Source organism: Rahnella sp. EDr1-12, assembly GCF_049206505.1.
Taxonomy (GTDB): domain Bacteria; phylum Pseudomonadota; class Gammaproteobacteria; order Enterobacterales; family Enterobacteriaceae; genus Rahnella; species Rahnella rivi.
Genome location: NZ_JBLZNY010000001.1, coordinates 1,852,620 through 1,966,729, shown reverse-complemented (window position 1 = coordinate 1,966,729; position 114,110 = coordinate 1,852,620). Strand labels below are relative to the sequence as shown.

114 protein-coding genes and 1 other RNA gene (2 of these 115 cut by a window edge) are annotated in these 114,110 nt (G+C 54.3%); 56 read left to right on the top strand and 59 right to left on the bottom strand.

All coding sequences use genetic code 11. From position 1 onward, the window contains the following. Window positions 1–571: the 5' portion of a LysR substrate-binding domain-containing protein gene (locus ACO0U8_RS09055; protein ID WP_421670693.1), read on the bottom strand. It extends 308 nt beyond the left edge of the window; 571 of the gene's 879 nt are visible here — the first part of the coding sequence; the start codon lies at window positions 569–571; its stop codon lies off the left edge, out of view. A gap of 113 nt (window positions 572–684) precedes the next feature. Between ACO0U8_RS09055 and ACO0U8_RS09050 the strand changes: the two genes are divergently transcribed. Further along, on the top strand, window positions 685–1,107 hold the full coding sequence (locus ACO0U8_RS09050) for a CidA/LrgA family protein (RefSeq protein WP_183848359.1): 423 nt from the start codon (window positions 685–687) through the stop codon (window positions 1,105–1,107). After that, the gene (locus ACO0U8_RS09045) at window positions 1,100–1,789 is read left to right on the top strand and encodes an LrgB family protein (protein WP_056776141.1); all 690 of its coding nucleotides are present in this window, start codon (window positions 1,100–1,102) and stop codon (window positions 1,787–1,789) included. The genes ACO0U8_RS09050 and ACO0U8_RS09045 overlap by 8 nt, the downstream gene beginning before the upstream one ends. A gap of 752 nt (window positions 1,790–2,541) precedes the next feature. Here ACO0U8_RS09045 and ACO0U8_RS09040 read toward each other — a convergent pair. The 17 genes from ACO0U8_RS09040 to msrP form a co-directional block, all read right to left on the bottom strand. Further along, complete coding sequence (locus ACO0U8_RS09040; protein ID WP_056776143.1) at window positions 2,542–3,303, bottom strand: amino acid ABC transporter ATP-binding protein; 762 nt, start codon at window positions 3,301–3,303, stop codon at window positions 2,542–2,544. Window positions 3,304–3,311: 8 nt separating this feature from the next. Further along, on the bottom strand, window positions 3,312–4,421 hold the full coding sequence (locus ACO0U8_RS09035) for an amino acid ABC transporter permease (protein ID WP_056776145.1): 1,110 nt from the start codon (window positions 4,419–4,421) through the stop codon (window positions 3,312–3,314). A gap of 9 nt (window positions 4,422–4,430) precedes the next feature. Beyond that, window positions 4,431–5,609, bottom strand: coding sequence for an amino acid ABC transporter permease (locus tag ACO0U8_RS09030; RefSeq protein ID WP_056776147.1), 1,179 nt, complete (start codon window positions 5,607–5,609; stop codon window positions 4,431–4,433). A 110-nt stretch (window positions 5,610–5,719) separates the two neighbouring features. Then, window positions 5,720–6,745, bottom strand: a complete 1,026-nt coding sequence (locus tag ACO0U8_RS09025; RefSeq protein ID WP_056776148.1) for an amino acid ABC transporter substrate-binding protein — start codon at window positions 6,743–6,745, stop codon at window positions 5,720–5,722. A 443-nt stretch (window positions 6,746–7,188) separates the two neighbouring features. Beyond that, window positions 7,189–7,374 (bottom strand): hypothetical protein, encoded by a 186-nt coding sequence (locus tag ACO0U8_RS09020; RefSeq protein ID WP_056776150.1) that lies wholly within the window; start codon window positions 7,372–7,374, stop codon window positions 7,189–7,191. A 91-nt stretch (window positions 7,375–7,465) separates the two neighbouring features. Continuing rightward, entirely contained in the window at window positions 7,466–8,386 is a 921-nt protein-coding gene (gene lpxP / locus ACO0U8_RS09015; protein ID WP_056776152.1) for a kdo(2)-lipid IV(A) palmitoleoyltransferase, read from the bottom strand. Window positions 8,387–8,811: 425 nt separating this feature from the next. Next, window positions 8,812–9,240 carry a DoxX family protein gene (locus ACO0U8_RS09010; RefSeq protein ID WP_056776155.1) on the bottom strand — a complete coding sequence of 143 codons (429 nt, stop codon included), beginning with the start codon at window positions 9,238–9,240 and terminating at the stop codon, window positions 8,812–8,814. 203 nt (window positions 9,241–9,443) lie between these two features. Continuing rightward, complete coding sequence (fis, locus tag ACO0U8_RS09005) at window positions 9,444–9,740, bottom strand: DNA-binding transcriptional regulator Fis (protein WP_004097144.1); 297 nt, start codon at window positions 9,738–9,740, stop codon at window positions 9,444–9,446. Window positions 9,741–9,761: 21 nt separating this feature from the next. Further along, complete coding sequence (dusB, locus tag ACO0U8_RS09000) at window positions 9,762–10,727, bottom strand: tRNA dihydrouridine synthase DusB (protein ID WP_421670631.1); 966 nt, start codon at window positions 10,725–10,727, stop codon at window positions 9,762–9,764. 402 nt (window positions 10,728–11,129) lie between these two features. Then, window positions 11,130–12,014, bottom strand: a complete 885-nt coding sequence (gene prmA, locus ACO0U8_RS08995; RefSeq protein WP_414071736.1) for a 50S ribosomal protein L11 methyltransferase — start codon at window positions 12,012–12,014, stop codon at window positions 11,130–11,132. A gap of 43 nt (window positions 12,015–12,057) precedes the next feature. Next, window positions 12,058–13,503: a sodium/pantothenate symporter gene (panF, locus tag ACO0U8_RS08990; RefSeq protein WP_421670630.1), complete on the bottom strand. Its 1,446-nt coding sequence runs from the start codon at window positions 13,501–13,503 to the stop codon at window positions 12,058–12,060. After that, window positions 13,493–13,741, bottom strand: a complete 249-nt coding sequence (locus ACO0U8_RS08985) for a YhdT family protein (protein WP_122094492.1) — start codon at window positions 13,739–13,741, stop codon at window positions 13,493–13,495. The genes panF and ACO0U8_RS08985 overlap by 11 nt, the downstream gene beginning before the upstream one ends. Window positions 13,742–13,816: 75 nt before the next feature. Next, window positions 13,817–15,166 (bottom strand): acetyl-CoA carboxylase biotin carboxylase subunit, encoded by a 1,350-nt coding sequence (gene accC / locus ACO0U8_RS08980; RefSeq protein ID WP_056776169.1) that lies wholly within the window; start codon window positions 15,164–15,166, stop codon window positions 13,817–13,819. Window positions 15,167–15,177: 11 nt separating this feature from the next. Further along, a complete protein-coding gene (gene accB, locus ACO0U8_RS08975; protein ID WP_056776171.1) occupies window positions 15,178–15,642 on the bottom strand; it encodes an acetyl-CoA carboxylase biotin carboxyl carrier protein in 465 nt (154 codons plus the stop codon). 32 nt (window positions 15,643–15,674) lie between these two features. After that, the gene (gene aroQ, locus ACO0U8_RS08970) at window positions 15,675–16,127 is read right to left on the bottom strand and encodes a type II 3-dehydroquinate dehydratase (protein ID WP_112168390.1); all 453 of its coding nucleotides are present in this window, start codon (window positions 16,125–16,127) and stop codon (window positions 15,675–15,677) included. Window positions 16,128–16,368: 241 nt separating this feature from the next. Further along, window positions 16,369–16,971, bottom strand: a complete 603-nt coding sequence (gene msrQ / locus ACO0U8_RS08965) for a protein-methionine-sulfoxide reductase heme-binding subunit MsrQ (protein ID WP_217204482.1) — start codon at window positions 16,969–16,971, stop codon at window positions 16,369–16,371. 18 nt (window positions 16,972–16,989) lie between these two features. Beyond that, window positions 16,990–17,991 carry a protein-methionine-sulfoxide reductase catalytic subunit MsrP gene (gene msrP / locus ACO0U8_RS08960; protein ID WP_421670629.1) on the bottom strand — a complete coding sequence of 334 codons (1,002 nt, stop codon included), beginning with the start codon at window positions 17,989–17,991 and terminating at the stop codon, window positions 16,990–16,992. Between the two features lie 283 nt (window positions 17,992–18,274). Here msrP and csrD point away from each other — a divergent pair, with 283 nt between their 5' ends. From csrD to tldD, 8 genes are all read left to right on the top strand, one after another. Further along, the gene (gene csrD, locus ACO0U8_RS08955) at window positions 18,275–20,209 is read left to right on the top strand and encodes an RNase E specificity factor CsrD (protein ID WP_122094484.1); all 1,935 of its coding nucleotides are present in this window, start codon (window positions 18,275–18,277) and stop codon (window positions 20,207–20,209) included. Window positions 20,210–20,564: 355 nt separating this feature from the next. After that, window positions 20,565–21,608, top strand: coding sequence for a rod shape-determining protein MreB (gene mreB / locus ACO0U8_RS08950; RefSeq protein WP_013577291.1), 1,044 nt, complete (start codon window positions 20,565–20,567; stop codon window positions 21,606–21,608). Between the two features lie 268 nt (window positions 21,609–21,876). Then, window positions 21,877–22,884, top strand: a complete 1,008-nt coding sequence (gene mreC, locus ACO0U8_RS08945) for a rod shape-determining protein MreC (protein WP_056776182.1) — start codon at window positions 21,877–21,879, stop codon at window positions 22,882–22,884. Then, on the top strand, window positions 22,881–23,369 hold the full coding sequence (gene mreD / locus ACO0U8_RS08940) for a rod shape-determining protein MreD (protein ID WP_056776185.1): 489 nt from the start codon (window positions 22,881–22,883) through the stop codon (window positions 23,367–23,369). Before mreC ends, mreD begins: the two co-directional genes overlap by 4 nt. 7 nt (window positions 23,370–23,376) lie before the next feature. Further along, the gene (locus ACO0U8_RS08935; protein WP_122094480.1) at window positions 23,377–23,970 is read left to right on the top strand and encodes a Maf family protein; all 594 of its coding nucleotides are present in this window, start codon (window positions 23,377–23,379) and stop codon (window positions 23,968–23,970) included. After that, window positions 23,960–25,429: a ribonuclease G gene (gene rng, locus ACO0U8_RS08930; RefSeq protein WP_056776189.1), complete on the top strand. Its 1,470-nt coding sequence runs from the start codon at window positions 23,960–23,962 to the stop codon at window positions 25,427–25,429. The genes ACO0U8_RS08935 and rng overlap by 11 nt, the downstream gene beginning before the upstream one ends. A gap of 97 nt (window positions 25,430–25,526) precedes the next feature. After that, entirely contained in the window at window positions 25,527–29,357 is a 3,831-nt protein-coding gene (gene yhdP / locus ACO0U8_RS08925; protein WP_421670628.1) for an AsmA2 domain-containing protein YhdP, read from the top strand. A 142-nt stretch (window positions 29,358–29,499) separates the two neighbouring features. After that, window positions 29,500–30,945, top strand: coding sequence for a metalloprotease TldD (tldD, locus tag ACO0U8_RS08920; RefSeq protein WP_056776193.1), 1,446 nt, complete (start codon window positions 29,500–29,502; stop codon window positions 30,943–30,945). A gap of 33 nt (window positions 30,946–30,978) precedes the next feature. Here tldD and aaeR read toward each other — a convergent pair whose 3' ends face one another. Next, complete coding sequence (aaeR, locus tag ACO0U8_RS08915; RefSeq protein ID WP_056776195.1) at window positions 30,979–31,917, bottom strand: HTH-type transcriptional activator AaeR; 939 nt, start codon at window positions 31,915–31,917, stop codon at window positions 30,979–30,981. A gap of 282 nt (window positions 31,918–32,199) precedes the next feature. Between aaeR and aaeX the strand changes: the two genes are divergently transcribed. The 3 genes from aaeX to aaeB are packed head-to-tail and all read left to right on the top strand — an operon-like array spanning window position 32,200 to window position 35,314. After that, entirely contained in the window at window positions 32,200–32,403 is a 204-nt protein-coding gene (gene aaeX, locus ACO0U8_RS08910; protein ID WP_015698919.1) for a p-hydroxybenzoic acid efflux pump operon protein AaeX, read from the top strand. 7 nt (window positions 32,404–32,410) lie between these two features. Further along, window positions 32,411–33,346 (top strand): p-hydroxybenzoic acid efflux pump subunit AaeA, encoded by a 936-nt coding sequence (gene aaeA, locus ACO0U8_RS08905; RefSeq protein WP_122094476.1) that lies wholly within the window; start codon window positions 32,411–32,413, stop codon window positions 33,344–33,346. Window positions 33,347–33,355: 9 nt separating this feature from the next. After that, window positions 33,356–35,314 (top strand): p-hydroxybenzoic acid efflux pump subunit AaeB, encoded by a 1,959-nt coding sequence (aaeB, locus tag ACO0U8_RS08900; RefSeq protein ID WP_390974064.1) that lies wholly within the window; start codon window positions 33,356–33,358, stop codon window positions 35,312–35,314. A gap of 60 nt (window positions 35,315–35,374) precedes the next feature. Here the strand turns inward: aaeB and ACO0U8_RS08895 are convergent, their stop codons facing one another. Further along, a complete protein-coding gene (locus tag ACO0U8_RS08895; RefSeq protein ID WP_421670627.1) occupies window positions 35,375–35,968 on the bottom strand; it encodes a sugar O-acetyltransferase in 594 nt (197 codons plus the stop codon). Window positions 35,969–36,152: 184 nt separating this feature from the next. Between ACO0U8_RS08895 and ACO0U8_RS08890 the strand changes: the two genes are divergently transcribed. The 3 genes from ACO0U8_RS08890 to ACO0U8_RS08880 all read left to right on the top strand — a co-directional run bounded on the left by ACO0U8_RS08890 (window position 36,153) and on the right by ACO0U8_RS08880 (window position 38,453). Then, the gene (locus ACO0U8_RS08890; protein ID WP_217204476.1) at window positions 36,153–37,613 is read left to right on the top strand and encodes an NAD-dependent succinate-semialdehyde dehydrogenase; all 1,461 of its coding nucleotides are present in this window, start codon (window positions 36,153–36,155) and stop codon (window positions 37,611–37,613) included. Between the two features lie 94 nt (window positions 37,614–37,707). Next, window positions 37,708–38,154, top strand: a complete 447-nt coding sequence (locus ACO0U8_RS08885) for a ribonuclease domain-containing protein (protein WP_421670626.1) — start codon at window positions 37,708–37,710, stop codon at window positions 38,152–38,154. A 5-nt stretch (window positions 38,155–38,159) separates the two neighbouring features. Beyond that, a complete protein-coding gene (locus tag ACO0U8_RS08880) occupies window positions 38,160–38,453 on the top strand; it encodes a barstar family protein (RefSeq protein WP_421670625.1) in 294 nt (97 codons plus the stop codon). A 36-nt stretch (window positions 38,454–38,489) separates the two neighbouring features. On the opposite strand, the gene yjgA is transcribed toward ACO0U8_RS08880, so the two are convergent. Beyond that, entirely contained in the window at window positions 38,490–39,041 is a 552-nt protein-coding gene (gene yjgA, locus ACO0U8_RS08875) for a ribosome biogenesis factor YjgA (RefSeq protein WP_056776213.1), read from the bottom strand. Window positions 39,042–39,258: 217 nt separating this feature from the next. Here yjgA and pmbA point away from each other — a divergent pair, with 217 nt between their 5' ends. Beyond that, window positions 39,259–40,599 carry a metalloprotease PmbA gene (gene pmbA / locus ACO0U8_RS08870; protein WP_122094468.1) on the top strand — a complete coding sequence of 447 codons (1,341 nt, stop codon included), beginning with the start codon at window positions 39,259–39,261 and terminating at the stop codon, window positions 40,597–40,599. Between the two features lie 147 nt (window positions 40,600–40,746). Then, complete coding sequence (gene cybC / locus ACO0U8_RS08865; RefSeq protein ID WP_390974073.1) at window positions 40,747–41,133, top strand: cytochrome b562; 387 nt, start codon at window positions 40,747–40,749, stop codon at window positions 41,131–41,133. Window positions 41,134–41,767: 634 nt separating this feature from the next. Here cybC and rnk read toward each other — a convergent pair. Next, complete coding sequence (gene rnk / locus ACO0U8_RS08860; RefSeq protein ID WP_056776220.1) at window positions 41,768–42,178, bottom strand: nucleoside diphosphate kinase regulator; 411 nt, start codon at window positions 42,176–42,178, stop codon at window positions 41,768–41,770. A 398-nt stretch (window positions 42,179–42,576) separates the two neighbouring features. Between rnk and ACO0U8_RS08855 the strand changes: the two genes are divergently transcribed. The 10 genes from ACO0U8_RS08855 to ACO0U8_RS08810 all read left to right on the top strand — a co-directional run bounded on the left by ACO0U8_RS08855 (window position 42,577) and on the right by ACO0U8_RS08810 (window position 51,493). Then, window positions 42,577–42,927, top strand: a complete 351-nt coding sequence (locus tag ACO0U8_RS08855; protein ID WP_122094466.1) for a PRD domain-containing protein — start codon at window positions 42,577–42,579, stop codon at window positions 42,925–42,927. A gap of 48 nt (window positions 42,928–42,975) precedes the next feature. Beyond that, on the top strand, window positions 42,976–43,341 hold the full coding sequence (locus tag ACO0U8_RS08850; protein ID WP_136377019.1) for an SFCGS family glycine-rich protein: 366 nt from the start codon (window positions 42,976–42,978) through the stop codon (window positions 43,339–43,341). Further along, entirely contained in the window at window positions 43,341–43,640 is a 300-nt protein-coding gene (locus ACO0U8_RS08845) for a DUF4312 family protein (protein WP_047605601.1), read from the top strand. The genes ACO0U8_RS08850 and ACO0U8_RS08845 overlap by 1 nt, the downstream gene beginning before the upstream one ends. A gap of 32 nt (window positions 43,641–43,672) precedes the next feature. Continuing rightward, complete coding sequence (locus ACO0U8_RS08840; protein WP_056776226.1) at window positions 43,673–44,449, top strand: DUF4311 domain-containing protein; 777 nt, start codon at window positions 43,673–43,675, stop codon at window positions 44,447–44,449. A 12-nt stretch (window positions 44,450–44,461) separates the two neighbouring features. Continuing rightward, entirely contained in the window at window positions 44,462–45,109 is a 648-nt protein-coding gene (locus ACO0U8_RS08835) for a DUF4310 family protein (protein ID WP_112288360.1), read from the top strand. An 80-nt stretch (window positions 45,110–45,189) separates the two neighbouring features. Further along, entirely contained in the window at window positions 45,190–46,323 is a 1,134-nt protein-coding gene (locus tag ACO0U8_RS08830; protein ID WP_056776230.1) for an amidohydrolase/deacetylase family metallohydrolase, read from the top strand. Further along, entirely contained in the window at window positions 46,313–47,440 is a 1,128-nt protein-coding gene (locus ACO0U8_RS08825; RefSeq protein WP_421670624.1) for a DgaE family pyridoxal phosphate-dependent ammonia lyase, read from the top strand. The genes ACO0U8_RS08830 and ACO0U8_RS08825 overlap by 11 nt, the downstream gene beginning before the upstream one ends. Continuing rightward, a complete protein-coding gene (gene dagF / locus ACO0U8_RS08820) occupies window positions 47,437–48,177 on the top strand; it encodes a 2-dehydro-3-deoxy-phosphogluconate aldolase (protein WP_056776236.1) in 741 nt (246 codons plus the stop codon). Before ACO0U8_RS08825 ends, dagF begins: the two co-directional genes overlap by 4 nt. A gap of 117 nt (window positions 48,178–48,294) precedes the next feature. Further along, window positions 48,295–49,494 carry a lactonase family protein gene (locus ACO0U8_RS08815; protein WP_421670623.1) on the top strand — a complete coding sequence of 400 codons (1,200 nt, stop codon included), beginning with the start codon at window positions 48,295–48,297 and terminating at the stop codon, window positions 49,492–49,494. Window positions 49,495–49,573: 79 nt separating this feature from the next. After that, window positions 49,574–51,493 (top strand): BglG family transcription antiterminator, encoded by a 1,920-nt coding sequence (locus tag ACO0U8_RS08810; protein WP_056776240.1) that lies wholly within the window; start codon window positions 49,574–49,576, stop codon window positions 51,491–51,493. Between the two features lie 148 nt (window positions 51,494–51,641). On the opposite strand, the gene npr is transcribed toward ACO0U8_RS08810, so the two are convergent. The 11 genes from npr to ACO0U8_RS08755 all read right to left on the bottom strand — a co-directional run bounded on the left by npr (window position 51,642) and on the right by ACO0U8_RS08755 (window position 59,659). After that, on the bottom strand, window positions 51,642–51,914 hold the full coding sequence (gene npr / locus ACO0U8_RS08805; RefSeq protein WP_056776243.1) for a PTS phosphocarrier protein NPr: 273 nt from the start codon (window positions 51,912–51,914) through the stop codon (window positions 51,642–51,644). After that, window positions 51,911–52,765 (bottom strand): RNase adapter RapZ, encoded by an 855-nt coding sequence (gene rapZ, locus ACO0U8_RS08800; protein WP_056776246.1) that lies wholly within the window; start codon window positions 52,763–52,765, stop codon window positions 51,911–51,913. Before rapZ ends, npr begins: the two co-directional genes overlap by 4 nt. A 67-nt stretch (window positions 52,766–52,832) precedes the next feature. Beyond that, window positions 52,833–53,303, bottom strand: a complete 471-nt coding sequence (gene ptsN / locus ACO0U8_RS08795) for a PTS IIA-like nitrogen regulatory protein PtsN (RefSeq protein WP_056776248.1) — start codon at window positions 53,301–53,303, stop codon at window positions 52,833–52,835. Between the two features lie 109 nt (window positions 53,304–53,412). Next, a complete protein-coding gene (gene hpf / locus ACO0U8_RS08790; protein WP_056776250.1) occupies window positions 53,413–53,700 on the bottom strand; it encodes a ribosome hibernation promoting factor in 288 nt (95 codons plus the stop codon). 23 nt (window positions 53,701–53,723) lie between these two features. After that, window positions 53,724–55,157 carry an RNA polymerase factor sigma-54 gene (rpoN, locus tag ACO0U8_RS08785; protein ID WP_056776252.1) on the bottom strand — a complete coding sequence of 478 codons (1,434 nt, stop codon included), beginning with the start codon at window positions 55,155–55,157 and terminating at the stop codon, window positions 53,724–53,726. A gap of 102 nt (window positions 55,158–55,259) precedes the next feature. Continuing rightward, complete coding sequence (gene lptB / locus ACO0U8_RS08780; protein WP_056776254.1) at window positions 55,260–55,985, bottom strand: LPS export ABC transporter ATP-binding protein; 726 nt, start codon at window positions 55,983–55,985, stop codon at window positions 55,260–55,262. Window positions 55,986–55,991: 6 nt separating this feature from the next. After that, entirely contained in the window at window positions 55,992–56,549 is a 558-nt protein-coding gene (gene lptA / locus ACO0U8_RS08775) for a lipopolysaccharide ABC transporter substrate-binding protein LptA (RefSeq protein ID WP_056776257.1), read from the bottom strand. Then, on the bottom strand, window positions 56,527–57,096 hold the full coding sequence (gene lptC, locus ACO0U8_RS08770) for an LPS export ABC transporter periplasmic protein LptC (protein ID WP_056776259.1): 570 nt from the start codon (window positions 57,094–57,096) through the stop codon (window positions 56,527–56,529). Before lptC ends, lptA begins: the two co-directional genes overlap by 23 nt. Further along, complete coding sequence (kdsC, locus tag ACO0U8_RS08765) at window positions 57,093–57,659, bottom strand: 3-deoxy-manno-octulosonate-8-phosphatase KdsC (RefSeq protein WP_056776262.1); 567 nt, start codon at window positions 57,657–57,659, stop codon at window positions 57,093–57,095. The genes lptC and kdsC overlap by 4 nt, the downstream gene beginning before the upstream one ends. A 16-nt stretch (window positions 57,660–57,675) precedes the next feature. After that, window positions 57,676–58,662: an arabinose-5-phosphate isomerase KdsD gene (gene kdsD / locus ACO0U8_RS08760; protein ID WP_056776264.1), complete on the bottom strand. Its 987-nt coding sequence runs from the start codon at window positions 58,660–58,662 to the stop codon at window positions 57,676–57,678. Window positions 58,663–58,681: 19 nt separating this feature from the next. Continuing rightward, window positions 58,682–59,659: a calcium/sodium antiporter gene (locus tag ACO0U8_RS08755; RefSeq protein ID WP_056776267.1), complete on the bottom strand. Its 978-nt coding sequence runs from the start codon at window positions 59,657–59,659 to the stop codon at window positions 58,682–58,684. 337 nt (window positions 59,660–59,996) lie between these two features. On the opposite strand from ACO0U8_RS08755, the gene mlaF reads away from it, so the two are divergent. From mlaF to murA, 7 genes are all read left to right on the top strand, one after another. After that, window positions 59,997–60,800: a phospholipid ABC transporter ATP-binding protein MlaF gene (mlaF, locus tag ACO0U8_RS08750; protein ID WP_056776271.1), complete on the top strand. Its 804-nt coding sequence runs from the start codon at window positions 59,997–59,999 to the stop codon at window positions 60,798–60,800. Window positions 60,801–60,815: 15 nt separating this feature from the next. Then, on the top strand, window positions 60,816–61,598 hold the full coding sequence (gene mlaE, locus ACO0U8_RS08745) for a lipid asymmetry maintenance ABC transporter permease subunit MlaE (RefSeq protein ID WP_112169205.1): 783 nt from the start codon (window positions 60,816–60,818) through the stop codon (window positions 61,596–61,598). A 4-nt stretch (window positions 61,599–61,602) separates the two neighbouring features. After that, window positions 61,603–62,175: an outer membrane lipid asymmetry maintenance protein MlaD gene (gene mlaD / locus ACO0U8_RS08740; RefSeq protein WP_056777186.1), complete on the top strand. Its 573-nt coding sequence runs from the start codon at window positions 61,603–61,605 to the stop codon at window positions 62,173–62,175. 39 nt (window positions 62,176–62,214) lie between these two features. After that, window positions 62,215–62,847 (top strand): phospholipid-binding protein MlaC, encoded by a 633-nt coding sequence (gene mlaC / locus ACO0U8_RS08735; protein ID WP_056776278.1) that lies wholly within the window; start codon window positions 62,215–62,217, stop codon window positions 62,845–62,847. Beyond that, complete coding sequence (gene mlaB, locus ACO0U8_RS08730) at window positions 62,844–63,161, top strand: lipid asymmetry maintenance protein MlaB (RefSeq protein WP_056776282.1); 318 nt, start codon at window positions 62,844–62,846, stop codon at window positions 63,159–63,161. Before mlaC ends, mlaB begins: the two co-directional genes overlap by 4 nt. A gap of 166 nt (window positions 63,162–63,327) precedes the next feature. Further along, on the top strand, window positions 63,328–63,582 hold the full coding sequence (ibaG, locus tag ACO0U8_RS08725; RefSeq protein ID WP_056776285.1) for a BolA family iron metabolism protein IbaG: 255 nt from the start codon (window positions 63,328–63,330) through the stop codon (window positions 63,580–63,582). 70 nt (window positions 63,583–63,652) lie between these two features. After that, complete coding sequence (gene murA, locus ACO0U8_RS08720) at window positions 63,653–64,912, top strand: UDP-N-acetylglucosamine 1-carboxyvinyltransferase (protein ID WP_122094450.1); 1,260 nt, start codon at window positions 63,653–63,655, stop codon at window positions 64,910–64,912. A gap of 74 nt (window positions 64,913–64,986) precedes the next feature. On the opposite strand, the gene degS is transcribed toward murA, so the two are convergent. From degS to zapG, 3 genes are all read right to left on the bottom strand, one after another. Next, window positions 64,987–66,054 carry an outer membrane-stress sensor serine endopeptidase DegS gene (gene degS / locus ACO0U8_RS08715; protein ID WP_056776293.1) on the bottom strand — a complete coding sequence of 356 codons (1,068 nt, stop codon included), beginning with the start codon at window positions 66,052–66,054 and terminating at the stop codon, window positions 64,987–64,989. Between the two features lie 87 nt (window positions 66,055–66,141). Then, complete coding sequence (gene degQ, locus ACO0U8_RS08710) at window positions 66,142–67,509, bottom strand: serine endoprotease DegQ (protein WP_056776298.1); 1,368 nt, start codon at window positions 67,507–67,509, stop codon at window positions 66,142–66,144. A gap of 161 nt (window positions 67,510–67,670) precedes the next feature. Continuing rightward, window positions 67,671–68,072 carry a Z-ring associated protein ZapG gene (zapG, locus tag ACO0U8_RS08705; RefSeq protein WP_056776302.1) on the bottom strand — a complete coding sequence of 134 codons (402 nt, stop codon included), beginning with the start codon at window positions 68,070–68,072 and terminating at the stop codon, window positions 67,671–67,673. Between the two features lie 285 nt (window positions 68,073–68,357). On the opposite strand from zapG, the gene zapE reads away from it, so the two are divergent. The 10 genes from zapE to nanK all read left to right on the top strand — a co-directional run bounded on the left by zapE (window position 68,358) and on the right by nanK (window position 77,372). Next, a complete protein-coding gene (gene zapE / locus ACO0U8_RS08700; protein WP_414071723.1) occupies window positions 68,358–69,494 on the top strand; it encodes a cell division protein ZapE in 1,137 nt (378 codons plus the stop codon). 318 nt (window positions 69,495–69,812) lie between these two features. After that, a complete protein-coding gene (gene rplM, locus ACO0U8_RS08695; RefSeq protein ID WP_013577239.1) occupies window positions 69,813–70,241 on the top strand; it encodes a 50S ribosomal protein L13 in 429 nt (142 codons plus the stop codon). 16 nt (window positions 70,242–70,257) lie between these two features. Continuing rightward, window positions 70,258–70,650 carry a 30S ribosomal protein S9 gene (gene rpsI, locus ACO0U8_RS08690; RefSeq protein ID WP_056776311.1) on the top strand — a complete coding sequence of 131 codons (393 nt, stop codon included), beginning with the start codon at window positions 70,258–70,260 and terminating at the stop codon, window positions 70,648–70,650. 380 nt (window positions 70,651–71,030) lie between these two features. Next, a complete protein-coding gene (gene sspA, locus ACO0U8_RS08685; RefSeq protein WP_056776315.1) occupies window positions 71,031–71,672 on the top strand; it encodes a stringent starvation protein SspA in 642 nt (213 codons plus the stop codon). 3 nt (window positions 71,673–71,675) lie between these two features. Beyond that, window positions 71,676–72,170, top strand: a complete 495-nt coding sequence (gene sspB, locus ACO0U8_RS08680) for a ClpXP protease specificity-enhancing factor (protein ID WP_056776320.1) — start codon at window positions 71,676–71,678, stop codon at window positions 72,168–72,170. Between the two features lie 178 nt (window positions 72,171–72,348). After that, complete coding sequence (locus tag ACO0U8_RS08675; RefSeq protein ID WP_421670622.1) at window positions 72,349–73,131, top strand: transcriptional regulator NanR; 783 nt, start codon at window positions 72,349–72,351, stop codon at window positions 73,129–73,131. A 181-nt stretch (window positions 73,132–73,312) separates the two neighbouring features. Beyond that, on the top strand, window positions 73,313–74,212 hold the full coding sequence (gene nanA, locus ACO0U8_RS08670) for an N-acetylneuraminate lyase (RefSeq protein WP_421670621.1): 900 nt from the start codon (window positions 73,313–73,315) through the stop codon (window positions 74,210–74,212). Window positions 74,213–74,301: 89 nt separating this feature from the next. Beyond that, the gene (locus ACO0U8_RS08665; protein ID WP_421670620.1) at window positions 74,302–75,792 is read left to right on the top strand and encodes an MFS transporter; all 1,491 of its coding nucleotides are present in this window, start codon (window positions 74,302–74,304) and stop codon (window positions 75,790–75,792) included. Window positions 75,793–75,810: 18 nt separating this feature from the next. Next, window positions 75,811–76,500 (top strand): N-acetylmannosamine-6-phosphate 2-epimerase, encoded by a 690-nt coding sequence (locus tag ACO0U8_RS08660; protein WP_421670619.1) that lies wholly within the window; start codon window positions 75,811–75,813, stop codon window positions 76,498–76,500. Then, a complete protein-coding gene (nanK, locus tag ACO0U8_RS08655) occupies window positions 76,497–77,372 on the top strand; it encodes an N-acetylmannosamine kinase (protein ID WP_421670618.1) in 876 nt (291 codons plus the stop codon). Before ACO0U8_RS08660 ends, nanK begins: the two co-directional genes overlap by 4 nt. 65 nt (window positions 77,373–77,437) lie before the next feature. Here the strand turns inward: nanK and ACO0U8_RS08650 are convergent, their stop codons facing one another. Continuing rightward, a complete protein-coding gene (locus tag ACO0U8_RS08650) occupies window positions 77,438–78,856 on the bottom strand; it encodes a glutamate synthase small subunit (protein ID WP_056776343.1) in 1,419 nt (472 codons plus the stop codon). Window positions 78,857–78,865: 9 nt separating this feature from the next. Continuing rightward, a complete protein-coding gene (gene gltB, locus ACO0U8_RS08645) occupies window positions 78,866–83,323 on the bottom strand; it encodes a glutamate synthase large subunit (protein ID WP_056776347.1) in 4,458 nt (1,485 codons plus the stop codon). Between the two features lie 870 nt (window positions 83,324–84,193). On the opposite strand from gltB, the gene arcB reads away from it, so the two are divergent. From arcB to mtgA, 3 genes are all read left to right on the top strand, one after another. Further along, window positions 84,194–86,536 (top strand): aerobic respiration two-component sensor histidine kinase ArcB, encoded by a 2,343-nt coding sequence (gene arcB, locus ACO0U8_RS08640; RefSeq protein ID WP_056776351.1) that lies wholly within the window; start codon window positions 84,194–84,196, stop codon window positions 86,534–86,536. Between the two features lie 245 nt (window positions 86,537–86,781). Continuing rightward, window positions 86,782–86,967, top strand: coding sequence for a hypothetical protein (locus tag ACO0U8_RS08635; RefSeq protein WP_421670617.1), 186 nt, complete (start codon window positions 86,782–86,784; stop codon window positions 86,965–86,967). Between the two features lie 464 nt (window positions 86,968–87,431). Beyond that, the gene (gene mtgA / locus ACO0U8_RS08630; RefSeq protein ID WP_421670616.1) at window positions 87,432–88,160 is read left to right on the top strand and encodes a monofunctional biosynthetic peptidoglycan transglycosylase; all 729 of its coding nucleotides are present in this window, start codon (window positions 87,432–87,434) and stop codon (window positions 88,158–88,160) included. 68 nt (window positions 88,161–88,228) lie between these two features. On the opposite strand, the gene dolP is transcribed toward mtgA, so the two are convergent. The 4 genes from dolP to ACO0U8_RS08610 all read right to left on the bottom strand — a co-directional run bounded on the left by dolP (window position 88,229) and on the right by ACO0U8_RS08610 (window position 91,909). Continuing rightward, window positions 88,229–88,804, bottom strand: a complete 576-nt coding sequence (gene dolP / locus ACO0U8_RS08625; protein WP_056776359.1) for a division/outer membrane stress-associated lipid-binding lipoprotein — start codon at window positions 88,802–88,804, stop codon at window positions 88,229–88,231. 9 nt (window positions 88,805–88,813) lie between these two features. Further along, window positions 88,814–89,404, bottom strand: coding sequence for a DnaA initiator-associating protein DiaA (diaA, locus tag ACO0U8_RS08620; protein ID WP_056776362.1), 591 nt, complete (start codon window positions 89,402–89,404; stop codon window positions 88,814–88,816). 30 nt (window positions 89,405–89,434) lie between these two features. Continuing rightward, complete coding sequence (locus tag ACO0U8_RS08615) at window positions 89,435–89,818, bottom strand: YraN family protein (RefSeq protein ID WP_421670615.1); 384 nt, start codon at window positions 89,816–89,818, stop codon at window positions 89,435–89,437. A 75-nt stretch (window positions 89,819–89,893) separates the two neighbouring features. After that, entirely contained in the window at window positions 89,894–91,909 is a 2,016-nt protein-coding gene (locus ACO0U8_RS08610) for a penicillin-binding protein activator (RefSeq protein WP_421670614.1), read from the bottom strand. A 61-nt stretch (window positions 91,910–91,970) separates the two neighbouring features. On the opposite strand from ACO0U8_RS08610, the gene rsmI reads away from it, so the two are divergent. Together rsmI and rnpB are read left to right on the top strand one after the other, a co-directional pair. Next, the gene (rsmI, locus tag ACO0U8_RS08605) at window positions 91,971–92,840 is read left to right on the top strand and encodes a 16S rRNA (cytidine(1402)-2'-O)-methyltransferase (protein WP_056776374.1); all 870 of its coding nucleotides are present in this window, start codon (window positions 91,971–91,973) and stop codon (window positions 92,838–92,840) included. A 25-nt stretch (window positions 92,841–92,865) separates the two neighbouring features. Then, an RNA gene (gene rnpB / locus ACO0U8_RS08600) (RNase P RNA component class A) lies at window positions 92,866–93,244 on the top strand. A 62-nt stretch (window positions 93,245–93,306) separates the two neighbouring features. On the opposite strand, the gene ACO0U8_RS08595 is transcribed toward rnpB, so the two are convergent. After that, the gene (locus ACO0U8_RS08595; RefSeq protein ID WP_056776378.1) at window positions 93,307–94,011 is read right to left on the bottom strand and encodes a pirin family protein; all 705 of its coding nucleotides are present in this window, start codon (window positions 94,009–94,011) and stop codon (window positions 93,307–93,309) included. Window positions 94,012–94,121: 110 nt separating this feature from the next. Here ACO0U8_RS08595 and ACO0U8_RS08590 point away from each other — a divergent pair, with 110 nt between their 5' ends. Next, window positions 94,122–95,027, top strand: a complete 906-nt coding sequence (locus tag ACO0U8_RS08590) for a LysR family transcriptional regulator (protein WP_056776382.1) — start codon at window positions 94,122–94,124, stop codon at window positions 95,025–95,027. Between the two features lie 60 nt (window positions 95,028–95,087). On the opposite strand, the gene ACO0U8_RS08585 is transcribed toward ACO0U8_RS08590, so the two are convergent. The 10 genes from ACO0U8_RS08585 to ACO0U8_RS08540 form a co-directional block, all read right to left on the bottom strand. Next, window positions 95,088–96,071 carry a glutathione S-transferase family protein gene (locus ACO0U8_RS08585; protein WP_056776385.1) on the bottom strand — a complete coding sequence of 328 codons (984 nt, stop codon included), beginning with the start codon at window positions 96,069–96,071 and terminating at the stop codon, window positions 95,088–95,090. A gap of 152 nt (window positions 96,072–96,223) precedes the next feature. After that, the gene (locus ACO0U8_RS08580; protein WP_056776388.1) at window positions 96,224–96,616 is read right to left on the bottom strand and encodes a DoxX family protein; all 393 of its coding nucleotides are present in this window, start codon (window positions 96,614–96,616) and stop codon (window positions 96,224–96,226) included. Between the two features lie 254 nt (window positions 96,617–96,870). Further along, window positions 96,871–97,155, bottom strand: coding sequence for a YqjK-like family protein (locus ACO0U8_RS08575; RefSeq protein ID WP_056776392.1), 285 nt, complete (start codon window positions 97,153–97,155; stop codon window positions 96,871–96,873). After that, window positions 97,152–97,559 (bottom strand): phage holin family protein, encoded by a 408-nt coding sequence (locus ACO0U8_RS08570; RefSeq protein ID WP_122094431.1) that lies wholly within the window; start codon window positions 97,557–97,559, stop codon window positions 97,152–97,154. Before ACO0U8_RS08570 ends, ACO0U8_RS08575 begins: the two co-directional genes overlap by 4 nt. Before the next feature lie 2 nt (window positions 97,560–97,561). Next, a complete protein-coding gene (locus ACO0U8_RS08565; protein WP_056776398.1) occupies window positions 97,562–97,864 on the bottom strand; it encodes a DUF883 family protein in 303 nt (100 codons plus the stop codon). 148 nt (window positions 97,865–98,012) lie between these two features. Continuing rightward, window positions 98,013–98,390, bottom strand: coding sequence for a DUF1090 domain-containing protein (locus tag ACO0U8_RS08560; protein ID WP_056776402.1), 378 nt, complete (start codon window positions 98,388–98,390; stop codon window positions 98,013–98,015). A 160-nt stretch (window positions 98,391–98,550) separates the two neighbouring features. Beyond that, window positions 98,551–98,934, bottom strand: a complete 384-nt coding sequence (gene mzrA / locus ACO0U8_RS08555) for an EnvZ/OmpR regulon moderator MzrA (protein WP_421670613.1) — start codon at window positions 98,932–98,934, stop codon at window positions 98,551–98,553. Further along, entirely contained in the window at window positions 98,934–99,614 is a 681-nt protein-coding gene (locus tag ACO0U8_RS08550) for a DedA family protein (RefSeq protein ID WP_056776407.1), read from the bottom strand. The genes mzrA and ACO0U8_RS08550 overlap by 1 nt, the downstream gene beginning before the upstream one ends. Window positions 99,615–99,997: 383 nt before the next feature. Then, window positions 99,998–100,774 (bottom strand): transcriptional regulator ExuR, encoded by a 777-nt coding sequence (gene exuR / locus ACO0U8_RS08545; RefSeq protein WP_056776410.1) that lies wholly within the window; start codon window positions 100,772–100,774, stop codon window positions 99,998–100,000. Window positions 100,775–100,960: 186 nt separating this feature from the next. Beyond that, on the bottom strand, window positions 100,961–102,253 hold the full coding sequence (locus ACO0U8_RS08540; RefSeq protein WP_136376573.1) for an MFS transporter: 1,293 nt from the start codon (window positions 102,251–102,253) through the stop codon (window positions 100,961–100,963). 859 nt (window positions 102,254–103,112) lie between these two features. On the opposite strand from ACO0U8_RS08540, the gene uxaC reads away from it, so the two are divergent. From uxaC to ACO0U8_RS08515, 5 genes are all read left to right on the top strand, one after another. Then, the gene (gene uxaC / locus ACO0U8_RS08535) at window positions 103,113–104,525 is read left to right on the top strand and encodes a glucuronate isomerase (protein WP_421670612.1); all 1,413 of its coding nucleotides are present in this window, start codon (window positions 103,113–103,115) and stop codon (window positions 104,523–104,525) included. A gap of 142 nt (window positions 104,526–104,667) precedes the next feature. Beyond that, the gene (locus ACO0U8_RS08530; protein WP_421670611.1) at window positions 104,668–106,119 is read left to right on the top strand and encodes a tagaturonate reductase; all 1,452 of its coding nucleotides are present in this window, start codon (window positions 104,668–104,670) and stop codon (window positions 106,117–106,119) included. A 10-nt stretch (window positions 106,120–106,129) separates the two neighbouring features. Next, window positions 106,130–107,620 carry a UxaA family hydrolase gene (locus ACO0U8_RS08525; RefSeq protein ID WP_122094421.1) on the top strand — a complete coding sequence of 497 codons (1,491 nt, stop codon included), beginning with the start codon at window positions 106,130–106,132 and terminating at the stop codon, window positions 107,618–107,620. A gap of 95 nt (window positions 107,621–107,715) precedes the next feature. Continuing rightward, window positions 107,716–108,270, top strand: coding sequence for a YgjV family protein (locus tag ACO0U8_RS08520; RefSeq protein ID WP_056776425.1), 555 nt, complete (start codon window positions 107,716–107,718; stop codon window positions 108,268–108,270). Window positions 108,271–108,369: 99 nt separating this feature from the next. Continuing rightward, complete coding sequence (locus tag ACO0U8_RS08515) at window positions 108,370–109,293, top strand: IS5 family transposase (RefSeq protein WP_338019870.1); 924 nt, start codon at window positions 108,370–108,372, stop codon at window positions 109,291–109,293. 150 nt (window positions 109,294–109,443) lie between these two features. Here the strand turns inward: ACO0U8_RS08515 and ACO0U8_RS08510 are convergent, their stop codons facing one another. From ACO0U8_RS08510 to pyrI, 6 genes are all read right to left on the bottom strand, one after another. Beyond that, window positions 109,444–110,175, bottom strand: coding sequence for a proteasome-type protease (locus tag ACO0U8_RS08510; protein WP_136376593.1), 732 nt, complete (start codon window positions 110,173–110,175; stop codon window positions 109,444–109,446). A gap of 20 nt (window positions 110,176–110,195) precedes the next feature. Then, complete coding sequence (locus ACO0U8_RS08505) at window positions 110,196–110,990, bottom strand: transglutaminase family protein (protein WP_056776478.1); 795 nt, start codon at window positions 110,988–110,990, stop codon at window positions 110,196–110,198. After that, window positions 110,990–111,931, bottom strand: a complete 942-nt coding sequence (locus ACO0U8_RS08500) for an alpha-E domain-containing protein (RefSeq protein WP_056776481.1) — start codon at window positions 111,929–111,931, stop codon at window positions 110,990–110,992. Before ACO0U8_RS08500 ends, ACO0U8_RS08505 begins: the two co-directional genes overlap by 1 nt. Next, window positions 111,925–113,376: a circularly permuted type 2 ATP-grasp protein gene (locus ACO0U8_RS08495; RefSeq protein ID WP_056776484.1), complete on the bottom strand. Its 1,452-nt coding sequence runs from the start codon at window positions 113,374–113,376 to the stop codon at window positions 111,925–111,927. The genes ACO0U8_RS08500 and ACO0U8_RS08495 overlap by 7 nt, the downstream gene beginning before the upstream one ends. Before the next feature lie 208 nt (window positions 113,377–113,584). Next, complete coding sequence (gene ridA, locus ACO0U8_RS08490; RefSeq protein ID WP_056776488.1) at window positions 113,585–113,971, bottom strand: 2-iminobutanoate/2-iminopropanoate deaminase; 387 nt, start codon at window positions 113,969–113,971, stop codon at window positions 113,585–113,587. A 55-nt stretch (window positions 113,972–114,026) separates the two neighbouring features. Beyond that, window positions 114,027–114,110, bottom strand: partial view of an aspartate carbamoyltransferase regulatory subunit gene (gene pyrI / locus ACO0U8_RS08485; RefSeq protein ID WP_056776493.1) — the 3' end only. 381 nt of this gene lie beyond the right edge of the window; the window shows 84 of its 465 coding nt (coding positions 382–465); the start codon falls outside the window, past its right edge; it ends in the stop codon at window positions 114,027–114,029.

Here is a 114,110-nt window from a genome sequence, read left to right as displayed (position 1 = left end):
TGCTTTCATCTGCCAGCTCACTGAGGGCAATATGGGTACGGTTCTCCCAGTGCGCCGTGCGCGGCACCACCACGCAGAGCGGATGGCTGAACAGCAGCAGTGAAGCGATGGAGGGCACGGCGTCGGCGGGCAGGGCGGTGAGCGCCAGATCCAGCTCACCGGAGATCACCGCCTGTTGCACCGTCAGGCCGCCGAACTCGGAGATGATCAGTTCAATGCCCGGATACTGCTGGCGGAAGGTGCCGATCAGCGGGGCGATTTGTGTGCCGACCATGGGCGGAATGCCCAGGCGCAAATGGCCGGATTTCAGCGAGTTAATGTCTTCGAGTTCCGCTTCCAGCTGACGGAATTCTTCGAGGATATTCAGCCCGCGCTGATACAACGCCTGGCCGCTGTCAGTCAGGCGTAAACGCCGTCCTTCGCGGACAATCAGCGTGCATTCCAGCTCTTCCTCCAGATGACGCAACATTTTGCTGATGGTCGGCTGGGTGACGAACAGCTTCTCTGCCGCGCGGGTGAAACTCTGCTGGCGAACCACTTCGACGAAATAACGTAGCGTACGGACGTCCATCATTGAGTATTCCGGTTTGGAATCATTTTAATGATTTTAATTCATTTCTTTACCGGTTTCCTGCCAGCGTATACTTCATTTCTTCCCTTTATTCGCCTTCCGAGGTCTTTCCCATGTTGCTGGCGTTGCGCACTAAAGCGCCGTCCCTGCTGACCCGCTGTCAAATCCCCGTTCAGGTGGTGTTGTACGCGGTGTTATTTGTGATCGCCGATCGTCTCGTTACCGCGCTGCACCTGCCGCTGCCCGCCAATATTGTCGGGATGCTGATGCTTTTATTGCTGATTATGTTTCGCGTATTGCCCCTGAACTGGGTGAAAGCCGGTTCCCGCTGGCTGCTGGCGGAGATGCTGCTGTTTTTCGTGCCCGCCGTGGTGGCGGTGGTGAACTACGCGCAGTTGCTGATGATCGAAGGCTGGAAAATCTTTCTGGTGATTGGTGTCAGTACGGTACTGACGCTTGCCGCAACGGCATTAGTGGTAGACCGGGTTTACCGGCTGGAACAACGTCTGGCGGCGAGGAAGGCATCCCGTGACTGATCTGCTCATCAGCATAGTGTGTTTTGTCATCACGCTCGGGCTGTATTACGCCAACAAAAAACTCTACCGCCAGCGCCGCACGTTGCTGCTGATGCCGCTGGTGTTCACGCCGATTGTGCTGGTGGTTCTGCTGGTTATCACGCACACGTCGTATCAGGATTACATCGGCGAAACCCACTGGCTGCTGTGGCTGCTCGGGCCTTCGACCATCGCGTTTGCGGTGCCGGTTTACGAGAATATGGCGGTGATCCGCCGCCACTGGATGTCGCTGAGCGCGGGCGTGCTGACGGCTATCGTCGTCGCCGTCAGCAGTTCCGTCTGGCTGGCGCGGATGCTGACGCTGCCGGAAGAGATCCAGCGCAGCCTGGCGGTACGTTCCATCACCACGCCGTTCGCGCTGGCGGCGGCGAAGCAAATGGGCGGTCAGCCGGATCTGGTGGCGCTGTTTGTGGTGATCACCGGCGTATTTGGTATGGCAGTGGGTGATATGTTGTTTTTGCGTCTGGCGGTGAAAAGCGGTCTGGCGAAAGGTGCCGGGTTTGGCGCGGCTTCCCACGGTGCCGGTACGGCCAGAGCGTATGAGCTGGGTGCCGAAGAGGGCGTTGTGGCGAGTCTGGTGATGATGCTGGCGGGGGTGGTGACGGTGGTGATGGCGCCGGTGATCGGGGGAGTGATGTGGTGATGATCTTTTGAAAAAGATCTGAAACGTTTAATTTAAATTCAAATTTAAATTCAAATTCAAATTCAAATTCAAATTCAAGGTCGTGGGCGTCGGCCCACACCGACCAGAGACCCGGTAACGCGCGGGCCTCTGGACTCCGCGCTTTTTTAACTGCGCGCTCCGCTCGCAAGCTATGTTTCAGGTACCGCAGCGATAGCCGCAAAACCTTGGGTTGCCACCCAAACTGGCCTTAAGAGGCGCCTATCGCCGCGCCTCTTAAGAATCTCCGGCTCTTAAACTGCGCGCTCCGCTCGCGGGCTATGTTTCAGCTGCCCCGGCGATAGCCGCAAAATCCCGCCGCTGCGCGGTGCCCTCCCGTCGGGTTACAACCCGCGCAAAAACACGCGCGGTTTTCCACCTCTCCCTCCGGCGTGATTTTTGAAAGCGGCTTCAGACCTGTACATCACAACCTCAGCATCTTCTTTTCTGCGGGCGATTCAGACATCTTGCTGAACGGAGCGGCTTCGAGACGTATGGCTCGAAGACCGAGAGAAGGGACCGCGCAGCGGCAAGATGTCTAGCCTGTCGCAGCGGTTTCTGAAACATAGCCTGAGAGCGGTAGCGCGTGTTGAAAAAGCGAGGGGAAATCCAAAAGGGGAAAAGCACTTTCCCCTTTTGGGCGGTTTCGGCGCAGCGCGATAAGTGATCACCGCCATTGAGAAACCGAAACGTTCACTATGCCGTTCAGATGCCGGTCAAGCTGCGGCCTCAGCTTAATGAATCACCTGTGACAGAAACTCTCTTGTCCTCGCCGATTTCGGATTCGCAAAGAACTCCAGCGGCGGGGCTTCTTCCACGATCTCTCCGCGATCCATAAAGATCACCCGGTCGGCCACGGTGCGGGCAAAGCCCATCTCATGTGTCACACACAACATGGTCATTCCTTCTTCCGCCAGCCCGATCATGGTGTCTAACACTTCTTTCACCATTTCCGGATCCAGCGCGGAGGTCGGTTCGTCGAAGAGCATGATTTTTGGCTTCATGCACAGCGAACGGGCGATGGCCACACGCTGTTGCTGTCCGCCGGAAAGCTGCCCCGGAAATTTGTTGGCGTGCTCGGCGATACGCACCCGTTTGAGGTAATGCATCGCCAGCTCTTCCGCTTCTTTCTTCGGCATCTTGCGCACCCAGCATGGCGCCAGGGTGCAGTTTTGCAACACGGTCAGATGCGGGAACAGATTAAAATGCTGGAACACCATGCCGACTTCGGTGCGCACCCGTTCGATGTTACGCAAATCATCGTTGAGCTCGGTGCCGTCCACCACAATGCGCCCTTGCTGATGCTCTTCCAGATGGTTGATGCAACGGATGGTGGTCGATTTCCCGGAACCGGAAGGGCCGCACAGCACGATGCGTTCGCGCGGTTTGACGCTCAGATTGATGTCTTTCAAAACGTGGAACTGTCCGTACCACTTATTCACGTTTTCCAGCGTGATCATCATATTTTGTTGTTCAGTGACGTGATGGTCGCTCATGGTTTACCTCAGTGTGCGGAACGTCCGGTGTGAAAGCGTCTTTCCAGATGCTGGCTATAACGCGACATGCTAAAACAGAAAATCCAGTAAACGGCGGCGGCGAAGACGTAGCCTTCGGTCGACATGCCGAGCCACTCGGGATCGACGGTGGCTTGCTGTACGCTGCTGAACAAATCAAACAGGCCGATGATGATCACCAGACTGGTGTCTTTAAACAGCGCGATGATGGTGTTGACCAGACCCGGTATCACCATTTTCAACGCCTGCGGCAGAATGACTAATCCCTGCGTTCTCCAGTAGCCGAGCGCCAGCGATTCCGCGGCTTCGGTCTGGCCTTTCGGCAGCGCCTGCAGGCCACCGCGCACCACTTCCGCCACATACGCCGACTGAAACAGCACCACACCCACCAGCGCACGCACCAGTTTGTCGATACTCGTCCCTTCGGTCATAAACAGCGGCAGCATCACCGAGGACATAAACAGCACGGTGATAAGCGGCACGCCGCGCCAGAATTCGATGAAGATGACCGAGAGGATCCGCACGACTGGCAGACGCGAACGTCGCGCCAGCGCCAGCAAAATGCCCAGCGGTAATGCCCCGGCAATGCCCACTGCGGCGATGATAAGCGTCAGCGTCAGGCCGCCCCACTGGCGGGTTTCAACGCGGGTCAGGCCAAAGAATCCGCCGTACAGCATGAACCAGGTGAAGATCGGGAACAGCACCATCCACACCGCGATGTAACGCCCGCGGCGTGGCGTGGCTTTGAAGAATATCGGCGCCAGCGTCAGCAACCCGACAATCAGCGTGAGGTTGATGCGCCAGCGCTGATCAAACGGATACAGACCATACATAAACTGGCCGAAACGGGCATGGATAAACACCCAGCAGGCCCCGGCTTTGGTGCAGTCTGTGCGCGCCGTGCCAACCCAGTTGGCCTGGAAAATAACCCAGTTCAACATCGGAGGGATCACCAGCCACATCAGCCATAAACAAAACAGCGTCAGCAGGCTGTTAAACCAGCTGGAGAACAGATTCTTACGTGCCCACAGCACGGCCGTTCCGACTGGCGTACCGGGCTTCACGGCTCTGACTCCCGGAGGAAGTGTTGTCATCGTCATGGTTTTCCCTTAACGCTCGACCAGCGCGATGCGCCGGTTGTAAATGTTCATCAAAAACGAGATCAGCAGGCTGATGATCAGGTAAACCGACATGGTGATGGCAATGGTTTCAATCGCCTGACCGGTCTGGTTCAGCACGGTACCGGCGAACAGCGACACCATATCCGGGTAACCAATCGCGGCGGCCAGAGAGGAGTTTTTGACGATGTTCAGATACTGGCTGGTCAGCGGCGGAATAATCACCCGCATCGCCTGCGGTAAAATTACCTGACGCAGGGTGACCGGATTCGGCAGGCCGAGTGAGCGCGCTGCCTCATGCTGGCCGTGCGAAACCGACTGAATCCCGGAGCGGATCACTTCGGCGATAAACGTGGAAGTGTACACCGACAGCGCCAGCGTTAACGCCGCCAGTTCCGGGATCAGCACCATGCCGCCCCGGAAGTTGAAACCGCGTAGTGCAGGCACATCCCAGTGAACGGCAGGCCCGAAAATCAGGTGCGCCAGCGCAGGGAAAACCACCAGCATCAGGATTGCCCACGGCCAGATACGCCAGACGCGCCCGGTGTGGATTTGTCGAAAATGGTTGTAACGCCTGAGGGCAAAAATTCCGAACACCGCCAGCAGCAGGGCGATAAAACCGGCCAGACTGCCCGGCGATAACTCCGGTGACGGCAGGTACAAACCACGGTTGCTGACGAATGCCAGATCAAATGCGTTGAGGCTTTGACGCGGGCCAGGCAGGTTGCGCAGGACGGCGAAGTACCAGAAGAAGATTTGCAGCAGGGGAGGAATGTTACGGAATATCTCGATGTAGACCGTCGAGACTTTACGGATCAGCCAGTTATCAGAGAGACGGCCTAATCCGATGATAAACCCGATAATCGATGCGAACACGATACACAGCGCAGAAACCAGCAGGGTGTTGAGCAGGCCGATAACGAAAACGCGGGCGTAGGTGTCGCCTTCCTGGTAGTCAATAAGGTGCTGAACAATGCCGAAACCGGCACCTTTTTCAAGGAATGCAAATCCCGAGGTGATCCCTCGTGTAGTCAGATTGGTAATGGTGTTGTGGAGCAGGTAACCGAGACAGGCTACCAGCAACACCACCGCGAAAATTTGGTAAATCCAGGCTCGTACGGCTGGATTGGTCAGCGAGAACGAACCTTTTCCGGTTGGGCGTTGCGACATAGTGGATGGCCTTTAGCAATCTATCACCGGGAAGTGATGCACCGGGGAACGGCCGGTGCATCAACATCCTTAAACACTTTATTATTCAAACACGTTGGTGATGAAGGGTATTAACGGACCGGTGGTGCGTACTGGATACCGCCTTTATTCCACAATGCGTTCTGACCACGTTTGATTTTCAGCTCACTGCCCTGACCGACGTTGCGTTCAAAGCTTTCGCCGTAGTTACCGACTTGTTTAACGATTTTCACCACCCAGTCGTTAGGCACTTTCAGATCTGCACCGTAAGTCCCGGTTTTACCGAGCAGGTTGCTCATGTCCGGCGTGGTCGGGTTAGCGGCCAGCTGCTCAACGTTGGCAGACGTCACGCCCATCTCTTCGGCATTCAGCATGGCGAACAGGGACCAGCGCACCACGGCCAGCCAGTCTTCATCACCACGGCGAACAACCGGGCCCAGAGGTTCTTTAGAAATCACTTCCGGCAGTACGATGAACTCATCCGGTTTACCCAGTTTGATGCGCAGTGCGTAGAGCTGAGACTGGTCAGAGGCCAGGGTGTCGCAGCGGCCTGAGTCCAGCGCTTTGGCACTTTCATCAGAGCGGTCGAAGGTGACCGGGGTGTAAGTCATTTTGTTGGCTTTGAAGTAGTCAGCCACGTTCAGCTCAGTATCGGTACCGGCTTGCAGACATACCGTCGCGCCATCGAGTTCTTTCGCGCTTTTCAGGCCCGCTTTCTGATGTGTCAGGAAGCCGATGCCGTCGTAGTAGTTGACGCCCGCGAAGATCATCCCCATGCCCGCATCGCGGGAAGAGGTCCAGGTGGTGTTACGGGACAAGATATCCACTTCGCCAGATTGCAGGGCGGTGAAACGCTCTTTCGCGGTCAGCGGGGTGTATTTCACTTTCTCAGCATCGCCAAACACGGCAGCGGCCACTGCGCGGCAGACGTCAACGTCAAGACCGGTGAATTTGCCTTTGGAGTCCGCGTAGGAGAAACCCGGCAAACCATCACTGATGCCGCATTGAACAAAACCTTTCTTTTTGACTGCATCCAGAGTGGTACCTGCATGAGCCTGACCAGCCAGTGTCACGAAGCTTGCTGCGGCAATCAGCGTAGAGAGCAATATTTTTTTCATTAAGCGTCCTGTGAGACAAAACTGAGAATTATTATTGTGTGAGTGCCTGAGCACCCTGTCTGTTTTGGGGCGTCGCCCTCTGCTCCTGTCATTGCAAAGGGAGTGCCAACATCGAAAAAACGCCCAACAATCTAGTCACAGTAGGGAAATGCTCAGTAACATTGATGGGCGTTATGAAATGTATTGCCCTGTTTCAGTGCGCGGTCAATGTGACTGCCGTAAAACAGTGCGGATAATTTCAATACTGGAGTGGAGAGCACAGAATGCTAACCCGCTTTGTTTCGATTCCGGAGGAAAGAGAACAGGCAGATATCGGCAGAGTGGATTTCGCGCAGGGGATTGATCATGGCGGGGAAGTGTTGTGACAGGCGGCAGTTTAGCCACTGGATCACGCGGCAATAAAAAACCCGCACGAAGCGGGTTTTGCAGGCGAACCGGACAGGTTATTCAGGCTGGTTTTTGCTGCCCGCAATCAGTTTACGCGCGGCAGCGATCTGGTCGTTGTCCGGTGTTTTAGGTTTGGCTTTGTTGAGCGCGGTACTGAGGCTGGAGCGCCCCCAGAGATCAAAACTGTCGTCATCTTTGAGGTGATCAAAGATGGAAGGGGCTGCGTCTGGTTTTTTCGCCATGAGGAATACCGCTCTCTTATTGGATGTTGTTCAGTTCAGTCGTCAATGAAAAAGCCCGACGCGGTGGCATCGGGCTTGATGTGATATCAGGCTATCGGTAAAGCGACGGCGTGCCCGCCGGGCGGGTTTTGAAGCGGCGATGCAGCCACAGATACTGATCGGGCGCCCGCATGATTTCGGTTTCGATGACGCGGTTCATGTAAGCCGCCGCGGCCATTTCATCGTCAATCGGGTAATCCTGCAATGCCGGTTGAATCACCAGATCATAACCTTTCGCGGCCGGTTTACGCACCAGCACCACGGTGACCAGTGCCGGTTTAGCCAGTCTTGCCAGCATGTAGGTTCCGCTGGTGGTTGCGGCTTCATCGACGGCAAACAGCGGCGCAAAAACGCTGCCGCGCGGACCGTAATCCTGATCTGGTGCAAACCAGACGGCTTCGCCCTTTTTCAGCGCATGAACCATGCCGCGTAAATCTTTGCGATCCAGCATCGCTTTGTTAGAACGCATGCGACCCCAGGTCTGCACAAATTCCATCGCTTTGTTGTTGTGCGGTCGGTACATCGCCATCATCGGCTGACATAATCCCATCGCGCGGCCACCGAGTTCAAGTGACATAAAATGCACGCCGATGACCAGCACACCCTGATTATTTTCCTGCGCTTTTTTAAGGTTATGCAGGCCGCTGACGTCGAACCAGCGTTTGACCCGGGCGTCTGACCAGAACCAGGCCATGCCGGTTTCCAGTAAGCCCATGCCAAGAGATTCAAAGTTACTGACGATTCGGGCTTCAACCTGTTCAGACGAGAGATCAGGGAAACACAGCTGTAAATTGCGGCGGGTTATCGACACGCGGCGTTTCAGGAAACGCATGGACGTGCGGCCAAGCCAGACACCTAAACGGTACAACACCGGATAAGGAAGCTGAACCAGAAGGAACAGAACGCCGAGACCGAACCAGGTCAGCCAGTAGCGGGGATGTAAAAATGAAGCGCGAAATCGTGGAGATGTCATAAATGCCTAATCATCTGCATAAAGAAACCGGGGTAACGCGTGAGTAAAAAGTTCGGCGCGGTACGGATTATCCTGCAAATAGTGGGACAACACGTGTCTGAAAATGTTTAAAAAACGACGCCCGTTGACGCATTTTTTACACTAACAGACAGTACATTTTTTTTAGAGGACGGGATCGCGATGCTGAGTGCTGTCCGTAGGCGATGAGCGGGGCGAATACGACTCTGATGGAAAGTATAACATGTTCTCCGGCGGTTCCGGAGAGGGTAATTGTCCGATAAACAGGCAAATCGACGTCCTTTTTTAGACGTTTTAAACAACTGATGTAAAACAATACGAATGGCGGTTTTTCACCTCTGAGTACCGGCTCAACACCGCCAGGTTTGAACGGCATACTTCGGTGAAAAAGTATGCCGGAAACGTTTTCAGCGGTAGAGCGGATTGCTCATTACCGAGTAACGGCCACTGCCGTAAAGTGCGATAACAAGGGCGGCCATAAAGTAGTAAACAATATCTTCAATCGCCCAGGCACCGACCGGCGTCAGCGCGAAGGTGTGGTGCACACCCACCATCAGCCAGGCGACCACCATTGTGGCTGCCGCCGACAGCGCAGCGAGACGGGTGAAGATGCCGAGGATCATCATGATCGGGGCAATCACTTCGCCAATGATCACGCCGTAGGCAACAAACGCGGGAATACCATAACCCGCCAGCATGCCCTGAATGCCGCCCAGACCGTCGTGCAACTTATGCCAGCCGTGAAAAATCAGCAGGCCGTAGGTGATACGTAACAGCAAAATAGCCAGATCCGGCTTGTTCAGCGCGGCGGTAAAACGCATATAAAGTTGCTTCATTGTTGCCACTCCCCAGAGACATTTTTTTGTCCCTCTAAAGTAATTCCTAATGGCGGAATGAATGAGAGAATTATTCTCATTTGGCTTGATCTGGGTTAGGTTTTGAGCAGATTTACAGGGAGGTGTGTTGCCGGATGACACATAAACAAAAAAGGCGCTCTCCTTGCGGAAAAGCGCCTTTTCAAGACAATGACTGATTAGTATCAGTTCATGCCGTATTTTTTCAGTTTCTTACGCAGCGTACCGCGGTTGATACCCATCATCAGGGCCGCACGAGTCTGGTTGCCACGGGTGTACTGCATCACCATGTCCAACAGTGGCTGTTCAACTTCAGCCAATACCAACTCATACAGGTCATTCACGTCCTGACCATTCAATTGAGCGAAATAGCCCTTAAGTGCTTGTTTTACCGAGTCACGCAGAGGCTTTTGAGTCACCTGATCTTGTGAGTTTACGGTAGAAACGGTCAGTACGTCAGAATTCACGCGTTGTTCGAACATAGTTCTGTCAGCTCTTTTTTGTTACGCAAGATTTTCGAAATATGCTTCCAACGCCTCCAGCTGTTCGCTGGCATCCTCTATGGCGTTGAAGGAGCGCCGAAACTGGTCACTCGGGGCATGTTCCTGGAGATACCATGAAACATGCTTACGGGCGATACGGAATCCCTTGCCTTGACCGTAAAAGTCGTGCAATTCCCGTACGTGCCCTATTAACAAGCGCTGTACCTCACCCAAACGCGGTGGCGGTAACAGTTCCCCTGTGTCCAGATAGTGCTGGATTTCCCGGAAGATCCAGGGTCTCCCCTGAGCGGCACGTCCTATCATCAGAGCATCAGCTCCGGTGTAGTCGAGCACCGCTCTGGCTTTATGCGGGTCAGTTATGTCGCCATTCGCGATAATCGGAATGGAAACACTCTGCTTAACTGTCCGAATACTGTCGTACTCTGCATCTCCATTGAAGAGACAGGCACGGGTTCGGCCATGAATAGTCAGGGCCTGAATTCCACAGTCTTCAGCCAATTGGGCAATTTGTACACAGTTACGGTGTTCCGGTGCCCAACCAGTACGAATTTTCAACGTGACTGGCACATCTACCGCGTTTACGACGGCAGTGAGGATCTGTTTGACCAAATCCGGATACTGCAAGAGCGCAGATCCTGCCAGTTTGCGGTTCACTTTCTTGGCCGGGCAGCCCATATTGATGTCAATGATCTGCGCACCGCTCGCCACATTAATTCGGGCGGCAGCCGCCATATCTTCGGGATCACAACCGGCAATTTGCACGGCTCGGATACCCGGTTCATCGTTATGCACCATACGCAATCGGGACTTGTCCGTCCGCCACACCTCCGGATTGGAGGAGAGCATTTCGGATACAGCCATCCCAGCACCCATCGCATGACATAAGGCACGAAACGGTCGGTCTGTTATACCGGCCATAGGGGCCGCAATCAGGCAATTTGTAAGCTGGTGGTGTCCGATGCGCATAGACTTAGAATGACCATACTGATGTCCGCAAGGGCGCGTATATTACGCATTTTTGATGTGAGATGAAAGGCCAAACTTTGAGCGATTTGATAAGAAAATGCCTAACCGCGAGGAATATGAAGGGTGGTGAGGTTTTTTATTGTGTATTTACATCAGGTTAAGTCATTTTGGTTAAATTGTGCGCTTGAATAAATTCCTAATTTCTCTCTAAATCAGCCCGTTATAGCAGGTGATTCTAAGGGCTTGATCGTCGTTTTAAGCATCAACAACCACAAAATTCCGTGATTCAGATCGCCTGATGGTCAGAAAATGACTCTTTTTTGGAAAGAAAAAATGACAGAGGCGAGACGTGCGGAGCAAACCCGCGCTTTCTGCATAATCAGAAAGCGCGGGTAATGCTTATCAGGCTTTTTTAACACCCGTAATGCGGCACCATTCTTCTTTCTCGGCGACCGGATCCAGTTCGAACAGGTCCTGGTAAGCATCGGCCACGCTTTGCGCCTGGCTCGCCAGAATGCCGGACAACCCGAGATGCCCCCCCGCGACCGGCAGCACACTGATCAGCGGTGCCAGTTCACGCAGCGGGCCTGCAAGGATGTTAGCGACGACGACGTCGGCAGACAGGTTCTCAGGCTGGTCTTTTGGCAGATACAGCGACAGACGCTCTGAGACGCCGTTACGTTCGGCGTTATCACGGCTGGCCAGAATCGCCTGCGGGTCGATGTCGATGCCGACCACGTGTTTTGCACCCAGCTTCAGCGCGGCGATCGCCAGAATGCCGGAGCCGCAACCAAAGTCGATCACGGTTTTGTCGGTCAGATCGAGGCTGTCGAGCCATTGCAGGCACATGGCGGTGGTCGGGTGGGTGCCGGTTCCAAATGCCAGACCCGGATCCAGCATCACGTTGACGGCGGTGGGATCCGGCACATCGCGCCAGCTCGGGCAAATCCACAGACGCTCGCCAAAACGCATCGGGTGGAAGTTATCCATCCATTCGCGTTCCCAGTCTTTGTCTTCCAGCTGTTCTATTTTGTGCACGAAACCTTTGCCCAGCAGCGGTTCGTTCTCCAGCATCGCCACCACGTCTTCCATGTTGGTTTCTGCGTCATACAGGCCGATAGCATCGGTATCGCCCCACAGCAGGGTTTCGCCCGGCAGGGGTTCAAACACCGGATTATCATGGGTATCGAGGAACGTGACAGACACTGCACCACTTTCGATAAGCGCGTCGCTCAGCGTTTCCGCGTCATTACCGGTGGTGTTAATTTTCAATTGGATCCAAGGCATAGCGATTCTCTTCTTAGCAATCTGTTAAATCAGTGCCGCCCGGTCAGGACGGCTTGAGTTCTGTTTCGCGTGGCTGTACGCCAAATTTATTGCCGATGTAAAACGCCAGCAGGCTCAGCGACAGCGACGGCACAATCGGATGCAGACCCGCAATGTGCAGGTCGATACTGGCAAGCAGGGTATAACAAACGGCGCCAACAATCATTGAGCTCAGTGCGCCGGTGGCGTTCGCCCGCTCCCAGTAAAGGCCGAGCACCAGCGGCCACAGGAACACGGCTTCCAGCCCGCCGAAGGCCAGCAGGTTAAGCCAGATGATCATTTCCGGTGGACGCCAGGCGGCCAGAACCACCAGTAAACCGAGAATAAAGGTTGCCCAGCTGGAGAAGCGTTTTAACCGTCGCTCATTGGTGATTTGCTCCGGCCTGACGCCGAGATACAGATCTTTAACGATAGTCGCCGAGGACTGTAAAAGCTGGGCGTTGATGGTCGACATAATGGCGGCCATCGGGGCAGCCAGGAAAATCCCGGCAGCGTAAGGTGGCAGCACGGTGATCATCAGAGTCGGGATCACCTGATCCGGAATTTTCAAATCCGGCAGAACCGCGCGGCCGAGCGCACCGGCCAGATGCATACCGAGCATCAGCACGGCGACCACAATGGTGCCGAGTACGATACCGCGGTGGACGGCTTTGCTGTCTTTATAAGAGATGCAGCGCACGGCAGTGTGCGGCAGACCAATGACCCCAAAGCACACTAAAATCCAGAATGACGCCATAAACGGCAGAGAAAGCACATCATCTCCTCCGTGAACAGACACCAGTTTCGGGTCGATCTGTTGCAGTTTATCGACCGCACTGTGCAGGCCGCCGGCAGCATGGATCACCGCGAACAGCAGCAAAATGGTGCCCAGCAGCATCACCAGCCCCTGCATCGCATCGTTGAGTACGCTGGCACGGAAACCGCCAAATGACGTGTATAGCGCGATACTGATGCCGAAAATCAGCAAGCCGGTGTCGTAAGGAATACTGGCCGCCGTTTCCAGCAGACGCGCACCGCCGATGAATTGCACGGTCATTGCCCCGAGGAACGCCACCAGCAGGCTGAGGCTCGCCAGCCAGACCAGCAGACGGCTCTGATAGCGTGCAAACAGCATGTCGTTGAGCGTCACGGCGTTGTAACGTCGCGCCAGAATAGCGAATTTTTTACCTAACACGCCGAGCGAAAGCCAGACCGCCGGCAGCTGGATCATCGCCAGCAACACCCAGCCAAGGCCGAATTTGTACGCCGCGCCGGGACCGCCGATAAACGAACTGGCGCTGATGTACGTGGCGGTGAGGGTCATCGCCAGAACGAAGCCGCCCATCGAACGGTTACCGAGGAAATACTCCGTCAGGAAGCTGCCTTGCTGGCGGCGCGTATAGGCGTATACCGAAAGCCCGAAGACCAGCAGCAGATAGGCGATCAGCGGTAATAAAACTTCAGTCTGCATGGTGATCCTCCAGCGGAATATCGCGGTAAATCACGCGAACCATCAGCCAGCTCAACAGGATAAAAATCAGCGGGACCAGAAGGCAGGCCATTTCAAACCAGTGCGGAAGACCGGTGATGCCCTGTTTGTCATCAGGAATATAGGCGGCAAAACTCCACGCCAGCAGATAAGCAATCGTCAGCCCGAATGCCCAGCGGGCTTCCCGGTTGGCTTGCAGAAAACGTTTATCAGATCTCATTTTCTTCTCCCCCCAAACGTAAAAAAGGCCGGAATATCCGGCCTTGATAAAAGAGTACGCAACGGTACGGTCTTTTTATTTTTCCTGCAAACCGAGTTTTTTCTCCAGATAGTGGATGTTGGTTCCACCGTGCTGGAAGTTCTCGTCGTCCATAATACGCATTTGCAGTTCAATGTTGGTCTTGATGCCGTCGATGATCAGCTCTGCCAGTGCATTTTTCATGCGGGCAATGGCCACTTCACGGGTTTCGCCGTAAGTGATCAGTTTACCGATCATGGAATCGTAGTACGGAGGCACAGTGTAGCCTGCGTAAATGTGCGATTCCCAACGAACACCGAAACCGCCAGGCGCGTGGAAGCGGGTGATTTTGCCTGGGCTTGGCAGGAAGGTGTTTGGATCTTCCGCGTTAATACGGCATTCCACCGCATGGCCTTTGACTTTCACTTCGCTTTGTTTGATCGACAGTGGCTGGCCGGACGCAATGCGCAGCTGCTCTTTGATCAAATCCACACCGGTGATCATCTCGGTAACCGGATGCTCAACCTGGATACGGGTGTTCATTTCGATGAAGAAGAACTCGCCGTTTTCGTACAGGAACTCGAAAGTACCCGCGCCACGGTAGCCAATATCCACACAGGCTTTTGAACAACGTTCGCCGATGAAACGACGCAGTTCTTCAGTGATGCCTGGTGCTGGCGCTTCTTCAACGACTTTCTGGTGACGACGCTGCATGGAGCAGTCACGTTCAGCCAGATAGACCGCATTGCCCTGACCATCGGCCAGTACCTGAATTTCCACGTGACGTGGATTTTCGAGGTATTTCTCCATGTACACCATGTCGTTGTTGAAAGCCGCTTTGGCTTCAGCACGGGTCATGTTGATGGACTGCTCGAGATCTTTGTCGCTGCGCACAACGCGCATACCACGACCACCGCCGCCGCCAGAGGCTTTGATGATGACCGGATAGCCGATGCGTTTTGCGAAGCCACGGTTTTGATCCATGTCGTCGCCCAGCGGGCCATCGGAGCCAGGTACACAAGGTACGCCTGCCGCTTTCATGGCATGGATTGCAGAAACTTTGTCGCCCATCAGGCGGATAGTTTCGGCTTTCGGGCCGATGAAGATGAAGCCGGAACGTTCAACCTGCTCGGCGAAATCTGCGTTTTCGGACAAGAAACCGTAGCCAGGGTGGATAGCCACCGCGCCAGTGATTTCCGCCGCAGCGATGATTGCCGGGATGTTCAGATAGCTTTTTACTGAAGGTGCCGGGCCGATACAGACGGTTTCGTCTGCCAGCAGCACGTGTTTCAGGTCACGGTCGGCGGTGGAGTGCACAGCAACGGTTTTGATGCCCATTTCTTTACAGGCACGCAAAATGCGCAGAGCGATCTCGCCGCGGTTCGCGATAACAATTTTATCTACCATGGTACGCCTCGTTATTCGATGACGACCAGCGGCTCGTCGAATTCAACCGGTTGGCCGCTTTCTACCAGAATTGCTTTAACAACGCCGGATTTGTCTGCTTCGATTTGGTTCATCATTTTCATCGCTTCAACGATACACAGGGTATCGCCGGCGTTCACTTTCTGACCCACTTCGATGAAGGCTTTCGCGTCCGGGCTTGGCGTGCGGTAGAAGGTACCTACCATCGGGGAGCGAACGATGTGACCACTGATTGCAGCCGGAGCAGCGGCTTCAGCAGGTGCAGCTGGAGCAACCGCAGCAGCCAGACCTGGCTGCTGTTGAACAGGCATAGCATAAGCCTGTTGCATCATAGGATAAGCCTGCGCAGGTGCAGCACGGCTGATACGAACTGACTCTTCACCTTCAGAAATTTCCAGTTCAGAAATACCTGATTCTTCAACCAGTTCGATCAGTTTTTTAATTTTACGAATATCCATGGGTGTGATTCCGTACTCTTTTTGCGTAGAAATTAGTGGGTTTTAGACAAGCGATTAACCGCTGCCTGTAAAGCAAAGTGGTAGCCGTCTGCGCCAAGTCCGCAGATGACACCCACTGCGATGTCGGAAAGATAGGAATGATGCCGGAAAGCTTCGCGCGCATGTACATTCGACAGATGGATCTCGATAAACGGAATCGACACCCCCAGTAATGCATCGCGTAGTGCCACGCTGGTATGGGTAAAGGCCGCGGGATTGATCAAAATAAAATCGACGTTTCCGCGTGCCTGATGAATGCGTTCAATCAGGACATGTTCTGCATTGGATTGCAGATGGCTCAGTGCCACATCAGCGGCAGCAGCCTGCGTTTCCAAACCTTTAACAATATCGTTGAGCGTGGTGTGTCCGTACGTTTCAGGCTCACGGGTTCCTAACAAATTCAGGTTAGGACCGTTCAGTAGCAAAATGTCAAACTTATGCGCCATTGTGAGCCTATCTCCGGCAATTAGACAAAGATTGTAGAAAATACCCTGATGTCACCGATTTGTCACCTGTTTCGCGGCAAATCGTCCCGTCTCCTCAACATGAGGTCGGGCATTATAATGATATCGTGGCAATTAGCAGCTAAATACTGGTCTTATCAGCGAAGATAATCAACCCTCGTCCGGTGGCAGAGCGTTGATTTTCAGAAATTATGAGGGGCAGAACCCAGAAAAGTTCCACGGCTTATCGCAGCCACTGGCGGAATTTTTTATAACGCAGGGCCAGCAGGATGGCGGCGATCGTCGCGTAGATCACCGGTTGCGGAGATAGCACTTTCACCGACCATAGGTAGTGGATCGGTGCAAGAATGGCGATCAGATAGATAAAGTTGTGCAACTTCTGCCACGCAGCGCCCAGTTTACGTTGTGCCCACAGCGTCGAGGTGCAGGCCAGCGCCAGCAGAAGGATCCAGCTGATGATACCGAGAGTGAGATAGGGCCGGGAAATCAGTTCACTGCCCAGCAGGCGGATATTGTTGATCCCAAGTTCGAGGAACGAATAACTCAGAAGATGCAGCGTGCCCCAGGCAAAACACCACAAACCGAGCAGACGGCGGGTGCGGATCAGCAAGGGTTGTTTGCCGTAACGCGCAACCGGCGTGACCAGCAGGGTGACCAGTAAAAATTTCAGCGTCATCCTGCCGGTAAAGTGCTGTATATCTTTCGCCGGATCGGCGCTGAACCAGCCCTGATCGACAGAAAGCAGCAGCCAGAGAAAAGGCAGAATGGCAGCAAGATAGATAATCACCTTCAGCCAGGTAATATTGGCGGGGGACAAACGGCGCATCGTGGCGTTTCCTCTTCCTTAACAGAACTTACGTAAATCCATGCCGTGATACATCGAGGCAACCTGTTCCGCATAACCGTTAAACAGCAGGGTCGGCTGACGTTGCACGTCGAGTAATCCGCCTGAGCCAATAAAGCGCTCCGTGGCTTGCGACCAGCGCGGATGGTCAACGTGCGGGTTCACGTTGGCGTAAAATCCGTATTCGTTGTTGGCAATCTGATTCCACGTCGTTGGCGGTTCATCTTTGGTGAACTTGATATTCACGATCGATTTGATGCCTTTAAAGCCATACTTCCACGGCACGGTCAGGCGGATAGGTGCGCCGTTTTGCGGCGGCAGCGCTTTGCCGTACACGCCGACGGTCAGCATCGTCAGCGGATTCATCGCTTCATCTATCCGCAATCCTTCCACGTAAGGATAATCCAGCCCGCCGCCGATAAACCGGTCTTTCTGGCCTGGCATATGTTCCGGATCATACAGCGTCGTGAACGCCACATAGCGCGCATTGCTGGTCGGTTCGGCGAGTTTGAGAATATGACTGAGCTGGAAACCTATCCACGGCACCACCATCGACCAGGCTTCGACGCAGCGCATGCGGTAGATGCGTTGCTCGAGCGGGAAGCGCTTCATGATGTCGTCCATATCCAGCGTGATCGGCTTACCGACTTCACCATCAATTTTGATTTTCCACGGCGAAGTCACCAGTTGTCCGGCGTTCGCGGCAGGGTCGGCTTTATCCAGCCCGAATTCGTAGAAATTATTGTAGCCGGTCACTTTATCTTCCGGCGTCAGCGGCAAATCGTTCTGATAAGCCGCGGGTTTAGTGAAATCCAGCGGTTTACCTGAAGGAGCGGGCGGGCGATCGTGGCCTTTAAACCAGGAAAGAATGTCGGCGTTTGCATTCTGTGGCAACGCCAGTGCCGCTGCGCCGATCCCCAGCGCCTGCAACACTCTGCGGCGATCGTGGAACAGGCTTTCTGGCGTGACATCTGCTTCAGTAAGTTTGCGGGGCTTGTGCATGGCAGTCTCCGTTTTCCGACATCATTCGTATTCATGTTTTTTTATGATTATGCAGACAGCATGGCGTGAATCTCATTGTTTTGCGAGTCATGCCAGGAAAATACCGGGTTCTCTAAATGGCGGCTGGAACATAAGAATTCTGAATTAATGGTTTTTTGAATTGCTATGCTATGAATGTATGCAAAAACCTGTCGGGCTTACTGGGGTAAGATAGCGGGTTCATTCTGGGCAGACGAAGCACAGAGCTCTGCTTTCCATTCACCGCAGCGAGTAAGGCACAGGGATGCGATTTACGACCAGACTTTCAGCACTGATTTCGATGTTAGTTGCGCTGGCAATGTTGCTCATGTTGTTGGGCGTGACCTTCAGTTTCATTTATCTCAACAAGCAAAATACCGAACAACATCTTCAGGCGCTGGTCACGACTTATGATCAGGCGTTGCTGAGACAGTCTCCGGAGCAGGCCGAGCGCTGGCTGCCGCAGGCCATGCGTATGCTGGATGTGACTGATATTGAAGTGAAACTCAATAATTCCACCGTCTATGAATACCACGAGCGCCCTGATTTACATCGGTCGTGGGACAGCGCAATGCCAGAATACAACACCGCCATTTACCCCCTCATGCAGCATACGGATATGACGCTGTACGTCTCTTATATCGATCCGGTCAGCAGCTATATCCGCTCTATGCGTTCAACGCTGACGATCAGCGTCGCCATCCTGATTATGCTGGGTATGTTGTTGCTCAGTTTCCGCTGGCTGCGTCAGGAAACCGACGGCGTCGAAAAACTCGAAGACCGCGCGGTGCGGATTTTACGCGGCGAACGTGAAGGGCTGACCAGCCACCTGGGCGAGTGGCCGCACTCCGCCAGCAGCGCGATTAATCTTCTGCTGACCGATCTCAACGAAGCCCGCGAACAGCGCAGCCGCGTCGATACTCTGATCCGCGCCTACGCCCAGCAGGATTCACAAACCGGCCTCAGTAACCGGTTGTTTTTTGATAATCAGCTGGCCACTCATCTGGAAGAAGAGGGGGCGCACGGCGTGATTATGATGCTGCGCCTGCCTGATTTTGACCTGATGCGCGAAACCCACGGACAGACGATGGTGGATGAGTTCCGCTCTGCCATGGTGAATCTGCTTTCAACCTTTGTCATGCGGCATGTTGATGCGTTACTGGCGCGCTATTTCCACAGCGATTTTGCCGTGCTGTTGCCACACCGGACGCTGAAAGAGGCAGAAGTGATGGCGGCACAGCTGGTTAACGCGCTCGGTGTTCTCCCTGCGTCCTCGCAAATTGACCGCGACGCCCTGATGTACATCGGCATCAGCGCGTATCGCTTCGGGCAGACGCCCGATCAGGTTATGGATATGGTGCAGCAGGCGACGCGACACGCTGCGTTTCAGGGCAGCAACAGTTGGTTTATTTACGACAACAATGTGCCGGAGAAAGGGCGTGGAAGCGTGCGCTGGCGAACATTGCTCGAAAATACGCTGGCGCGCGGTGGCCCGCGCTTATACCAAAAACCGGCTTTTAGCCGGCAGGGCAAACTCGATCATCGTGAAATACAGCGGCGTGTGTTTGATGGCGAGCATGAGTTACTGGCCGCGGAGTTTATCCCGCTGGTGGTGCAGTTCGGGCTTTCGCAGAGCTACGATCGCATTATGATAAGTCAGATTATTCCGTTACTTAACCGCTGGCCGGATGAAACGTTGGCATTTCACGTGACGGTTGATTCATTATTACAGCGCTCTTTTGTGGGCTGGCTGCGCGATACGCTGCTGCAGTGCGAAAGAAAACACCGAAATCGGATTTTGATTGAACTTGCAGAGGCAGATCTCTGTCAACATACCGATCGCCTGCGTCCCGCGATTCGTTTATTGCAGGGTTTAGGATGTCGTCTGGCGGTTACACAGGCCGGACTGACGGTCGTCAGTACCTCTTATCTCAAGACCTTCCCGGTCGAAAGAGTCAAACTTCATCCGGGGCTGGTGCGCGACATTGATAAAAGGATTGAAAATCAGCTTTTTGTACAAAGCCTGCTGAGTGCATGTGAAGGCACTCAGGCACTGGTCTTTGCCTCTGGCGTGCGAACAAAAGAGGAGTGGTCGATCCTGCTGAGCAAGGGGATCCACGGCGGCCAGGGTGATTTTTTTGCCGTACCGGAGCAGGTTGAACCAGCCGGTAAAAAATATTCACACAACAGCGACGTTTAAGTGACCGTAAAGGGATTATTTAACGTAGAATGACCCAGCTTTCGACCGACTCCCTTGCCTGGCATACGGTGCTTATCATCTGGCCGCGGGTTGACGGAGATTCACGGTGAAAGTGTAAGAATTTATGTGCGGTGTTGCTACTTCGCCTGGGTATCTGCCCGAGGTAAACCGAGCCTGCGATACAGAATTATATCGCAGTGCCATCAGCCTCAAAAAGTAACAGCAAGTAAATGGCGACATCGCGGACAATTTTCACGTAAGCAGGACGTTTTTGCGCCTTGTCGCTGCTTCGCGTGGTTGGTAAAGTAGGCGGATTTTATTTTCCGCCCCCAGCTAGCAGGATTATCCTTTCGTTATGTTTAAGAAATTTCGTGGCATGTTTTCCAACGACTTGTCCATCGACCTGGGTACCGCCAATACCCTTATCTATGTAAAAGGACAAGGCATCGTGCTGAATGAGCCATCAGTTGTGGCTATTCGTCAGGATCGTGCTGGTTCACCTAAAAGTGTTGCTGCTGTAGGGCACGACGCTAAACAGATGCTGGGTCGTACTCCCGGCAATATCGCAGCGATTCGTCCAATGAAAGACGGCGTTATTGCCGACTTCTTCGTGACTGAGAAAATGCTGCAACACTTCATTAAGCAAGTTCACAGCAACAGCTTCATGCGCCCAAGTCCGCGCGTGCTGGTTTGTGTGCCGGTCGGCGCAACGCAAGTTGAACGCCGTGCTATTCGTGAATCCGCACAAGGTGCTGGTGCGCGTGAAGTGTTCCTGATTGAAGAACCGATGGCTGCGGCGATCGGCGCAGGTCTGCCTGTTTCTGAAGCGACCGGCTCAATGGTTGTGGATATCGGCGGTGGTACCACCGAAGTGGCGGTTATCTCCCTGAACGGCGTCGTGTATTCCTCTTCTGTACGTATCGGTGGTGACCGCTTCGATGAAGCTATCATTAACTACGTACGTCGTAACTACGGTTCCCTGATTGGTGAAGCGACGGCGGAACGCATTAAACACAGCATCGGCTCGGCGTATCCGGGTGATGAAGTGCACGAAATCGAAGTGCGTGGCCGTAACCTGGCAGAAGGCGTTCCGCGTGGATTCACGCTGAACTCCAACGAAATCCTGGAAGCGTTGCAAGAGCCGCTGACCGGTATCGTGAGTGCGGTGATGGTTGCGCTGGAACAGTGTCCGCCAGAACTGGCTTCCGACATCTCCGAGCGTGGCATGGTGCTGACCGGCGGTGGCGCATTACTGCGTAACCTCGATCGTCTGCTGATGGAAGAAACCGGTATTCCGGTGGTTGTCGCAGAAGATCCGCTGACCTGCGTTGCTCGCGGCGGCGGTAAAGCATTAGAAATGATCGACATGCACGGCGGCGACTTATTCAGCGAAGAGTAATCTCAGCGACGATTTATTTGATGACGGAATGACGGATTTCTTCCTTTATTCCTCTCAAAAAGTGGTCTGCCGGGAAGGTGGTTGTCCGTCAGGTAAAACCTGCAACGTGAAGTGTGCAGTGTTCAATGTGGATCCGCGCAAACACTGGCTGAGCGTCAAAGCTCTGCCGGTGTCTTGGCTATCCCATGAGATTGCCACCTTTTCTCTCAGGGGAAGTTCTGACTTCGACTGACTGAAACCTTCTGTTGCCGAGGAACTCGCATATTTTATGAAGCCAATTTTTAGCAGGGGTCCTTCCCTGCAACTGCGACTTTTTTTGGCTATTCTTACGGCCATTATCCTGATTGTTGCCGACAGTAAAATAGGTACGTTTGTTAAAATCCGCACCTATATGGATACTGCCGTCAGTCCCTTCTATTTTTTGTCAAATGCCCCGCGTGAATTCTTAGATCAGGTTTCCTCGACGTTTGCGACGCGCGGCCAGCTTGAACTGGAAAACCGTGCTTTGCGTCAGGAATTGTTGCTGAAAAACAGCGATCTGATGCTGCTTGGCCAATACAAACAAGAGAATGCCCGTCTGCGTGAACTGCTGGGTTCGCCGTTGCGTCAGGACGAGCACAAAATGGTGACGCAGGTTCTGTCCACCAGCAATGATCCTTACAGCGATCAGGTGGTGATCGACAAAGGCAGCAACAATGGCGTGTATATCGGGCAGCCGGTCATCAGCGATAAAGGTGTTGTCGGCCAGGTCGTTGCCGTTGCCGCACTGACCAGCCGCGTTCTGCTGATTTGTGACGCTTCCCATGCGTTGCCGATTCAGGTGCTGCGCAATGACATCCGCGTCATTGCTGCGGGCAGCGGTTGTGCTGACGATCTGCAACTTGAACATCTGCCAAGCAATACCGACATTCGTGTTGGCGACGTGCTGGTGACGTCCGGTCTGGGCGGTCGTTTCCCGGAAGGCTATCCGGTTGGCGTCGTGTCTTCGGTGAAAGTCGATAATCAGCGTGCTTATACCGTCATTCAGGCGCGCCCGACGGCAGGTCTGCAACGTCTGCGTTATCTGCTGTTGTTATGGGGTTCTGATCGCAACGGCGAGCATCCGTTACCGCCTGATGAAGTTCATCGCGTCGCCAATGAACGCCTGATGCAAATGATGCCTCAGGTATTGCCACCACCGGGTGATATGGGTCCTCCGGCGCCGCTTCCGGCACCTGCAACAGGCACTGTGACCACTCCAGTCAGCACCACGCCTGCGCAGGGAGCACGGCAATGAACAGTTACCGGAGCCACGGACGCTGGATTATTTGGCTATCCTTTGTCATAGCCATGTTGTTGCAGGTCATGCCGTGGCCTGAACAAATCTATATGTTCCGGCCCTCCTGGCTGTTGCTGATCCTGATCTACTGGGTGATGGCTTTACCGCATCGCGTCAACGTTGGCACCGGTTTTATTGTCGGTTTCATCATGGATTTGATCCTCGGTTCCACGCTGGGCATTCGTGCGCTGGCGTTTGCCATCACCGCCTATGTGGTCGCGTTCAAATTCCAGTTGTTCCGCAATCTGGCACTCTGGCAGCAAGCGCTGATTGTCATGGTGCTGTCGCTGGCGGTGGACGTCATGGTGTTCTGGGGACAATTTATGGTGGTCAACGTGTCGTTCCGCCCCGAAGTTTTCTGGAGCAGTGTGGTTGACGGCATTTTGTGGCCGTGGCTGTTCCTGCTGATGCGCAAAATTCGCCGTCAGTTTGCTGTTCAATGAGGATGTTATGACCGCACTTTATCTCGCTTCCGGTTCGCCACGCCGTCGTGAATTGCTGGCTTTACTGGATCTGCCCTTTGAGCGTCTGATCACCGACGTAGCGGAAGAACGCCAGCAGGATGAGGCACCCGACGCTTACGTTTTGCGTCTGGCGAAAGATAAAGCGCGGGCCGGTGTGGCGGTTGCAGATGAGGATCTTCCTGTTCTGGGCGCCGACACCATTGTGGTTCTCGACGGTAAAGTGTTGGAAAAGCCGCGCGACGAATCGCAAGCCGCTGTTATGCTTACTGCATTGTCTGGCAGACAACATCAGGTGATGACCGCCGTCGCTTTTGCTGACCGGCGTGATTGCCTCAGTACGTTGGTTGTGACCGATGTCACCTTCCGTTCACTATCCGCCGATGACATTGCACACTATATTCTGAGCGGTGAGCCCATGGATAAAGCGGGCGCTTACGGTATTCAGGGAAAGGGCGGTTGTTTCGTCCGTGAAATTCGCGGCAGTTACTATGCAGTGGTGGGGCTTCCTCTGGTGGAAACCCAGGAACTGCTCAATGAATTTGCTGCCTTACGCGAGCTTAGGAGAAAACATGACAGCTGAATTACTGGTCAATGTCACCCCGTCCGAGACACGCGTGGCCTACATCGACGGTGGCATTCTGCAGGAAATCCATATTGAGCGCGAAACCAAGCGCGGGATTGCCGGCAATATTTATAAAGGACGTATCAGCCGCGTTTTGCCTGGAATGCAGGCGGCTTTTGTTGATATCGGCCTTGAAAAAGCAGCGTTTTTACACGCTTCAGACATCATGCCGCATACCGAATGCGTTGCCCGTGATGAGCAGAAAAATTTCAATGTGCGTGACATCGCAGAGCTGGTGCATCAGGGCCAGGATCTGATGGTGCAGGTGGTGAAAGATCCCCTCGGCACCAAAGGCGCGCGTCTGACTACCGACATCACGTTGCCTTCACGTTATCTGGTGTTTATGCCCGGAGCATCGCACGTTGGCGTCTCACAACGTATAGAAAGCGAAGCGGAACGCGATCGCCTCAAGCGCATCGTCTCTGAATATTGTGACGAGCACGGCGGCTACATTATCCGTACGGCGGCCGAAGGTGTGGGCGAAGAAGAACTTAAGCAGGATGCGGCTTATCTCAAGCGCCTGTGGACGAAGGTGATGGAGCGCAAACGTCGCAACAAAACCAAATACAAGCTGTATGGCGAACTGGCGCTGGCGCACCGTGTCCTGCGTGATTTTGCCGGTGAAGCGCTGGATCGTATTCGTGTCGATTCCCGCCTGACCTATGAATTGCTGGTCGAATTCACCAGCGAATACATGCCGGAAATGACCAGCAAGCTGGAACATTACAACGGCAAGCAGCCTATTTTCGATCTGTTCGATGTGGAAAATGAGATCCAGCGCGCCCTCGAGCGCAAGGTGGAACTTAAGTCTGGCGGCTACCTGATTATCGATCAGACTGAAGCCATGACGACGGTGGATATCAACACCGGCGCGTTTGTTGGCCATCGCAATCTGGAAGACACCATTTTCAACACCAATACCGAAGCGACACAGGCGATTGCCCGTCAGCTGCGGTTACGTAATCTGGGCGGCATTATCATCATCGACTTTATTGATATGTCGAATGAGGATCACCGCCGTCGCGTGTTGCACAGCCTCGAGCAGGCGCTGTCGAAAGACCGTGTGAAAACCGGTATTCACGGCTTCTCCGCGCTGGGACTGGTGGAAATGACCCGCAAACGCACCCGCGAAAGCGTCGAGCATGTTCTTTGCAGCGATTGTCCGACCTGTCATGCGCGCGGCACTGTGAAAACCGTCGAAACGGTTTGCTATGAAATATTGCGTGAAATCGTGCGCGTGCATCATGCGTATGATTCCGACCGCTTCCTGGTCTACGCCTCTGCGGCAGTGGGCGAAGCGCTGAAGGGCGAGGAATCCCATGCACTGGCTGAAGTCGAAATTTTCGTCGGCAAACAGGTCAAAGTGCAGGTGGAGCCGCTCTACAGTCAGGAGCAGTTCGACGTCGTGATGATGTGATCTGAGCCAACGTGCCAGACGCATCAAGAAGTTACAGGTTTCCATTGCCGTCTGTACGGGAGCGAACCCGCATGGAATGGAAAACAAGGAGAGAAGTTTGAGGCGACTGCCCGGTATTTTATTAACCACCAGCGCAACCCTTGTCGTGATAGTGGCTTTGGTGATCAGTGGCTTACGTCTGGCGTTGCCTCAGTTGAGCCGTTTCCAGAACCAGCTGGTCGCGAAAGTCGAATCTGCGACGGGCGTGCCGATCGAACTGTCACAGATCAGTGCCAGCTGGAAGACCTTTGGCCCGATCATGGAGGTCCGGGGCCTGCAGGTGACGTTGCCGGATTCCACCCTGAAGGTTCAGCGCATCACCCTGGCGCTGGATGTCTGGCAGTCGATGCTGCATCTGCGCTGGCAGTTCCGCGATCTCACTTTCTATAACATGCAGTTGGATCTGAACAGCACGCTGGGCGGAGACAACAATCAGGGCAATGGCCTCAAGCCAAACCGCATCAGCGATATTTTCCTTAAGCAGGTCGATCACTTCGATTTGCGCGACAGCCGTATTTCCTTCCTGACACCGTCCGGCCCGCGCGCCGAATTCGACATCCCGCAACTGACCTGGCTCAACACCCATAACCGCCACCGTGCGGAAGGCCAGCTGAGTCTGTCGAGTTTCAACGGTCAACATGGTGTGGTGCAGGTGCGTATGGATCTCAATGATTCCAACGGATTGCTCAACAACGGCAAGATTTACCTGCAAGCTGATGATATCGATATGAAGCCGTGGTTCAGCCGCTGGCTGCGCAGCAACACCGGCCTTGAGAGTGCCAATTTCAGTCTGGCGGCCTGGCTTACCGTGCGCAACGGCGATGTGTACGCCGGTGATGCGCTGCTGAAAACCGGTTCTGCGACCTGGAAAACCGGCGATGACCAACATCGTCTGGACGTGGATAACCTGACGCTGCACGGCAATCGTCAGGGGAATGGCTGGCAGCTTGGTACGAAGCAACTGAACATCAAAACGGACGGCGTGGCCTGGCCAAAAGGCACTCTGGACGCGCTGTACCTGCCGGAAAACAACGAATTCCTGGGCCCCTCGCAGGGTGAAGAGTTGCGTATTCGGGGTACCAATTTGCAACTGGAACGCCTTGGTCCGGTGATACCGACCTTCTCATTCCTGACGCCTGCTCTGCTCGAACGCTGGCAGGATCTGAAACCGTCGGGCAAGGTCGACAGCCTGGCGCTGGATATTCCTCTCAAACAACCCGAGCACACCCGCTTTATTGCTAACTGGCACGATGTCAGCTGGCAGCGTTGGGAATTATTGCCTGGCATCAATCATTTCAATGGCAGCCTGAAAGGCAGCGTCGCCGGCGGCCAGCTGAACGTCAAATTACAAGACAGCCAGTTGCCTTATGGTGAGATGTTCCGCGCGCCGCTGAACGTCAGTGCCGCAACCGGCTCATTCAACTGGACCAACGATAAAGACGGCTGGGCATTGTCCGGTAAAGACGTGGATGTCAAAGCAGACGCGCTGTGGGCGAAGGGCGACTTCCACTACAACCAGCCTGCGAACGGCGATCCGTGGCTGAGTATTCTGGCCGGTATCCGCCTGTACGACGCCGGTCAGGCGTGGCGTTACTTCCCCGAAAAGCTGATGGGCAAACATCTGGTGGATTATCTCACCGGTGCGATCCAGGCCGGGCAGGTGGATAACGCCACGCTGACCTTCAACGGCAATCCGCATCACTTCCCGTTCAAAAATAACGAAGGGCAGTTCCAGGTGTGGGTGCCGTTGCGCCACTCGACCTTCCAGTTCCAGCCTGAATGGCCCGCGCTGACCGATCTGGATATCGATCTCGATTTTCTGAACGACGGTTTGTTCATGAAAGCCGCGCACACCAAATTGGGCAACGTAGATGGCAACAACGTAGTTGCCAATATCCCGGATTACCTGAAAGAAAAGCTGTTTGTCGATTCTGATCTGCGCGGTTCCGGCAAAGATATCGGTGATTATTTCATGAACACGCCGCTGCACGACTCGCTCGGCAGCGCTTTGCAGGAGCTGCAAATCAGCGGCGAAGTGAATGGTCGCTTACATCTGGATATTCCGCTCGACGGCGAACTGGTTCGTGCTACCGGCGGCGTGACGCTCAAAGATAACAGCCTGCTGATCAAACCGCTGGAAAGCACCATCAGCCACCTCAGCGGGGAGTTCAGTTATGACAACGGGAATCTGCAAAGCAACAGAATGACCGGCAACTGGTTCGGGCAACCGATCAACGTGATGTTCAGTACGCAGGAACTGGCAGACGACTTTAAGATTCAGGTGGGTCTGGATGCGAACTGGCAGTTGTCTAAGTTGCCAGGGTTGCCTGCGGTGGCCGCCAGCAAAATTTCCGGCGGTACGCCGTGGAAGGCTGACGTCAATATTGCCCTGCCGCACAAAGGCACGCCGAATTATACCGTTGATGTGAATGCCGATCTGAAAGATGTAAGCAGTCACTTACCGGATCCTCTCGCTAAGAAAGCTGGCCATTCTATGCCGCTGCTGGTGAAGGTGAAAGGCGATTTGCACAGCTTCAATCTTGAAGGCGTGCTGGCCGGGAAAGATCATTTCAACAGCCGCTGGCTGCTGGGTAAACAGCTCAAACTGGACCGCGCCTCCTGGCAGGCGAACACCAAGAAAACACCGGCGTTGCCGCAAGACAGCAGCCTGACGCTTAACCTTCCGGCGCTGGACGGTGAAAGCTGGCTCGGACTCTTGTCGCCGGAGAAAGCGACGCAGGGCAGCGGCAGCAGTAAAATGGCCGGCTTCAGCTTCCCGCATGAAATTATCCTCACCACGCCGGCGCTGACGCTGGGCGGCCAGGTGTGGAATGACCTGACGCTGCGATCAACGCAGGGGCATCAGGGGCTGGCGATTGCCGCCAAAGGCAAGGAGATCGACGGCACGCTGAACATGAATGACACCGGCCCGTGGCTGGCAAACCTGCGCTACCTGTATTTCAATCCGCAATGGACGGTGGCAGACGTGTCGGAGAGCGGTAAACCGGCGTCGAACCCAACGGGCAATGACAAAATTTCCTTCGCCAGCTGGCCTGCGGTGCAACTGCGCTGCGAAGCCTGCTGGTTCCTCGGCCAGAATTTCCGCAAGGTGAACGCCGATGTGACCCCGCAGGGCGATCAGTTAATGCTGCGCAACGGCCTGATCGACACCGGTGTTGCACGACTGGACGTACAGGGCGACTGGAAACAGAACGATCAGGGCGAGAATACCGGCCTGAAAGGTAAACTGAGTGGTAAAAATATCGATCAGGCGATGTCATTCTTCGGTGTCACCACACCGCTGAAAGGTGCGCCTTTTGATGTGAATTTTGACCTGCACTGGAAATCTGTCCCCTGGAAACCGGATGTCAGCACGCTCAACGGCACGCTGAAAAACGAGCTCGGTAAAGGTGAAATCGCCGACGTTGGCGGTGGTCGCGCCGGGCAGTTACTGCGTCTGGTCAGCTTCGATGCGTTGCTGCGTAAGTTGCGCCTCGATTTCAGCGACACCTTCGGTCAGGGCTTCTATTTTGACTCGATCAAATCGACCGCCTGGATAAAAGACGGCACGCTGCATACCGATGATCTGCTGGTTGACGGCCTGGCGGCGGATATCGCCATCACCGGTAAGGTCAACTTTGTGAGTCAGAAACTGGATTTGGAAGCGGTCATCGCGCCGGAAATTTCAGCCACCGTCGGCGTGGCAACGGCGTTTGTGATAAACCCTGTGGTGGGCGTGGCCGTGTTTGCAGCCAGTAAAGTGCTGGCACCGCTGTGGAATAAAATTTCGCTGATCCGCTATCAGATCACCGGCACCATCGCGGAGCCGCGTATCAATGAAATTCTGCGTAAACCCGTCACCGCGCCGAAGGCTGCTGCCGCGCAGTAATCCCATTCAGGATGGCGGCAGGCAACCTTGTCCGGGCTGTGTTAGGCTGTTAATAACCTTGTAACAATGGATTGTCCGGCGCACTGAGCGACGCATTACGCTTGAGTCCGCCGGATTTTCGTCTAAAAGAGAGTGAACATCTATGAGTCTGGCCTTAGTCAGTGAGCAGTTACTAACTGCCAATAATCTGAGTCATCAGGATCTGTTTTCCGTTTTGGGCCAGTTGTCAGAACGTCGCCTCGATTACGCCGATCTCTTTTTCCAGTCCAGCTTCCATGAAGCCTGGGTAATCGAAGACAGCATCATCAAAGACGGTTCTTACAATATCGATCAGGGCGTGGGCGTGCGTGCCATCAGCGGCGAGAAGACCGGTTTCGCTTATGCCGACCAGATCACCCTCAATGCCTTAAATCAAAGCGCCACCGCTGCGCGCAGCATTGTCCGCGAACAGGGCAATGGCAAAACGCGCACGCTGGGCGAAGTGGCCTACCCGCCCCTGTACTCCGCGCTGGATCCGCTGCAAAGCCTGCCGCGTGAAGCGAAAATTGAGCTTTTGCATCGCGTGGACAAAATCGCCCGCGCTGCGGATAAACGTGTGCAGGAAGTCAGCGCCAGCATTACCGGTGTGTATGAAACGGTGCTGGTGGCCGCCACTGACGGTACGCTGGCGGCAGATATCCGTCCGCTGGTTCGCCTGTCCGTGAGCGTGCTGGTCGAGCAGGATGGCCGCCGTGAACGCGGCTCCAGCGGCGGCGGTGCGCGCGTCGGTTATGATTATTTCCTCGAAACGGTTAACGGTGAAGTGCGCGCCGAAGCGTTCGCGCGTGACGCAGTGCGTATGGCATTGCTCAATCTGACCGCTGTCGCCGCCCCTGCGGGTGGGATGCCGGTGGTTCTGGGCGCAGGCTGGCCGGGCGTGCTGTTGCACGAAGCGGTCGGACACGGCCTGGAAGGTGATTTCAACCGTCGCGGAACGTCCGTCTTTAGCGGTCAGATGGGTAAACTGGTGGCGTCCGAACTGTGTACCGTCGTCGATGACGGTACTATGCACGGCCTGCGCGGTTCACTGGCGATTGACGATGAAGGCGTGCCGGGCCAGTACAACGTGTTGATCGAAAACGGTGTGCTGAAAGGTTACATGCAGGACAAACTGAATGCGCGCCTGATGGGCGTAGCGCCGACCGGTAATGGCCGTCGTGAGTCGTATGCGCACCTGCCGATGCCACGCATGACCAACACCTACATGCTTGCAGGAAAATCTACGCCGGAAGAGATTATCAGCAGCGTCGAATACGGCCTGTATGCGCCGAACTTCGGCGGTGGTCAGGTGGATATCACGTCCGGCAAGTTCGTGTTCTCAACGTCCGAAGCGTATCTGATTGAAAATGGTCGCATCACTAAACCGGTGAAAGGCGCGACGCTGATCGGGTCGGGTATCGAAGCGATGCAGCAGATTTCCATGGTAGGTAACGATCTGGCGCTCGATAAAGGCGTCGGTGTGTGTGGCAAAGAAGGCCAGAGCCTGCCGGTCGGGGTTGGTCAGCCAACCCTGAAACTGGATAATCTGACGGTGGGCGGTACCGCTTAAGTTTTGTTTTAGCCTCCCCTGATCAGGGGAGGTTTACCCCCACGTCGTACCCTTTTTCCCCTGCCTGTAGCCCTGATACACCTTACTGACCTGTTTGAAGTAATCCGTCAGATAGTTAATGCATACCTGCACTTTCAGCGGCAATTTGTCTTTTTCGGTATACAGCGCGTAAACCGGGCGAGGATCTGACTGGTAGCTGCGGAACAAAATCTCCACTTCCCCGGCATTGATTTCTTCGATGATCCACATCAGCGGCACATAAGCGATACCCACCCCGGCTTTCAGCCAGCGGATCATCGTTTGCGAATCATTGGTGACGAAACGCCCCTGCGGATTGATCCGGGTGGTAATTCCCTCGGGCGCGATCAGTTCAAACTCGCTGTCGGGGCGCACGCTGTATTCCAGCCATGAGAAATTCACCATATCCGCCGGTTTTTCCGGCGTGCCGTGCTGAGCCAGATAGCTGCGCGCGGCACACACCACCATGGGCATCGAGCCGAGTTTTGTGGAGAACAGGCTGGAATCCTGCAACGCCCCGACGCGGATCACCAGGTCTAAGCCGTCGGCGATCAGATCCGGCGCCGGAATGCCGGTGACCAGATTAACTGTCAGGCCGGGATATTCACTGAGCATCTCGGCAGTCATGGCAGCAAGAACATTTTGTGCCATTGTCGATGAGCTGCCGATGCGCAACGTGCCGGTGGGTGTGTTGTTGAAGGCGTATAATTGCTCATGCACTTCGCGCACGTCTTGCAGCATTTTCCGGCAGCCCTGATAGTAAATCTTTCCGGCTTCAGTCAGGCCAATGCTGCGTGTGCTTCGGTTTAGCAATTTGATTTGTAAGTCATTTTCAAGTTTTGAAATCGTCTGGCTGATGGCGGAAACGCTCATGTCGAGACGTCGTGCCGCCGCGGTAAATGAGCCGCTTTCAACCACCTGGGCGAAAATTGACATACGCTTTAATCGGTCCATTGTTAATCCTGGCTTAAAAGTGATTTAGATCACCTAACGTTGATCACTTGATAATAAGCAGGCTAATATACTCTCCCGGGCGATAACCATCAGGTCGCATTTTCCTGACGGCTTACCTTCGCACACTTCCCTGGCAACCCCACAGTTTTCGTCGTCACTTCCCGTGAAGATTTATCTCCGGGTTTGTGAGCTGTTGCCTAAAATAATGAATAATGTGTGCGCGGGGCTCACCACACCTTTCTCTGGTCATACTGCCCGTCGTCATAATGTAAGGAATTTTTGATGAGTTTGCTTCCGGTAATGGTGATTTTCGGATTGTCGTTTCCCCCGGTGTTTTTTGAAATACTGCTGGCGCTGGTCGTGTTTTTCCTGCTGCGACGCGTCTTGCAGCCCACCGGGATCTACGACTTTGTCTGGCACCCGGCGTTGTTCAACACAGCATTGTATTGCTGTCTTTTCTACCTGATCTCCTGCATGTTCGTCTGAGGGCGTTGTGAAAAATTTCTCTATAAAAATAATACGTTATGCAATTACGCTGATCCTTGTCGTTCTGGCTGTCATCGCTATTTTCAAAGCCTGGGCGTTCTACACGGAATCACCGTGGACCCGTGATGCAAAATTTACCGCCGACGTCGTCTCTATCGCGCCCGACGTGACCGGCCTGATTACCGATGTCCCGATCACGGACAACCAGCTGGTGAAGAAGGGGCAAATTCTGTTCAAAATCGACCAGCCGCGTTATCAGCAGGCGCTGGACGAAGCGAGCGCTGACGTGGCGTATTATCAGGCACTGGCCGCCGAGAAAAGACGCGAAGCCGGACGCCGCGTGAAACTGGGCGTGCAGGCGATGTCGCAGGAAGAGATAGACCAGGCGAATAATGTTCTGCAAACCGCCCAGCATCAGCTGGCGAAGGCTCAGGCAGCACGTGATCTGGCGGTGCTCGATTTACAGCGCACCGTGGTGGTGGCTCCGGCAGATGGCTGGGTGACTAACCTTACCGTGCATCCGGGGAACTACATCAACCGTGGTTCTACGGCCGTGGCGTTAGTGAAGAAAAACTCCTTCTACATTCTGGCTTATCTGGAAGAAACCAAACTGTCCGGCCTGAGCAAGGGCGATCGCGTGGAAATTACGCCGCTCGGCAGCAACCGCATCATGCACGGCAGGGTCGACAGCGTGGCAGCAGCGGTCACCAACAGCTCTTCTTCTGCGGCGACTAACGGTCTGGCGACCATCGACAGTAATCTCGAATGGGTGCGTCTGGCGCAGCGCGTGCCGGTGAAAATCGTGCTTGATGATGCCGACCAGCAACATCCGTACCCGGCCGGGACAACGGCGACCGTTGTGATCACCGGCAGCCACGACCGTCAGCAGAATGAAGGTTCTCCGTTCCGCCGTCTGTTACATCGCCTGAGAGAGTTTGGCTAAGGCCGGAAAATGAATAGTGTACTTATCCCACGCGTGCGTTTTGCATTTAAGCTGACGTTCGCGATCCTCGGCGCGCTTGTGCTCGGGTTCTATCTGCAACTCGAAACCCCGCGCTGGTCGGCCATGACCGCCGCCATCGTGACCTCCGGCCCGGCGCTGGCCGCCGGCGGTGAGCCGTTCGCCGGGGCAATCCGCCACCGTGGTTTTCTGCGGGTGATCGGCACCTTTATCGGCTGTATTGCTGCACTGGTGATTGTGATTGCCACGGCGCGCGCGCCGGTAGTGATGCTGTTGTTGTGCTGTATCTGGGCGGGTGTCTGCACCTGGTGGTCATCGCTGGTGCGCATCGAGAACTCGTATGCGCTGGGTCTGGCGGGTTATACGGCACTGATTATCGTCGTGACTTCCGCGTCGGCGCCGTTGCAAACGCCGCAGTTTGCGGTGGAGCGGTGCAGTGAAATCGTCCTTGGGATTTGTTGCGCCATCGTCGCTGACTTACTGTTTTCTCCCCGTTCTATCAAAAAAGATATCGACCGCGCTGTCAGCCAGCTGATGCTCGATCAGTTCGCGCTGATGCGGATTTGCGTGAACAACGCCTCGAAAGAAGACATTGATAAATCGTGGAATAATCTGGTGAAGAGCACCACGGCGCTGAACGGTATGCGCAGCAGCCTGATGATGGAGTCGTCACGCTGGCAGCGCTGCAACCGGCGTCTGAAAGCGCTGCACAGCACGTCGCTGAGCATGATCACTCAGGCCTGCGAAACCTATCTGATCCTGCAAGGCACGCCGGAACGGTTATCGCCGGAACTGAAAATGATGTTCGATGAACCGGCGGAGACGGTGGCAGATGTTCACCGCCGGATGAAACAATTACGGCAGGCCATCACCGGCTCGCACAGTGATAACGTCCTGATAACCCTGAGCGCCTGGACCGGTGCGGGCACCCGCGCGCTGTTGCTGATGAAAGGCATCCAGACCAACAGCAGTATCAGCACCATTGAAAGCGGCGTGCTCGATGGCGAAGTGGTGGTGCGCCCTGTGTCGGCAGAGCGCCATCATGCGATGATCAACGGTCTGCGAACGTTCACTGCCACCGCTATCGGCTGCCTGATGTGGCTGTGGACCGGCTGGACCTCGGCCAGCGGCTGCGTGATTATCATCGCCGTCGTGACCTCGCTGGCGATGCGTACCCCTAACCCAAAAGGGATGGCGATGGATTTCATCGTCGGTATGCTGCTGGCTATTCCGGTGGGTTCGATGATGTTTATGCTGATCATGCCCGCCACGCAGCAAAGTCTGTTCCTGCTGTGTCTGATGCTGGGGATTTTCACCTTCTTCATCGGTATCGAAGTGACCAAGCGCCGCCTCGGTATGCTCGGGTTGCTGGCGGGCACCATCAATATTCTGGTGCTCAGTAACCCGATGAAATTTAACGTTACTGCGTTTCTGGATAGCGCGATGGGGCAGGCCATTGGGACGGTGATTGCGATGGCGGTGTTGCTGATTATTCGCGATAAATCGCGCGAAAAAACGGGCCGTACCTTGCTCAACCGCTTCATGAGCAGCGCGGTGTCGGCACTGACCACCAAGGCTTATCGCCGCCGCGAAAACCATCTTCCGGCGCTCTATCATCAGCTCAACCAACTGCTGGTGATGTTCCCGAATGACATCGGTAAATACCGTCTGGCGCTGATGCTGATTATCGCGCATCAGCGGATGAAGATGGCGGAAGTGCCAGTGAACGATGAACTGTCGGCATTCCATAAGAAAATCCGTAATACGGCAGACCACGTGGTGTCGTCATCGGGCGAAGGGAAACGGACGTATTATTATCAGCGTCTGCTGAAAGAGCTGGGCGAGTATCAGGAAAAACTGGTCGAGTACGATGCGCCGCTTAAAGTCACCGAACCGGTTCGTCGCCTGACTGACATGCTGCACCGCTATCAGCATTCATTCCTGGCATAAGCCGATAGTTACCGGCGTAAAGACCACAGGGCCGATGCGGTAACGCACCGGCCTTTTTTATTAATCACGTTCTGAGGTCACAAAGGCGTGGCGATCTTGCGGGCTGATGGCACGCATCACGCGGCAAGGCACGCCCACCGCGACCACGTTGGCAGGAATGGATTTCGTCACCACGCTGCCCGCACCAATCACGCTGTTACGGCCAATCGTCACCCCCGGATTGACTATCACCCCCGCGCCCAGCCAGACGTTGTCTTCAATAACGATAGGCTGCGAGAACTGTTGCCCGGTGATGCGGATGTCCGGGTCGATCGGGTGCCCGGCGGTGGCGAGCGTCACGTTCGGCGCGAACATCACGTTATCGCCGATGGTCACGGTGGCGTCATCCACCAGGGTCAGATTGAAGTTGGCGTAGAAGTTTTTACCGATGTGAGTGTGTGTGCCGTAAGCGACGCGCAACGGCGGCTCAATCCAGCCGTTCTCGCCCAGGCTGCCCATGATGTCTTTGAGCATCCGCTGGCGTGTCTCTTCTTCTGACGGGCGGGTCAGATTGTAATCGTACACCCGCTCTTTTCCCGCGCGGCGTTCCTCCGGCAAGCCTTCGCCCATGTCCGTATACAGCTCACCGATGTTCATTTTTATGCGTGTCGACATCCCTTTTTCCTTAATCAATGGGTGATTCATCACGCAGTTTACTGACCGGCTATGACGTTGTGAACGTGTGACATTCGACTTTGCGACCTGTGTCTCTCAGTGCTGTCTGAGAGACGCTTCCTCTTAAGCCGCTATACTTATTGCTATTCACTGCTTTAAACGGCGCACGTCAGGAGGATTTACCATGTCTGCCCAATACCAAAAACTGTCCAAACATCCTTTATTTAAGACCGGCTATTTCACCGGCGGGAAATGGCACGAGGCGAAAACGACGTTTGATGTGCGGGATCCGGCCACGGGAGAGATCGTCGCCAAAGTGGCGAAAGCCGGAAAAGCGGAAACCGAAGCAGCGATCAAGGCCGCCAGCGAGGCTTTCCCTGCGTGGAGAAAAACCACGGCCAAAGCGCGTTCTGAAATTTTGTACCGCTGGTATCAGCTGATGCTGGAGAACAAACAGTTTCTCGGCGAGCTGATGGTGGCGGAGCAGGGTAAGCCGCTGAAAGAGGCGCTGGGCGAAGTCGATTACGCCGCCAGCTATCTGCAGTGGTTCAGTGAGGAAGCCAAGCGCGCCAACGGCGAAATCATCCCTCCGGCGAAATCCGGTTCACGTATTCTGGCAACCCGCGAACCGGTCGGCGTGGTGGCGGCGATCACCCCGTGGAATTTCCCGCTGGCGATGCTGACCCGCAAACTCGGCCCTGCGCTGGCAGCAGGGTGTACCGGTCTTATCAAGCCGGCCAATAACACACCGCTCTCGGCCTTCGCCCTGCTGCAACTGGCGAAAGACGCCGGTGTACCGGACGGCGTGATCAACGGCGTGGCCGGTGATACCCATGCCATCAGCGATGCGATCATGGCCAGCGACAAAGTGCGCAAAGTCTCCTTTACCGGTTCGACGGAAGTGGGCAAAACGCTGGTGCGCAACAGCGCCGATACGATGAAAAAAGTGTCGATGGAGCTGGGCGGTAACGCGCCTTATATCGTGTTTGACGACGCCGATCTCGAGGCTGCCGTGAAAGGGGCCGTCACCTGTAAATTCCGAAACACCGGGCAGGTATGCGTTTGTATCAACCGCATCTACGTGCAGGACGGCGTTTACGATGCTTTCGTGACGCGTCTGGTGGAAGAAGTCCGCAAACTGAAGGTCGGCAACGGCATGGACGACGGCGTTATCGTCGGGCCGCTTATAGACATCAAAGGGCTGGAGAAAGTGGAAGACCACGTCAAAGATGCGCTGGAGAAGGGCGGGCGTCTGATGGAAGGCGGCGAGCGTCATAAACTCGGCGGTAACTTCTTCCAGCCGACGGTGATTGCTGATGCCACCGACGACATGAAAGTGGCGCAGGAAGAAACCTTCGGCCCGCTTGCCGCCTGTTTCCGTTTCAAAACGGAAGAAGAAGTGATTAAGCGCGCCAACGACACGCCTTTCGGGCTGGCGGCGTATTTCTACAGCCAGAATCTGCAACGTATTTTCCGCGTCGCGGACGCCATTGAAAGCGGCATGATTGGCGTGAATGAATGCGCGATTTCCAACGAAGCGGCACCGTTTGGCGGCGTGAAAGAATCCGGGCTGGGACGTGAAGGATCGGTGCTGGGGCTGGAAGAGTATTTGCAGGTGAAAACGTTACATTTAGGAAATCTATAAGTCGTCTTTTCAGAAAGACGCTTTTAGTTAACAATAATCAGTAGCAAACAAAGGGCCGGAAACGGTGCTTTCCGGCAAAGCACAAAGGACGTCAATGAAGGTATTTAACGGGCTGCGTTCGCGCACGCTGATGGCGGCGGCGGTGATGTTGGGGCTGTCGGGCATGGCCGGGCAGGCTGTCGCAAAATCGACATACAATCAGGGCACAATCGTGTCAGGCACCGACGAGAAAACGGTGGTCAGCTATGTGCGTCAACACCAGCGTCTGCCGGACAATTACATCACCAAGAAAAAAGCCCGCGAAGCCGGCTGGGACGCACGTGCCGGGAATTTATGCGATGTGCTGCCGGGCAAAGCCATTGGCGGCGACCGTTTCTCTAACCGGGAAGGGCGTTTACCGGCGGCCAGCAAACGGGTGTGGCGTGAGGCGGATATCAACTATCGCTGCGGACGTCGTGGCGCTGACCGGTTGCTGTTTGCCAGCGACGGTCTGATTTACGTCAGCCGCGACCATTATCAACATTTTGTTCGGGTGGAGTAATGTCGATGAAAAAAGTGAGCTTCGATTTTAATCACATCCCGGATTTACCCGCATTCTATCGCGAGTTTGTCCGTCAGTTTTCCCTGACCGACAGCTTCGGCGCGAATCTGGATGCACTATGGGATGAAGTAACGGGCGGGATCGCACTGCCGGTTGAAGTGGATTTCATCAACCTGAATGCCAGCCGTAAACGGCGGTTCGGTGCACTGATTTTGCTGTTTGAAGAGGCGGAAGAAGAGCTGGAAGGTAAGCTGCGGCTGAATCAGGTCGATAAACCTGTTGCGAAAGCCAAAGTCTGAAAAGAAAAACCCGCCATCAAAGCGGGTTTTTGTTTTTTATTCCTGGCCTTCAGCCAGTTCGCGTAGATACTGGAAAATCTGGCGGTAAGATTTCGGCGGCTTGTTGGTCGCTTTCTCTTTTTGCGCATTGCGGATGAGGGCGCGCAGTTGCTGACGGTCAGCGGTCGGGTATAAATCCAGCACCGTTGGCACCGCATCATCACCTTCTTCGACCAGACGGTCACGCAGCATTTCCAGTTTATGGAACAGCGAAACCTGCTGGTTGTGGCGGTTTTTCAGTTTATCCAGCGCAGTTTCAATCGGTTCAACGTCGCGCGAGCGCAGCATTTTACCGATCAGCTGAAGCTGGCGGCGACGGCCTTCTTTCTTGATTTTCTGCGCTAAATCGATAGCGGCGCGCAGATCTTCGTCCAGTGGCAGTTTATCGAGGGAGTTTTTACCCAGATCCACCATTTCTGCACCGAGATCTTTCAGCGCCTCGGCGTCACGTTTGATTTCACTTTTACTGACCCAGATGATCTCATCATCTTCATCGTTCTCATTATTCTCGGGAACGTCATCGAGCCAGTCGTCAATTTTCTTTGTCATGGGCGCTTCCTCTTAACGAGGTAATCCTGTCAGTTTGATTGTGCTTTATTGCTTCGGCGGCATTATGCCACAGAGATGGCTATTCTGTTGCAACTTCGGTCTGATCAACGCCGCACGCAATGCGAAATTATGGCGAGTCTCTGTTAGACTCAAAAGTATAAGTTTCTCTGTCTCAGTGTAGAACAATCCCTTTTATCTCATAAGCGATGGCATGCCGATGAACGTAGTGAATCAAGTTGCGCAGCAGCGTAAAACTCTCGAACAAGCCGTATCTCAGGCTCTGGAACTGGCAAAAGCGGGTTCAGATGCTGCAGAAGTGGCGGTCAGTAAAACCACCGGTATCGGCGTCAGTACACGTTTTGGTGAAGTCGAGAACGTTGAGTTCAACAGCGACGGCGCATTGGGCATCACCGTTTATTATCAGAACCGTAAAGGCAGCGCGTCTTCTACCGATCTCAGCCCGGACGCCATTTCCCGCACCGTGCAGGCCGCGCTGGATATCGCCCGTTACACGTCGCCGGATCCGTTCGCAGGCGTGGCCGACAAAGAGATGCTGGCGTTTGATGCGCCGGATCTGGATTTATTCCACCCGGAAGAGCTGGATCCCGATCGCAGTATCGAACTGGCAGCCCGTGCAGAACAGGCCGCGCTGAAAGCCGACAAACGCATCACCAACACCGAAGGCGGCAGTTTCAACAGCCATTACGGCATCCGCGTATTCGGCAACAGCCACGGCATGTTGCAAAGTTACTGCTCGACGCGTCATTCGATTTCCGCCTCAGTAATTGCTGAACACGAAGGCGACATGGAACGCGATTACGCCTATTCCATTGCCCGCAAAATGAGTGACCTGAAAGATCCGGAATGGGTCGGTGCGGAGTGCGCTCGCCGCACGCTTTCGCGTCTGGCACCGCGTAAATTACCCACCATGCATGCTCCGGTGCTGTTCGCCTCCGAAGTGGCGACCGGTTTGTTCGGCCATCTGGTGGGCGCGATCAGCGGTGGCAGCATTTACCGTAAATCGTCCTTCCTGCTCGACAGCTTAGGTGAGCAGATCCTGCCAGAGTGGCTGACGATTGAAGAGCACCCGCATCTGTTGCAGGGCCTGGCATCCACGCCGTTCGACAGTGAAGGTGTGCGCACGCAGCGTCGCGATATCGTCAAAGACGGCGTACTGCAAACCTGGCTGATGACCTGTTATTCCGCCCGCAAGCTCGGCCTGCAAACCACCGGCCACGCAGGCGGCATCCACAACTGGCGCATTGCCGGTCAGGGTGATGACTTCGCCGGTATGTTGCGTAAGCTCGACAAAGGTCTGGTCGTCACAGAGCTGATGGGCCAGGGCGTCAGCGGCGTCACCGGTGACTATTCGCGCGGTGCAGCCGGTTTCTGGGTCGAGAACGGTGAGATTCAATATCCGGTGAGCGAAATCACCATTGCCGGCAATCTGAAAGACATGTGGCGCAATATGGTCGCCATCGGCAGCGATATCGAAACCCGTAGCAATATCCAGTGTGGTTCCGTGCTGTTACCGGCAATGAAAATCGCCGGCGAATAACCCTCCCCAAAGCAGCGGTCGCCCGACCGCTGCCTCAATTCTTTACAAAAAATTCATCCCGTTTTCCTCTCTCTCAGCCTATTTTTATAAAGCCTTACAAGCAATGTCGTTTTATTAAACAAATAAATAACAATAGAGAGAAAGATCATGCGTAAACAACTGATGGCGTTAGCGGTGTTAGCCATGCTGGGAAGCAGCACGGCAGTTCTGGCAGCAGATTTAGAAACGGACATGGACACGATTGCCGATAACTACGGCAAAGTGCTGAAAACCAACGATCAGGCCGAACTGACCACGGGTCTGGCAAACATGAAAGCGGCTGCCGAAGACGCAAAAAAAGCCACGCCGCCGAAACTGAAAGGCAAAGCGCCGGACAGCCCGGAAATGCAGGATTACCATAAAGGCATGGATACGCTGATCGGCCAGATTGATAAGGCATCTGAACTGGCGAAAGCCGGTAAAGTGGATGAAGCGAAGAAAGAAGCGGAAGGGTTTAAAGCGACCCGGAACGAGAATCACAAGAAGTTTAAATAGGCAGATGGCCGCTGCTTAGGCGGCTACTCAACGGTTTACAGCGGTGAAAATTTCGGTTTCTCAATCGCGGTGATCACACGGCCACTTGCGCCGAAACCGACCAAAGAGGGCTAAGACGAGCCCTCTTTGGGATCTCCACGTCGTAAACTGCGCGCTCCGCTTCAGGTATCACAGCGACAGGCTGGAAATCTTGCCGCTACGCGGTGCCTTCTCCCGGGTTTCGAGCCTCTGGTCTCGAACCTCTCGCTCAGCAAGCTCCCTGAATCGCCCGCACGATCTTAAATTCAAATTCAAATTCAAAACCAATCTGCTTTTGATTGAGAGGCTGTAGCCGCATTCAAAAATCACGCCGAAGGGAGAGGTGGAAAACCGCGCGTCTGTATGCGCGGGTTGTAACCCGACCGTAGGGCACCGCGCAGCGGCGGGATTTTGCGGCGATCACTGCGGCACCTGAAACATAGCCAGCGAGCGAAGCGCGTGTTGAAAAAGCGGGGAGAGATCCAAGAGAGGGAAAGCACTTCCCTCTCTTGGTCGGTTTCGGCGCTGCGAGTTAAGCGATCACCGCACGTGAGAAACCGAAACTTTCACAGTATTCATTGAGGCCGAGATGGCAGCGGCTTCTGCAAAAAAAACCTTAACTTCTCAGTTCCCCTGCCGCTTCCGGCTGAAACAACAACTCCAGCACTTCGATGCGGCTGTTCTCGCCATTGGGCATTTCCCACGTGATGCTTCCGCCGACGCGCAGGCCGAGCAGCGCAGCGCCCAGCGGAGCCATCACCGACAACTGTTCGTTGCTGTCTTTCAGCGCCGCCGGATACACCAGCGTGCGGATGTGTTCTTCGCCGTCTTTACCTTCTGTGAAGCGCACCTTACTGTTCATCGTGACCACGTCGGCAGGGATTTGCTCGGGCGGCAAAATCTCAGCGCGATCCAACTCTTCATTCAGGGCGTCGGCGACCGGGCTGCTGGCAAACGCAGGTTGTGCCAGCAGTGTGTCCAGGCGTTCTGCGTCAAGTTCATTGATGATCAGTGTCGGTTTACTCATAACATTCTCCGTGGTTCCTTTTGCATCACCCGCTTCATGCGAGTGGGGTGCCGGTCGGCAAAAAATAACACCCCCGCGGGTGAGCGCAGGGGTGTCGGTGATTTGCATGTGTTCTTTGATACTAGGCACTCTTCAGCAGAAATGAAAGCGCTGTGAGGGAATTAATCCGCATTGCGAAAATTCCGATTACCAGTGAAATACGCTGCTACACCCTGCAATATTCAGTGATATGACGACTTAACTTTTCGTTTTGCGAATTGGATCCGCTCAGGGCATCGTATTTCCACTTCGAACTGGAAAAAGACCCTCTACACAGGAAATCTGTGCGGGGTTAGGGTAAAGACAGAAGAAATAAACGGCTGAAATAGTGAGTCAGGCAAGGAGAGAGGTAAACGCGAGTGAATAACGCAAGCGCATCTGTGAAGGGAACCGGGCGGATTGAATTGAAAGATGCTGCGGCGAAAACAGAGCAAGTTTTAAAAGATATTCAGAGGATGCAAAGTGCGAAGAATATCTACACCACAGATGTTCAGTTGCAGATGTTAACGTCACACGTGAAAGCCATGGTATTACGCTCAATTACCGGCGAACCGTTACCTGACGTTGAAAAAGAGTTATTTGATGAAATCTCTGCCGAGTCCATGCAAATGGCAGAAGAGGTCGTCAGCGAGTTCGGAAATTTACCGATTGAGGAAGCCTATCTGCTCTCGGTGCATTTTGAAGTCGCAAGAGACAATGAGCCGAAATAATATTTTTACTGAACGTTAAGCGAATTAATTAATCCGGAGAAGTGAATTATGGGACAAGTATTAGTTGTGATCGGCGACCGTTTAGGTAAAGGCCAGAAAGTGGCGGCAGGCGTGGAAGCGGCTGGCGGAAGAGCCATTGTTGTCCCAGGCATGGCAGCAGATATGAAACTCGGCGACGTGATGAAAGCAGAAGGGGCCAGCTTAGGTATTTCTTTCTGTGGCAGTGGCGGCGCAGGTGCGATTACCGCACAAAACAAATACGGATATAAAGCCAAATACGGGATGCGCTCAGTGGATGAAGGCGTCACGGCAATTAACGAAGGCTGTTTAGTATTAGGGTTCGGATTTATGGATAAGGAAGAGCTGGGTCAGCGTCTGGTTGAAGCTTATAACAAGAAGTATGGTCAGGCGTAATGAAGCAACAATTAACCACGACAGTTCGGGTTGAAGGAAAGGGCGAAAATAAGGCTGCCGCCTTTTCTTCCGCGCTGAGTCAGGTGCAGAGAACGGTTCTCAAATCTTCGGCGAATAATGTCTTGCTGCGCATTGAACCGCAGGACGTCAAGGTAATAAAAGCAGAAGAGTCCGTTAAAAGAGAAAAGTTTCTGTTCTTTTTTCTGGCCAGGGAAAGAAAGAGTTATTACGTGGCGTTAGACATTACCGTCAACCTGACTGTTATTAATACGGAACAGGTAGTTTTTGTCACGAAATAAAAACGTTAGCTATAAATGACAAGGATATACTGATGTTTTTAATTATTTTATTTAAGTCGCTTATTATCGGCGGACTGGTTGGCGTGGGCGTAGGTGCGGGTGCCGCACGTATGTTCCATGCGCCTACCGTGCAAGGGATGGGGGCTTTTCGTACGCTTGGGGAATTAAACTCCTGCGAAGGCGATCCGGCTTCGCATTTCTCATTTGGTCTGGGCTTCTTCTTTAACGCCTGGGCATCTTCCGTTGCGGCAGGTTCTTTCACACAGGACGTTGACCACCGCATCATTCCTCACTGGGCGACCGCGGCGCTGATGTTCAAAAACCGCAATGTCGCTGAAACCATGCATGACCCACGCAAGATGGCGATTGCCGGCGGCATCATCGGCATGATTGTGGTGGCCTTCCTCAACACCACCGCGTCCGCCGTTCCTCCGGCGTTGCAGGTCACGGCAATTAAAGTGCTGGTGCCTGCGGCAAACCTGCTGGTGAACACTGTCATGCCGGTGATTTTCTGGCTGGCGGCGATTGATGCAGGGCGTCGTTCCGGTTTCTGGGCCACCATTTTTGGCGGTCTGGCGCAGATGATCATGGGTAACGCCGTACCGGGGCTGGTGCTGGGTATCCTCATCGGTAAAGGCGTTGAAGAAAGCGGCTGGAACCACGTCACCAAAGTGATGATGGCGGCGATTATCGCGTTGTTCGTCCTCAGCGGTTTCTTCCGTGGTTTCGACGTCAAACTGTTGCAGTCATTCATGCTGGACGTCCCGACATGGCTGAACGGCATTCACAACTCACTCAGCGGTAAGTAAGGGAGCATGACAATGGAAGAACAAGCCAAACGTGGTTTCTGGTACGCCGAGTGGTCGTTCCCGATTTTTGTCGGACTGCTGTCTTCAGGCGTTTTCGCCGGGACACACATGTATTACCTGTACGGCATCGGCGCGTTTAACGAAGTGGCATTTGTATCGATGTTGCGTTCCGGCATGGACACCGGCGTGTACGGCGCAGTGGCGGCCTTCGGTGCCAGCTTCCTGTTTGCCCGCATCATCGAAGGGTCACTGGTCGGTATTCTTGATATCGGCGGCGCTATCCAGACCGGTATCGGCCTGGGCGTCCCGGCGATGCTGCTGGGTGCCGGGTTTATCTTCCCGGTGGCGAACTTCGCGGCTTCGCTGGTGACCGGTCTGATCCTCGGTTTAGCCGTCGGTTACATCATCATTCTGGCGCGTAAATTCACCATCAATCAGAGCAATTCGACCTACGGCGCTGACGTGATGATGGGCGCGGGTAATGCTTCCGGCCGCTTCCTCGGGCCGTTGATTATCCTGTCAGCCATGGCGGCATCGATTCCTATCGGTCTGGGATCATTGCTCGGCGCACTGGGTTTCTATCTGTGGCAGAAGCCAATCACCGGTGGCGCGATCCTCGGTGCCATGATCCTGGGCGCAATCTTCCCGGTTTCATTGTAAGAACGGCAGCATAGAAGCAAATCAGCAGTAAAGCGGGCGTCGGGAACACTCCTGACGCCCGGCATTATGGAGAACGTCGTATGTATGACTTAATCATCCGCCAGGCATTACGCGCAGACGGCAGCCTGACAGATATTGCAATTCAGGACGGCAAATTCGCCGCCATTGGCACGCTGGCAGCCGATGCCACCGCCCGCCAGACGCTCGATCTTCAGGGCAAGATTTACGCCAGCGCTGGCTGGATCGATTCCCACGTTCACTGTTACCCAAAATCGCCGATTTATCATGACGACGCCGACCTGATTGGTGTGGCCTGTGGTGTCACCACCGTTGCAGATGCCGGCAGCACCGGCGCCAATGATGTCGACGATTTTTATCAGATTACCCGTGCGGCGAAAACCAACGTCTACGCGTTTCTGAATATCGCCCGCACCGGCATCGTGACGCAGAACGAGCTGGCGGATATGACGCAGATCGACAAAGTCGGCGTGCGTGACGCCATCGCGCGAAATCCCGGTTTTATCATCGGGATCAAAGCGCGTATGAGCAGCAGCGTGGTCGGCCAGAACGGCATCAAACCGCTGGTGCGCGCCAAAGAAATTCAGCAGGAAAACGATGACCTGCCGCTGATGGTGCATATCGGTAATAACCCGCCGAACCTCGATGAAATCGCGGATTTACTGACGTCCGGCGACATCATCACCCACTGCTATAACGGCAAGCCGAACCGCATTCTCTCGCCGGAAGGCGTGCTGCGCGATTCGATTAAACGTGCGCTGAGCCGCGGCGTGCTGCTGGATGTCGGTCACGGCACCGCGAGTTTCAGTTTTGAGGTGGCGGAGCTGGCGATTAAGCAGGGCATTTTGCCGCACACCATCAGCTCCGATATTTATTGCCGTAACCGTATGAACGGGCCGGTGCATAGCCTGGCGACGGTGATGTCGAAATTCTTTAGCGTCGGCATGACGTTGCCGCAGGTGATTGATTGCGTGACCTCTCACGCCGCTGACGCGCTGCGCCTGCCGGCCAAAGGCCGTCTGGAAATCGGTGCTGACGCCGACCTGACCCTGTTCGAGCAGCGTTTTGCGCCGCAGGTGTTTGTCGATTCCGAAGGACAGTCCGTGAAGGGCGAAAGTTTGCTGGTGCCTCTGGCCGCTGTGGTCGCGGGCGTCACCCTGTTAACCGAAGAAGGGAAATCTGCTCATGTCTTCTGAACAATCGCTGTATGAAAAGTATCAGTTAAAACAAGTCATTAACGCCTCAGGCCGCATGACGGCGCTGGGAGTTTCCACGCCGCGCGAGGAAGTCGCCGCGGTCGTGAATACCGGTCTGAATCATTATTTTGAGATGAAAGATCTGGTGAACAAAACCGGCGCATACATCGCGAAACTGCTGAACGTCGAAAACGCCGTGGTGGTTTCCTGTGCTTCTGCCGGGATCGCGCAGTCGGTGGCGGCGGTGATCGTCAAAGATAACGCCTGGCTGCTGGAAAACCTGCACGCCGCGCCGCTGGAAATCCCGCACGACATCGTGCTGCCAAAGGGCCATAACGTGAATTTCGGCGCGCCGGTGGGCACGATGATCACCCTGGGCGGCGGTAAAATTGTTGAAGCCGGTTATGCCAACGAATGTTCCGCCGCGCAGCTTGCTGCCTGCATCACGCCGCGCACGGCGGCCATCATGTACATCAAATCGCACCACTCGGTGCAGAAAAGCATTCTGTCGGTTGCGGAAGCCGCCGAAGTGGCGCGTGCGCATAATGTGCCGCTGATCGTCGATGCTGCCGCAGAAGAAGATCTGACCTGCTATTACGAGATGGGCGCGGATCTGGTGATCTACAGCGGCGCAAAAGCCATCGAAGGGCCGACCAGCGGTCTGGTGCTCGGCAAAAAACAGTATGTCGAATGGGTAAAACTGCAATCGGGCGGCATTGGCCGTGCGATGAAAGTCGGCAAAGAGGGCATTCTCGGCCTGACGCAGGCGATTGAAAGCTATATCACGCTGCCGAAAACCACCGGGCAGGAAATGGTCGACAAAATGACGCCATTTATCGCCAGCCTGAATGACATCAACGGCGTCTCGGGGCGTGTGGTCTGGGACAGCGCCGGGCGTGATATCGCCCGTACGGAAATCACCTTTGATGAAGCGGTGCTCGGCTGGAAAACCAAAGCCATTGTGGAGGCCATGAAGAACGGCGATATCGCCGTTTATTTCCGTGGCTATCGCGCCAACGAAGGCAAGATCGAAGTCGATGTGCGCAGCGTGACGCCGCCGCAGCTCGCCATCGTCGCAGAGCGTTTCAAACAACTTTTCAGCGGAGAAAAAGCATGAAACTGACCCCGAATTTCTACCGTGACCGCGTATGTCTGAACGTGCTTGCCGGTTCAAAAGACAATGCCCGCGAGATTTATGAAGCGGCAGAAGGTCATGTGCTGGTCGGCGTGCTGTCCAAAAATTATGCGGACGTCGCGAGCGCGGTGGCGGACATGAAAGAGTACGCCGCACTGATTGAAAACGCCTTGTCCGTTGGCTTGGGCGCGGGCGATCCGCGTCAGTCGCTGATGGTCAGCCAGATTTCTGCGCAGGTTCAGCCGCAGCATGTGAATCAGGTTTTCACTGGCGTCGGGACCAGCCGCGGAATGCTCGGGCAAAACGACAGCGTGGTCAACGGTCTGATTTCACCGACCGGGAAAGTCGGCTTCGTGAAAATCAATACCGGGCCGCTGAGTTCAGCCTCTGCTGACGCCATCGTGCCGGTGGAAACCGCCATTGCGCTGCTCAAAGACATGGGCGGCAGCTCGGTGAAATATTTCCCGATGGGCGGCCTGAAAACCCGTGATGAGTTCGCGGCGGTGGCCCGTGCCTGTGCGGAACAGGATTTCTGGCTGGAGCCGACCGGCGGCATCGATTTAGAAAACTTCGAGCCGATTATGGAGATCGCGCTGGCGGCGGGCGTGACCAGAATCATCCCGCATATCTACAGTTCCATCATCGACAGCGCGTCGGGTAATACCCGCCCTGAGGATGTGAAAACCCTGCTGGCCAGCGTCAAAAAACTGCTGGGCTGAAGGTTCTGACCTTTCCTGCGCGGTAAGCCGTCTGCGCGGTTAAACACCCTGCATCCCCCGTTCACTGCGCGGGTGCAGGGTTCTCTTGTCTGACAGTCCCAAATTCTGAGGAAATGTATGAGAAACTGGTTTCTGATTTCAGGTTTAACCTCCGCGATGCTGGCAGTGTCTGCCATGCCGCTCTATGCAGCAGAAAAAACAATGACTTCGACGACTTCGCATTTTGCTTACGTCGGCACCTACAACCCGAACGGGGAAGGTGTCTACCGCTTTACATTCGATCCGAAAACCGGTGCGCTGAGTGATAAAACCCTCGCCAGCCAGTTGCCCAATCAGGCGCAGATGGTACTCAGCCACGACGGCAAAACGCTGTTTATCGGCAGTGAAACTGACAATTACAACGGCGGTAAACACGGATCCGTGGCGGCTTACCGTATTTCGCCCGAAGACGGCAGCCTGACGCTGATTAATCAGGTGGATTCACAGGGCGCGGGGCCGGTGTACTTGTCACTGACGCCTAAAGGCGAACATCTGCTGGTGGCGAACTACATCAGCGGCGTGGTCGCGGTGTTCCCGGTGGATGCCAGCGGAAAACTGAGCGAAGCCAGTAACAGCCAGCAGGATGCCGGCCCGGCGGGCGCGGGCAAACCAGCTGCCGCCGCGGAAGGCAGTTTTGCCATCAGCGACCACAACGGGCCGCACGCGCATATGATCGCCACCGATCCTTCCGGTAAGTTCGCCTTCTCCACGGATCTTGGGCTGGATCGGATTTATCAGTGGAAACTCAACGGCGAGAGCGGCGCGCTGGAAGCTAACGATCCGCCGTTCATCAAAGCCTCTTCGGAAGGCGCCGGGCCGCGTCATTTTGTTTTCCATCCCAACGGCCACGTGGTTTTCCTGATCAACGAAGAAGCCTCGACGCTGACCAGTTATCGCTTTGATGCAAGCAAAGGCACGCTGACGGAATTGCACAGCCTGTCCTCGCTGCCCGCCGGTTTCAAAGGCACCAACTTTGCGGCTGGCATCGTGCTGAGCAAAGACGGCAAACATCTGTACGTGGCCAACCGCCTGCACAACAGCATTGCGCAGATCGCCGTGACTGGCGAAGGCGCGATGACCTGGAGCGGGGAAACCTGGACGCGGGGCGATTACCCGAGAACGCTGACCCTGTCGCCGGATGGCAAATATATTTACGCAATGAATCAACGAAGCGATAACATCACTACATTCAAGGTATCGCCGGACAGCGGCAAACTGACGTTTGTCGACAGCTACGTGGCGGTCGGCAGTCCTTCGCAAATGGTGATTGCGCCTTAACCGGCGCAGCAGAAACAAACCCTGTCCACGGCCAGTCATTGCCGTGGACGGGGCCTCGCTGAAACGAACTGGAAAAACCATGGTGAGATTTCCCAATCAACGGCTGGCGCAATTGTTCGACGCGTTACAGACCGAAACCCTGCCTCAGGACGAGCTGGCGAAGCGTCTGGCGGTGTCAACGCGTACCGTGCGTGCCGACATCACCTCGCTCAACGAAATCATCGCCGACTACGGTGCAAGCTTTGTTCACAGCCGTGGCAGCGGGTATCAGCTGAAAATCGACGATCAGGCGCTGTTCTCGTCGTTACAGCACACGACACAACGTAAACCGAACCCGACGCCGCGCACCGCCGCCGAACGGGTGAAAACGTTGCTGATCCGCTTTTTGACCTCAGCTTTTTCACTCAAGCTGGAAGATCTGGCCGATGAATGGTTTGTCAGCCGGGGAACCCTGCAAAATGATATGGCTGAGGTGAGGGAGCATCTGGCGCGCTACCACCTGAATATTGAAACCAAGCCGCGTTATGGCATGAAGCTGTTTGGTGCAGAGCTGGCGATCCGCGCCTGTCTGACCGATCTGTTGTTCCAGCTGGATGCTGAAGAACAGGCGAATCCGCTGCTGAAAGCGGAAAGTCTGGAACCGGAAGCGCTGGTGCCGCTGACGCGTTTTATGCATCAGCTGCTGACGCAGTCCTCCATTCAGCTGACCGATGAAGGCGAGCAGTATCTGATCCTCTATTGCGCGGTCGCCATCAAGCGCATTACCGGCGGCTATCCGCTGACGGATTTTGATGCCGAAGACGGCGACCCGGCGGTGAAACAGGTTTCTGTCCGGCTGGCAGCCGAGCTGAAAAATCTCGTCGGCAAGGAGATCCCGGCTTCTGAAGAAGCCTATCTGCGGGTGAATATCGCCGCCCGTCGCGTGCAGCAAATTCTGCCGACCGACATTAATGCCGACGATGACGAATCGCTGGTCGATTACATTCTTTCGTATATCAACTCGCACTATAACTATGATCTGCAGGGTGATAAGCAGCTGCGCGCCGACCTGCTGACGCACATCAAGACCATGATTACGCGGGTGAAATACCAGATTAATATCCCCAATCCGCTGCTGAACAACATCAAACAGCATTATCCGATGGCCTATGACGTCACGCTGGCGGCGGTGTCCAGCTGGGGGAAATACACGCCGTATACCCTCAGCGAAAACGAGATCGGTTTTCTGGTGCTGCACATCGGCGTCGGGCTGGAGCGGCATTACAATATCGGTTATCAGCGCCATCCGCAGGTGATGCTGGTGTGCGACACCGGCAATTCGACCATCCGCATGATCCAGGCGCAGATCAGCCGTAAGTATCCGCAGCTGGTGATGAAACAGATTGTGACGCTGCGTGATTACGAGAAACTGGAACACATCGACGAAGATTTTATTATCTCCAACGCCCGTATCAGCGAGAAGAATAAGCCGGTGGTGGTGCTGTCGCCGTTCCCGACCGAATACCAGATGGAACAGCTCGGCAAGCTGGTGCTGGTCGATCGCACACGGCCTTATATGCTGGAAAAATTCTTCGACGAAAAACACTTCATGATCGTCAACGAGCCGATGACTCAGGCGGAATTATTCCGCCATGTGTGTTCGCAGCTGGAGGCCGAGGGATATGTCGATCAGGCATTTTATCCGTCGGTGGTGGAGCGTGAGGAAATCGTTTCGACCATGCTGGGCGAGGGCATTGCGCTGCCGCACTCGCTGGGGCTGCTGGCGAAGAAAACAGTGGTGATTACGCTGCTCTCGCCGCAGGGCATTGCCTGGGGAGAAGGGGAGACGGCGCACGTAATTTTCCTGCTGGCCATCAGCAAGGCCGATTACGAAGAAGCGATGGCGATTTACGATTTGTTCGTAACGTTTGTGCGGGAGCGTTCGATGAGCCGTTTACTGAGCAGTGAGAATTTTGAAAGCTTCAAGGCTATTGCAATAGATTGCCTTTCCCGCATTTAGCCTGCGTCCCTGACGCCGCATCGGCGTTCGTTCACCCGAATCACTGACTGATGTCAGCTCATCGGGGCTCTCTCGCTGGCTGCCTTGCTGCAACGCCAATGACTATGACTATGACTATGACTATGACTATGACTAAGAGTGAGGAGTCTTAGTCTTCGTCAAATCCTGAATTGATCAGATTAACAACAGCCGTCAGCGCCTGCTCTTCATCGGGGCCGGTGGCTTCGATTTCGATCTGCTGACCTTTCGGGGAATCGAGCATCAGTAGTGCTATCACGCTGCTGGCTTCTGCTTCTATGCCTGTGCCATTGCGCAGCATCACTTCCGATTCAAAACTCTGCACCAGTTCAAACAACTTCATGGCCGGACGGGCGTGCATGCCTAACCGGTTTTTGATTTCTACCGTTTGTTTCACCGTCATGATTTGCGTTTTTCCAGCGTGCGATGGCGGGATTGCACATTCTTCCCGCGGGAACGGAAATAGTCGGCCAGTTGTTCTGCGATATACACCGAACGGTGTTTACCCCCGGTACAACCAATGGCGACGGTCAGATAGCTGCGGTTGTTGGTTTCCAGCATCGGCAGCCATTGTTCGAGGTAGCTGCGGGTCTGGTAGATAAAGTTGTGCACTTCGGTGTGACGATCGAGGAACGCCGCCACCGGTTTATCAAGGCCGGTCATCGGACGCAGTTTCGGATCCCAGTGCGGGTTTGGCAGGAAACGCACGTCAAACACGTAATCGGCATCAATCGGCAGGCCGTGTTTGAAGCCAAAGGATTCAAAGACCATCGTGAGTTCACGCTCACGTTTGCCCAAAAGACGGGTACGCAGCATTTCTGCCAGTTCATGAACCGACATTTCTGAGGTGTCGATGATCAGATCGGCGGCGGAGCGCAATGGCTCGAGCAGATCGGCTTCTTCATCGATGGCACTTTCAAGGGACAGGTTTTTGCTGGAAAGCGGGTGCAGACGACGGGTATCGCTGTAACGACGGATCAGGGTATTGCGGTCTGCGTCGAGAAACAGCAACTGCGGCGAAAAACTCTCAGGCAGTTGTGACATCGCATGCTCATACACTTCCGGTGTTTCTGGCATGTTGCGCACGTCAATGCTGACGGCGGCAGACGTATTGCGTTCGACAAGTGTCTGGGCGAGCTGCGGCAGTAAAACCACCGGCAGATTGTCCACACAGTAAAATCCCATGTCTTCTAATGCCCTTAGGGCAACCGACTTCCCGGAACCGGAACGGCCGCTGACAATCATCAGCACCATGGTGTCACTCCCCTGGCATTCAGTGTTCAGAATTCACTTTCCCGGCGCGTTGCCGGGAATCATCAATTTATTCGTTTTCTGTCATTATCTGGAACAGTTCTTCGTCGCTTTGCGCTCCGCGCAGACGGCGACACACTGTTTTATCAGCCAATTTTTTGGCCACTAAAGACAAGGTGTGTAAGTGGGTTTTACATTGATCTGCCGGAACCAGCAAGGCAAAAAGGAGATCCACCGGCTGATTGTCGATAGCGTCAAACGCGATCGGTTGATCGAGCTGAATAAACACGCCGACGGCGCGTAATGTGTCTTCTTCCAGCTTGCCGTGCGGGATGGCGATCCCGGCACCGATCCCGGTGCTGCCCATACGCTCACGGGTCAAAATGGCGTCGAAAATCACTTGTGGCGACAAATTCAATTGTTTGGCAGCCAGTTCGCTGATGATTTCCAGCGCGCGTTTTTTGCTGGCGCAATGAACGCCGCTTTTGGTGCATTCGGCATTCAGCACCGACGTTAATTGCATTGCAGTATCGTTGATCATGTCATCTTCACTTTTGCACTGATTCACCCTTAAAGCTATATCGGCTCGTTCCCCGAAGGTCACAAGCCGATGCCCGAAGGTGTGTAGCACAGGGTTGGCTACATGAATGTCAGTGCTGTTTCAGTTTGTCTTTATGTTTGTTCAGCTGGCGCGCCAGTTTATCAACCAGGCCGTCAATCGCTGCGTACATATCCTGATGCTCCGAGGTGGCATGCAACTCGCCTCCGTTCACATGCAGCGTCGCTTCCGCGATTTTCTGCACTTTTTCAACGCTTAACACCACATACACCTGATTTATCCTGTCGAAATACTGTTCGAGCTTCGCCAGTTTCATCGTGATGAATTCTCTCAGGGGATCGGTGATCTCAATGTGATGTCCGGTAATGTTGAGCTGCATAATGTCTTCCTTCTCTGTTGAGGTCAAACTAACTGTTTACGCTGGTTTGAGGGCGGGATGGACAAAGACTCTCGGTATTTTGCGACGGTACGGCGCGCCACCATAATTCCCTGATTGGAAAGCAGGGTAGCTAACTTACTGTCACTCAGCGGTTTTACAGGATTCTCCGCTGCAATTAATTTCTTCACCAGCGCCCGGATCGCGGTGGACGATGCCTCGCCGCCGCTGTCAGTACTGACGTGGCTGGAGAAGAAATACTTCAGTTCGAAAATGCCACGCGGGCTGTGCAGGAATTTCTGCGTTGTAACGCGTGAAATCGTCGATTCGTGCATTTCCACGGCGCTGGCGATATCGGCCAGCACCATCGGTTTCATGTATTCATCACCCATCTCAAAGAACGCCTGCTGCTGCTCAACGATGCAGCGCGTGACTTTCAGCAGTGTGTCGTTGCGGCTCTCCAGACTTTTGATCAACCACTTGGCTTCCTGCAGATTGCTGCGGATAAATTGCCCGTCGCTGTCGCTGCGGGTCGAATTGCCCATCGCAGCATAATGCTGGTTGATTTTCAGTCGCGGAATGCTGTCTGAGTTCAGTTCGACAGTCCAGACACCGGACACTTTGCGTACCAGCACATCCGGGATGACGTATTCGGATTCGCCGGTGTTGATCGACTGGCCCGGTCGCGGATCAAGAGACTGGATCAGGAGCATCGCTCCTTTCAGTGTATCTTCTTTTAGACGGGTTGATCGCATAAGTGCGCGGAAATCATGGTTCGCCAGCAAATCCAGATGTTCGCTGATGATAAGCCTGGCTTCTGTAATGAAAGGCGTTTCCGGGACGTACTGGGAAAGCTGAATCAGCAGACAGTCGCGCAGGTCGCGTGCGGCGACACCCACGGGATCAAAACGCTGAACGCGTTTGAGCACGGCTTCCACTTCGTCCATCGTGACGTCGTCATCGCCGATACTTTCGAGAATATCGTCGAGAGAAATCGTCAGATATCCGGTGTCATCCACCGCGTCGACAATCGAGGTCGCGATAGCCGCATCGGTGTCGGAAAACGGCGTCAGTTCGACCTGCCACATCAGGTAATCCTGAAGCGTCTGGGTGGTTTCACCCTGATAAACGGGCAGCTCGTCGTCGCTGTAATCGTTACCGGTACCGGACGGTGTTCCGGCGGTGTAAATTTCATCCCAGGTCGCATCCAGCGGTAACTCTTCGGGCATGTCTTTTTGCTCGAGAGCCTCGCGGGTATCCAGACCTTCACTGTCAGCGGTTTCGACCGCATCGATCTCATCGTGAAGATCGGTTTGTTCCAGCAGAGGGTTGCTCTCCAGCGCGAGTTGGATCTCCTGTTGGAGCTCAAGCGTGGACAATTGCAACAGGCGGATTGCCTGCTGTAATTGAGGAGTCATTGCCAGTTGTTGGCTGAATCTGAGTTGCAAACCTTGCTTCATATCTTGGCTTTATATCCGTAGATGAGTTCGAACGGCAACACTTCGGTCAGAAACGGCCTGTTTCAGTGTAAAGCGAAACAGGCGCGCTTCCGGCGGCGCAGATCACAGACGGAATTCTTCACCAAGATAAACACGTTTCACTTGTTCATCAGCAAGAATGTCGGCTGGGGTGCCGTGGGCGATAAGCTTGCCCTGACTGACGATATAGGCGCGTTCGCACACGTCGAGCGTTTCACGGACGTTGTGGTCAGTGATCAGAACGCCCAGACCGCTGTCGCGAAGATGCTCAATGATTTTTTTGATGTCGATAACGGAAATCGGGTCAACACCGGCAAAGGGTTCATCCAGCAGGATAAACTTAGGGTTGGCTGCCAGTGCGCGGGCAATTTCCACACGACGGCGTTCACCCCCGGACAGTGACTGGCCGAGGTTATCGCGCAAGTGAGAGATATGGAATTCTTCCATCAGCTCATTGGCGCGATCATTGCGTTGTTCTTTGTTCAGGTCGTCACGGATTTGCAGCACGGCCATCAGGTTGTCGAACACGCTGAGGCGGCGGAAAATAGAGGCTTCCTGTGGCAGGTAACCAATGCCGCGACGTGCGCGGGTATGCAATGGCAAAAGGCTGATGTCTTCGTCGTCAACGATGATTCGGCCAGCGTCACGCTGTACGATACCGACCACCATGTAGAAGGTGGTGGTTTTACCGGCACCGTTAGGGCCAAGTAATCCGACGATTTCGCCTGAATTGACTGCCAGGCTGACATCTTCAACGACCTTACGGCCTTTGTATGCCTTCGCCAGATTTTCTGCGATTAATTTTGCCATAAATTATCAGTTACTCTTTTTGGTCTGGCCACCGGCTGCTGCCGGGGTCTTTTCCTGCAACTGTGTCGGAACCAGCACGGTCGTGACACGGTTGCCTTTATCACTGAAGGCTTCCATCTGCTGTTTTTGCACCAGATAGGTAATACGATCGCCTTTCACATTGCTGTCCAGCTGTTCAAGGTAAGCGTTTCCGGTCAGGGTCACCAGATCGGTTTCCACTTCATAACGGACTTTCTGCGCGTGGCCTTTGATCGGTTTACCGTTGTCCTGCAACTGGTAGAAGGTCACCGGATTGCCATAGCCTTCCACCACTTCTTTGCCGGAGACACCTTGCGGGCGGATCACCACAACTTTGTCGGCTTTAACCTGAATCGAGCCCTGATTCACCACCACATTGCCGGTAAAGGTTGCCGTGTTGGTGTTCACATCCAGCGCCTGATTGGCGGAATCAATGGTGATCGGTTTCGTTGTGTCGTCTTTCAGCGCGAATGCCGGAATGCTGATGGCCAACAACGAGCCGGTGATCAGAAGATTACGGATTTTATTTTTTGCTTTGAATTTCATAAGAGGTCGTTACCTTTTCGATCAGCTCTGCTGTTTTATCGCGCAGATTACCACGCATTTTCATGCCGTTAGATGTAAAACCTGTGCCATAAAGCGTTACTTCATCGTCTGAGGCAACGTCCTGTGTCGTCAGGTTAACCTGTGCATTATCCGTTTTGATTCTTTGCAGCTGTGATGTTTCTGGCGTCAGGCTGTCTGCCTGCACATGCCCATAAAGATAGAGCATTTTATCCTGAGTCATCTTGGCTTTATCAGAACGCAGCACCCAGGTTGGCACTTTATTCTTGTCATACATGGTCGCCACCGGGTTGGTAAACCATGTTACCTGATCGGTGGTGTAGTATTTGACCTGGTCCGACACCAGTTTGTAGGTCAGGCTTCCCAGCGGGTCATACACCATGGTTACCGTGTGGGAGCTTTGGTAGGTCGGTTCCTGATCGTTGACCGCCTGCGGCGCATCATCCGTATTGTCTGACAGTGACCAGCCAATCAGTATCAGCACGATGGCGGTCAGTACCAGAATGATCCAAAGTCTTGTTTTATTCATATCGACAGCCCTTTGGCGTCCTCCAGCTTGCCCTGCGCCAGCAGAATCAAGTCACATAATTCGCGTACTGCGCCACGGCCACCGGCAATGCGGGTCACGTAATGCGCCTTTGGCAGCAGGATAGGGTGTGCATCCTGAACCGCGACGGAAAGACCCACTTCAGCCATCACCGGCCAGTCAATCAGGTCGTCACCGATGTAAGCGACTTCCTCTGCCCGAAGCGACAGTGTATCTAACAGTTCGCGGAAGGCCAAAAGCTTATCTGATTGCCCCTGATACAAGTGGCGAATTCCAAGGGTTTTGGCGCGATCTTCCAGTAATTTCGCATTACGGCCTGTAATAATCGCGACCTCAATGTCGGACGTCAGCAGGCAACGAATTCCATAACCGTCGCGAACGTTGAAACTTTTCAGCTCTTCTCCCTGATTTCCCATGTAGATCAGGCCATCAGACATGACGCCGTCCACATCGCAAATCAGCAGGCGAACCGCTTTCGCACGTTCAAGCACATCAGTGCTGACCGGACCGTAGCAGGTATCCACCAGGGCTGCGCTATTACTCATTCAGGGCATTCCTCAATTAAACTACGCCAGCGCGCAGCATGTCGTGCATATGTAACACACCTAACAATTGGTCACCATCGGCAACCATCACACAGGTAATGTGTTTTTCCTGCATTAAATTCAGTGCATCGACCGCCAGCAGGGAAGGGCGCACGCGCACGCCGCCGGTAGTCATCACTTCGGCAATGGACGCGTTATTGATATTGACGCCCATGTCGAAAATGCGGCGTAAGTCACCGTCGGTAAAGATCCCTTCGATTTTCATTAAATCGTCGCAGATGACGGTCATCCCCAAATTCTTGCGGGTAATTTCCAGCAGGGCATCACGCAGAGACGCATCGCGGCTGACGTGCGGGATTTCGTCACCGGAGTGCATGATATCGCTCACGCGCAGCAAGAGCTTGCGACCGAGTGCTCCGCCAGGGTGAGAAAGGGCGAAATCTTCCGGTGTGAAGCCGCGCGCTTCCAGCAACGCGACGGCCAGCGCATCGCCCATCACCAGCACGGCGGTAGTGCTGCTGGTCGGGGCCAGCCCGAGCGGGCAGGCTTCTTTCGGAACACGCACGCAAAGGTGTACATCGGCGGCTTTTCCCATGGTACTTTCGGGATTGGCGGTCATGCAGATAAGCGTGATGTCCAGGCGTTTTAATACCGGGATCAGCGACAGAATCTCGTGCGCTTCGCCGGAGTTGGAGATCAGGATCACGACGTCTTGTTTGGACACCATGCCCAAATCGCCGTGGCTGGCTTCGCCCGGATGTACAAAGAACGCCGGTGTGCCGGTGCTGGCGAAGGTCGCGGCCATCTTGCGGCCGATGTGACCTGATTTACCCATCCCCATCACCACGACTTTGCCGGTACAGGCGAAAATCATTTTACAGGCGCGCGTGAAATCGCCATTAATGTATTGATCTAACTGCTCAAGTCCTTCACGTTCTGTTTTCAGCACTTCACGTCCGACAGCCTGGAAATCAAAGTCGGAGGCGAGGGTATCGTTAGCCATAGTCAATTCCTGACAGAGTTCAAAGGCCGATGCTGTCCGGTTGAAGGAACAGCACTGCCATATAGGCGATAAATCCACAGAGTAATAGTGCGCCCGCAACGTGACCGATACGATGTTTGCGCATCAGGCACAGACCGGAGAGCACGATACTGACCGCCAGCATCACCCAGTAATCGCGATGAAACGCATCCGGGTTGAACGAGCCTGGCGCCACCAGCGCGGGTAATCCCAGCACCAGACAGGTATTAAAGATATTCGCGCCGATGATATTACCCAGCGCGATGTCATCTTCACCTTTGATGGCACCGGCAATAAACGTCGCCAGTTCCGGCAGGCTGGTCCCGATGGCGATGACCGTCAGGCCAATCACCAGCTCGCTGACACCAAAATAACGTGCAATAACCGTACTGTTGTCGACAATCATCCCGGACGCCAGCGGCATGATGATAAAGCCCAATGCCAGCCATAAAAACGCCACGGTATTACTGCTGTCGGAAGGAAGCTCAGACATCTGCTCGTAAGTCAGCGTATCCAGCCCTTCTTTTTCGGCCGCGCGGGCAATTTTTATCGCCAGCATCATAAACGCGGCGGCACTGGCCAGCAGCAAAACACCGTCAAAGCGACTAAGCTCTCCGTCACTTAACAGAAAACCACACAGCCCTGTGACCAGTAACAATAGAGGGAGTTCGCGGCGTAATATATCAGAACGAACGGAAAGTGGATGAATCAGGGCTGCACCGCCCAAAATCAGAAGAATATTAATGATATTTGAACCAATTGCGTTTCCAACCGCCAAATCCATTTGATCATTGATGGCGGCGGTGGTGGAAACGACCAGCTCCGGAAGGGATATGCCGACACCGACTACGGTAATGCCGATGATAAGCGGCGGCATGCCCATCGAGCGTGCTAATACTGCGGCTCCGTACACCAGACGATCGGCGGCATAAACAAGAAGTAAGAGGCCGACAATCATCAGTACGATAGCGAGAAGCATGCAACATCCTTTATTGGGTATAATGCGAGGTTCGTTGCCCGTTCAGGCAGGCGATTCCTTCATCAACATAAGTTAAGGCAATATTTTGTACGAAAACGGCGCCAGCAGGTTCCTGTATGTTAGACGATGAAGGCTTTTATCATAAAATGGTAATTCGTTGATTTTGACCGTCTGTGGCGGAAAAGTAAATCGATGGCAACTTTGGTAACGAAACTGGGGTAAGTTTTTGTAAAAATACCAAAGTTATACAACACGGCTTGCGGGCCAGACGTATTCTTAGCGAAAGTAATTTAAGCGGAAGTCGTCTTTAGCGAAGGCATTCCGAAGGGATAAACGAATGAGTCAAAGCGAGTCGAATCTGGTTGAGATCAAAGGCATGAGTTTTGTGCGCGGCGATCGTCCCATTTTCGAAGAGATAAACATGACGGTCCCACGGGGTAAAATTACCGCCATTATGGGGCCTTCAGGGATCGGTAAAACGACGTTGCTGCGCCTTATCGGCGGTCAGCTGACGCCTGACAGCGGTGAAATCTGGTTCGACGGAGACAATATTCCCACTCTTTCGCGCCGCAAGCTTTATGAATCCCGCAAGAAAATGAGCATGTTGTTTCAGTCCGGTGCATTGTTTACTGACCTCAATGTGTTCGAGAATGTGGCGTTTCCGCTGCGCGAACACAGTAAATTGCCCGAAGCGTTATTGCGCAGTACCGTGACCATGAAACTGGAAGCGGTGGGTTTGCGCGGTGCCGGCGAACTGATGCCTGCTGAACTCTCCGGTGGGATGGCGAGGCGTGTTGCCCTGGCGCGTGCGATAGCACTCGACCCGGAACTGATCATGTTCGATGAACCCTTTGTGGGACAGGATCCGATCACCATGGGTGTCCTGGTCAAGCTGATTGACGAGCTGAACCATGCGCTGGGTGTCACCTGTATCGTGGTTTCCCATGATGTGCCTGAAGTTCTGAGCATCGCGGATTATGCGTATATCGTGGCTGCGCAACATGTCATTGCTGAAGGAACGCCTGAGGAGCTGCAAAACAATCCTGATCCGCGCGTTCGCCAGTTCCTTGACGGTATCGCCGATGGACCGGTGCCTTTCCGTTTCCCGGCCGGTGATTACAAAGCAGAGTTGCTCGGATAATGGAGTTTCCTATTTATGTTAACTAAGGCGCTCGCCTCAGTCGGACGTCGCGGGATACAAACCTGCGTGTCTTTTGGCCGTGCGGGCCTGATGCTCTTTCGGGCATTGGTCGGTAAGCCACAATTCGCCAAGCAGTGGCCTTTGCTGATTAAGCAACTCTACAGCGTGGGCGTGCTTTCCCTGTTGATTATCCTGGTGTCCGGTCTGTTTATCGGCATGGTGCTGGGATTACAGGGCTATCTGATTTTAACCACCTACAGCGCTGAAGCCAGCCTGGGCATGATGGTCGCGCTCTCTTTGCTGCGCGAACTGGGCCCGGTGGTCACCGCGTTACTGTTTGCCGGGCGCGCCGGGTCTGCATTAACCGCAGAGCTGGGTCTGATGAAAGCGACAGAACAAATCTCCAGTCTCGAAATGATGGCGATCGATCCGCTGCGCCGCGTTGTGGCACCGCGTTTCTGGGCCGGTCTGATTTCCATGCCTCTGCTGACAGCGATTTTTGTCGCGGTGGGGATTTGGGGCGGATCGCTGGTCGGTGTTGACTGGAAAGGGATCGACAGCGGTTTCTTCTGGTCAGCGATGCAAACCGCTGTAGACTGGCGGACTGACTTGCTTAACTGTCTGATTAAAAGCCTTGTTTTCGCTATCACCGTGACCTGGATTGCGCTGTTCAACGGCTATGATGCGATACCGACATCCGAAGGGATCAGCCGGGCAACGACACGTACTGTAGTGCATTCGTCACTGGCGGTGCTGGGATTAGATTTTGTGCTGACAGCACTGATGTTTGGAAATTAAAATCATGCAAACGAAAAAGAGTGAAATCTGGGTAGGCGCATTTTTGATTATCGCATTGATTGCGGTGGTTTTCCTGTGCCTTAAAGTGGCGGATATCCGCTCTATCGGTTCGGATCCGACCTACCGAATCTCTGCGGACTTCGACAACATCGGTGGCCTGAAAAGCGGCTCGCCGGTGAAAGTGGGTGGCGTCGTTATCGGCCGCGTCAGCAGCATTACGCTCGATAAAAACTACTCTCCGCGTGTCGAAATGGACATCGACCAGAAATACAACCAGATCCCGAGCACCAGTACGCTGGCTATCCGTACCTCCGGTTTATTAGGCGAACAATTCCTGGCGCTGAACATTGGTTTTGAAGACCCGGAAATGGGAACGACTATCCTTAAAAATGGTGGCGTGATTCAGGACACCAAATCGGCGCTGGTTCTCGAAGATTTGATTGGACAGTTCCTGTACAAGAGCGGTGATGGCAAGGCGGATCCTGATGCGGGTGATACCACCGCTGCGCCAGCGTCAGAAGAGAAGACCGCGCCAGCACCTGACGCGAACACGGCTCCGCAACCGGCTGCCCATTAAGAATTGGCTCACGGATTCTCCACAAAAGAGGAAATAAGTATGTTTAAACGTTTAGTTATCGCTGCGCTGCTGGTGGTTATGGCCCCGATGGCCAATGCTGCTGTGGATAAAACCAATCCGTACAGCGTGATGAATGAAGCGGCGAGCAAGACTTTCACCCGCCTCAAAAATGAACAGCCAAAAATCAAGCAGGATCCTAACTACCTGCGTCAGGTCGTGCGTGACGAACTGCTGCCTTACGTGCAAATCAAATATGCCGGTGCACTGGTGTTAGGCCGTTATTATCAGCAGGCGACGCCTGCACAGCGTGATGCTTACTTCGCTGCGTTCAGCGACTACCTGCAACAGGCTTACGGCCAGGCGCTGGCGCTGTACAACGGCCAGAGTTATCAGGTTCAGCCTGAACAGTCTTACGCCGACAAAGACATTATCGCTATCCGCGTGACCATTACCGATCCAAACGGTCGTCCTCCGATTCGCCTGGACTTCCAGTGGCGTAAAAACAGCCGTACCGGTGAGTGGCAGGCTTATGACATGATCGCCGAAGGCGTCAGCATGATTTCCACCAAGCAAAACGAATGGGCGGATATCCTGCGTCAGAAAGGGATTGATGGACTGACTGCGCGTCTGAAACAGGCTGCAGCACAACCGATTACTCTGGACCAAAAATGAGTGACGCACTGCGCTGGGAATGCCAGCCGCCCCTGCTGACATTGCATGGCGACCTGGATCGCGAAACGCTGTTACCGGTCTGGGATGCGCGTAAAACGCTGCTCGCTGGCGTGACGCGTCTGGATGTTTCCGGTCTGGCGCGTGTGGATTCTTCCGGCCTGGCGTTGCTGGTACATCTGCGTCAGGAGGCCAGCCAGCAAGGTGCGTCCCTGACCGTGGAAGGCATCACCGATCGGCTGAGTACGCTTATCGCGCTGTACAACCTTCAGGACATTATTCCGGCCAACACCGACGCAGTGTCGGTGAGTCAATAATAGTGAATGGTTACGGCAAGTTAGCGATGCTGCCGTGAACCCCTGACGTCATGACCTCAAAGCCCCTGTGCGAAACTCTTCCTCAGGGGCTTTTTCGTGGTTTAAGATTTGCCCCGATCCCTATAAGATACCGGGCTGTTATGATCCTTCAGAAGAATTGATCCCTATGGAAACGAATGAAATTAAAGACGTGCTGATGAACGCATTGGCACTGGAAGAAGCACACATTACTGGCGATGGCAGTCATTTTCAGGCCATTGTCGTTGGTGCGATGTTTGATGGCATGAGCCGCGTGAAAAAACAGCAGACCGTTTACGCCCCGCTGATGGAATACATCGCCGACAATCGAATTCATGCACTGTCTATCAAGGCGTATACCCCTGAAGAATGGGCGCGTGACCGTAAACTGAGTGGGTTATAAGACTGTCGGGCATCCGGCAGCTTCCTCGTCTTTGACTTGTATTTGAACCTCATAAAAGAGAGCAGTCACAATGGATAAATTCCGTGTACAGGGTGGGACTCGCTTAAGTGGCGAAGTCACCATCTCTGGTGCAAAAAATGCAGCACTTCCTATTTTGTTTGCCGCACTGCTTGCTGAAGAGCCGGTTGAACTTCAGAACGTTCCTTATCTGAAAGACATCGATACCACGATCAAACTGCTCGGTCAGTTGGGTACCAAAATTGAACGCAACGGTTCTGTGTTTGTTGATGCCAGCGGTGTGAATGAGTTTTGTGCGCCGTACGACTTAGTGAAAACCATGCGTGCCTCCATCTGGGCGCTGGGTCCGCTGGTCGCGCGTTTTGGTCGCGGTCAGGTTTCCCTGCCGGGTGGCTGTGCGATTGGCGCACGTCCGGTTGACCTGCACATCAGCGGTCTGGAACAGCTTGGCGCAACGATCGTGCTGGAAGAAGGCTATGTGAAAGCTTCTGTTGATGGCCGCCTGAAAGGCGCGCACATCGTGATGGATAAAGTCAGCGTGGGCGCGACGGTAACCATCATGAGTGCGGCGACACTGGCCGAAGGCACCACCATTATTGAAAACGCCGCGCGTGAGCCGGAAATTGTCGATACTGCCAACTTCCTCAATACGCTGGGCGCGAACATCACTGGCGCAGGCACCGATAAGATCACCATCGAAGGCGTTGCACGTCTGGGTGGCGGTGTTTACCGCGTGGTACCTGATCGCATCGAAACCGGGACTTTCCTGGTGGCGGCGGCGATTTCCGGTGGCAAAGTCACCTGCCGCGAAGCCCGCCCTGATACGCTGGATGCCGTTCTGGCAAAACTGCGTGAAGCGGGTGGCGATGTCGAAGTGGGCGAAGACTGGGTCAGTCTGGACATGCATGGTAAACGCGCCAAAGCCGTCACTTTCCGTACCGCGCCTCACCCTGGCTTCCCGACTGACATGCAGGCGCAGTTCAGCCTGCTGAATCTGGTGGCTGAAGGGACCGGCGTGATCACCGAGACAATCTTCGAAAACCGCTTCATGCACGTGCCTGAGCTTATCCGTATGGGTGCTCACGCTGAAATTGAAGGCAGCACCCTGATTTGTCATGGTGTTGAGAAACTGTCAGGTGCTCAGGTGATGGCGACCGATCTGCGTGCATCAGCCAGCCTGGTTCTGGCGGGTTGTATCGCTGAAGGCGTAACCGTGGTTGACCGTATTTATCACATCGACCGTGGTTACGAGCGTATCGAAGATAAATTGCGTCAGCTGGGCGCTAAAATCGAGCGCTTTAAAGGCGAGTAATGACTCAGGCCTGAAGCAATAAAAAAGCCGGAAGGGGAAACCTTTCCGGCTTTTTGTTTGTGTAATATCTGCGGTCAGTGGTCGGGATATTCCTGCACCGTGACGTGCAGCGTCAGCTTGTCGCCGTTTCGCATAATTTCTACCGGGATCACCGTGCCAGGGCGTATTTCTGCCACCTGGTCCATCGTTTCAATGGCGGAGACGGCAGGCTTATTATTGACGTTTACAATCACGTCACTGACCTTCATACCGGCATTCGCCGCCGGACCGTTTGCCGTCACTTCGTTCACGACGATGCCCTGAATACGATCCAGCCCGCTGTTCGGCCCGTGCAGAGGAGATACTTCCCGTCCGCTGATGCCGATATAACCGCGGATCACACGCCCGTCGCGGATCAATTTGCCCATCACTTTGGTTGCAAGAGCCGTCGGGATTGCGAAGCCAATGCCTTCGGGCGTCGCGCCGTCATTGCTCTGGTCAAAGGATAATGTATTGATGCCCACCAGTTCACCCAGTGAGTTCACCAGCGCCCCGCCGGAGTTACCCTGGTTGATTGATGCGTCGGTTTGCAGGAAGTTCTGGCGGCCGGATGGGCTGAGGCCGATACGGCCCGTGGCGCTGATGATGCCCTGCGTCACTGTCTGGCCGAGGTTGTACGGGTTACCGATCGCCATAACAATATCGCCGACGTGCGGATTACGGTTCGGGTTGATCGGGATAACCGGCAGATTACCGGCGTTGATTTTCAGCACCGCGAGGTCAGTCAGGCTGTCGGAACCGACCAGCAATGCTTCAAAAACCCGGCCATCCTGCAATGCGACGATGATCTGATCGGCATTGTTGATCACATGTTTGTTGGTGAGGATATAACCGCTGTCATTCATGATCACACCGGAGCCCAGCGTGCGGATCTGTAATTCGTTTTGCGAGCTGTTGCCCATGTTGCGGTTGTACACATTGACTACCGCGGGCGCAGCGTGGCGTACACCGGCGTTATAGCTGACCGGTTCTTCGCTGGTTTGATTGAAGTTACGCTCAAAAAGCGGTTCTGTGATCTTTTTACGCAGCATAGGGACCGCCGCCAGCAAAAGGCCGGCAACAATCAGTCCGATAATGGCGGATCTCAATAGCTTAACAAACATGAGTGTATGGGGTGCGAGATGAAAAGTGACTGAAGAATAGCACGACTTAATCGGACGCAGCAGCATCTGCGTCCGATTTTCAACGCTTTACGGCATCAGCAGGTACATATTTTGCCCTTTGCGCAGAATGCTCAGGGCGATCAGGTCCGGTTTGGTTTCAAGGATCTTGCGCAAGGCTGCCAGATTGTCGATGGGTTCACGGTTAACACCGATGATCACATCGTCTTTCTCCAGGCCCACCTGCTCTGCCGGTGTGCCTTTCTTCACGTCATCGACCTGAACACCTTTGCCTGTCTTAGCATCCACATCACTGAGCGTAACGCCCTGTAAGGCCGGGTTGATTTTCTCGATGCTGACTTCCACAGCCGGGCTCTGGGCCAGTGTGACACTCACCGTCATCGGTTTGCCTTCACGCAGTAAACCAATTTGCATCACGACGCCCGGACCGGCAGTACCGACTTTGGCGCGCAGTTCTGCGAAGCTGCTGAGCGTTTTACCCTGCAACGTAATCAGCACGTCACCGGATTTAATGCCCGCTTTGGCTGCCGCAGAATCTGGCAGCACTTCATTGACGAAGGCCCCACGCTGACTGTCCAGCTTGAAGGCCTGCGCCAGTTCTGGGGTCATTTCACTGCCACGGATGCCCAGCAGGCCGCGTTTGACCTCGCCAAACTCAATCAGCTGATGGCTCAGATTTTTCGCCATGTTCACCGGGATCGCAAACCCAATACCGACGCTGCCACCCTGAGAAGAGATGATTGCGGTATTGATCCCGATGAGTTCACCTTTCAGGTTAAGCAATGCACCACCGGAATTCCCCCGGTTAATGGAGGCATCGGTCTGGATAAAGTTCTCCAGCCCTTCGAGATTCAGCCCGCTGCGCCCGAGTGCCGAGACGATACCGGAGGTGACGGTTTGCCCAAGCCCGAACGGGTTACCTACTGCGACGGCAAAATCGCCGACCTGCAAGGCATCAGAATCAGCCATTGCGATTTGCGTCAGGTTTTTCGCATCAATCAGTTGAATCACGGCGATATCTGACTGGTCATCTTTACCAATCAGTTTTGCCTTGTACTCACGGCCATCGTTGAGCTGGACGGTGATTTTGTCTGCATTGTTCACAACGTGATTGTTGGTCAGAACGTAACCTTTTGCGGCATCAATGATCACGCCGGAGCCCAGCCCTTCAAACGGCTGTGCACCCTGATTAGGCTCAGGATCTTGCTGACCAAAGAAGAATTTGAACTCCGGAGGAACGTCAGTGCTTGGCGGTTGCGTTCCGGAAACCTGAACGCCGACGACCGCGGGCAAGACTTTTTCAAGCATCGGCGCCAGACTTGGCAGCGGTTGCCCTTGTACAGCCATTGGCAAAGCGGCACTTGCCATCGGCGCAGAAGCGAAGGTTAATCCAAGGCTAACAGCTAACACACTGAGCAAAAATGACTTTTTCTTCATCAGGATAACTCTCTCGCTTTCTGTAATGGGCGTCTATTACGGACAATCGAACGATGATTCACAGCACGGGAAGGGTCAGGTCTGGAGAACGGTGCATGCGCAGGGCATGCACCGTATTTGTCCCGGCGCCGGAGAACTGCGGGGCCGGGCAATCGCGTCTGTTATTTGCGAACAGGACGCTCGCCACGCAGCAGACCCGATGCACCATCGGAGTAATCGCGTGGCATCTGCACAGGTGCTTGATCGTTATCGGCTTCAGAACCGGTCAGACGGTAGTTGAACGGATTATCTTGCTGTGGCAAGTCCGGCAACAGGTTGTTGGAGCTCTTCGCCATGTGCTGATAAAGCTGACGGTAATCCGTCGCCATGTTATCGAGCAGTTCTGCGCTGCGCGCAAAGTGGCCTGTCAGTTCCTGACGGTATTCGTCGAGTTCTGCTTTGCTTTTCTCCAGCTCATTTTTCATCACTTGCTGATCGCGTAATTGACGATTGCCAAAGCGCATCGCCACCGCACCAATCGCGATACCGACCACTAATCCAATGAGTGCATACTCCCAGGTCATAATGACTCCTATTTTGACTTCGTTGTCCCGCAGGGCTTTTTCACGTAACTTTTATGACTTAACTTTTTTACACAATGGTTTTAACGTAATTGTCACACGCATTCGTCATGCAATAGCTCCACTATAACCGTTAACCTTGTCCGAGTGGAATCCTGCCGTCACAATCACCGCAGCCCGACGCTTTTTTCACGCGCAGACTGAGGGTAAAAGCGGCGAACAGACGGCAAAAAAGCGGCGAAACGACGTGAAAAACGTAAAATTTTTTTCTCAGGGACGTTAACTAACATGCAACCCAAATCACCCCTTATCCTTTATCAGAACGCCGTAGATGCCGGAGAGTTCCAGCCGGACGCCGTTCAGAAGCAGGCCGTCGCCCAGCTCGATGCCATTTATCAGGCGCTGAGTGCCAACACTGCGCCCACCGCTCAACCCGCCAGCCGGGGAGGCCTGCTCGGTCGCCTGTTCGGTAAAGCACCGGTAAAAACCGCGCAACGACCGGTTCAGGGCTTATATATGTGGGGCGGAGTAGGGCGAGGCAAGACCTGGCTGATGGATCTTTTTTTCCACAGTTTGCCGGGCGAACGCAAACTGCGGCTGCACTTCCACCGCTTTATGTTACGCGTGCATCAGGAACTGACCCAGCTTCAGGGGCAGGAAGATCCGCTGGAAGTGATCGCCGACCGCTTTAAAGCAGAAACCGATGTGTTGTGTTTCGATGAATTCTTTGTTTCCGATATCACCGATGCCATGCTGCTGGCGACGCTACTGCAGGCGCTTTTTGCCCGTGGTATTACGCTGATCGCCACCTCCAACATTCCGCCGGATTTGCTGTACCGTAACGGGCTGCAACGTGCACGTTTCCTGCCAGCCATTGATCTGATTAAAGAATACTGCGACGTACTTAACGTTGATGCAGGAATCGATTACCGTCTGCGCACGCTGACGCAGGCGAATCTGTGGCTGTCACCGGCGGGAGCGCAAACCGCCGATGCGATGCACTCCATGCTTGGAAAACTGACCGGAAACCACAGTGGCTCCGCCAATGAACGGCCTGTGCTGGAAGTGAATCATCGCCCGATGCAGGCCATTGCGGCGGTCGATGGCGTCCTGGCGGTGGAGTTCCATACGCTGTGTGAAGAAGCCCGCAGCCAGCTCGATTACATCGCACTGTCGAAAATCTATCACAGCGTGTTGTTGCATAATGTCCCGGTGATGGGAGCCGACAGTGAGAATGCCGCCCGCCGTTTTCTGGCGCTGGTCGATGAATTCTATGAACGCCACGTGAAACTGGTGATCTCCGCTGCGGTGCCAATGTTTGAAATTTATCAGGGCGAGCGGTTGAAATTCGAATACCAGCGCTGCCTGTCGCGACTGCAGGAGATGCAAAGTGAGGAATATCTGAAGCGGCCTCATCTGCCCTGATTGTTATCTGATTATTTTTTGTGCTATTTGTGATATAAAAGACCCGGTACAGCCTGCATAGCGAACCTTCAGACGGCCCTGAGGGAAATCTTCCTTTTTGTCGAAAAAGGGTTCGATTTTTGCAGGAGACTTCTCTATAATCTTGCGACCCCACGTTACTACAAAGTTTTTTTCCCGAAACTTTATAAGTGCCAGCATTGGCTATTCGAAGGGGTAGGTTTGCTGGACGATGGTCGTGTGAACCTCAAATACTTATTTTATAAACAAGTAAGCGTTCGGGTGTTCGCCAACGTGTAACTTTAATTGGGTAAGCTTTTAATGAAAACTTTTACAGCTAAACCGGAAACCGTACAACGTGACTGGTTCGTAGTTGACGCTACCGGCAAGACCTTAGGTCGCCTGGCCACTGAACTGGCCCGCCGTCTGCGTGGCAAACATAAAGCGGAATACACTCCGCACGTTGATACTGGTGATTACATCATCGTTCTGAACGCAGAAAAAGTTGCTGTAACCGGCAACAAGCGTAACGACAAGATTTATTACCATCACACCGGCCACATCGGTGGTATCAAGCAAGCGACCTTTGAAGAGATGATCGCTCGCCGTCCTGAACGCGTGATCGAGCTCGCGGTTAAAGGCATGTTGCCAAAGGGCCCGTTGGGTCGTGCAATGTACCGTAAAATGAAAGTTTACGCGGGTAACGAGCACACTCATGCGGCGCAACAACCGCAAGTTCTTGACATTTAATTCGGGATTATAGGCAATGGCTGAAAATCAATACTACGGCACTGGTCGCCGCAAAAGCTCCGCCGCTCGTGTTTTCATCAAACCGGGTAGTGGTAACATCGTAATCAACCAGCGTAGCCTGGAACAGTACTTTGGTCGTGAAACTGCCCGCATGGTAGTTCGTCAACCACTGGAACTGGTCGATATGGTTACTAAATTTGACCTGTACATCACTGTTAAAGGTGGTGGTATCTCCGGTCAGGCTGGCGCTATCCGTCACGGTATCACCCGTGCACTGATGGAATATGACGAAAATCTGCGTGGCGAACTGCGTAAAGCAGGCTTCGTTACTCGCGATGCTCGTCAGGTTGAACGTAAGAAAGTCGGCCTGCGTAAAGCACGTCGTCGTCCTCAGTTCTCCAAGCGTTAATTTTCTGCTGCTCATGCAGCACAGTGCTACGGCACGAAAATCAACGTCAAAAACCCGGTGCTACACCGGGTTTTTTTATGCCCGTCATTCCGCCAGGGCGTGTGTAAAACAGGCATTAATGATTTTCAGACACACAATTCACCACGAAATCATCTCGCCGTCCCCACAGCACGCGTAAAATCTGGTAAACTATCACACACTTTTGTGCCTATTCGCCGAGCAGTTGACGTTGCCGCGCTTCCTGGTTGGGTTCGCCCTGCCAACGGTTGTCTATGAAACTACGGAACAAAAACTGCAGGCTGGCGATAAAATGATTGTTCAGGATAGCAGCCTGACAGTTGGCTATTCGCTGTATAATTCTAGATAACTTGGAGGTTTTCATGGCTGTCGCTGCCAACAAACGTTCGGTAATGACGCTGTTTTCCGGCCCGACCGACATTTTTAGCCATCAAGTACGTATCGTACTGGCCGAAAAAGGTGTCAGTGTCGAGATTGAGCAGGTTGAGATGGATCACCTGCCGCAGGATCTTATTGACCTCAACCCCTATCGCACCGTGCCAACGCTGGTCGATCGTGAGCTGACCCTGTTCGAATCCCGCATCATCATGGAATACCTTGATGAGCGCTTCCCGCATCCACCACTGATGCCGGTTTATCCGGTTGCACGTGGTGAGAGCCGTCTGATGATGCACCGCATCGAAAACGACTGGTACTCTCTGATGCGTCAGGTTGAACAAGGTACTGCTGCTGAAGCTGATGCAGCACGTAAGCAGTTGCGCGAAGAGCTGCTGGCGATTGCGCCAATCTTCTCTTACATGCCTTATTTCAAAAGCGAAGAGTTTAGCCTGGTCGATTGCTACCTGGCACCGCTGTTATGGCGTCTGCCAGAGCTGGGTATTGAGCTGTCCGGTACCGGTTCTAAAGAGCTGAAAGGCTACATGACCCGCGTATTCGAACGTGATGCATTCCTGGCTTCTCTGACCGAACCCGAGCGCGAAATGCGTTTGCATACACGAGGTTAAGGTATGGAGATGAACGACATGTCTCCGCGCCGGCCTTACCTGTTGCGGGCCTTTTATGAGTGGTTACTCGATAACCAGCTCACTCCGCACCTGGTGGTTGATGTCACGATGCCCGGCGTCATGGTTCCGATGGAGTTTGCTCGTGACGGACAAATTGTTCTGAACGTTGCACCTCGCGCCGTCGGTAATCTTGAACTGGGTAATGACGATGTACGTTTCAACGCCCGCTTTGGCGGTGTGCCGCGTAATGTGTTCGTGCCGATTGCCGCTGTACTGGCGATTTATGCCCGTGAAAACGGGGCTGGAACCATGTTCGAGCCTGAGCCGGCTTACGAAGCTGAAGGTGCCTTCGCGGGTAACCTGAGCAACGATGAGACATCAGAACCGACTATGTCAGTGATTGACGGTGATTTACCGGATGTCACGGAAGAAGGCCCTGATGACGAGCCACCTGCGCCACCACGCGGTGGACGCCCGGCATTACGCGTCGTTAAGTAACACGTCGTCGAATGAACCCAGGTTTTCTGTAAAGCCTGACAAAAACCCTGCGTTGATACGCGGGGTTTTTTATTGCCTGTCCCTGCCTGTGTCTCCTTTCGCCAGTGCGTAATGGCTGTGTTATGATTCAAAATTATTCGCGCATACCTTTCATTCTTAAAGGTCTTATTCTGACGCTATGAGCACATTTGACGATCAGCCCCCGGAGACGACAGACACCATCGGCCATGCGATGCGTCGCCGACCGCTTGCGCGCAAGAAGCTGTCCGATATGGTGGAAGAAGAGCTGGAACAAATGATCCGCAGGCGCGAATTTGCTGAAGGTGAGCAACTTCCTTCAGAACGCGAACTGATGACATTTTTCAACGTTGGCCGCCCCTCCGTACGTGAAGCGCTGGCGGCGCTTAAACGTAAAGGGCTGGTGCAGATCAGCAACGGCGAGCGGGCGCGGGTGTCACGTCCTTCGGCTGACACCATCATCAGTGAATTATCCGGCGTGGCGACAGACTTCCTCGCGCGCCCTGAAGGGATTACGCATTTCGAGCAGTTGCGGATGTTTTTCGAATCCAGCCTGGTGCGTTACGCCGCAGAATTTGCCACCGACGAGCAGATTGCCCGACTGGGCAAAGCGCTGGAAATGAACAGCCAGTCGCTTGATGACAACGATCTTTTCATCCGCTCTGATATTGAATTCCACCGTGAACTGGCTGAAATCCCGGCGAACCCGATCTTCATGGTCGTGCATGTGGCTTTGCTGGACTGGCTGATTGCGGCGCGTCCTTCCGTGCCTCAGGAAGAGCTGCACGCGCATAACAACGTTAGTTATCAGCAGCATATCGACATCTTCAGGGCTATTGAGGCGCGTGATCCTGATGCCGCCGATGCCGCGCTGAAAACGCATCTCAAAAGCGTCTTCGCGGCGTATTACGCGTCATCGGCGAAGCGCGGATCGAAGAAGTAATCATTTCTGAACTGGGATCTTCCCCGCACTCTCTTTGATCACCTCTGATCAGCCATCACTATTTCCTATGGTCGGGATCACATTCTGAACCTTCCGTTGTATTGTGTTTGTTTTTTGGTCTGGTATAACAGGTATAAAGGTATATCGACTTGCCTGATAACCCAATAACCAAGAGGCGTTTATGAAACAGAATCTGCGGGGCGTGATGCCGGCATTGCTCACTCCTTTTAATCAGCAACAACAAGTGGACACCGACAGCCTGCGCCGTCTGGTACGTTTCAATATTGAGCAGGGGATCGATGGCCTGTACGTTGGTGGTTCTACCGGCGAAGCTTTTCTGCAAAGCTCTCAGGAACGTGAGCAGGTGCTGGAAATCGTGGCGGAAGAAGCGAAAGGCAAGGTGACGTTAATTGCCCACGTCGGTGCCATCAGTACCCGTGAAAGCCAGACGCTGGCTGCCGCCGCACACCGTTACGGCTTTGATGCCGTCTCCGCCGTGACGCCTTTCTACTATCCTTTCAGCTTCAATGAACATTGCGACCACTACCGTGCGGTCACGGATTCCGCCGAAGGCCTGCCGATGGTGGTCTATAACATTCCGGCCCTCAGCGGCGTGAAACTGACGCTGGATCAGATCGACACGCTGATCAAACTACCCGGCGTGGGCGCACTGAAACAAACTTCCGGCGATTTGTATGAAATGGAAAGAATCCGCCGCGCGCATCCTGATTTGGTGCTCTACAACGGTTATGACGAAATCTTCGCATCCGGCCTGCTGGCAGGTGCCGATGGCGGAATAGGCAGTACCTATAACGTGATGGGCTGGCGCTATATGGCGATCAAAAAAGCCGTGCTGGAAGGGGATGTGCCGCGGGCAATGCATTTGCAAAGTGAATGCAACAAGGTCATCGACCTGCTGATAAAAACGGGCGTTTTCCGCGGCCTGAAAACGATTCTGCATTACATGGATATCGTGGCCGTGCCGCTGTGCCGCAAACCTTTTGCGCCGGTCGATGAACAATATTTGCCGGCGCTTAAAGCGCTGGCGGCGCAACTTCAGGCAGAACGTAGCGCGTTCTGACGCCTGATGCCGGGCTTTCCGGCATCAACAATTCTTTATCAGTCCTTACCAAAGGGCGGGTTGATGCAAACCCGCCCCGGGGGTGATTTATGCGTAACAATGCCCGACAGATCTCATGGTTTCGCCATTTGACTAAACCGCAATGGAAAGCATTTTCGGCCGCCTGGATTGGCTACCTTTTGGATGGTTTTGATTTTGTTCTGATCGCCTTAGTGCTGACAGAAATTAAAAGCGAGTTCGACCTGACCGGCGTTCAGGCGGCGAGTCTGATTTCTGCGGCGTTTATCTCCCGCTGGTTTGGCGGATTACTGCTTGGCGCCATGGGCGACCGTTATGGTCGCAAACTGGCGATGATCACCAGTATCGTGTTGTTTTCTGTCGGGACGCTCGCCTGCGGTTTTGCGCCGGGCTTCACGGTGATGTTTTTCGCACGCCTGATTATCGGCATGGGCATGGCGGGAGAATACGGCTCAAGTGCCACCTATGTTATTGAAAGCTGGCCAAAGCATTTACGCAACAAAGCCAGCGGATTTCTGATTTCCGGCTTCTCGGTGGGGGCGGTGATTGCCGCGCAGGTTTACAGCCTGGTGGTGCCGGTCTGGGGCTGGCGCGCCCTGTTTTTCATCGGCATCTTGCCGATTATTTTCGCCCTCTGGTTGCGTAAAAATATTCCGGAAGCGGAAGACTGGCAGGCGAAATTCGCCCATAAGCAACCGACCAAAACCATGGTGGATATTCTCTATCGCGGCAAACATCGGGTCGTCAACGTCGGTATGACGATTGTCGCGGCCACTGCGTTGTATTTCTGTTTTGCCGGCGATGTGGGCAGCGCCGCAGTGATTGCCATACTGGGGCTGATGTGTGCGGCTGTCTTCATCAGCTTTATGGTGCAGAGTAGCGGCAAACGCTGGCCGACCGGCGTTACGCTCATGGTCGTGGTCTTCTTTGCCTTCCTCTATTCGTGGCCGATCCAGGCGCTGTTACCGACGTATTTGAAAACCGAACTGGCCTATTCACCGACGCTGGTGGCTCACGTGCTGTTCTTCAGCGGTTTTGGCGCAGCGGTAGGGTGCTGCGTGGGCGGTTTCCTCGGCGACTGGCTGGGAACGCGCAAAGCGTACGTGTACAGCCTGCTGGCCTCGCAGCTGCTTATTATTCCGGTCTTTGCGATCGGCGGCGGAAATATCTGGGTGTTGGGATTACTGTTATTCCTGCAACAAATGTTGGGTCAGGGCATCTCCGGCATTCTGCCTAAACTGATTGGCGGTTATTTCGATACCGAGCAGCGTGCGGCCGGGCTGGGCTTTACCTACAACGTCGGCGCGCTGGGCGGCGCTCTGGCACCGGTTATCGGGGTGGCGATTGCCCAGCGTCTGGATCTCGGCACTGCGCTGGCGTCCTTGTCTTTCGGGCTGACGTTCGTGGTGATCCTGCTGATCGGGCTGGATATGCCGTCACGCGTTCAGCGCTGGATCCACCCTGAAACCGTGCGGACGCATGACACCATTGATGGCAAACCTTTCAGCGGTGCGGTGAAAGTGAAGCCGGAAAACACCAAGAGCGGATTGATCAGAAACTGAATTTTGCAGGGAGTTTATATGTCATTGCTTGAAACACTGGATACACAGATTTCACAGGCTGGCGGATTGATTGTCTCCTGCCAGCCGGTTCCCGGCAGCCCGCTGGATAAGCCTGATATTGTGGCCGCCATGGCGCTGGCAGCAGAGCAGGCCGGTGCGGTGGCGCTGCGCATTGAAGGTATTGAGAATCTCAGAGCCACTCATGCTCGGGTGTCGGTACCGATCATCGGCATTATCAAACGCGACCTGCCAGATTCACCGGTGCGTATCACGCCTTTTCTGGCCGATGTGGATGCGCTGGCAGGCGCAGGAGCCAGCATCATTGCGTTTGACGGTACACAGCGTGAAAGGCCGGTGGCGGTGGCGGAACTGCTGGAGCGCATTCATCAGCATCACCTGCTGGCAATGGCGGATTGTTCCAGCGTGCAGGACGGACTGGATTGTCACCGGCTGGGGGCTGACATCATCGGTACGACGCTGTCAGGTTATATCACGGCGCAAACACCGGAAGAGCCGGATCTGGCCCTAGTGAAAGCGCTGAGCCATGAAGGATGCCGCGTGATTGCCGAAGGGCGCTATAACGCGCCTGCGCTGGCGGCTCAGGCGATGCAAAATGGCGCGTGGGCGGTCACCGTCGGTTCGGCAATCACCCGCCTTGAGCATGTCTGCCAGTGGTTCCGGGATGAAATCGTGAAGGTCGCGAAATGACCACGCTGGTGATCGATATCGGAGGCACCAAGCTGGCGGCGGCGCTGGCGGGCCCCGATCTCACTCTCACCGGACGGCGGGAAATCCCGACGCCTGCCAGTAAAACGCCCGATGCCTTGCAGGCTGCGCTGGCGGAACTGGTCGCGCCGCTGGTTTCACAGGCGCAGCGGGTCGCGGTCGCTTCTACCGGTATCATCAGGCAGGGCGTTCTCACGGCGCTGAACCCGGATAATCTCGGCGGCCTCAGCCATTTTCCGCTGGTGGAGGTGATCTCCCGGCTGACGCAACTGCCGTGCATGGCCGTCAATGACGCGCAGGCGGCTGCGTGGGCGGAATATCACGCCCTTTCGGCGGATATCACTGACATGGTCTTTCTCACTGTCTCGACCGGTGTGGGCGGGGCAATGATCAGTGGCGGAAAATTGCTGACAGGAACGCAGGGGCTGGCGGGGCATTTCGGCCACACGCTGGCAGATCCGCAGGGGCCACACTGTGGCTGTGGCAGGACGGGTTGCGTGGAGGTGATGGCGTCAGGGCGAGGCATCGCCAGCGCAGCGCGTGATGATTTAGCCGGTTGCACAGCTAAACAGATTTTCGCTCATGCGGCGGCAGGGCATCCGCAAGCGGGGGCATTAATCCAGCGTTCAGCCAGGGTGCTGGCAAGATTAATCGCGGATATCAAAGTAGCGACGGATTGTCAGTGCGTGGTTTTGGGCGGAAGTATTGGTCTGGCAGAAGGCTATTTGGCGCAGGTGAAAACGTTTCTTAATGAAGAGCCGGAGGTTTACCGTGTCACGCTTTTGATGGCAAAACATCAGCACGATGCCGGTTTGCAGGGTGCCGCCTTACTGGCGCAGGAGATGGAGTTTTAGTTTCAGCCCGCTCAAAAACAACGGGGCTGCCATCGCTGGCAGCCCCGTTTTCATGACAGAGTGGATCAGACTTCGAGGAAGTTCATGATGCCTTCTGCCGCTTTACGGCCTTCGGCAATCGCCGTGACCACCAGATCTGATCCGCGAACCGCATCGCCACCGGCGAAGATTTTCGGGTTGCTGGTCTGGAAGGCGTTGTCGCTGCCTTCAGGTGCCAGAATGCGGCCCTGAGTATCCAGCTCAACATCGTGCGCTGCCAGCCATTCCATTTTGTGAGGGCGGAAACCAAACGCCATCACCACGGCATCGGCTTCCATCACATGTTCGGAACCCGCGACGATTTCTGCACGACGGCGGCCATGAGCATCCGGCGCGCCAAGTTCGGTACGCGCCATACGCACGCCACAGACGCGGCCTGAATCGTTCAGTTCGATGCTCAGCGGTTGCAGGTTGAATTTGAAATCCACCCCTTCTTCGCGCGCATTCTTCACTTCACGACGTGAACCCGGCATGTTCTCTTCATCACGACGGTACGCACAGGTCACATGCGTTGCGCCCTGACGAATTGACGTACGCACGCAGTCCATCGCGGTGTCACCACCGCCGAGAACCACCACGCGCTTCTTATCCATCGTCACGTAAGGCTCTTCCTGACTGTCATCGTAACCCATCAGTTGCTTGGTGTTGGCGATGAGGAACGGCAGGGCATCGTACACGCCCGGCGCATCTTCGTTCGCCAGACCACCGCGCATGGACTGATAAGTCCCGACGCCGAGGAACACAGAATCGTATTCTGCCAGCAGAGCGTCGATGGTGATGTCTTTACCGACTTCAGTATTGAGCTGGAATTCGATCCCCATCTCCGTGAAGATTTCACGACGCTTGGTCATCACCGATTTTTCCAGCTTGAAGGCAGGAATGCCGAAAGTCAGCAGGCCGCCGATTTCCGGATGGCGATCGTAAACCACTGCTTTCACACCGTTACGGGTCAGGACGTCAGCGCAAGCCAGGCCTGCCGGACCTGCGCCGATAATCGCCACGCGTTTGCCGGTAGGATGCACATGAGACATATCCGGACGCCAGCCCATTTCGATGGCTTTATCGCTGATGTAGCGCTCGATGTTACCGATGGTTACCGCACCAAACTCGTCGTTCAGGGTACAGGAACCTTCGCACAGTCTGTCCTGAGGACAAACGCGTCCGCAAACTTCCGGCAGGCTGTTGGTCTGGTGCGCGAGGTCGGCGGCTTCCATGATGCGACCTTCGTTTGCCAGTTTCAGCCAGTTCGGAATGTAGTTGTGAACCGGGCATTTCCATTCGCAATAAGGGTTACCGCAGGACAGACAGCGGTCTGCCTGTGATGCAGCCTGAGTTGCTGAGAACGGCTCGTAAATTTCCACAAACTCAATTTTACGGATCTTCAGCGCTTTTTTAGGCGGATCAACACGCTGTAAGTCGACAAATTGATAAACGTTTTGACTCATCTTAACCTCTTACTGCGCTTGTACCCGCAGCTCAGCTGCGGAACGACTACGGTGACCCAACAATGCTTTGACATCACTGGACTTCGGTTTTACCAGAGCAAATTTCGCTGCCCATTCAGGCCAGTTCGCCAAAATTTCTTCACCACGGGCCGAGGCGGTCAACTGTACGTGTTCGATGATCAAACCGCGCAGATGCTCTTCATGGATAGCCAGATCGGCCACTTCCAGGACTTCAACCAGTTCCGGGTTAACGCGTTTGCGGAATTCGCCGTCTTCATCAAGAACGTAAGCGAAGCCACCGGTCATGCCTGCGCCGAAGTTGACGCCGGTACGACCGAGCACACACACAATACCGCCGGTCATGTATTCACAACCGTTATCGCCGATGCCTTCAACCACGGTGATGGCACCGGAGTTACGCACGGCGAAACGTTCACCCGCACGGCCCGCTGCAAACATTTTGCCGCCGGTAGCGCCGTACAGGCAGGTGTTACCGATGATGCTGGCTTCGTGGCTGCGGAACGCTGAACCTATTGGTGGACGGATGGCAATGCGGCCACCGGCCATGCCCTTGCCCACGTAGTCGTTCGCGTCGCCGGTCAGCATCAAATCGACGCCGCCTGCGTTCCAGACGCCGAAGCTCTGGCCCGCGGTGCCGTTGAAGTTAATGCGCACCGGATCTGCCGCCATACCCTGATCGCCATGTTTCTCAGCAATCGCACCGGACAACATGGCGCCGACAGAGCGGTCAGTGTTGCGGATATCGAAGTAGAACGCTTTGCTCTGCTTGGAATCGATGTGCGGCGCAGCCTGCTCCAGAATGTCTTTGTTCAGCTGACCCTTATCGAACGCCGGGTTGCTTTCGGTGCAGTACACCGCTTTGCCTTCATGCGGCGTGGCGGTTGCCAGCATCGCAGAAAGATCCAGACTGTTTTGTTTGGCGGTGAAGCCATCCAGCTCGGTCAGCAGATCGGTACGACCAATCAGATCGACCAGCTGGCTCACGCCCAGTTCGGCCATGATTTCACGGGTTTCCTGCGTGATGAACTTGAAGTAGTTCACTACGCGTTCTGGCAGGCCGTGATAATGGTTGCGACGCAGTTTATCGTCCTGAGTTGCCACGCCGGTTGCGCAGTTATTCAGGTGGCAAATACGCAGGTATTTACAGCCCAGTGCGACCATAGGGCCGGTACCGAAACCGAAGCTTTCTGCGCCCAGAATCGCCGCTTTGATGATGTCGAGGCCAGTTTTCAGGCCGCCATCCACCTGCAGACGGATTTTATGACGCAGGCCGTTGGCGACCAGTGCCTGCTGTGTTTCCACCAGACCCAGTTCCCACGGACAACCGGCGTATTTCACCGAAGACAGCGGGCTTGCGCCGGTGCCGCCATCGTAGCCGGCGATGGTGATGAGATCCGCATAGGCTTTCGCCACGCCGACGGCGATAGTGCCGACGCCCGGTTCAGAAACCAGCTTCACCGAAATCATGGCTTTCGGGTTGACCTGTTTCAGGTCGAAAATTAGCTGCGCCAGATCCTCGATAGAATAGATATCGTGGTGCGGCGGTGGAGAAATCAGGGTCACGCCCGGCACGGAATAACGCAGTTTCGCGATGTACGGCGTCACTTTGTCACCCGGCAACTGGCCGCCTTCGCCTGGTTTTGCACCTTGTGCGACTTTGATCTGAATAACGTCAGCATTCACCAGATACGCCGGTGTTACACCGAAACGACCGGAAGCGACCTGCTTAATACGGGACACTTTATTGGTGCCGTAACGCGCCGGATCTTCGCCGCCTTCGCCGGAGTTAGAACGCCCGCCGATGCTGTTCATCGCTTCGGCCAGAGATTCATGCGCTTCCGGGCTTAACGCACCGATAGACATCGCCGCGGTATCGAAGCGGGTAAACAAGCCTTCCGCCGGTTCCACCTGATCCACCGGGATTGGCTGGCCTTTTGGTGTCACTTTCAACAGGTCACGCAGTGTCGCTACCGGACGCTCGTTAACCAGTTTGGCGTATTTTTTATAATCGTCGTAATCACCGCTGTTCACTGCGGTTTGCAGAGTCGTGACCACGTCCGGGTTATAAGAGTGATATTCGCCACCGTGGACAAATTTCAGCAGGCCGCCCTGATCCAGCGTTTTGCGTTTCAGCCACGCGCGTTTGGACAGGTTCAGCAGATCTTGTTCAAAATCCGTATAACCGGCACCGCCGATACGGCTGACCACGCCGTTGAAGCAGGTGTTGCACAGATCTTTTGCCAGACCGACCGCTTCAAACAGTTTGGAGCAGCGGTAAGAGGCCACGGTTGAGATGCCCATTTTGGACATGATCTTGTACAAGCCTTTGTTGATGCCGTTGCGGTAATTCAACATCACTTCACGGTATTTCTTCTCGATGACCTGAGAGTCGACCAGTTTTGCCAGGGTTTCGTAGGCCAGATACGGATAAACCGCCGTGGCACCAAAACCAATCAGCACGGCGAAATGGTGCGGGTCGCGGGCGCTGGCGGTTTCAACAATGATGTTGGCATCGCAGCGCAGGCTTTTCTCAACCAGACGCAGTTGCAGCGCGCCGACGGCCATTGGCGCAGGCAGCGGCAGGCGGTTGGCCGAAATATTTCGGTCAGACAGCACCAGTAACACGGCGCCGTTGCGGACTTTCTGCTCGCCTTCGTCACAGAGTTTCTGGACGAACTGCTCCATGTTCTGTTCGCTCGGATCGTAAGTCAGATCCAGCGTTTCCGCGCGATAATGTTTGCTGTCCAGCGTGGTGAGCTGTTTAAAGTCAGACCACAGCAGAATAGGTGATTTGAAGCTCAGACGATGCGCCTGACCTTCGGCTTCGCAGAACACGTTCATCTCGCGGCCAATGCTGGTCGCCAGAGACATCACGTGGGCTTCGCGCAGCGGATCGATTGGCGGGTTGGTCACCTGCGCAAACTGCTGGCGGAAGTAGTCATAAATAATGCGGGGACGACTGGAGAGCACGGCAAATGGCGTGTCATCACCCATCGAGCCGACGGCTTCCTGACCGTTTTCACCCAGTACGCGGATGATCTGATCAAGTTCTTCGCTGCTGTAGCCGAACTGTTTCTGGAAGGTTTCCAGCGTAGTGTCATCCAGCTCGCGGCTGCCAACCTGATCTTCCGGCAGGTCTTCGAACGGCACCAGACGCTGAACGTTTTTCTCCATCCACTCTTTGTAAGGATGACGGCCTTTCAGGTCGTTGTCGGTTTCAGCGGAGTGATGGATCTTGCCGCTGCGGGTGTCGATTACCATCAGTTCGCCAGGTCCGACGCGGCCTTTTTCGACCACTTCGTCCGGCTGATAATCCCAGATCCCGACTTCGGACGCACAGGTGATCAGCTTGTCTTTCGTGATGACATAACGCGCCGGGCGCAGACCGTTACGGTCGAGGTTACAGGCGGCATAGCGGCCATCTGACATCACGATACCGGCCGGGCCGTCCCACGGTTCCATGTGCATGGAGTTAAAGTCGAAGAACGCACGCAGATCGTTGTCCATATCCGGGTTCTGCTGCCAGGCTGGCGGCACCAGCAAACGCATCGCGCGCAGCAGATCCATCCCGCCCGCCAGGAACAGTTCCAGCATGTTATCCAGCGAGCTGGAGTCGGAGCCGGTTTCATTGACGAAAGGCGCAGCATCTTGCAGATCGGGGATCAGCGGTGTTTTAAATTTATACGCACGGGCACGCGCCCACTGGCGGTTACCGGTGATGGTGTTGATTTCGCCGTTGTGCGCCAGATAGCGGAAGGGCTGAGCCAGCTGCCAGCGCGGAACGGTGTTGGTCGAGAAGCGCTGGTGGAACAGGCAGATCGCCGATTCCAGACGCAGGTCGGCCAGGTCTAAATAGAAGCGTGGCAGATCCGCAGGCATACACAGGCCTTTATAGATCGTGACCACGTTGGAGAAACTGCACACATAGAAATCTTTATCCTGAATGCGTTTCTCAATGCGGCGGCGCGCCATATACAGGCGACGCTCCATGTCACGCGGACGCCAGCCGGCAGGCGCGTTGACAAAAATCTGTTCGATACGGGGCAGGGAGGAAAGCGCGATTTCACCGAGAACGTCCGGATTGGTCGGAACGTCACGCCAGCCCACCACGGACAGCGTTTCGTTTTGCAACTCTTCTTCAACAATGCGGCGGCTGGCAGCCGCTTCTGTTTCATCTTTGCTGAGGAATAGCATGCCGACGGCATAGTTCTTCGCCAGACGCCAGTTGCGCTCTTCGGCGATCATCCGGAAGAACCGATCCGGTTTCTGTAAATGCAGGCCACAGCCGTCGCCGGTCTTGCCGTCAGCAAGGATCGCGCCACGGTGTTGCATACGGGCCAGCGCGTGAATGGCTGTACGCACGACCTTATGGCTAGGTTCGCCTTCTATATGGGCGATCAGGCCGAAACCACAGTTGTCCCTCTCTTGGGATTTATCGTACAACATAACGTGAACCTCCCCAGGCTCTGCGAGACTCTCACACCAACCGCGAGGGGACTTATAGACAGAGATTGCTCGCATTTTCGCGCACTCTTGCGGTGCGTTGAATGCCCGGGCATCTCCGTCAAAGGCCTCTCGTGATGGTTCTCACAAGTGGTGGTTGACTTGTTTTAATGAGGGAGTCTTCAATTACTGCATAAATATGACGAGTTGCTCACCCGTCGAGATTGCTTCCAGCGGACTCCCAACTTAGCGAGAAAGCATTGACAGGTCAAATGGCGATTTAAGTTATATTAAAAGTGATATAAAGTGATTTAATTATTTGAAATATATATAGATTATGGTGATTTTATTGGCGTAATCTCGGTGTGGTCATGCCTGTAAAGTGTGAGCTGACTCACTATGGAGAAAGCTTCAGATCTCCGCACCATGCTGGCAGGCGACTATTTACCAGTATTTTATACTGCAAAACACAGCCCCCATGCGGTTTGTCACTGTTTTTAACCGGGCCGTAATAATGTGCTAATGCAGCGGATGTAATAAGAATTATTCATACTGCCATGAATGACTTTATTTGCAGTAATAATGAATAGTTATGCCTGTGCGGGCAGCGCCTTTAGGGAAAGGATTAGGGTGTGAAAGGAGAAATACGTTAGCCAGAGGGCAGTTGGCCTGGCAACGGGCAGAAAATTGCCGGCCGATATTAATAATATCGCGGCAGAAATTAGTCAATATCTCTGCACTTATTTCCCGCATTGCACCACCGTAAGCCCCTGCACGGTGCAGGTCACAAACTTTCAGCTCAATACCGCCCCGCGCTCACCCCGGCAAGGTTTTGCGGTATGATTCAGTCGACTTCGTTTTAAGGGAACCGTTATGAAGCAAATCCGGGTTTTAGCGCAGTATTATGTCGATCTGATGGTCAAACTGGGGCTGGTGAGATTCTCACTGCTTCTGGCTTCTGCGCTGGTGGTGCTGGCGATGATTGTTCAGATGGCGGTGACCATGCTGTTGCGTGGTCAGGTGGAAAGTATCGACGTCGTCCGGTCCATTTTCTTTGGATTACTGATCACCCCCTGGGCCGTGTACTTTCTGTCGGTGGTGGTGGAGCAGCTTGAGGAGTCGCGCCAGCGTCTCACCCGTCTGGTCGATAAGCTTGAAGAGATGCGTCATCGCGATCTCGAACTGAATCAGCAGCTGAAAGACAATATTACCCAGCTGAATCAGGAAATTGCTGACCGCGTCAAAGCAGAAGAAGCGCGTCTGGCCGTGGTCGATAAGTTGAAACTCGAAATGCATCATCGTGAACAGGCGCAGATCGAACTGAGTCAGCAATCGGCGTTACTGCGCTCCTTCCTCGATGCTTCACCGGATCTGGTGTATTACCGTAACGAAGACAAAGAATTCTCCGGCTGTAACCGTGCGATGGAATTGCTCACCGGCAAAAGCGAGAAGCAACTGATCGGTCTGACGCCGAACGATGTCTATACCCCCGATATCGCCGAGAAAGTGGTGGAAACCGATGAGAAGGTGTTCCGCCACAACGTTTCCCTCACCTATGAACAATGGCTGGTCTATCCGGACGGGCGGAAAGCCTGTTTCGAGCTGCGCAAGGTGCCGTTCTACGATCGCATCGGTAAACGCCACGGCCTGATGGGCTTCGGGCGCGATATTACCGAGCGTAAGCGCTATCAGGACGCGCTGGAGAATGCCAGCCGGGAAAAGACGACGTTTATCTCGACCATCAGCCACGAGCTGCGTACGCCGCTTAACGGCATCGTCGGGCTGAGCCGCATCCTGCTGGACACGGAGCTGGACAAAGAGCAGCACAGCTACCTCAAAACCATTCACGTCAGCGCCATCACCCTCGGCAATATCTTCAACGACATCATTGAAATGGACAAAATCGAGCGCCGCAAAGTGCAGCTCGATAACCAGACGGTCGATTTCACCGAGTTTCTGTCCGATCTGGAAAACCTCTCCGGCCTTCTGGCACAGCCGAAAGGGCTGAAATTCATCATGGATCCGGATTTACCCTTGCCGCGCAGCATCACCACCGACGGCACGCGCTTACGCCAGATTTTATGGAACCTGATCGGCAACGCCGTCAAATTTACCCGTGAAGGGGAAATCGTGCTGAGCGTCCATTACGAAGCGAACGACATGCTGCGCTTCGTGGTGCGTGATTCGGGAATGGGCATTCCGCAGGATGAGCAGGATAAAATTTTCGCCATGTACTATCAGGTGAAAGACCGTAACGGGGGCAAACCCGCAACCGGAACCGGGATCGGTCTGGCCGTTTCTAAGCGTCTGGCGCAGGCGATGGGCGGCGATATTACCGTCAGCAGCGTGCCGGGGCAGGGTTCCTGCTTCACGCTGACGGTGCGTGCGCCGACGCTGGATGCGCCGGTGACGCAAAGCGACGATGAAGAGGAGGAGATGCCGCTGCCGGCGCTTCATGTGTTGCTGGTGGAAGATATCGAGCTGAACGTCATTGTGGCGCGTTCGGTGCTGGAGAAACTGGGTAACAGCGTGGAAGTGGCAATGAACGGGCATGATGCGCTGGAGATGTTCGATCCCGACGAATTCGACCTGGTTCTGCTGGATATCCAGCTGCCTGACATGACGGGGCTGGATATCGCCCGCAAATTACGCACCGATTACGCCGGTAAGCATTTGCCGCCGCTGATTGCGTTGACGGCCAACGTGCTCAAAGACAAAAAAGAGTATCTCGACGCCGGAATGGACGACGTGCTGAGCAAGCCGCTGTCTGTTTCTGCCCTGACCGCGATGATCCAGCAGTTTTGGGATCATCAGCCAGAAGTATCCGTGATGGAAAAGGAGCCTGCAGTGATGAAAGACAGCGAAACTTTACTCGATACCGCCATGCTGGAGCAGTACATCGATCTGGTGGGCCCGCAACTGATTTATCAGAGTGCAGATATGTTTGAAAAAATGATGCCGGGTTATCTCGCGGTATTGGATTCCAACATGACGGCGCGTGACCAGAAAGGCATTGCTGAAGAAGGGCATAAAATCAAAGGTGCAGCGGGTTCTGTCGGTCTGAAGCATTTACAGCAACTGGCGCAACAAATTCAAACGCCAACATTGCCGGCCTGGTGGGATAACGTTCAGGAATGGATTGATGAGCTGAAGGCGGAATGGCGAAATGATATTCAGGTGTTGCGTGAATGGACTTCAAATGCTGAAAAAAAATAACCCCAGCCGAAGCCGGGGTGCGCGAATACTGCGCCAACACCAGGGAAAATGGTAACCCACGATAGTTGTTAGGGTTTGGATTTCGCAGGTCTTGGAATTCAGGGTAAGTCTAATACATCCTGTAGCCATCAACATAACAAATATAAGCTGAACTGTTACAACATTCATTAAAAACTGTGATGTAGATTAGTCTTTGTCTATACAAAACATCAAGTCTTTATCGCAGGATTTTTGAGAGAATACAAATGAAGGTTGTTGATGACGTTATGGCGGCATGCAATTTTGCTTATGTTCGTGAAAATACAGACGGCGATTTGCTGGTTTTTTCTACAAAAACTGTGCGTAATCCCCCTGAACACGCTGCACGGAACCCGCGGCAACTTACTGTAAACCATGGTGTATGCGTGAAAGTGGATTCGGACCGTTTGTAAAATGGCATAAGATTTCATCTGATTTGCAGTAGTGAAATAATTTCACTTAGGTAGACGTCCTGAATGCCCGTCCGTTGTGTGAATTTTCGTCTGCATTGTGGTTTTTTTGAGTAACCGATTTGACTTAGTGACGCCAGAGGCGGGCGAGTATCTGATGAGTTTTCGTTCACTATCTAAAATTGAATGTATAAATTTTGTTAATCAATAAATTTATGAATTGTTACGGAATGTAGCAAAAGAATACAGTTGATGCCGGGGGATGAAAACCCCTGGGAACCGGTTCCCAGGATCTGGAACTCATTGATGATATGGATCAAAAGCCTTTTAATTTGGTTAATGTGCGGTTAAAAATGGGATAGGCCTGACCAGATTGTTAGCAATCTGCGTCTTAGTTTCGCTAGCCCGAATCCGGTGGTTCTTGCGGAGATTGATTAGATGGTCAGATGTGTTACGGAAAGCGCTTAATGAATAAAACTGCAAAAAAAGGTCTTTTACGTAAGCCACTGTTATGGCTCAAACGTGTGCTGATACTGTTACCCTGCTTATGGATAGCAGGAATTGTGATTTTCGCCTTTTTACCGGTGCCTTTTTCTGCCGTGATGGTGGAAAGGCAGGTATCGGCGTGGCTGACCGGTGACTTTGGTTACGTCGCGCATTCCGACTGGGTGGCGATGGATGACATTTCCTCGCCGATGGCGCTGGCGGTGATGGCGGCGGAAGACCAGAAATTCCCTGAACACTGGGGATTTGACGTGGATGCCATTCAGTCGGTGCTGGACAGTGATAAAGACGGCGGAAAAATGCGCGGTGCATCGACGCTTTCGCAGCAGACGGCCAAGAATTTATTTTTGTGGGATGGTCGCAGCTGGATCCGCAAAGGGCTGGAAGCCGGGCTGACCGTTGGCATTGAAACGGTATGGACAAAGCGACGCATTCTGACGGTTTATCTGAACATCGTGGAGTTCGGCGACGGTGTCTTTGGCGTTGAACAGGCGGCACAGCATTTCTTCCATAAACCGGCCAGCAAACTGACCGCTTCTCAGGCGGCATTACTGGCTGCCGTGCTCCCCAATCCACACCTGTTTAAGGTCAACGCGCCTTCAGCCTACATCATTCGCAGACAACAGTGGATCCTGCGCCAGATGAGCCAGCTCGGCGGTGAGTCTTTCCTGGTGGAACATAAACTGCATTAATTTCCTGAGCAACGCACATAAAAAAAGGACAGCCAATGCGCTGTCCTTTTTCATGATGGCCGCCGGAATTACTTCACGTAGGTGAATGCCGTGGTCACGTGTTTCACGCCGCTGACACCTGCCGCGATACCTGCCGCAGATTTACCTTCATCCTGTGTCACCAGACCCAGCAGGAAGACTTCGCCGTTTTCAGTGGTCACTTTCACGTTGGAAGATTTCACTGAATCACTGGTCAGCAACTGCGAGCGGACTTTGGTGGTGATCCAGGTATCGGTAGAGGCGGTACCCATGGTCACAGGCTTACCGGTGCGAAGCTCGTTATACACTTCCGTTGCACCCTCAACGCCAACCGCGATCTGCTTGGCGCGCGCGGCCATATCCGGTGTCGGGGTCTGGCCGGTCAGCAGGACTTTGCCCTGATACGCCGTCGCCACAATACGCGCTTCGTCCTTCAGCTGTTTGTCTTTGCTGATGGCATTAGACACCCTGGCTTCCAGCGTGCTGTCATCAACCTGTGTGCCGACGGTACGCGGGTCCGTGGTGGTTTTGGTGGCAACGCCAGCAACGCCAACTACTGCGGCGGCAACGCAACCTTGTAGCAGAAGGGCGCTAAACAGTATTGCAAAGAGAGGACTTGCCTTCATTTGATCTCCTTAATCGTCCTGGTGAGGGAACAGCGTGCTATCAATCAGATCACAGAGGCAATTCACTGTGAGCATATGCATTTCCTGAATACGGGCGCTGCGATGAGACGGGATTCGGATCTCAACATCATGAGGCCCCAGCAAACCCGCCAGCTCGCCGCCGTCATAACCTGTAAGCGCCACAATGGTCATATCACGGGTGACCGCGGCTTCAACGGCTTTGACAATATCACGGCTGTTGCCGCGTGTAGAAATAGCCAACAGGACGTCGCCCGCCTGGCCTAAGGCCCGCACCTGTTTGGCATAGATTTCATCATGCAGCCGGTCGTTAGCGATGGCGGTCAGCACAATGTTATCTGCACATAGTGAGATTGCAGGAAGGCTGGGACGTTCAGTTTCAAAACGATTAATCAGACTGGCGGAAAAATGCTGGGCATTTGCCGCAGAGGTGCCGTTACCGCAGCAGAGAATTTTATTGCCGTTAAGCAGCGATTGCACCAGCGTCATTGCGGCGCGGGAAATCGCGTCAGGCAAGGCTTCTGCCGCGGCAATCTGGGTTTGGATACTTTCGGTAAAGCAGACTTTGATTCTATCCAGCACGGGTTTTCGTCCAGTCAGTCGTCATAATATTTATTCCGCATTGAAGGCATCACGCAGCCATTCTATCTGGCTACCGGTGATGGCAAAAACATCAAAACGGCAAGATGATGTGTCAAAGCTTGCATGGCGTCCTGCAAGCCAGAAAGACGCAGCGCTTAACAAACGCTGCTGTTTTTGACGCGTTACGCTTTCCGCTGCGCCGCCAAAACGGGCGGTGCGCCGGTAGCGAACTTCAACAAACACCCAGGTTTGCTGGTCGCGCATGATCAGGTCGATCTCTCCGGTGCGGCACGCCACATTGGCAGCCACAAAGAATAATCCGGCGCTCTCAAGGTAGCGACGTGCGAAAGCTTCATACCGGTTTCCACACGATTTTGCGCCAGTGAGCCGCGGCGTTGACACTTTTTCAAACATCAGTACATCCTTGTACCTGTCACTCTCGGAATACCGGTTCTGAAGAGCGGTTCCCGAGAGTGGCGTTAGCCGTTCTTAAGAGGAAACCGGCACCAGTGAGCCCTGACGGTATTGCAGCCACGGCATTTTACGGTGGATGACGCAATTGCTGTTGGCGCTCAAATCCCCGGTACTGCCGGAGACTTCAAAGCCCGGCAGTGTGCGCATTTGTGAGAAGTGATTCGCCAGACTCCAGGCATCAATCCCCATCGCGTACAGACGCACCAGAGAGTAGTCGTTGCCAAATTTCGCGGAGGCCTGTTGCATCAGCGCCGGATTAGAGCCCGCCAGCAACGGAATGTCGCTGAACTGAACGCCTTCCATTTCCAGACGATAATCCGGGCCTGCACCGGCCTGATAGCTGCGGGAACTGGCGTAAACGGACGGACGTGAACGGCCACTGCCGCTCATGTCGAGCATCGGCTTGATCAGCGTCAGTTCGCTTTGCGTGGCGACGACGTACACCGAATCCACGGCACCTCCTGAACTGCCCTGCACGATCTGCGCATCGGTCGGTGGCGCCGGGATGGTGATCCCGCCAATGATCACGCCCTGCGCCTGGGCAGGAGCCGCGGTATTGCTGGTCATCACCGGGGTACCGGTCAGACGGATACCGCTGCCGATAGAAGAGCGCAATTCACCTGCTGAACCCAGCCCCTGCTTGAGGACCGTCTGACCGCCCAGTTTCTGCCATTCATTGGCAAAAGCCTGCGCGATACGGTCGCCAAAGTTGCCACGCGGAACCAGCAACAGCGGCATCCGTTTTTGCTGTGACCACATATGACGTGCGGCATCCTGCGCCTCGTCTTCCGGAGAGAGGGCAAAGTAACAGATATTCGGGCTGTTTTTCTCAGTTTCTGGCTGATTGAGCGCTAAAACATTCAGCGGTGTCTGGTCAGAAGCGAGTTCGTTGACCTGATCTTTGAGCAGAGGACCGACAACCAGCGTTGCGCCATCTTGCTGCGCCTGAGTGAGAAGCGCGGCCAGAGGCTGACCATTGGTGTCGTAAACTTTGACCTGCGCATTGCTGCTGGCTACCGGAGTAGCGACAGGCGCAGGCGTTTGTGGCTGTTCAGCCTGGGTGGCTGTCGCCTCCGGCGCTGAGGTGCTGACGGCCGCATTCGGATCAACCGGTGGTTGCGCCTGAGCGTTTTGATCGGCAGCAGCACCTTGTGGCGCAGGTTGAGACACCTGACCGGTCATTGCCGCGTTAAAACCTTGCTGAATGGCGTTACCGTAAACCTGCGCCGGGCCGCTCATCGGCAGGAACAGGGCGATTTTACCGGTAGAAGCAGGCTGGAACGTCAGCACGTTATTAAGTTGCGTTGGCAGGTTTTTTGCAGCCGGATTGACCGGATAACGGCGCTGCCAGTCTTTAATACCGGCTTTCAGCAGATCGGGATCCTGCTTGTTACTCTGCCAGACGCTGAGTAAATCCAGCCATCCCTGCAATGTATTTTCATCCGCGTTGATCACGATGCTGCTCGCATCTTGCGGGGAAAGTTGCGTCAGCGACATCCAGGTACGATCGATATTGTCCTGATGCGGCTGGCCCTGCAACAGTGGCTCCTGCGCAATATACGCGCGGATCACGCCCAGGCTGACACGTCCCTGGCTGGCATCGATTTGCGCCTGATAGTAACGCGCCTTCTGATCGTTGGTCAGCGCGGTCGGATCGATGGTGCTCAGCGTGGTTGCCGCAGGGGCGAAATCTTTGATGGCCAGTTGCACTTCGGCCGTCGTCAGCTTTTGCTCCAGCTGCTGCGCGGCAGTGAGTTCTTGCGGCAGGGTCTTCAGCTGATTGTAGGCTTCAGCCGCTTTGCCTTCACGCACCAGGGCACGCACTGCAAGCAATTGCCAGTCAGCCTTGTTATCATCACCGCTTTGCTGTGCCTGTTGCAGATAATAATCAGAGCTGCCAGTCGCCGCGCCCTGGACACTTTCAGTCGGTGCCTGTGGCGCCTGACCGGTACAGCTGGCGAGAAGCATCGCCACGATAATGGCAGGGAGTAAACGTCCCGAACGGGTACGAAAAGTCATTGAGGAAGGCATTCAGTTTCCAGTGATGTTTTTTCAAGATGCTCAATATTAAATCGGCAATCCGGATGAAACAATGAATCAACACGATCAAGCAGATATTTCTGCATCAACGCTGTACATCGTACCCACGCCAATCGGCAATTTAGGGGACATCACCCAACGGGCATTGGCCGTGCTGAGCAGCGTGGATTTGATTGCGGCGGAGGATACCCGTCATACCGGATTATTGCTGCATCACTTTGGTATCAGCGCAAAAATGTATCCGCTTCATGATCATAATGAACAGCAAAAAGCGGAACATTTATTATCAAAACTTCAGGAAGGTCAAAGCATTGCGCTGGTTTCCGATGCAGGAACGCCGCTGATCAATGACCCTGGCTACCATCTGGTGCGCTGTTGCCGTGAAGCGGGTGTGCGCGTTGTGCCGTTGCCGGGTGCCTGTGCGGCGATCGCGGCATTGTCTGCCGCCGGTTTGCCGTCCGACCGCTTCTGTTATGAAGGCTTTCTGCCTGCCAAAACGAAATCACGAAAAGATACACTTCAGGCCCTGATCGAAGAGCCGCGCACGCTGATTTTCTACGAATCGACCCACCGGTTGCTCGACAGCCTGCAGGATATGGTGGAAGTCTGGGGGCCGGATCGCTACGTGGTGCTCGCCCGCGAGCTGACCAAAACCTGGGAAAATATTCGTGGTGACGCGGTCGGCGCATTGCTCGCCTGGGTACTGGAAGATGAAACCCGCAAGCGTGGCGAAATGGTGCTGATCGTTGAAGGTCATAAAGCGGATACCGAGGCTTTGCCGGCGGAAGCGTTGCGCACGCTGGCGCTGCTGCAAAAAGAACTTCCGCTGAAAAAAGCCGCCGCGCTGGCTGCAGAAATTCACGGTGTGAAGAAGAATGCGTTGTATAAATACGCGCTTGATGAGCAAGAGGGTGACAAGTAGGTGATTTTCCCCTATCATCCGCCGCGGAGTTGACCAGACAGTCGCCGCTTCGTTGCCGTCCCTTTCGGGGGAGACAGATGGAGGGGAGGAAAGTCCGGGCTCCATAGGGCAGGGTGCCAGGTAACGCCTGGGAAGCGCGAGCTTACGACAAGTGCAACAGAGAGCAAACCGCCGATGGCCCACGCAAGTGGGATCAGGTAAGGGTGAAAGGGTGCGGTAAGAGCGCACCGCGCGGCTGGCAACAGTCCGTGGCAGGGTAAACTCCACCCGGAGCAAGGCCAAATAGGGGTTCACATGGTACGGCCCGTACTGAACCCGGGTAGGCTGCTTGAGCCAGTGAGCGATTGCTGGCCTAGACGAATGACTGTCCACGACAGAACCCGGCTTAACGGTCAACTCCCTCGTCAAAAAGAAAGCCCGCGCAGTGTTAACTGCGCGGGCTTTCACCTTTCTGAAATCCGAAAACTCAGACCGGCAAATCAATCAGCAGCGCGCGCAATGGCGTGCTGGCAGACACGGTCAGGCTGTTTTCCTGATGAATAAATGCCCCATCGCCACAGGCCAGTCTTTGCGATTCGTTGCTGACCGCGCCCTGTGCATCAACCTGCCCGTGAATCGACTGCAAATAAGCACGCGGTCCGCGGATCGGTATCGAAATATGATCGCCTGCGGCTAAATCCAGATGATGGATCCACACGCTCTGGCGCAACTGCAGGCTGCCTGCTTCACCATCCGGCGAGGCCAGCAGGAAATGCTTCGCATCCGGCAGCATCATTTTCTGGGTAATTGGGTTTTCATGCTCGGGGCAGGCATCCAGCCACAGCTGCATCCGCGTCAGTGGCTGTTTCTCGCGGGTGTTCAGCTCGCTGTAGCTGACGCTGGCCTGCGTCGATAACAGCGCCGCTTCTCCGGCTTTCACCCGCACGCTATGACCTTCACTGTCGCGATACTCGGCCTCGCCCTGCAACACCAGATTGAGCACGTCAACGCGCGGATAAGTTCGCGGCTGAAAACTCGCCCCCGGTGCCAGCACTTCCTGATTCAGCACCCGCAAAGAGGCATAGCCCATCAGCTTGGGATCGAAGTAGTGACCAAAGGAAAACGTGTAGCGGGCTTGCAGCCAGCCAAAGTCAGCGGTGCCGCACTCTTTTGCCGTTCTGCTGGTAATCATGGCGGTCGCCTCAGTTAAAAATATCAATGGATAAATGGTAAGCGTCTGGACGTGTGATTGTTAGCCAGTTAATCTGGTCGCTATATTCAAATTTCCTGAAAGAGAAAAGAATGGCTAAGGATCGCGCACTCACACTGGAAGCCTTACGGGTCATGGATGCGATAGACCGCCGGGGCAGCTTTGCCGCGGCTGCCGACGAGCTGGGCCGCGTCCCTTCTGCCCTGAGCTACACCATGCAGAAGCTGGAGGAAGAGCTGGATGTGGTGTTATTCGACCGCTCAGGTCATCGGACAAAATTCACCAACGTTGGCCGTATGCTGCTTGAGCGTGGCCGCGTGTTGCTGGAAGCGGCAGATAAACTGACCGTGGATGCCGAAGCGCTGGCGCGTGGCTGGGAAACCCATATCACCATCGTGTGTGAAGCGCTGTCGCCGGCAACGAAACTGTTCCCGCTGATTGAAAAGCTGGCGCTGAAAGCCAATACGCAGGTGTCGCTGATCACTGAAGTGCTGGCCGGTGCGTGGGAGCGCCTTGAGCAGGGGCGCGCAGACATTGTGATCGCCCCGGATATGCACTTCCGCTCATCAACAGAAATTAACAGCCGTAAGCTTTACAAGCTGGTCAGCGTGTACGTTGCCGCACCGGATCATCCGATCCATCTGGAAGCCGAGCCGTTGTCTGACGTCAGCCGCGTGAAGTACCGGGGCATTGCGGTGGCGGATACTGCCCGCGAGCGCCCGGTGCTGACCGTGCAACTGCTGGATAAGCAGCAACGTCTGACGGTCAGTACGCTGGAGGAAAAACGTCAGGCATTACTGGCAGGGTTAGGTGTGGCGACGATGCCTTATCCGATGGTCGAAAAAGACATTACCGAAGGGCGTTTGCGGGTGGTGAGTGCCGAATACAATCACGAAACCGACATCATTATGGCGTGGCGTCGCGACAGCATGGGCGAAGCGAAAGCCTGGTTCCTGCGTGAAATTGTCAAACTGCTGGCTACGCGTGAAGTGAAGTAAGCGTCGGTCAGTTGCTAGGCCACACCTTCCCCTGATGAAAGGGGAAGGTGCCGATGCAGATCAAAAACGCGTATCACGCCCGTGCTCAGATTCTAAATCCTGCGCGGGTCCGGTGGAGATAATGCCGTGAGGGTTGATCGTCGCGTGGCTGCGATAGTAGTGGTGACGAATGTGGGCAAAATCCACAGTTTCACGAATGCCCGGCATCTGGTAGATATCGCGCAGGAAGCCGTAAAGGTTCGGATAATCGCTGATCCGGTAGCGATCGCATTTGAAATGCGTAACGTACACCGGGTCAAATCGCACCAGCGTGGTCCACAGGCGAAGATCGGCTTCGGTCAGCTGGTTCCCCGTCAGATAGCGGTGTTTACCCAGTAATTCCTCGGCACGGTCAAGCGCGGCAAACACACCGTCAACGGCCTCATCGTAAGCATCCTGAGACGTCGCAAACCCGGCTTTGTAGACGCCATTGTTAATTTGCGGATAGACCCATTCATTAATCTCATCAATCTGCGGGCGCAAGGTCTGCGGATAATAATCCCCGGCTTTTGCACCGACCGCATCAAAAGCGCTGTTGAACATGCGAATGATATCGGCAGATTCGTTACTGACGATGGTCTGCTGTTTCTTGTCCCACAGGATCGGCACAGTGACGCGCCCGGTGTAATCCTTCTGCGCGCGCAGATAGATTTCATAAGCAAAATTCAGGTGATACAAATCGTCGCCGGTGGCCGCCGGGAAATCCGTTCCGAAGGTCCAGCCGTTTTCCAGCATCAGCGGATGCACGACGGAAACGGGAATGATCTCTTCGAGGCCTTTCAGCGCGCGCATCAGTAAGGTGCGGTGCGCCCACGGGCAGGCGAGAGAAACGTACAGATGATAACGATCGCGTTCTGCCGTAAAGCCACCCGCACCATGCTCACCCGGTGCGCCGTCTGCGGTGATCCAGTTACGGAATTGCGAAACGGAACGTTTGAAGTGCCCGCCGGTAGAGCGGGTGTCATACCAGGTGTCCTGCCAGATGCCGTCAACCAGTTGTCCCATCGTTATGTACCTTTTTATCAGATGTATTTTCAGAATAAAAAAGGGCGAGGTGATAAATCACATCGCCCTGCAGGTCTTACATATTATCTAATTATTTGAGTATAGCGTGGTATTGCCGCTGCGATGCCCGGCGTTATCCCTGGTGCGGACGATTACCAGTTTTTCTTGATCAGACGGTCGATGCTGAATGCACCAGGACCCGAAGCAAACAGGACGAAGAAACCACCGGCGATGGACAGGTTTTTCATGAACATCATCTGGTTTACGCCCTGGGCGAAATCAGTGTGGAAGATGACGGCGGTCAGGATGGTGAAGATTGCCGTGATCAACGCGGTAGTGCGAGTGAAGAAGCCGAACAGGATCGCCAGACCGCCGCCAAATTCTAACAAGATAGTCAGTGGCAGGAAGAAGCTTGGCACGCCCATAGACGTCATGTAGCCCGCTGTGGCGGTGTAACCGTTGATTTTGCCCCAGCCTGCAACGATAAACAGAATGGGCATCAGGATACGTGCAACCAGCAAAGCAGTGTCTTGTAACTTAGTCATCTTCATCTCCGAAAGGTCATGCGCTCAAATTGAGCTAAAAATGTTACCGGCCCGGTCGGAAAATGTTTCCTGCCGTTACCGCATCAGTTGATGACGGAATAATAGGTCGGATGAATAAGTTTTGTTAGCAAGTAAATCTGTCTGAATGATTCAAAAAAATTGAATGGACTCTGGATTGTTATTCAAAAGAAAAGGGCCGGATGAGTATTCATCCGGCCCTCAGACGTGAAAGCATTGATACGAAAAAAGAGCGTTTATTTCTGAGCGAAAGTCTTACGGAACAGTCTGACCGTTCCCCAGATCCCGAAAGCCCGTCGTGACCAGCGCACAATCACGCTGGGGTGGCGAATACCGTAAACGGCAATCAGGCTTGAGCCCACTACCAGATATTTGCGCATATCAACGAGTTTCACCCAGCCGCGATCGATTTTCGCTGTGGCATCCAGCCAGTCATCACCGGCACGAGATAACTCCTGCCGCTGGCGCTCAATCTTGCGCATAATTCTGACTTTTTCGATAGCGCGGTTCGGGATGCTCATTCCTCGTCATCCTTTTCAAGCAGGGCACGGTCAACGTCCAGTTGCTTGCGCGTAAGGCTGAGCAGCGTCGAACGTTTGGCTTTCGCCAGCGTCAACATGCCCAGGATCACCGCGAGCAATAACAGCACGCCTGTGGTAGTGCCCATCGCCATCAGACGGTATGCCGGATCGATAGCCCAGAAAAGGACCACCAGCAGACTCATCAGGCCGAAGGCTGTAAAGATCAGGGTAATGCCGGCCATGAGCAGCAGTTGGAAAATATTGGCCTTTTCCTCTTCCAGCTCAATAACGGCCAGTCTGACGCGCGTTTCGACAATGCCGACCACCACAGTGGCGACACGTTGAATGATGTCGAAAAGCCCCTTACCCGGTCCTTGTGGTGAAGGTTTTAACGGTTCAGTCATGGTTATCGGCGAGCTAACAGAACGCCGATGACTACGCCGACCGCGGCACCAATACCGACGCCCGTCCAGGGTTTATCATGTACATAATCGTCGGCTTTACCGGCAATTTCTTTGGTCTGGTAGGCAATCTTTTCGCCCGTGTCGCTCAGACGTTCGCGGGTATCTTTCAGCAGGGATTCTGCTTTACCACGCAGTTTATCGAGTTCAGCTTTCGGCTTATCGGTAGAGGTCTGGAGCACTTCTTCCAGGGTATCTGCCAATGACTTTAATTCAGCCCGCAGTTGTTCTGATGTATTACTCGCCATGTGTAAGTCACTCCATACGTTAACTGATTCGAACTTTTAACATAGCGGATATTCGGGTGATCGCAAATGCGAATTGTCTGTTTCAAAACGCAAGATCCCCGAATAATCCGCTGTGGCGTGGTGCAAAATCACCGCTGGCGGAACAGGATTACAGGCCCTGGGCCTGTTTCAGTTCTGCCTGTGCTTCCTGCAGTTTATGCTGTTTCTTAACGATTTTTTCGTGATCGCCCTTGGCCTGAGCTTCTTTCAGCTCCTGCTCACGTTCAGCGACTTTTTCACGCTTCTCTTCAACACGTTGTTGATTTTCAGCTTTCAGACCGGCATCGGTGCAATGTGCCTTATTTTCACGCAGTGCCTTTTCCAGACCGTCTACGCGGTTCTGGTTTTTATGGGCACGGGCTTCGTCGATCTGTTTCTGAATTTCGTTTTGTTTGGTCACGCAGCTTTCTGGCTGAGGCGCAGCAAAACTGGCGGAGGTGAACAACAATGCCGGGGCGAATACGAGGGCGGAGAGAGTCAGTTTCATCGTGTAGCTTCCTTTTGATGGTTAAGTGAGTGTGGCACTTAATTCCTTGAACAGGGGACTGCGTGTCAAATCATGGGTCACATGAATGACTACCCCATAAATAATATCACCGTCGAATGGACGGTGATATCAGACATTTTCCCTAAACCTGACGAAAGGCTTAACCGAGCTTCAGCCGGTTATGATTGAGTTTTTCCATCAACGCTCTGGAATGGGAGGGTTCACAATTCCTGATGATGAATCCCTCCGGCAGGATGTCTTGCAACGCGCTGTGCGCCATCTGGAGCTGCTCAGCGGAGTCGAGCTGCACGACTAAACCGTCATCGAGGGGCGTGATGCTTTTGATATGGATGCCGCGCTGACTCAGGCTCTGATACACATAAAAGCCGTCTGGCAATGAGATACCGGTTCTGGCCGGGCGGATTTGCAGCGCATTGCCGTTGGCTGGCATCCGTGAAATAGCCAGCCCGATCATGGCGGCCGCTGCCAGCATCATGATAATCACCGGCCAGAGTAGGGAACGTTTGAGAAACCTGCGGTTCATTATGCGCTCTTGCCTTTATTCTGGCGGTCAGCGTGTTTTTTACGCCACAGCACAATGATCGAACCGACCAGCCCGCCAATTAATAACAGGACCGGCAATAACATCAGGCAGTTCATCACGGCGTCTTCGTATTTCAGGAACAGCGGTGTTTTGCCGAGGAAATAGCCCAGAGACGTGAGGATGAGGATCCACAACAATCCGCTGACCCAGTTAAAGAACTGAAAGCGGCTGTTGCTCAGGCCAGATAAACCGGCGATTGTCGGCAGCAGGGTACGCACAAAGGCCAGAAAACGGCCAACTAACAGCGCCGACAGGCCATGCTTGTGGAAAAGTGCATGGGCACGTTCGTGATAATGCACCGGCAAATTCCCCAGCCAGCTTTGTACTATTCGGGTGTTTCCCAGCCACTTTCCCTGCGCATAACTCAGCCAGCAACCGAGGCTGGCCGCGCTGGTCAGCAGGAAAACAGTCAGCGGGAAATTCATCGCATCTTTGGCAATCAGTACGCCGACCAGAATTAACAGGCTGTCACCGGGTAAAAACGCCGCGGGCAACAGACCGTTTTCCAGAAAAATGATCATGAATAAAATCAGGTACAGCGCCCAGACCAGCGAAGGATCGGCCAGGGTTTTATAGTCTTGTTGCCAGAGTGCATCGATGAGAGAACTGATAATTTCCATCTGGTTTCTAAAACTCCATCATGTTCAGTGAGTCAGCGAAATACATCTGCGGAGAAAGTCTCGACGCGGCATGTACAGCTGAAAAAGGTCGCCTGTTCCCTGGCGTGCTGTCTGGTTACGGGTACTGCGATTTCCCGCGCGTCGTTTTGGCGTGTTTCACCTGGCGCAAACGGGTAAGAAAAGTCGTCTAACTGTAACAAAATAACAATAAGTCAGACAGGTAAATATAGCGCGTCGGCGGCGATCATTTAAGCCTCAGGCACGATATGAAAAAGGGTTTTACATTGACTGACACTACTCGACAGTGGCTGACAGGGAAGGGCGAAATTGGGCAGAGGAAGATAAATGGCAGGTTGGACGAATGAACCTGCCGTAATGCGGATTTATTTAGAGTTCATCAGCGGCGGATCGAGATGAACCACCGGATTTTCTGAATAAAGATAGCGGTCTACATTGAACTCAAAATCATCACTGGTGGCGCGGAAAAGCATCTGCTTGGTGTTTTCCAGGTGCTGCCACATCGCCAGTTTTGCGGCGTGCGGATCGCGGCGGATTAACGCTTTGAGGATCAGATCGTGTTCTTCACACCAGCTTTCGATTGAGCGCTCATCGATATGCTCATGCAATTTACGCCAGTACGGATTATGCAATCGCTGGCTCCACATCTTTTCGACTATCGTTGCCAGTGCGCTGTTTTGGGTTGCCTGCGCCACCTGCACGTGGAATTTCAGATCCCATTCCGAATCGCGGAAACGGTCTTCCTGCCGCGCGTACTCCTGAATTTCCATCAGGCGCATAATGTCTTGTTTGGTCACCTGCGTGGCGGCAAATTCAGCGATGTTGCTTTCAATCAGCTGGCGCGCCTGCAACAGTTCAAACGGGCCTGCCGTACCAAATTCACTGCCGCAATCCGGCACAACCAGATGGCGCTGCTGATTGGACATGACATGAATGCCCGAGCCTTTGCGCACTTCCACATAGCCCTCCACTTCCAGCATGATGATCGCTTCACGCACCACGGTGCGGCTGACGTTCATTTCATCGGAAATCAGACGTTCAGCGGGAAGTTTCTCCCCAACCGGATAGACTCCGGATTCAATGCGTTCCTTGAGCGTGGCAGCCAGTTGTTGATAAAGGCGTCTGGTGTCTGTGGATTCCATGTGAGTGCTCTTTAAAGTAGTGAAACCTGCCGGATGGGTGCCTGAAAGATCCCGGGACCTGTCATACAACTCCAGTATACGATTTAAGAAGAGGGGATGCACCGTGCATTGGTCAGAAAGATTGGCGGTTAAAGTCAGGAAATAGCAAAGCCCGGTAAAGTGACTTACCGGGCTGCGTTCAGGCTATCAGGCTTTCGCGGTACTGAGCGGAACCGGCACCGGTTCTACTGCGGACCGGTTTTGCAATACTGTCCAGATGATGATGGCACCGAGCAGATCGAAGACCGCAAGGGCTGCAAACAGCGGGCTGAAACCGATGGTATCGGCCAGCGCACCGACCACCAGTGCAAACATCGTACTTGCCATCCAGGCGGCCATCCCGGTCAGTCCGTTAGCCGTCGCCACTTCGTTACGACCGAACACGTCAGAAGAGAGCGTGATCAGCGCGCCGGACAGTGACTGGTGAGCGAAACCACCGACACACAGCAGGGCGATAGCCGCATACGGGCTGGTGAACAGGCCGATCATCCCCGGGCCGATCATCAGGACAGCACCCATCGTCACGACCATTTTACGAGATACGATCAGGTTCACTTTGAAATGCTTCTGGAAGAACGGAGGCATGTAGCCGCCGAGGATACAACCGAGGTCAGCAAACAGCATCGGCATCCAGGCAAACATCGCAATTTCTTTAAGATTGAAGCCATACACCTTGAACATGAACAGCGGGATCCAGGCGTTGAACGTGCCCCAGGCAGGTTCAGCCAGGAAGCGTGGCAGCGCGATACCCCAGAACTGACGGTTACGCAGGATCTGCATGGCAGACATTTTCTTACCGTTGGTGGTCTGATGCTGTGCTTCCTGACCATCAAGAATATAAGCGCGTTCTTCGGTGCTCAGTTTTTTCTGATCTTTCGGGTGTTTATAGAACACTAACCAGCTGATCGCCCAGATTAGGCTGAGAGCGCCAGTGATGATGAACGCCAGCTGCCAGCTGTGCATGATGATGCACCAGACAACCAGTGGCGGGGCAATCATCCCGCCGATAGACGAACCGACGTTAAAGTAACCCACGGCAATAGAGCGTTCTTTCGCCGGGAACCATTCGCTGCTGGCTTTCAGGCCGGCAGGGATCATCGCGGCTTCCGCCATACCGACAGCACCACGTGCGATGGCCAGGCCACCCCAGCTGCTTGCCAGCGCCGTGGCCATACAGAATATGGCCCACATGATGGCGAACATGGCGTAACCCACTTTGGTTCCCATCACATCCAGAACGTAACCGGCAACCGGCTGCATCAGGGTATAGCAGGCGGAATAGGCGGCGATAATATAAGAATATTGCTGTGTGGTGATGTTCAACTGGCTCATCAGCGTTGGCGCTGCGGCGGCAATGGCGTTACGTGTTAAATAACCCAGTACAGTGCCGCATGTGACCAATGCGATCATGTACCAGCGTAACCCTTTAATCTTACCCATTTAACTCTCTCCCAGTAAATAATCCGGCGATGACGGCCAAAGCTGTCACGGCGTATTTCGCGCCATCTGTCTCAGCATGGGCTTCTGGCTTCCTTAAAGTGTTTTTTCCGGGTACACCGCCGCCAGAGAATCTCGCTGGGGGAGCTGCCCGATGACTCACGCACTGCTTTATTGTTATCTGTGCGTAAGGATCCGATGAACTTCCTGCACACCAGAACAACTGCACTGTCTTCCGGCGAACGGCGCCCGGTAAGTGTTATCCGGACAACAGCGAAAGGACGTGGCAGGTAATCTCTGACGCTCTTGTCCGGACGCAGCAAAGATAACTTGTCATACAGATTTAAAATTTGAATGACATCACAAAACCACATTTAAACTGTGTGCTTACTTAACTTTTTTAACTTCACGGTTATTTACTTGATTTTACACAGGTAATGGTAGGTTTGTTGATCGACTTCACACTTTGAGAGGAGGATGTAACAAGCAGGGAATGAAAATCTCTACAAAATTGGTGTAACAACTTTACCTGATGATCACATTCAGGCGCAGGGCGGCAAACGGGGCGGTGTCATGTGAATAAGACGAGATACAAGGCACAGAGCCATAAATAACTTGTTATACCGATTTAAAGTTTGAGTGACATCACAAAATGACACTCTGAATGTGAGGATAATAGCCTCCAGTGCTTAAAGACTCTAAAGTTTTTGTTTTACAGAGGATTAGTGTGTGTTTATGGCCGCGAATCGCCCCCTTTCGCGCCGGAGTACCCCTAAAAAGAGCTGGACGATAAACTGAATTGGTGTGATAACTTCGCACCATTGAGAGACAACTCTACAGAATTCATGATGAGGAACCTAAGATGGCGCAGTTTTTAACAGAAGACTTCCTTCTCGACACTGAATTTGCACGTCGCCTGTATCACGACTATGCGAAAGATGAGCCGATCTTTGATTACCACTGTCACCTACCGCCGGAACTGATCGCGCAAAATCATCAGTTCGAAAACATGTATGAAATCTGGCTGAAAGGCGATCACTATAAATGGCGCGCAATGCGTACCAACGGTGTGCCTGAACGTATGTGTACCGGTGATGCCAGCGACCGCGAGAAGTTTGACGCCTGGGCTGCAACGGTTCCCCACACCATCGGCAACCCGCTGTACCACTGGACGCATCTTGAACTGCGCCGTCCGTTCGGCATTACCGGCAAACTGCTTTCTCCGTCTACTGCGGGCGAAATCTGGGAGCGTGGTAATGAACTGCTGGCACAGGATGAATTCTCCGCCCGTGGCATCATGAAACAGATGAATGTGAAAATGGTCGGCACCACCGATGACCCGATCGATTCTCTGGAACATCATAAAGCTGTCGCCATTGACGCCAGTTTTGATGTCAAAGTTCTGCCAAGCTGGCGCCCGGATAAAGCGTTCAACATTGAAGCGGCGACGTTTGCTGATTACATGAAGAAACTGGAAGCCGCTGCTGATGTGTCGATTACCCGTTTCAGCGATCTGCGTGACGCCCTGAAAAAACGTATGGATCACTTCGCGGCGCACGGCTGTAAAGTCTCTGATCACGCGCTGGACGTGGTGGTCTACGGCGAAGCGGATGACGCCACGCTGGACAGCATTCTGTCCCGTCGTCTGAGCGGTGAAACGCTAACTGCGCAAGAAATTGCTCAGTTTAAAACCGGCGTTTTGCTGTATCTGGCTTCCGAATATCAACGTCGTGAATGGGTACAGCAGTACCACATTGGCGCGCTGCGCAATAACAACACCCGTATGTTCCAGCTGATCGGTGCAGACGTCGGTTTTGACTCCATCAATGACCAGCCGCTGGCAGAACCGCTGTCCAAACTGCTGGGCGCGCAAGGTCTGGCCGGTGGCCTGCCAAAAACCATTCTGTATTGCCTGAACCCGCGTGATAACGAAGTCATCGGCACCATGGTCGGTAACTTCCAGGGCGAAGGGATGCCGGGCAAAATGCAGTTCGGTTCCGGCTGGTGGTTTAACGACCAGAAAGACGGGATGCAACGCCAGATGACTCAGCTCGCCAACCTGGGCTTACTGAGCCGCTTCGTCGGCATGCTGACCGACAGCCGCAGCTTCCTGTCTTATACGCGTCATGAATACTTCCGTCGCATTCTGTGCCAGATGATTGGCCGCTGGGTGGAAGACGGCGAAGCACCGGCAGATATCGAACTGCTGGGCAATATGGTGAAAAACATCTGCTTCGACAACGCCAAACAGTATTTCCAGATCGAACTGAACTAAAAAAGCACGACGGAGCGCAGGTTCCTGCGCTCCGTAAATAAATAAAGCAAAAACAACTAATTATCCCATTTAGCACGGCGGCCACAGGACACACCGATTGTCCTCAAAGACCGGCGTCTGAGCAAATTAAGGTGAATGTGAGATGCAAAGGTTAAATCGCCGTGACTTCCCTGGCCGTCAGCACCCGGACAAAATTATTCAGTTCGGGGAAGGTAACTTCCTGCGGGCGTTCGTAGACTGGCAGATAGACCTGCTGAATGAACATACCGATCTGGACGCCGGGATAGTGGTTGTTCGCCCGATTGACACCGATTTCCCACCTTCACTCAGCACGCAGGATGGTCTGTACACCACCATTATCAGCGGCCTGAACGAGCAGGGCGAAACGGTGCGCGATACCCGCATCATCCGCTCGGTGAACCGCGAAATTAATATCTATCATCAGTTTGATGAGTATCTGGCGCTGGCCCGCGACCCGAATATCCGCTTCGTGTTTTCCAATACCACCGAAGCCGGTATCAGCTATGTTGAAAGCGATCGTCTGGAGGATGCGCCACCGGCCAGTTTCCCGGCCAAACTGACCCGTTTACTGTTTGAGCGCTTCACGCATTTCTCCGGCGCAGCCGATAAAGGCTGGGTTTTGCTGCCATGTGAACTGATCGACTACAACGGCGAAGCGTTGCGCGAACTGGTGCTGCGATACGCACAACGTTGGGCGCTGCCGGCGGCATTTACTCAGTGGCTGGAAAACAGCAACACCTTCTGTTCAACGCTGGTTGACCGCATCGTGACCGGTTATCCGCGCAGCGAAGTGGAGAGCCTGCAACAGGAACTGGGCTATCAGGACAGCTTCTTCGACAGCGCCGAGCACTTCTATCTGTTTGTGATCCAGGGGCCAAAAAGTCTGGCTCAGGAACTGCGTCTGGACAAACTGCCGCTCAACATCCGCCTGGTGGATGACATCAAACCGTACAAAGAACGCAAAGTGGCGATCCTCAATGGCGCGCACACCGCGCTGGTGCCGGTGGCCTTCCTGTCAGGGTTGAATACCGTCGGCGAATCCATGAATGACGCGCAGATCAGCCGCTTTGTGGAACTGGCCATTGCCGAGGAAATCTCGCCGGTGCTGGATCTGCCACAGGATGAACTGACGTCGTTCGCGCAGGCGGTGCTGAGCCGTTTCCGCAACCCGTTTATTCAGCATCAGCTGTTGTCGATTGCCCTGAACGGGATGACCAAATACCGCACCCGCATTCTGCCGCAGCTGCTGGCGAGCCAGGAAAAGAATCAGATCCTGCCACCGCGCCTGACGTTTGCTCTTGCCGCCTTGCTGGCGTTCTACCGTGGCGAACGCGAAGGTGAAATCTACCCGTTGCAGGACGATGCGCACTGGCTGAGCCTTTTCTCTCAATTATGGAGCAGCGTGCGTAACGGCGAATTATCACTCGGTGGGCTGGTGGAAACCGTGCTGGCCGATGAAGAACACTGGGGACGGGATCTCAATACCGTGCCTGGCCTGACCGCTAAAGTGACCGGACAGTTACAGGCGATCGAAGACCGTGGCATGCGCGATGCGCTGGCGGCTTACAGTTAAGAGGGCGACTATGCAAAGTATCATTCAAATTCATCCTGCAGATAATGTCGCCGTGGCACTGCGCGACATTGAAAACGGCGAGCAGGCAGAGGCTGGCGGCTATCATGTCGTGATGCCTCAGCCGGTGGCCCGGGGTCACAAATTCGCCCTGCGCCCGATTGCGGCGGGTGAAAATATTATCAAATACGGGCTGCCGATTGGCCATGCGCTGACCGCGATCGCGCCAGGCGTGCATATCCATTCACAAAATGGCAAAACCAATTTAAGCGATCTGGACGAGTATCAATATCAGCCGGAGTTCGCCAGCCTGCCGGAGCAGATGGCAGATCGTGAGGTACAGATCTACCGCCGTAAAAACGGTCTGGTGGGGATCCGCAACGAGCTGTGGCTGATCCCGACCGTCGGCTGTGTGAATGGCATTGCCCGCCAGATCCAGACACGTTTCCTGAAAGAAACCAACGACGCGGAAGGCATCGACGGCGTTTACCTGTTTACGCACCCGTTTGGCTGTTCACAGCTGGGCGACGATCACGTCAATACCCGCACCATGCTGCAAAATATGGTACGTCACCCGAACGCCGGTGCAGTGCTGGTGATTGGCCTCGGTTGTGAAAACAATCAGGTGGACGTGTTCCGCGAGACGCTGGGCGAAGCAGATGAAGAGCGCGTGCGCTTCATGACAATGCAAAAGTTCGACGACGAAGTGGAAGCCGGTCTGGAACGTCTGCGCGAACTGTATGCCGCAATGCGCAACGATAAACGTGAAAGTGGAAAACTCAGCGAGCTGAAGTTTGGCCTCGAATGCGGCGGCTCTGACGGGCTTTCCGGCATCACGGCGAACCCGCTGCTGGGGCGTTTCTCGGACTACGTGATCGCTAACGGCGGCACTTCCGTACTGACCGAAGTGCCTGAAATGTTTGGCGCAGAGCGTATTCTGATGAGCCGCTGCCACGACGAAAGTACGTTTGAAAAAACCGTTCATATGGTCAACGATTTCAAACAATATTTCATCGAGCACAATCAGCCGATTTACGAAAATCCGTCGCCGGGCAACAAAGCTGGCGGTATCACTACGCTGGAAGAAAAATCGCTCGGCTGTACGCAAAAAGCCGGTCACAGCCCGGTGATGGACGTGCTGAAATACGGCGAGCGTCTGACCAAACCGGGGCTGAACCTGCTGAGCGCGCCGGGGAACGATGCCGTCGCTACCAGCGCACTGGCCGGAGCCGGTTGTCACATGGTGCTGTTCAGCACCGGGCGTGGCACCCCATACGGTGGTTTTGTGCCGACGGTCAAACTGGCGACCAACAGCGAACTGGCGGCGAAAAAACCGCACTGGATCGATTTCGATGCCGGGCAACTGATCCACGATGTCACAATGGATCAACTGCTGAAAGAGTTTGTGGATCTGATCGTGGAGATCGCCGATGGCCGCAAAGCCAAAAACGAACTCAATGACTTCCGCGAATTAGCCATCTTTAAAAGCGGCGTCACATTGTAACCGGTCAGGTTTATCGTTAGGATGAAACGGCGTTTCAGTTATGGAACGCCGTTTGCTTTTGCAGCGCAAGTCTTCCACGGATGAGATCAGGATAAATGACGTATTACTGGTTGGCACAGTCAGTCGGTGTTGTGGCCTTTGCGGTCGGCATCACGATGTTTTTCAACCGCAGCGACCGCCGCTTCAAACAACAACTTTCCGCTTACAGCGCCATTATCGGCGTGCATTTCCTGATGATGGGCGCAGCGCCCGCCGGGATGAGCGCCTTACTCAATTCCCTGCGCACCCTGATTTCCCTGCGGACCCGCAACCAGTGGATCATGGTGGTTTTCATCGTCCTGACGCTGGTATTAGGGCTGAGCCGCGCACACCATTGGGTGGAATTATTGCCCGTCGGCGCCACCGTCGTCAGTACCTGGGCGCTGTTTCGCACCAGCGGGCTGACCACACGTTGCATTATGTGGTGTTCAACCTGTTGCTGGGTGGCGCACAACATCTGGCTCGGTTCGATCGGCGGCTCGCTTATCGAAGGCAGTTTCCTCGTCATGAACGGTTTTAACATCATCCGCTTCCGCCGCCTGCAACTGCGCGGCATCGACCCGTTTGAGGTCGAGAAGAAGATACTGCAGAAGAGGGATGAGCAGGGGTAATCCCTGCTTTTGAGTGCGTAATGGCGTTGTTGAATAAATCGAACTTTTGGCCGTAGTTAGGATCAGATCACCACACTCCTGATCCTGCAGCGATATCACGTGGCAAAACAAAAGTTCAAAATCACCAACTGGGCCACCTACAACAAGGCGCTTGTCAATCGGGGCTCACTGACATTCTGGCTTGATGAGTCGGCCATTCAGGCCTGGTATGACGAACCCAACACGTCTTTACGCGGTCGTCCGCAACGTTATTCTGAGCTGGCCATTTCAACCGTTCTGATGCTCAAACGCGTTTTTCGCCTCACACTTCGCGCTGCGCAGGGATTCATTGACTCCATCTTTACCCTAATGAAGCTCCCGCTCCGTTGCCCGGATTATTCCTGCGTCAGCAGGCGGGCTAAATCCGTCAGCATCCCTTTCAAAAACCCAACGCGCGGTGAAATTGCCCATCTGGTTATCGATTCCACCGGCTTAAAAGTCTTCGGTGAGGGTGAGTGGAAGGTGAAAAAACATGGCCAGGAAAAGCGCCGCGTCTGGCGGAAACTGCACCTGGCGGTGGATGCTGATACGCATGAGATTATCTGCGCTGACCTGTCCCTAAACAACGTGACTGATGCAGAGGCATTCCCGGGGCTTATCCGTCAGACGCACAGGAAAATCAGGGCCGCCTGTGCCGACGGGGCTTATGACACAAAGCGGTGCCACGACGAGTTGCGGCGCAAGAAAATTAAGGCGCTTATCCCGCCGCGAACGCGCGCCGGCTACTGGCCGGAGGAGTATGCCGACAGAAATCAGGCGGTGGCGAGGCAACGGCTTACTGGGAGCAATGCGTACTGGAAATGGCACACGACTTATAACCGGCGTTCAGTGGCCGAAACGGCGATGTACCGCGTAAAACAGCTGTTTGGTGGGCATTTTACGTTGAGGGATTACGATGCGCAGGTTGGAGAAACTATGGCCATGATCCGTGCCTTAAACAAAATGACGCGTGCAGGGATGCCAGAAAGTGTGCGGATTGCCTGAGGAAGTCAGTGACGAGAGGCGCTTTTATCTAAATCCGAATTATTCAACAAAGCCTATTTCACCTCAAATATCCGTATTAAGGACGGGATATTGATAATACGGGGCAGGTCTGAGGTTGTCCATGTTCCCCAGACCTGATGTGGCGGAGGTTTACTCGTCTAATTTCAGCGGCGGCAGTTGGGCAAAAATACTCAGCAAGCCTTCGCCCCAGCCTTTGCGGATCATGTCGAAATACGGGTGTGTTTCGGTGATCCGGTACTGCTGCGCCGTGCTGTAGCTGTCGACCGGGTAGGTCAGCACATCCAGCGGCAGGCCGACGGAAAGATTACTGCGCAGCGTCGAATCCATCGAAATCAGCGCGCACTGCATGGCCTGATCCAGCGGAGTATCGAAGTTCAGCACGCGATCGATAATCGGCTTGCCGTACTTGCTTTCCCCCACCTGAAAATAGGGTGTGTCGTGGGTGGCTTCGATGAAATTACCCTGGGGATAAATATGGAACAGCCGCAACCCTTCACCCTTGATCTGGCCGCCGAGCAGCAGGTTACAGCTGAAATCCGTGGTGCCGCCCTGATTGGCGCCGCTGTCACGGGCAATCACTTCGCGCACCGTTTCCCCGAGCAGGCTGGCGGCGTCGTACATCGATTCCACGTTAAGCAGATTTTCCCGCTGATCATCGAGGCAACGCCGGTGCAGCAGGCTGATAATGCTCTGTGTGGTCGCCAGATTTCCGGCACTTTGGAGCACCAGCACCCGTTCATCGCTGTGATGAAAAACATGCAGTTTACGGAAGGTGGAAATGTGATCCACCCCGGCATTGGTGCGCGAGTCTGAAACAAACACCAGGCCAGAGGACAAGCGCATGGCCACACAGTAAGTCATAGGATTCGTTCCTGTATCGATTATTGCGGTATGTCGAACATTTCAACTGCCGCGACAGTGCGCATGTCTTCGCATCCTCCACCTAACCGGATACCGCGGACCGGGCAAGCATCAAGATAATCTATGCCGATAGCCAGTTTCAAATGCTGATTGGGCTGGCAGGTGTTATTGGTGACGTCAAAGCTCTGCCAGCGGTCATCCAGCCAGGCTTCCGCCCAGGCATGCATCGCCACATGGGCGGAATCTTCAGTATAAAGGTAGCCGCTGACATAGCGCGCCGGAATACCCAGACTGCGGCAGCAGGCGAGAAAGACGTGAGTGTGATCCTGACATACGCCTTGCTGCGCGGAAAACGCCTGCGACGCGCTGTCTTTCACCGTGGTGGTGCCGGGGCTGTAGGGCATTTTCAGCAACAGCTCACCCATCAGGCTGCACAGGCTTTCGTGCTGTGCCTGTGGCCGGTAATAACGATGCGCAAAATCGCGGATCGCGCCGTCGGCCTGCGTCAGCGGGCTGGTACGCAAGAACACCAGCGGCGAAAGATGGCCGCAGCTGTCGTCTTCGGTGTTGTCTTCTATCTCTACCATGCCGTTGGCCTCAATGGTGATCGCCTGATGCGGCTGGTCGAGGGTCAGCACATGCAAAACGTTGCCGTAGGCATCAAAGGTGCGGGTGGCATATTCCGGCAGGGTTAAATCCCATGACAGGATTTTCTGATGGCTGGAGTTTTGCGGGGTAAGGCGCAGGTATTGCGTGCTGTGTTTGACCTGCTGCGCATAGGTGTAATGCGTCTGATGACTGACATTCAGTTTCATTATTGTGCCTCCAGATAGGTCTGATGGATGCTCTCGGCGATAGCGCCGGTCTGGTCGAGGAACTGCATCAACCAGGGGCTGAGGCCCATCTCGACAATCTCTTCCATTTCGGTGAAACGAAGCTGCGCGTGCAGGGTATGAACGCGGCGGCGTGGCAGATTGCCTGCGGTGCCGCCGATTTCTTCCAGCTGTTCGGCCATGATTTCCACGCAAGACAGCAGTGAGCGCGGTAATTCACGGCGCAGGATCAGCAATTCAGCGATGCGTTTCTGGCTAAGTTGCTGTTTATAGAGCGTGTGGAACGCTTCGCGGGCGCTGACCGCGCGCAGCAGGGTGTCCATCCGGTAATACTCGCGTACCGGATCTTCATCGGCGTTGAGAAGCTGATTTTTGGCATCCAGCAGGCGGGCTGTACTGTCTGCGCGTTCCAGCATGGTGCCGAGCCGGATGAAGTTCTGGGCGTCGCTGCGCAGCAAAGTGCCGAACATGGCGCCACGAAACAGATGTGAGCGCTCCTTAACCCAGTCGAAAAATGAATCGGCGCCCGCCGACCCGACGCCCTGGCGGCGGATCAGTTTCATCTCGATCCAGGTGGCGTTGATGCTTTCCCAGACTTCAGAAGACAGGCTGCCGCGCACGGCGTGAGCATTATTCCACGCCATTTGCAGACAGCTGAAAATGCTGCCGTGGTTGATGTTGTCTAACGCAAAAAAGTTGAGCAGATTGCTCATCGTCAGCTGCGGATAATGCGCATCGAACAGCGTGCGCGTGCCGGTCATGGTCAGCGGCACCAGCAGATCGTTATTTTCGTCGCGTGCTGTCACGTCGCGGATCGACATCATCGACAGCTTGTTAGTGACGTCCAGCAGACGGGCGATATTTTCGGCGCGTTCCAGATAACGCGCCATCCAGTACAGCTCACTGGCGGTTCTGCTTAGCATGCGTCGTCCTCCGTCGAATCTTCTTCCAGCACCCAGGTATCTTTGGTGCCACCGCCCTGCGATGAATTGACCACCAGCGAGCCTTCGGCCAGCGCAACACGGGTGAGCCCGCCGGGCACCAGGCGAATTTCCGCACCGGTCAGGGCGAAAGGCCGTAAATCGATGTGGCGCGGCGCCAGGCCGTTTTCGACAAACGTCGGACATGTTGAGAGCGCGAGTGTCTCCTGCGCGATGTAATTTTCAGGGCGGGTTTTTAGCAGATCGCGAAAACGGGCCAGCTCTTCCTGACTGGCCATCGGGCCAATCAGCATGCCGTAACCACCTGCGCCATGAACCTCCTTCACCACCATTTTGTCCAGATTCGCCAGCACGAAAGAGAGATCGCTTTCTTTGCGGCATTGCCAGGTCGGCACGTTATTGAGGATCGGATCTTCGGCCAGATAGTAGCGGATCATCTCCGGTACATACGGGTAGATCGATTTGTCATCCGCCACGCCGGTACCGATCGCATTCGCCAGCACCACGCCGCCCGCGCGATAGACGGAAAGCAGGCCGGGCACGCCGAGCATGGAATCAGCACGAAACGCCAGCGGATCCAGGAACGCATCGTCGATGCGACGGTAAATCACGTCAATTTTGCACGGCCCGGCGGTGGTACGCATCAGAACGGCACCGTCTTTCACGAACAGATCGGCGCTTTCCACCAGCTCAACGCCCATCTGCTGCGCCAGGAAACTGTGCTCGAAATAGGCGCTGTTAAAGCGGCCAGGCGTCAGCACCACGACGGTCGGATCGTTCACCGGTGTGCTTTCGCGCAGGGTTTGCAGCAGGTGAGAAGGGTAGCGCGAAACCGGCGCGATCCGCTGCTGGGCGAAGAGTTCCGGGTATAACCGCATCATCATTTTGCGGTTTTCCATCATGTAGGAGACGCCGGAGGGCGTGCGCAGGTTGTCTTCCAGCACGTAATATTCACCGTCGCCGCCGCGCACCATGTCGGTGCCGGCGATGTGGGCGTAAGTATCACGGTGAAGATCGATGCCCTGCATACAAGGCTGATATTGATCGTTTGCCAGCACCTGTTCGGCAGGCACGATCCCGGCTTTGAGGATCTTCTGGTCGTGGTAAATATCATGCAGAAACGCATTCAGCGCCTGTACCCGCTGACGGATACCGCGATCGAGCATTTGCCATTCCCCGGCAGGAATAATGCGCGGCACGCTGTCGAACGGGATCAGCCGCTCCGCGCCATCATCTTCGCCGTAAACATTAAAGGTAATCCCCACCCGGTGGAACAGCAGCGCAGCTTCCTCTTTTTTGCGCTGGACGGCCTGTTGATCGGCCTGCTGCAACCACTGCCAGTAAGCCTGATAATGGCTGCGGTGTTTCCCTTCAGCCATTAACATCTCATCAAAAAAGGGTGAATCGGAAAGGTCAATCTTGATCATCATCACCTCACAAACTGGACAGGCTGCAATTGAATCGTTCAATAACAATGAAGATCAGGCATAAAGTGTGCCAGCGTGCAAAATGGGCTGGAAATCAGGAGAAAAGAGGCAGGGCTGCTTAATTATAGGGCGGAAAGCGGGTTCTTTGCCTGATAATGGGGCAAAAAAAACCAGCCCGCAGGCTGGTCTGGTGCATCGGTGGCGCGAATTAACGGCGTACAGCGATGGCTTCGATTTCGATTTTCACGTCTTTTGGCAGACGCGCGACTTCAACGCAAGAACGGGCCGGGAATGGCGCGTTGTGTTCGGTGAAGAAGGCTTCATACGTGGCGTTAACGGTGGCGAAGTCGTTCAGATCTTTTACGAAAACGGTGGTTTTCACGATGTCTGAAACTTTCAGGCCAGCGGCTTCCACGATCGCCTGCACGTTTTCCAGTGACTGGCGTGCCTGAGCGGCGATATCGTCGGCCACGGCGCCGGTTTTAGGATCCACCGGGATCTGACCGGACGTGATGATCATGCTGCCCAGATCGACGCCCTGAACATAAGGACCGATGGCTGCCGGAGCGTTTTCAGTGCTGATTTCGCGGGACATAATGTCTCCTGATTTGAGTTAAGGTGAATGAAAAATTATCCCTCAGTATAAAGGGTTAATCGTTGTTCAGCACCACCTGGTGCTCAAACTCTTTCTCGCAATACTTACATTTCAGGTGCACGCCGTCAGCACGCTGTTT

Coding starts and splice junctions, on each gene's coding strand:
- aaeX (WP_015698919.1), top strand. CDS start 32,200: ATGAGTTTGCTTCCGGTAATGGTGATTTTCGGATTGTCGTTTCCCCCG.
- lptB (WP_056776254.1), bottom strand. CDS start 55,985: ATGGCAAAATTAATCGCAGAAAATCTGGCGAAGGCATACAAAGGCCGT.
- ACO0U8_RS09025 (WP_056776148.1), bottom strand. CDS start 6,745: ATGAAAAAAATATTGCTCTCTACGCTGATTGCCGCAGCAAGCTTCGTG.
- uxaC (WP_421670612.1), top strand. CDS start 103,113: ATGGCGCAGTTTTTAACAGAAGACTTCCTTCTCGACACTGAATTTGCA.
- mlaD (WP_056777186.1), top strand. CDS start 61,603: ATGCAAACGAAAAAGAGTGAAATCTGGGTAGGCGCATTTTTGATTATC.
- ACO0U8_RS08500 (WP_056776481.1), bottom strand. CDS start 111,931: ATGCTAAGCAGAACCGCCAGTGAGCTGTACTGGATGGCGCGTTATCTG.
- ACO0U8_RS08835 (WP_112288360.1), top strand. CDS start 44,462: ATGGAAGAACAAGCCAAACGTGGTTTCTGGTACGCCGAGTGGTCGTTC.
- ACO0U8_RS08985 (WP_122094492.1), bottom strand. CDS start 13,741: ATGAGATCTGATAAACGTTTTCTGCAAGCCAACCGGGAAGCCCGCTGG.
- degQ (WP_056776298.1), bottom strand. CDS start 67,509: ATGAAGAAAAAGTCATTTTTGCTCAGTGTGTTAGCTGTTAGCCTTGGA.
- gltB (WP_056776347.1), bottom strand. CDS start 83,323: ATGTTGTACGATAAATCCCAAGAGAGGGACAACTGTGGTTTCGGCCTG.
- ACO0U8_RS08890 (WP_217204476.1), top strand. CDS start 36,153: ATGTCTGCCCAATACCAAAAACTGTCCAAACATCCTTTATTTAAGACC.
- ACO0U8_RS08845 (WP_047605601.1), top strand. CDS start 43,341: ATGAAGCAACAATTAACCACGACAGTTCGGGTTGAAGGAAAGGGCGAA.
- ACO0U8_RS08635 (WP_421670617.1), top strand. CDS start 86,782: ATGAAGGTTGTTGATGACGTTATGGCGGCATGCAATTTTGCTTATGTT.
- ACO0U8_RS08850 (WP_136377019.1), top strand. CDS start 42,976: ATGGGACAAGTATTAGTTGTGATCGGCGACCGTTTAGGTAAAGGCCAG.
- rng (WP_056776189.1), top strand. CDS start 23,960: ATGACAGCTGAATTACTGGTCAATGTCACCCCGTCCGAGACACGCGTG.
- ACO0U8_RS08610 (WP_421670614.1), bottom strand. CDS start 91,909: ATGCCTTCCTCAATGACTTTTCGTACCCGTTCGGGACGTTTACTCCCT.
- rapZ (WP_056776246.1), bottom strand. CDS start 52,765: ATGGTGCTGATGATTGTCAGCGGCCGTTCCGGTTCCGGGAAGTCGGTT.
- ACO0U8_RS08505 (WP_056776478.1), bottom strand. CDS start 110,990: ATGAAACTGAATGTCAGTCATCAGACGCATTACACCTATGCGCAGCAG.
- ACO0U8_RS08495 (WP_056776484.1), bottom strand. CDS start 113,376: ATGATCAAGATTGACCTTTCCGATTCACCCTTTTTTGATGAGATGTTA.
- dolP (WP_056776359.1), bottom strand. CDS start 88,804: ATGAAGGCAAGTCCTCTCTTTGCAATACTGTTTAGCGCCCTTCTGCTA.
- aroQ (WP_112168390.1), bottom strand. CDS start 16,127: ATGGCGCATAAGTTTGACATTTTGCTACTGAACGGTCCTAACCTGAAT.
- csrD (WP_122094484.1), top strand. CDS start 18,275: ATGCGATTTACGACCAGACTTTCAGCACTGATTTCGATGTTAGTTGCG.
- rsmI (WP_056776374.1), top strand. CDS start 91,971: ATGAATCAACACGATCAAGCAGATATTTCTGCATCAACGCTGTACATC.
- ACO0U8_RS08540 (WP_136376573.1), bottom strand. CDS start 102,253: ATGGGTAAGATTAAAGGGTTACGCTGGTACATGATCGCATTGGTCACA.
- lpxP (WP_056776152.1), bottom strand. CDS start 8,386: ATGACATCTCCACGATTTCGCGCTTCATTTTTACATCCCCGCTACTGG.
- sspB (WP_056776320.1), top strand. CDS start 71,676: ATGGAGATGAACGACATGTCTCCGCGCCGGCCTTACCTGTTGCGGGCC.
- yjgA (WP_056776213.1), bottom strand. CDS start 39,041: ATGACAAAGAAAATTGACGACTGGCTCGATGACGTTCCCGAGAATAAT.
- mzrA (WP_421670613.1), bottom strand. CDS start 98,934: ATGAACCGCAGGTTTCTCAAACGTTCCCTACTCTGGCCGGTGATTATC.
- rpsI (WP_056776311.1), top strand. CDS start 70,258: ATGGCTGAAAATCAATACTACGGCACTGGTCGCCGCAAAAGCTCCGCC.
- msrQ (WP_217204482.1), bottom strand. CDS start 16,971: ATGCGCCGTTTGTCCCCCGCCAATATTACCTGGCTGAAGGTGATTATC.
- ACO0U8_RS09030 (WP_056776147.1), bottom strand. CDS start 5,609: ATGTCGCAACGCCCAACCGGAAAAGGTTCGTTCTCGCTGACCAATCCA.
- mtgA (WP_421670616.1), top strand. CDS start 87,432: ATGAATAAAACTGCAAAAAAAGGTCTTTTACGTAAGCCACTGTTATGG.
- ACO0U8_RS08895 (WP_421670627.1), bottom strand. CDS start 35,968: ATGTCGACACGCATAAAAATGAACATCGGTGAGCTGTATACGGACATG.
- zapE (WP_414071723.1), top strand. CDS start 68,358: ATGCAACCCAAATCACCCCTTATCCTTTATCAGAACGCCGTAGATGCC.
- mlaF (WP_056776271.1), top strand. CDS start 59,997: ATGAGTCAAAGCGAGTCGAATCTGGTTGAGATCAAAGGCATGAGTTTT.
- zapG (WP_056776302.1), bottom strand. CDS start 68,072: ATGACCTGGGAGTATGCACTCATTGGATTAGTGGTCGGTATCGCGATT.
- npr (WP_056776243.1), bottom strand. CDS start 51,914: ATGACGGTGAAACAAACGGTAGAAATCAAAAACCGGTTAGGCATGCAC.
- ACO0U8_RS08595 (WP_056776378.1), bottom strand. CDS start 94,011: ATGATTACCAGCAGAACGGCAAAAGAGTGCGGCACCGCTGACTTTGGC.
- ACO0U8_RS08810 (WP_056776240.1), top strand. CDS start 49,574: ATGGTGAGATTTCCCAATCAACGGCTGGCGCAATTGTTCGACGCGTTA.
- ACO0U8_RS08675 (WP_421670622.1), top strand. CDS start 72,349: ATGAGCACATTTGACGATCAGCCCCCGGAGACGACAGACACCATCGGC.
- ACO0U8_RS08755 (WP_056776267.1), bottom strand. CDS start 59,659: ATGCTTCTCGCTATCGTACTGATGATTGTCGGCCTCTTACTTCTTGTT.
- ACO0U8_RS08560 (WP_056776402.1), bottom strand. CDS start 98,390: ATGAAACTGACTCTCTCCGCCCTCGTATTCGCCCCGGCATTGTTGTTC.
- fis (WP_004097144.1), bottom strand. CDS start 9,740: ATGTTCGAACAACGCGTGAATTCTGACGTACTGACCGTTTCTACCGTA.
- dusB (WP_421670631.1), bottom strand. CDS start 10,727: ATGCGCATCGGACACCACCAGCTTACAAATTGCCTGATTGCGGCCCCT.
- ACO0U8_RS08575 (WP_056776392.1), bottom strand. CDS start 97,155: ATGAGCATCCCGAACCGCGCTATCGAAAAAGTCAGAATTATGCGCAAG.
- lptA (WP_056776257.1), bottom strand. CDS start 56,549: ATGAAATTCAAAGCAAAAAATAAAATCCGTAATCTTCTGATCACCGGC.
- accB (WP_056776171.1), bottom strand. CDS start 15,642: ATGGATATTCGTAAAATTAAAAAACTGATCGAACTGGTTGAAGAATCA.
- ACO0U8_RS08650 (WP_056776343.1), bottom strand. CDS start 78,856: ATGAGTCAAAACGTTTATCAATTTGTCGACTTACAGCGTGTTGATCCG.
- ACO0U8_RS08935 (WP_122094480.1), top strand. CDS start 23,377: ATGACCGCACTTTATCTCGCTTCCGGTTCGCCACGCCGTCGTGAATTG.
- ACO0U8_RS08825 (WP_421670624.1), top strand. CDS start 46,313: ATGTCTTCTGAACAATCGCTGTATGAAAAGTATCAGTTAAAACAAGTC.
- rpoN (WP_056776252.1), bottom strand. CDS start 55,157: ATGAAGCAAGGTTTGCAACTCAGATTCAGCCAACAACTGGCAATGACT.
- degS (WP_056776293.1), bottom strand. CDS start 66,054: ATGTTTGTTAAGCTATTGAGATCCGCCATTATCGGACTGATTGTTGCC.
- ptsN (WP_056776248.1), bottom strand. CDS start 53,303: ATGATCAACGATACTGCAATGCAATTAACGTCGGTGCTGAATGCCGAA.
- rplM (WP_013577239.1), top strand. CDS start 69,813: ATGAAAACTTTTACAGCTAAACCGGAAACCGTACAACGTGACTGGTTC.
- aaeR (WP_056776195.1), bottom strand. CDS start 31,917: ATGGACCGATTAAAGCGTATGTCAATTTTCGCCCAGGTGGTTGAAAGC.
- nanA (WP_421670621.1), top strand. CDS start 73,313: ATGAAACAGAATCTGCGGGGCGTGATGCCGGCATTGCTCACTCCTTTT.
- ACO0U8_RS08510 (WP_136376593.1), bottom strand. CDS start 110,175: ATGACTTACTGTGTGGCCATGCGCTTGTCCTCTGGCCTGGTGTTTGTT.
- mlaE (WP_112169205.1), top strand. CDS start 60,816: ATGTTAACTAAGGCGCTCGCCTCAGTCGGACGTCGCGGGATACAAACC.
- ACO0U8_RS09050 (WP_183848359.1), top strand. CDS start 685: ATGTTGCTGGCGTTGCGCACTAAAGCGCCGTCCCTGCTGACCCGCTGT.
- ACO0U8_RS08590 (WP_056776382.1), top strand. CDS start 94,122: ATGGCTAAGGATCGCGCACTCACACTGGAAGCCTTACGGGTCATGGAT.
- ACO0U8_RS08520 (WP_056776425.1), top strand. CDS start 107,716: ATGACGTATTACTGGTTGGCACAGTCAGTCGGTGTTGTGGCCTTTGCG.
- murA (WP_122094450.1), top strand. CDS start 63,653: ATGGATAAATTCCGTGTACAGGGTGGGACTCGCTTAAGTGGCGAAGTC.
- ibaG (WP_056776285.1), top strand. CDS start 63,328: ATGGAAACGAATGAAATTAAAGACGTGCTGATGAACGCATTGGCACTG.
- nanK (WP_421670618.1), top strand. CDS start 76,497: ATGACCACGCTGGTGATCGATATCGGAGGCACCAAGCTGGCGGCGGCG.
- panF (WP_421670630.1), bottom strand. CDS start 13,503: ATGCAGACTGAAGTTTTATTACCGCTGATCGCCTATCTGCTGCTGGTC.
- exuR (WP_056776410.1), bottom strand. CDS start 100,774: ATGGAATCCACAGACACCAGACGCCTTTATCAACAACTGGCTGCCACG.
- ACO0U8_RS08615 (WP_421670615.1), bottom strand. CDS start 89,818: ATGTTTGAAAAAGTGTCAACGCCGCGGCTCACTGGCGCAAAATCGTGT.
- arcB (WP_056776351.1), top strand. CDS start 84,194: ATGAAGCAAATCCGGGTTTTAGCGCAGTATTATGTCGATCTGATGGTC.
- ACO0U8_RS09035 (WP_056776145.1), bottom strand. CDS start 4,421: ATGACGATGACAACACTTCCTCCGGGAGTCAGAGCCGTGAAGCCCGGT.
- hpf (WP_056776250.1), bottom strand. CDS start 53,700: ATGCAGCTCAACATTACCGGACATCACATTGAGATCACCGATCCCCTG.
- ACO0U8_RS09020 (WP_056776150.1), bottom strand. CDS start 7,374: ATGGCGAAAAAACCAGACGCAGCCCCTTCCATCTTTGATCACCTCAAA.
- ACO0U8_RS08580 (WP_056776388.1), bottom strand. CDS start 96,616: ATGACTAAGTTACAAGACACTGCTTTGCTGGTTGCACGTATCCTGATG.
- ridA (WP_056776488.1), bottom strand. CDS start 113,971: ATGTCCCGCGAAATCAGCACTGAAAACGCTCCGGCAGCCATCGGTCCT.
- prmA (WP_414071736.1), bottom strand. CDS start 12,014: ATGCCTTGGATCCAATTGAAAATTAACACCACCGGTAATGACGCGGAA.
- ACO0U8_RS08665 (WP_421670620.1), top strand. CDS start 74,302: ATGCGTAACAATGCCCGACAGATCTCATGGTTTCGCCATTTGACTAAA.
- ACO0U8_RS08830 (WP_056776230.1), top strand. CDS start 45,190: ATGTATGACTTAATCATCCGCCAGGCATTACGCGCAGACGGCAGCCTG.
- pmbA (WP_122094468.1), top strand. CDS start 39,259: ATGAACGTAGTGAATCAAGTTGCGCAGCAGCGTAAAACTCTCGAACAA.
- kdsC (WP_056776262.1), bottom strand. CDS start 57,659: ATGAGTAATAGCGCAGCCCTGGTGGATACCTGCTACGGTCCGGTCAGC.
- ACO0U8_RS08660 (WP_421670619.1), top strand. CDS start 75,811: ATGTCATTGCTTGAAACACTGGATACACAGATTTCACAGGCTGGCGGA.
- tldD (WP_056776193.1), top strand. CDS start 29,500: ATGAGTCTGGCCTTAGTCAGTGAGCAGTTACTAACTGCCAATAATCTG.
- mreD (WP_056776185.1), top strand. CDS start 22,881: ATGAACAGTTACCGGAGCCACGGACGCTGGATTATTTGGCTATCCTTT.
- ACO0U8_RS09040 (WP_056776143.1), bottom strand. CDS start 3,303: ATGAGCGACCATCACGTCACTGAACAACAAAATATGATGATCACGCTG.
- cybC (WP_390974073.1), top strand. CDS start 40,747: ATGCGTAAACAACTGATGGCGTTAGCGGTGTTAGCCATGCTGGGAAGC.
- ACO0U8_RS08570 (WP_122094431.1), bottom strand. CDS start 97,559: ATGACTGAACCGTTAAAACCTTCACCACAAGGACCGGGTAAGGGGCTT.
- aaeB (WP_390974064.1), top strand. CDS start 33,356: ATGAATAGTGTACTTATCCCACGCGTGCGTTTTGCATTTAAGCTGACG.
- mlaB (WP_056776282.1), top strand. CDS start 62,844: ATGAGTGACGCACTGCGCTGGGAATGCCAGCCGCCCCTGCTGACATTG.
- ACO0U8_RS08530 (WP_421670611.1), top strand. CDS start 104,668: ATGCAAAGGTTAAATCGCCGTGACTTCCCTGGCCGTCAGCACCCGGAC.
- mreB (WP_013577291.1), top strand. CDS start 20,565: ATGTTTAAGAAATTTCGTGGCATGTTTTCCAACGACTTGTCCATCGAC.
- ACO0U8_RS08550 (WP_056776407.1), bottom strand. CDS start 99,614: ATGGAAATTATCAGTTCTCTCATCGATGCACTCTGGCAACAAGACTAT.
- msrP (WP_421670629.1), bottom strand. CDS start 17,991: ATGCACAAGCCCCGCAAACTTACTGAAGCAGATGTCACGCCAGAAAGC.
- ACO0U8_RS08525 (WP_122094421.1), top strand. CDS start 106,130: ATGCAAAGTATCATTCAAATTCATCCTGCAGATAATGTCGCCGTGGCA.
- ACO0U8_RS08565 (WP_056776398.1), bottom strand. CDS start 97,864: ATGGCGAGTAATACATCAGAACAACTGCGGGCTGAATTAAAGTCATTG.
- ACO0U8_RS08585 (WP_056776385.1), bottom strand. CDS start 96,071: ATGGGACAACTGGTTGACGGCATCTGGCAGGACACCTGGTATGACACC.
- rnk (WP_056776220.1), bottom strand. CDS start 42,178: ATGAGTAAACCGACACTGATCATCAATGAACTTGACGCAGAACGCCTG.
- sspA (WP_056776315.1), top strand. CDS start 71,031: ATGGCTGTCGCTGCCAACAAACGTTCGGTAATGACGCTGTTTTCCGGC.
- kdsD (WP_056776264.1), bottom strand. CDS start 58,662: ATGGCTAACGATACCCTCGCCTCCGACTTTGATTTCCAGGCTGTCGGA.
- ACO0U8_RS08815 (WP_421670623.1), top strand. CDS start 48,295: ATGAGAAACTGGTTTCTGATTTCAGGTTTAACCTCCGCGATGCTGGCA.
- ACO0U8_RS08840 (WP_056776226.1), top strand. CDS start 43,673: ATGTTTTTAATTATTTTATTTAAGTCGCTTATTATCGGCGGACTGGTT.
- ACO0U8_RS08885 (WP_421670626.1), top strand. CDS start 37,708: ATGAAGGTATTTAACGGGCTGCGTTCGCGCACGCTGATGGCGGCGGCG.
- ACO0U8_RS09010 (WP_056776155.1), bottom strand. CDS start 9,240: ATGAAGCAACTTTATATGCGTTTTACCGCCGCGCTGAACAAGCCGGAT.
- ACO0U8_RS08880 (WP_421670625.1), top strand. CDS start 38,160: ATGAAAAAAGTGAGCTTCGATTTTAATCACATCCCGGATTTACCCGCA.
- dagF (WP_056776236.1), top strand. CDS start 47,437: ATGAAACTGACCCCGAATTTCTACCGTGACCGCGTATGTCTGAACGTG.
- mlaC (WP_056776278.1), top strand. CDS start 62,215: ATGTTTAAACGTTTAGTTATCGCTGCGCTGCTGGTGGTTATGGCCCCG.
- accC (WP_056776169.1), bottom strand. CDS start 15,166: ATGGTAGATAAAATTGTTATCGCGAACCGCGGCGAGATCGCTCTGCGC.
- lptC (WP_056776259.1), bottom strand. CDS start 57,096: ATGAATAAAACAAGACTTTGGATCATTCTGGTACTGACCGCCATCGTG.
- mreC (WP_056776182.1), top strand. CDS start 21,877: ATGAAGCCAATTTTTAGCAGGGGTCCTTCCCTGCAACTGCGACTTTTT.